106 protein-coding genes, 2 tRNA genes, 1 pseudogene and 2 riboswitches (2 of these 111 cut by a window edge) are annotated in these 111,622 nt (G+C 63.2%); of the genes and pseudogenes, 48 read left to right on the plus strand and 61 right to left on the minus strand.

The features are described 5' to 3' along the window. The 3 genes in view from MTAI_RS05830 to MTAI_RS15580 are tightly spaced (at most 12 nt apart) and all read right to left on the minus strand, a layout consistent with a single transcriptional unit that may run on beyond the window. Window positions 1-1,532: the 5' portion of a cbb3-type cytochrome c oxidase subunit I gene (locus MTAI_RS05830; protein ID WP_027887613.1), read on the minus strand. Its footprint begins 151 nt before the window's first position; 1,532 of the gene's 1,683 nt are visible here — the first part of the coding sequence; it begins with the start codon at window positions 1,530-1,532; the stop codon falls past the left edge of the window. A gap of 12 nt (window positions 1,533-1,544) precedes the next feature. After that, window positions 1,545-2,027 carry a cytochrome c oxidase subunit II gene (locus MTAI_RS05835; protein ID WP_027887612.1) on the minus strand — a complete coding sequence of 161 codons (483 nt, stop codon included), beginning with the start codon at window positions 2,025-2,027 and terminating at the stop codon, window positions 1,545-1,547. A 3-nt stretch (window positions 2,028-2,030) separates the two neighbouring features. Continuing rightward, on the minus strand, window positions 2,031-2,144 hold the full coding sequence (locus MTAI_RS15580) for a cytochrome c oxidase subunit 2A (protein ID WP_013014084.1): 114 nt from the start codon (window positions 2,142-2,144) through the stop codon (window positions 2,031-2,033). Window positions 2,145-2,318: 174 nt separating this feature from the next. On the opposite strand from MTAI_RS15580, the gene tkt reads away from it, so the two are divergent. The 3 genes from tkt to MTAI_RS05855 are packed head-to-tail and all read left to right on the plus strand — an operon-like array spanning window position 2,319 to window position 5,430. Beyond that, window positions 2,319-4,280 carry a transketolase gene (gene tkt, locus MTAI_RS05845; protein WP_027887611.1) on the plus strand — a complete coding sequence of 654 codons (1,962 nt, stop codon included), beginning with the start codon at window positions 2,319-2,321 and terminating at the stop codon, window positions 4,278-4,280. Beyond that, window positions 4,281-4,472: a hypothetical protein gene (locus MTAI_RS05850; RefSeq protein WP_027887610.1), complete on the plus strand. Its 192-nt coding sequence runs from the start codon at window positions 4,281-4,283 to the stop codon at window positions 4,470-4,472. A gap of 40 nt (window positions 4,473-4,512) precedes the next feature. Further along, window positions 4,513-5,430, plus strand: coding sequence for a hypothetical protein (locus MTAI_RS05855; protein ID WP_027887609.1), 918 nt, complete (start codon window positions 4,513-4,515; stop codon window positions 5,428-5,430). On the opposite strand, the gene MTAI_RS05860 is transcribed toward MTAI_RS05855, so the two are convergent. Beyond that, window positions 5,416-9,099, minus strand: a complete 3,684-nt coding sequence (locus tag MTAI_RS05860) for an alpha-amylase family glycosyl hydrolase (protein ID WP_027887608.1) — start codon at window positions 9,097-9,099, stop codon at window positions 5,416-5,418. The genes MTAI_RS05855 and MTAI_RS05860 overlap by 15 nt on opposite strands. A gap of 99 nt (window positions 9,100-9,198) precedes the next feature. On the opposite strand from MTAI_RS05860, the gene MTAI_RS05865 reads away from it, so the two are divergent. Together MTAI_RS05865 and cysS are read left to right on the plus strand one after the other, a co-directional pair. After that, on the plus strand, window positions 9,199-9,636 hold the full coding sequence (locus MTAI_RS05865; protein ID WP_027887607.1) for a type II toxin-antitoxin system RatA family toxin: 438 nt from the start codon (window positions 9,199-9,201) through the stop codon (window positions 9,634-9,636). Between the two features lie 142 nt (window positions 9,637-9,778). After that, a complete protein-coding gene (gene cysS, locus MTAI_RS05870; RefSeq protein WP_027887606.1) occupies window positions 9,779-11,224 on the plus strand; it encodes a cysteine--tRNA ligase in 1,446 nt (481 codons plus the stop codon). 45 nt (window positions 11,225-11,269) lie between these two features. Here cysS and MTAI_RS05875 read toward each other — a convergent pair whose 3' ends face one another. Beyond that, window positions 11,270-11,944: a zinc metallopeptidase gene (locus MTAI_RS05875; protein ID WP_027887605.1), complete on the minus strand. Its 675-nt coding sequence runs from the start codon at window positions 11,942-11,944 to the stop codon at window positions 11,270-11,272. A 136-nt stretch (window positions 11,945-12,080) separates the two neighbouring features. Then, window positions 12,081-12,353 carry a stage V sporulation protein S gene (locus MTAI_RS05880; protein WP_027887604.1) on the minus strand — a complete coding sequence of 91 codons (273 nt, stop codon included), beginning with the start codon at window positions 12,351-12,353 and terminating at the stop codon, window positions 12,081-12,083. A 370-nt stretch (window positions 12,354-12,723) separates the two neighbouring features. On the opposite strand from MTAI_RS05880, the gene MTAI_RS05885 reads away from it, so the two are divergent. The 4 genes from MTAI_RS05885 to MTAI_RS05900 are packed head-to-tail and all read left to right on the plus strand — an operon-like array spanning window position 12,724 to window position 19,210. Further along, complete coding sequence (locus MTAI_RS05885; protein ID WP_043982888.1) at window positions 12,724-17,220, plus strand: glutamate synthase-related protein; 4,497 nt, start codon at window positions 12,724-12,726, stop codon at window positions 17,218-17,220. A gap of 51 nt (window positions 17,221-17,271) precedes the next feature. After that, entirely contained in the window at window positions 17,272-17,823 is a 552-nt protein-coding gene (locus MTAI_RS05890; protein ID WP_043982890.1) for a protoglobin domain-containing protein, read from the plus strand. A 36-nt stretch (window positions 17,824-17,859) separates the two neighbouring features. Further along, window positions 17,860-18,411: a protoglobin domain-containing protein gene (locus MTAI_RS05895; RefSeq protein WP_027888779.1), complete on the plus strand. Its 552-nt coding sequence runs from the start codon at window positions 17,860-17,862 to the stop codon at window positions 18,409-18,411. A 19-nt stretch (window positions 18,412-18,430) separates the two neighbouring features. Continuing rightward, window positions 18,431-19,210, plus strand: a complete 780-nt coding sequence (locus MTAI_RS05900) for an HAD family hydrolase (RefSeq protein WP_027888778.1) — start codon at window positions 18,431-18,433, stop codon at window positions 19,208-19,210. 2 nt (window positions 19,211-19,212) lie between these two features. On the opposite strand, the gene ruvA is transcribed toward MTAI_RS05900, so the two are convergent. The 5 genes from ruvA to MTAI_RS05925 form a co-directional block, all read right to left on the minus strand. Beyond that, window positions 19,213-19,794 (minus strand): Holliday junction branch migration protein RuvA, encoded by a 582-nt coding sequence (ruvA, locus tag MTAI_RS05905; RefSeq protein ID WP_027888777.1) that lies wholly within the window; start codon window positions 19,792-19,794, stop codon window positions 19,213-19,215. Between the two features lie 9 nt (window positions 19,795-19,803). After that, complete coding sequence (locus MTAI_RS05910) at window positions 19,804-20,571, minus strand: enoyl-CoA hydratase-related protein (protein ID WP_027888776.1); 768 nt, start codon at window positions 20,569-20,571, stop codon at window positions 19,804-19,806. A 9-nt stretch (window positions 20,572-20,580) separates the two neighbouring features. Then, window positions 20,581-21,351: an enoyl-CoA hydratase-related protein gene (locus tag MTAI_RS05915; RefSeq protein ID WP_027888775.1), complete on the minus strand. Its 771-nt coding sequence runs from the start codon at window positions 21,349-21,351 to the stop codon at window positions 20,581-20,583. 9 nt (window positions 21,352-21,360) lie between these two features. Continuing rightward, window positions 21,361-21,693: a cupin domain-containing protein gene (locus MTAI_RS05920; protein ID WP_027888774.1), complete on the minus strand. Its 333-nt coding sequence runs from the start codon at window positions 21,691-21,693 to the stop codon at window positions 21,361-21,363. 71 nt (window positions 21,694-21,764) lie between these two features. Then, window positions 21,765-22,760: an IS701 family transposase gene (locus tag MTAI_RS05925; RefSeq protein ID WP_187388538.1), complete on the minus strand. Its 996-nt coding sequence runs from the start codon at window positions 22,758-22,760 to the stop codon at window positions 21,765-21,767. A 338-nt stretch (window positions 22,761-23,098) separates the two neighbouring features. On the opposite strand from MTAI_RS05925, the gene MTAI_RS05930 reads away from it, so the two are divergent. From MTAI_RS05930 to MTAI_RS05940, 3 genes are all read left to right on the plus strand, one after another. Then, window positions 23,099-23,821 (plus strand): ABC transporter ATP-binding protein, encoded by a 723-nt coding sequence (locus tag MTAI_RS05930; protein WP_027888772.1) that lies wholly within the window; start codon window positions 23,099-23,101, stop codon window positions 23,819-23,821. 12 nt (window positions 23,822-23,833) lie between these two features. Next, entirely contained in the window at window positions 23,834-25,033 is a 1,200-nt protein-coding gene (locus MTAI_RS05935; protein WP_027888771.1) for an ABC transporter permease, read from the plus strand. An 86-nt stretch (window positions 25,034-25,119) separates the two neighbouring features. Next, window positions 25,120-26,298, plus strand: a complete 1,179-nt coding sequence (locus MTAI_RS05940) for an ABC transporter permease (RefSeq protein ID WP_187388614.1) — start codon at window positions 25,120-25,122, stop codon at window positions 26,296-26,298. On the opposite strand, the gene mqnC is transcribed toward MTAI_RS05940, so the two are convergent. From mqnC to rpsB, 10 genes are all read right to left on the minus strand, one after another. Continuing rightward, window positions 26,295-27,428, minus strand: coding sequence for a cyclic dehypoxanthinyl futalosine synthase (gene mqnC / locus MTAI_RS05945; RefSeq protein WP_027888769.1), 1,134 nt, complete (start codon window positions 27,426-27,428; stop codon window positions 26,295-26,297). The two genes, MTAI_RS05940 and mqnC, sit on opposite strands and share 4 nt — an antisense overlap. Window positions 27,429-27,536: 108 nt before the next feature. Beyond that, on the minus strand, window positions 27,537-27,755 hold the full coding sequence (locus MTAI_RS05950) for a hypothetical protein (protein ID WP_223299613.1): 219 nt from the start codon (window positions 27,753-27,755) through the stop codon (window positions 27,537-27,539). Between the two features lie 49 nt (window positions 27,756-27,804). After that, a complete protein-coding gene (locus MTAI_RS05955) occupies window positions 27,805-28,437 on the minus strand; it encodes a glycosyltransferase family 2 protein (RefSeq protein ID WP_027888767.1) in 633 nt (210 codons plus the stop codon). 20 nt (window positions 28,438-28,457) lie between these two features. Continuing rightward, window positions 28,458-29,471, minus strand: coding sequence for a M50 family metallopeptidase (locus MTAI_RS05960; protein WP_027888766.1), 1,014 nt, complete (start codon window positions 29,469-29,471; stop codon window positions 28,458-28,460). A 22-nt stretch (window positions 29,472-29,493) separates the two neighbouring features. After that, a complete protein-coding gene (gene dxr / locus MTAI_RS05965; protein WP_027888765.1) occupies window positions 29,494-30,621 on the minus strand; it encodes a 1-deoxy-D-xylulose-5-phosphate reductoisomerase in 1,128 nt (375 codons plus the stop codon). Between the two features lie 43 nt (window positions 30,622-30,664). Then, complete coding sequence (locus MTAI_RS05970) at window positions 30,665-31,525, minus strand: phosphatidate cytidylyltransferase (protein WP_027888764.1); 861 nt, start codon at window positions 31,523-31,525, stop codon at window positions 30,665-30,667. Between the two features lie 100 nt (window positions 31,526-31,625). Beyond that, entirely contained in the window at window positions 31,626-32,183 is a 558-nt protein-coding gene (gene frr / locus MTAI_RS05975; RefSeq protein WP_027888763.1) for a ribosome recycling factor, read from the minus strand. A 148-nt stretch (window positions 32,184-32,331) separates the two neighbouring features. Beyond that, window positions 32,332-33,036, minus strand: coding sequence for a UMP kinase (gene pyrH / locus MTAI_RS05980; protein WP_027888762.1), 705 nt, complete (start codon window positions 33,034-33,036; stop codon window positions 32,332-32,334). Window positions 33,037-33,127: 91 nt separating this feature from the next. Next, window positions 33,128-33,718: a translation elongation factor Ts gene (gene tsf, locus MTAI_RS05985; protein ID WP_027888761.1), complete on the minus strand. Its 591-nt coding sequence runs from the start codon at window positions 33,716-33,718 to the stop codon at window positions 33,128-33,130. A 28-nt stretch (window positions 33,719-33,746) separates the two neighbouring features. Next, complete coding sequence (rpsB, locus tag MTAI_RS05990; protein WP_027888760.1) at window positions 33,747-34,478, minus strand: 30S ribosomal protein S2; 732 nt, start codon at window positions 34,476-34,478, stop codon at window positions 33,747-33,749. A 172-nt stretch (window positions 34,479-34,650) separates the two neighbouring features. On the opposite strand from rpsB, the gene MTAI_RS05995 reads away from it, so the two are divergent. Then, a tRNA-Ala gene (locus MTAI_RS05995) sits at window positions 34,651-34,725 on the plus strand. Window positions 34,726-34,788: 63 nt separating this feature from the next. Continuing rightward, the gene (locus MTAI_RS06000) at window positions 34,789-35,892 is read left to right on the plus strand and encodes an NAD(P)/FAD-dependent oxidoreductase (RefSeq protein WP_027888759.1); all 1,104 of its coding nucleotides are present in this window, start codon (window positions 34,789-34,791) and stop codon (window positions 35,890-35,892) included. Between the two features lie 37 nt (window positions 35,893-35,929). On the opposite strand, the gene MTAI_RS06005 is transcribed toward MTAI_RS06000, so the two are convergent. After that, the gene (locus MTAI_RS06005) at window positions 35,930-36,925 is read right to left on the minus strand and encodes an IS701 family transposase (protein WP_187388538.1); all 996 of its coding nucleotides are present in this window, start codon (window positions 36,923-36,925) and stop codon (window positions 35,930-35,932) included. A gap of 215 nt (window positions 36,926-37,140) precedes the next feature. Between MTAI_RS06005 and rpsF the strand changes: the two genes are divergently transcribed. From rpsF to rplI, 4 genes are all read left to right on the plus strand, one after another. Then, window positions 37,141-37,455, plus strand: a complete 315-nt coding sequence (rpsF, locus tag MTAI_RS06010) for a 30S ribosomal protein S6 (protein ID WP_027886795.1) — start codon at window positions 37,141-37,143, stop codon at window positions 37,453-37,455. Between the two features lie 106 nt (window positions 37,456-37,561). Next, window positions 37,562-38,395, plus strand: a complete 834-nt coding sequence (locus tag MTAI_RS15585; RefSeq protein ID WP_027886794.1) for a single-stranded DNA-binding protein — start codon at window positions 37,562-37,564, stop codon at window positions 38,393-38,395. 11 nt (window positions 38,396-38,406) lie between these two features. Beyond that, window positions 38,407-38,685 carry a 30S ribosomal protein S18 gene (rpsR, locus tag MTAI_RS06020; RefSeq protein ID WP_027886793.1) on the plus strand — a complete coding sequence of 93 codons (279 nt, stop codon included), beginning with the start codon at window positions 38,407-38,409 and terminating at the stop codon, window positions 38,683-38,685. Window positions 38,686-38,697: 12 nt separating this feature from the next. Then, complete coding sequence (gene rplI, locus MTAI_RS06025; RefSeq protein WP_027886792.1) at window positions 38,698-39,147, plus strand: 50S ribosomal protein L9; 450 nt, start codon at window positions 38,698-38,700, stop codon at window positions 39,145-39,147. A 236-nt stretch (window positions 39,148-39,383) separates the two neighbouring features. Here the strand turns inward: rplI and MTAI_RS06030 are convergent, their stop codons facing one another. The 6 genes from MTAI_RS06030 to MTAI_RS06055 all read right to left on the minus strand — a co-directional run bounded on the left by MTAI_RS06030 (window position 39,384) and on the right by MTAI_RS06055 (window position 43,329). Continuing rightward, complete coding sequence (locus tag MTAI_RS06030; RefSeq protein ID WP_027886791.1) at window positions 39,384-40,013, minus strand: MOSC domain-containing protein; 630 nt, start codon at window positions 40,011-40,013, stop codon at window positions 39,384-39,386. A 60-nt stretch (window positions 40,014-40,073) separates the two neighbouring features. Next, window positions 40,074-40,205 carry a RidA family protein gene (locus MTAI_RS15590; protein ID WP_280938754.1) on the minus strand — a complete coding sequence of 44 codons (132 nt, stop codon included), beginning with the start codon at window positions 40,203-40,205 and terminating at the stop codon, window positions 40,074-40,076. A gap of 71 nt (window positions 40,206-40,276) precedes the next feature. Next, on the minus strand, window positions 40,277-40,666 hold the full coding sequence (locus MTAI_RS06040; protein WP_027886790.1) for a DUF3054 domain-containing protein: 390 nt from the start codon (window positions 40,664-40,666) through the stop codon (window positions 40,277-40,279). 6 nt (window positions 40,667-40,672) lie between these two features. Then, window positions 40,673-41,647, minus strand: coding sequence for a lipoyl synthase (lipA, locus tag MTAI_RS06045; protein ID WP_027886789.1), 975 nt, complete (start codon window positions 41,645-41,647; stop codon window positions 40,673-40,675). Continuing rightward, on the minus strand, window positions 41,644-42,342 hold the full coding sequence (lipB, locus tag MTAI_RS06050) for a lipoyl(octanoyl) transferase LipB (protein WP_027886788.1): 699 nt from the start codon (window positions 42,340-42,342) through the stop codon (window positions 41,644-41,646). The genes lipA and lipB overlap by 4 nt, the downstream gene beginning before the upstream one ends. Before the next feature lie 45 nt (window positions 42,343-42,387). Next, window positions 42,388-43,329, minus strand: a complete 942-nt coding sequence (locus tag MTAI_RS06055) for a CobW family GTP-binding protein (protein WP_027886787.1) — start codon at window positions 43,327-43,329, stop codon at window positions 42,388-42,390. A gap of 126 nt (window positions 43,330-43,455) precedes the next feature. On the opposite strand from MTAI_RS06055, the gene MTAI_RS06060 reads away from it, so the two are divergent. From MTAI_RS06060 to glmU, 5 genes are all read left to right on the plus strand, one after another. Next, window positions 43,456-44,415: an L-threonine 3-dehydrogenase gene (locus MTAI_RS06060; protein WP_027886786.1), complete on the plus strand. Its 960-nt coding sequence runs from the start codon at window positions 43,456-43,458 to the stop codon at window positions 44,413-44,415. A 2-nt stretch (window positions 44,416-44,417) separates the two neighbouring features. Then, window positions 44,418-45,641, plus strand: a complete 1,224-nt coding sequence (locus tag MTAI_RS06065) for an aminotransferase class I/II-fold pyridoxal phosphate-dependent enzyme (RefSeq protein WP_027886785.1) — start codon at window positions 44,418-44,420, stop codon at window positions 45,639-45,641. Between the two features lie 58 nt (window positions 45,642-45,699). After that, window positions 45,700-45,933 (plus strand): glutaredoxin family protein, encoded by a 234-nt coding sequence (locus MTAI_RS06070; protein WP_027886784.1) that lies wholly within the window; start codon window positions 45,700-45,702, stop codon window positions 45,931-45,933. After that, window positions 45,934-46,839: a prolipoprotein diacylglyceryl transferase gene (gene lgt, locus MTAI_RS06075; protein WP_027886783.1), complete on the plus strand. Its 906-nt coding sequence runs from the start codon at window positions 45,934-45,936 to the stop codon at window positions 46,837-46,839. Window positions 46,840-46,900: 61 nt separating this feature from the next. Next, window positions 46,901-48,280 (plus strand): bifunctional UDP-N-acetylglucosamine diphosphorylase/glucosamine-1-phosphate N-acetyltransferase GlmU, encoded by a 1,380-nt coding sequence (gene glmU / locus MTAI_RS06080; protein ID WP_027886782.1) that lies wholly within the window; start codon window positions 46,901-46,903, stop codon window positions 48,278-48,280. A 236-nt stretch (window positions 48,281-48,516) separates the two neighbouring features. Here glmU and MTAI_RS06085 read toward each other — a convergent pair whose 3' ends face one another. The 4 genes from MTAI_RS06085 to MTAI_RS06100 form a co-directional block, all read right to left on the minus strand. Continuing rightward, window positions 48,517-49,131, minus strand: a complete 615-nt coding sequence (locus MTAI_RS06085; protein WP_027886781.1) for a hypothetical protein — start codon at window positions 49,129-49,131, stop codon at window positions 48,517-48,519. A 120-nt stretch (window positions 49,132-49,251) separates the two neighbouring features. Further along, complete coding sequence (locus MTAI_RS06090) at window positions 49,252-50,031, minus strand: PSP1 domain-containing protein (RefSeq protein WP_027886780.1); 780 nt, start codon at window positions 50,029-50,031, stop codon at window positions 49,252-49,254. 109 nt (window positions 50,032-50,140) lie between these two features. Continuing rightward, entirely contained in the window at window positions 50,141-51,019 is an 879-nt protein-coding gene (locus tag MTAI_RS06095) for a DNA polymerase III subunit gamma/tau (protein ID WP_027886779.1), read from the minus strand. A 21-nt stretch (window positions 51,020-51,040) separates the two neighbouring features. After that, on the minus strand, window positions 51,041-51,808 hold the full coding sequence (locus tag MTAI_RS06100) for a metallophosphoesterase family protein (RefSeq protein ID WP_027886778.1): 768 nt from the start codon (window positions 51,806-51,808) through the stop codon (window positions 51,041-51,043). Between the two features lie 116 nt (window positions 51,809-51,924). On the opposite strand from MTAI_RS06100, the gene MTAI_RS06105 reads away from it, so the two are divergent. Together MTAI_RS06105 and MTAI_RS06110 are read left to right on the plus strand one after the other, a co-directional pair. Next, window positions 51,925-52,515 carry a hypothetical protein gene (locus MTAI_RS06105; protein ID WP_027886777.1) on the plus strand — a complete coding sequence of 197 codons (591 nt, stop codon included), beginning with the start codon at window positions 51,925-51,927 and terminating at the stop codon, window positions 52,513-52,515. 27 nt (window positions 52,516-52,542) lie between these two features. Continuing rightward, on the plus strand, window positions 52,543-52,752 hold the full coding sequence (locus MTAI_RS06110; RefSeq protein ID WP_027886776.1) for a hypothetical protein: 210 nt from the start codon (window positions 52,543-52,545) through the stop codon (window positions 52,750-52,752). A 200-nt stretch (window positions 52,753-52,952) separates the two neighbouring features. On the opposite strand, the gene trhA is transcribed toward MTAI_RS06110, so the two are convergent. After that, a complete protein-coding gene (gene trhA, locus MTAI_RS06115) occupies window positions 52,953-53,609 on the minus strand; it encodes a PAQR family membrane homeostasis protein TrhA (RefSeq protein WP_027886775.1) in 657 nt (218 codons plus the stop codon). A gap of 123 nt (window positions 53,610-53,732) precedes the next feature. Here trhA and MTAI_RS06120 point away from each other — a divergent pair, with 123 nt between their 5' ends. Beyond that, entirely contained in the window at window positions 53,733-54,947 is a 1,215-nt protein-coding gene (locus MTAI_RS06120; RefSeq protein ID WP_027886774.1) for a PQQ-dependent sugar dehydrogenase, read from the plus strand. Window positions 54,948-55,093: 146 nt separating this feature from the next. On the opposite strand, the gene MTAI_RS06125 is transcribed toward MTAI_RS06120, so the two are convergent. The 6 genes from MTAI_RS06125 to MTAI_RS06150 all read right to left on the minus strand — a co-directional run bounded on the left by MTAI_RS06125 (window position 55,094) and on the right by MTAI_RS06150 (window position 63,450). Next, the gene (locus MTAI_RS06125) at window positions 55,094-57,469 is read right to left on the minus strand and encodes a glutamine--tRNA ligase/YqeY domain fusion protein (RefSeq protein WP_027886773.1); all 2,376 of its coding nucleotides are present in this window, start codon (window positions 57,467-57,469) and stop codon (window positions 55,094-55,096) included. Window positions 57,470-57,527: 58 nt separating this feature from the next. After that, window positions 57,528-58,571 carry a Gfo/Idh/MocA family protein gene (locus tag MTAI_RS06130; protein WP_027886772.1) on the minus strand — a complete coding sequence of 348 codons (1,044 nt, stop codon included), beginning with the start codon at window positions 58,569-58,571 and terminating at the stop codon, window positions 57,528-57,530. A 50-nt stretch (window positions 58,572-58,621) separates the two neighbouring features. Continuing rightward, window positions 58,622-59,389, minus strand: a complete 768-nt coding sequence (locus tag MTAI_RS06135; protein ID WP_036196813.1) for an ATP-binding cassette domain-containing protein — start codon at window positions 59,387-59,389, stop codon at window positions 58,622-58,624. Window positions 59,390-59,391: 2 nt separating this feature from the next. Further along, complete coding sequence (locus MTAI_RS06140) at window positions 59,392-60,612, minus strand: sugar ABC transporter permease (protein ID WP_027886771.1); 1,221 nt, start codon at window positions 60,610-60,612, stop codon at window positions 59,392-59,394. A gap of 112 nt (window positions 60,613-60,724) precedes the next feature. After that, the gene (gene xylF, locus MTAI_RS06145) at window positions 60,725-61,762 is read right to left on the minus strand and encodes a D-xylose ABC transporter substrate-binding protein (protein ID WP_027886770.1); all 1,038 of its coding nucleotides are present in this window, start codon (window positions 61,760-61,762) and stop codon (window positions 60,725-60,727) included. Window positions 61,763-61,773: 11 nt separating this feature from the next. Further along, window positions 61,774-63,450 carry an FG-GAP repeat domain-containing protein gene (locus MTAI_RS06150; RefSeq protein ID WP_425373721.1) on the minus strand — a complete coding sequence of 559 codons (1,677 nt, stop codon included), beginning with the start codon at window positions 63,448-63,450 and terminating at the stop codon, window positions 61,774-61,776. Window positions 63,451-63,582: 132 nt separating this feature from the next. On the opposite strand from MTAI_RS06150, the gene MTAI_RS06155 reads away from it, so the two are divergent. The 4 genes from MTAI_RS06155 to MTAI_RS06170 all read left to right on the plus strand — a co-directional run bounded on the left by MTAI_RS06155 (window position 63,583) and on the right by MTAI_RS06170 (window position 67,546). Beyond that, complete coding sequence (locus tag MTAI_RS06155) at window positions 63,583-64,794, plus strand: vanadium-dependent haloperoxidase (protein ID WP_027886768.1); 1,212 nt, start codon at window positions 63,583-63,585, stop codon at window positions 64,792-64,794. Between the two features lie 32 nt (window positions 64,795-64,826). Next, window positions 64,827-65,867 carry an oxidoreductase gene (locus MTAI_RS06160; protein ID WP_027886767.1) on the plus strand — a complete coding sequence of 347 codons (1,041 nt, stop codon included), beginning with the start codon at window positions 64,827-64,829 and terminating at the stop codon, window positions 65,865-65,867. Further along, on the plus strand, window positions 65,864-66,355 hold the full coding sequence (locus tag MTAI_RS06165; RefSeq protein WP_027886766.1) for a heme-degrading domain-containing protein: 492 nt from the start codon (window positions 65,864-65,866) through the stop codon (window positions 66,353-66,355). The genes MTAI_RS06160 and MTAI_RS06165 overlap by 4 nt, the downstream gene beginning before the upstream one ends. Window positions 66,356-66,589: 234 nt before the next feature. Beyond that, on the plus strand, window positions 66,590-67,546 hold the full coding sequence (locus MTAI_RS06170) for an aminotransferase class V-fold PLP-dependent enzyme (protein ID WP_223299701.1): 957 nt from the start codon (window positions 66,590-66,592) through the stop codon (window positions 67,544-67,546). A 29-nt stretch (window positions 67,547-67,575) separates the two neighbouring features. On the opposite strand, the gene MTAI_RS06175 is transcribed toward MTAI_RS06170, so the two are convergent. Further along, a tRNA-Ser gene (locus MTAI_RS06175) sits at window positions 67,576-67,666 on the minus strand. 82 nt (window positions 67,667-67,748) lie between these two features. Here MTAI_RS06175 and MTAI_RS06180 point away from each other — a divergent pair. Then, window positions 67,749-68,414 carry a PIG-L deacetylase family protein gene (locus MTAI_RS06180; RefSeq protein ID WP_027886765.1) on the plus strand — a complete coding sequence of 222 codons (666 nt, stop codon included), beginning with the start codon at window positions 67,749-67,751 and terminating at the stop codon, window positions 68,412-68,414. Here MTAI_RS06180 and MTAI_RS06185 read toward each other — a convergent pair. The 4 genes from MTAI_RS06185 to menC form a co-directional block, all read right to left on the minus strand. Continuing rightward, window positions 68,317-69,648: a chloride channel protein gene (locus tag MTAI_RS06185; RefSeq protein ID WP_036196809.1), complete on the minus strand. Its 1,332-nt coding sequence runs from the start codon at window positions 69,646-69,648 to the stop codon at window positions 68,317-68,319. The genes MTAI_RS06180 and MTAI_RS06185 overlap by 98 nt on opposite strands. Window positions 69,649-69,686: 38 nt before the next feature. Further along, entirely contained in the window at window positions 69,687-70,796 is a 1,110-nt protein-coding gene (locus MTAI_RS06190; RefSeq protein WP_027886764.1) for an amidohydrolase family protein, read from the minus strand. A gap of 68 nt (window positions 70,797-70,864) precedes the next feature. Continuing rightward, complete coding sequence (locus MTAI_RS06195; protein WP_027886763.1) at window positions 70,865-71,662, minus strand: GNAT family N-acetyltransferase; 798 nt, start codon at window positions 71,660-71,662, stop codon at window positions 70,865-70,867. Window positions 71,663-71,667: 5 nt separating this feature from the next. Beyond that, window positions 71,668-72,783 carry an o-succinylbenzoate synthase gene (gene menC / locus MTAI_RS06200; protein ID WP_027886762.1) on the minus strand — a complete coding sequence of 372 codons (1,116 nt, stop codon included), beginning with the start codon at window positions 72,781-72,783 and terminating at the stop codon, window positions 71,668-71,670. Between the two features lie 122 nt (window positions 72,784-72,905). Between menC and MTAI_RS06205 the strand changes: the two genes are divergently transcribed. Both MTAI_RS06205 and mnmC2 read left to right on the plus strand, forming a co-directional pair. Next, the gene (locus tag MTAI_RS06205; RefSeq protein WP_027886761.1) at window positions 72,906-74,330 is read left to right on the plus strand and encodes a pyridoxal phosphate-dependent decarboxylase family protein; all 1,425 of its coding nucleotides are present in this window, start codon (window positions 72,906-72,908) and stop codon (window positions 74,328-74,330) included. Continuing rightward, a complete protein-coding gene (gene mnmC2, locus MTAI_RS06210; protein ID WP_027886760.1) occupies window positions 74,320-74,997 on the plus strand; it encodes a tRNA (5-methylaminomethyl-2-thiouridine)(34)-methyltransferase MnmC2 in 678 nt (225 codons plus the stop codon). Before MTAI_RS06205 ends, mnmC2 begins: the two co-directional genes overlap by 11 nt. Here the strand turns inward: mnmC2 and MTAI_RS06215 are convergent. Genes MTAI_RS06215 through MTAI_RS06235 form a run of 5 tightly spaced genes read right to left on the minus strand, consistent with a single transcriptional unit; the run spans window position 74,994 to window position 82,174 of the window. Next, window positions 74,994-76,577 carry a cation:proton antiporter family protein gene (locus tag MTAI_RS06215; protein WP_027886759.1) on the minus strand — a complete coding sequence of 528 codons (1,584 nt, stop codon included), beginning with the start codon at window positions 76,575-76,577 and terminating at the stop codon, window positions 74,994-74,996. The two genes, mnmC2 and MTAI_RS06215, sit on opposite strands and share 4 nt — an antisense overlap. Window positions 76,578-76,637: 60 nt before the next feature. Next, the gene (locus MTAI_RS06220; RefSeq protein ID WP_027886758.1) at window positions 76,638-77,156 is read right to left on the minus strand and encodes a hypothetical protein; all 519 of its coding nucleotides are present in this window, start codon (window positions 77,154-77,156) and stop codon (window positions 76,638-76,640) included. Between the two features lie 60 nt (window positions 77,157-77,216). Then, entirely contained in the window at window positions 77,217-78,530 is a 1,314-nt protein-coding gene (gene mnmE / locus MTAI_RS06225; protein WP_187388615.1) for a tRNA uridine-5-carboxymethylaminomethyl(34) synthesis GTPase MnmE, read from the minus strand. 60 nt (window positions 78,531-78,590) lie between these two features. Next, window positions 78,591-80,882: a DEAD/DEAH box helicase gene (locus tag MTAI_RS06230; RefSeq protein ID WP_027886756.1), complete on the minus strand. Its 2,292-nt coding sequence runs from the start codon at window positions 80,880-80,882 to the stop codon at window positions 78,591-78,593. Window positions 80,883-80,896: 14 nt separating this feature from the next. After that, window positions 80,897-82,174: an MFS transporter gene (locus tag MTAI_RS06235; protein WP_027886755.1), complete on the minus strand. Its 1,278-nt coding sequence runs from the start codon at window positions 82,172-82,174 to the stop codon at window positions 80,897-80,899. 126 nt (window positions 82,175-82,300) lie between these two features. Here MTAI_RS06235 and MTAI_RS06240 point away from each other — a divergent pair, with 126 nt between their 5' ends. The 5 genes from MTAI_RS06240 (at window position 82,301) to MTAI_RS06260 (ending at window position 86,189) form a co-directional block, all read left to right on the plus strand. Beyond that, window positions 82,301-82,807 (plus strand): TlpA family protein disulfide reductase, encoded by a 507-nt coding sequence (locus MTAI_RS06240; RefSeq protein ID WP_036196807.1) that lies wholly within the window; start codon window positions 82,301-82,303, stop codon window positions 82,805-82,807. Between the two features lie 200 nt (window positions 82,808-83,007). Continuing rightward, the gene (locus MTAI_RS06245; protein WP_027886753.1) at window positions 83,008-83,691 is read left to right on the plus strand and encodes a DUF2461 domain-containing protein; all 684 of its coding nucleotides are present in this window, start codon (window positions 83,008-83,010) and stop codon (window positions 83,689-83,691) included. Beyond that, window positions 83,688-84,077 (plus strand): M67 family metallopeptidase, encoded by a 390-nt coding sequence (locus MTAI_RS06250; protein WP_036196804.1) that lies wholly within the window; start codon window positions 83,688-83,690, stop codon window positions 84,075-84,077. Before MTAI_RS06245 ends, MTAI_RS06250 begins: the two co-directional genes overlap by 4 nt. A 109-nt stretch (window positions 84,078-84,186) precedes the next feature. After that, window positions 84,187-84,987: a HesA/MoeB/ThiF family protein gene (locus MTAI_RS06255; protein ID WP_043983334.1), complete on the plus strand. Its 801-nt coding sequence runs from the start codon at window positions 84,187-84,189 to the stop codon at window positions 84,985-84,987. Window positions 84,988-85,046: 59 nt separating this feature from the next. Then, the gene (locus tag MTAI_RS06260; protein WP_027886750.1) at window positions 85,047-86,189 is read left to right on the plus strand and encodes a citrate synthase/methylcitrate synthase; all 1,143 of its coding nucleotides are present in this window, start codon (window positions 85,047-85,049) and stop codon (window positions 86,187-86,189) included. 177 nt (window positions 86,190-86,366) lie between these two features. Here the strand turns inward: MTAI_RS06260 and aat are convergent, their stop codons facing one another. From aat to MTAI_RS06300, 8 genes are all read right to left on the minus strand, one after another. Continuing rightward, the gene (gene aat / locus MTAI_RS06265; RefSeq protein WP_027886749.1) at window positions 86,367-86,975 is read right to left on the minus strand and encodes a leucyl/phenylalanyl-tRNA--protein transferase; all 609 of its coding nucleotides are present in this window, start codon (window positions 86,973-86,975) and stop codon (window positions 86,367-86,369) included. A gap of 63 nt (window positions 86,976-87,038) precedes the next feature. Next, complete coding sequence (locus MTAI_RS06270; RefSeq protein WP_027886748.1) at window positions 87,039-88,796, minus strand: ATP-binding protein; 1,758 nt, start codon at window positions 88,794-88,796, stop codon at window positions 87,039-87,041. Window positions 88,797-88,812: 16 nt separating this feature from the next. Continuing rightward, entirely contained in the window at window positions 88,813-89,757 is a 945-nt protein-coding gene (locus tag MTAI_RS06275; RefSeq protein WP_027886747.1) for a hypothetical protein, read from the minus strand. 134 nt (window positions 89,758-89,891) lie between these two features. Further along, window positions 89,892-90,956, minus strand: coding sequence for a tetratricopeptide repeat protein (locus tag MTAI_RS06280; RefSeq protein WP_027886746.1), 1,065 nt, complete (start codon window positions 90,954-90,956; stop codon window positions 89,892-89,894). Between the two features lie 83 nt (window positions 90,957-91,039). After that, window positions 91,040-92,293, minus strand: coding sequence for an ATP-dependent protease ATPase subunit HslU (locus tag MTAI_RS06285; protein ID WP_027886745.1), 1,254 nt, complete (start codon window positions 92,291-92,293; stop codon window positions 91,040-91,042). Next, window positions 92,290-92,841, minus strand: coding sequence for an ATP-dependent protease subunit HslV (gene hslV / locus MTAI_RS06290; RefSeq protein WP_027886744.1), 552 nt, complete (start codon window positions 92,839-92,841; stop codon window positions 92,290-92,292). The genes MTAI_RS06285 and hslV overlap by 4 nt, the downstream gene beginning before the upstream one ends. 195 nt (window positions 92,842-93,036) lie before the next feature. Next, window positions 93,037-93,819, minus strand: a complete 783-nt coding sequence (gene lepB / locus MTAI_RS06295) for a signal peptidase I (protein WP_027886743.1) — start codon at window positions 93,817-93,819, stop codon at window positions 93,037-93,039. Window positions 93,820-93,904: 85 nt separating this feature from the next. Then, entirely contained in the window at window positions 93,905-94,648 is a 744-nt protein-coding gene (locus MTAI_RS06300; RefSeq protein WP_027886742.1) for a patatin-like phospholipase family protein, read from the minus strand. 102 nt (window positions 94,649-94,750) lie between these two features. On the opposite strand from MTAI_RS06300, the gene MTAI_RS06305 reads away from it, so the two are divergent. After that, on the plus strand, window positions 94,751-95,572 hold the full coding sequence (locus tag MTAI_RS06305) for a serine/threonine-protein kinase (protein ID WP_027886741.1): 822 nt from the start codon (window positions 94,751-94,753) through the stop codon (window positions 95,570-95,572). Here the strand turns inward: MTAI_RS06305 and hemW are convergent. Beyond that, window positions 95,558-96,697, minus strand: a complete 1,140-nt coding sequence (hemW, locus tag MTAI_RS06310; protein WP_223299773.1) for a radical SAM family heme chaperone HemW — start codon at window positions 96,695-96,697, stop codon at window positions 95,558-95,560. The genes MTAI_RS06305 and hemW overlap by 15 nt on opposite strands. Window positions 96,698-96,734: 37 nt before the next feature. After that, a complete protein-coding gene (locus MTAI_RS06315; RefSeq protein ID WP_036196823.1) occupies window positions 96,735-97,658 on the minus strand; it encodes an alpha/beta hydrolase family protein in 924 nt (307 codons plus the stop codon). A gap of 282 nt (window positions 97,659-97,940) precedes the next feature. Here MTAI_RS06315 and mglB point away from each other — a divergent pair, with 282 nt between their 5' ends. The 6 genes and pseudogenes from mglB (at window position 97,941) to gcvP (ending at window position 104,886) form a co-directional block, all read left to right on the plus strand. After that, window positions 97,941-98,432, plus strand: a complete 492-nt coding sequence (mglB, locus tag MTAI_RS06320) for a GTPase-activating protein MglB (RefSeq protein ID WP_027886738.1) — start codon at window positions 97,941-97,943, stop codon at window positions 98,430-98,432. 2 nt (window positions 98,433-98,434) lie between these two features. After that, window positions 98,435-99,025, plus strand: a complete 591-nt coding sequence (gene mglA, locus MTAI_RS06325; RefSeq protein ID WP_027886737.1) for a GTPase MglA — start codon at window positions 98,435-98,437, stop codon at window positions 99,023-99,025. Window positions 99,026-99,169: 144 nt separating this feature from the next. Further along, the gene (gene gcvT / locus MTAI_RS06330) at window positions 99,170-100,225 is read left to right on the plus strand and encodes a glycine cleavage system aminomethyltransferase GcvT (protein WP_027886736.1); all 1,056 of its coding nucleotides are present in this window, start codon (window positions 99,170-99,172) and stop codon (window positions 100,223-100,225) included. 44 nt (window positions 100,226-100,269) lie between these two features. Beyond that, window positions 100,270-100,650: a glycine cleavage system protein GcvH gene (gene gcvH, locus MTAI_RS06335; RefSeq protein ID WP_027886735.1), complete on the plus strand. Its 381-nt coding sequence runs from the start codon at window positions 100,270-100,272 to the stop codon at window positions 100,648-100,650. A gap of 54 nt (window positions 100,651-100,704) precedes the next feature. Continuing rightward, window positions 100,705-101,795: pseudogene (locus MTAI_RS15705) on the plus strand (ISAs1 family transposase). 74 nt (window positions 101,796-101,869) lie between these two features. Next, window positions 101,870-101,957: riboswitch (glycine riboswitch) on the plus strand. 82 nt (window positions 101,958-102,039) lie between these two features. Beyond that, a complete protein-coding gene (gene gcvP / locus MTAI_RS06345) occupies window positions 102,040-104,886 on the plus strand; it encodes an aminomethyl-transferring glycine dehydrogenase (RefSeq protein ID WP_027886732.1) in 2,847 nt (948 codons plus the stop codon). A gap of 171 nt (window positions 104,887-105,057) precedes the next feature. Here gcvP and metX read toward each other — a convergent pair whose 3' ends face one another. Continuing rightward, window positions 105,058-106,197, minus strand: coding sequence for a homoserine O-acetyltransferase MetX (gene metX / locus MTAI_RS06350; protein WP_027886731.1), 1,140 nt, complete (start codon window positions 106,195-106,197; stop codon window positions 105,058-105,060). 32 nt (window positions 106,198-106,229) lie between these two features. Continuing rightward, complete coding sequence (locus MTAI_RS06355; protein WP_027886730.1) at window positions 106,230-107,522, minus strand: O-acetylhomoserine aminocarboxypropyltransferase/cysteine synthase family protein; 1,293 nt, start codon at window positions 107,520-107,522, stop codon at window positions 106,230-106,232. A gap of 238 nt (window positions 107,523-107,760) precedes the next feature. Beyond that, window positions 107,761-107,886, minus strand: a riboswitch (SAM riboswitch). A gap of 113 nt (window positions 107,887-107,999) precedes the next feature. On the opposite strand from MTAI_RS06355, the gene gatC reads away from it, so the two are divergent. The 3 genes from gatC to rpoB all read left to right on the plus strand — a co-directional run. Then, window positions 108,000-108,287, plus strand: coding sequence for an Asp-tRNA(Asn)/Glu-tRNA(Gln) amidotransferase subunit GatC (gene gatC, locus MTAI_RS06360; RefSeq protein ID WP_027886729.1), 288 nt, complete (start codon window positions 108,000-108,002; stop codon window positions 108,285-108,287). A 49-nt stretch (window positions 108,288-108,336) separates the two neighbouring features. Further along, window positions 108,337-109,611, plus strand: coding sequence for a serine--tRNA ligase (gene serS, locus MTAI_RS06365; protein WP_027886728.1), 1,275 nt, complete (start codon window positions 108,337-108,339; stop codon window positions 109,609-109,611). A 354-nt stretch (window positions 109,612-109,965) separates the two neighbouring features. After that, window positions 109,966-111,622, plus strand: partial view of a DNA-directed RNA polymerase subunit beta gene (gene rpoB, locus MTAI_RS06370; RefSeq protein WP_027886727.1) — the 5' end (the start) only. It continues 1,718 nt past the right edge of the window; only the first 1,657 of its 3,375 coding nucleotides appear in the window; it begins with the start codon at window positions 109,966-109,968; the stop codon falls past the right edge of the window.

Below are 111,622 nucleotides of genomic sequence, written 5' to 3' on the forward strand. Positions count from 1 at the left end.
GAGATTGCCTCGGTGAAGGGCACCTCGGCGAGCACCTGGCCGGGCTCGCGGCGGTTTTGCAGGGCTGTGGCGAAAATCACGTAAAAGAATAGGAAGGCCGCGATGAACAGGATAACCCCTGAGACGATGTTCAGCGCCATCCAGGCCGCGCTTTCTTTATAGGCCTCCATGGCGATGGGACTGCCGGAGATATGCGCGCGGCGGGGAATGGCATAGAGGAAGCCCATCCAGTGCAGGGCAAAGGTCATGATGAACATGCCCAGGAACCACAGCCATTGCGAGGCCACGGCCATTCCGCGGGCGACGAGGGGTTTGCCGGTGAGGTGGGGAATCAGCCAAAAGGCCGTGCCCATGGCGGCCATGGTCACCAGGGTGCCTACTTGCAGGTGAAAGTGGCCTGGGATCCAGACGGTGTTGTGCACGTTTTGGTTGAGGTTGAAGCTGGCGTTGACCATACCGCCGGCCCCGCCAGGGATGAAAGCCAGGAAGCCCAGCAAGAAGGCCAGCACGGTAGGGTTGTTCCAGGGTAGGGCTCCAATCCAGCCCAGCAAGCCCTTACCGCCATTGGCCCGGCCTGCAACCTCGAGCGAAGCCGCGATGGTAAAGGCGGTGATCAGGCTGGGCACCGCGACCATCATGGTCAGGACGGTGTGGATCATCTTCCAATAAGGGGCGATGCCAGGGTCGGCGAACTGGTGGTGGAAGCCCACCGGCACCGAGAACAGCAGGAAGAGGAGGAAGACCAGCCTGGCCAGGGGGTCGGAGACCAGCTTGCCCCCGGCCAGCCTGGGCAGGGTGAGATAGGCCAGGGTATAGGCCGGTAGCAGCCAGAAGTAGACGATGGGGTGGCCGGTGTACCAGAACAGGGTGCGCATCAAGAGCGGGTCTACACCGGCGATCCAGCCAAACGACCAGGCGATCAGAAACAGCGCCTCCACCACCAGCCCCAGGCTGGCCAGGAACCACATCAGCCAGAAGGTAACGGCCATGAAGGTGGCCAGGGGGGTGATTTTGCCCGGATTGGCCTTGCGCCAGCGGGCCCACATATCCAGCACCAGGTAGATGCTCAGGTAGCTGGAGAGCACAAAAATAGCCGCGCCCAGATAGAAGGCCCAGTGCGCCTGGAGAGGAGCATAAAAAGTGTAAAGCACCGAGGCTTCGTTAAGCAGCAGGGGCACGGCGGCCAGGAGCAGCCCACCCAGCGCCATCCAGAACGAGACCCAGGCCAGGGTCATATTGGGCCGCAGACCCAGTTCCCGCGCCGGCAGGTAGACCATGATGGTCTGAGCGAAAAGCTGGGTGAACACAATGGCATTGAGCACCCCGTGGAGGGTCAGGCCCTGGTAGTAGTTCTGGAAAACCGGCTTGAGCAGGGGGTAGAGATCCAGACCGCCATAGTTCATGGCCTGGAAGGGGCCAAAAAACGTGCCCAGGGCCAGGGCCGCGAAGCCCAGCATCATCATGTATAAGGCGTATTTCTTTTCCGGTGCAGATGCGTAGACATCGTAGTTGAACAGGGTTTTGACCGCCATTGAGCACTCCTTTTACGGCTCCACAATGAGCTTGTTGATCATGTTGGCGTGGCCGATTCCGCAGTATTCGTTGCAGATGATGGGGTACTCGCCGGGCCGGGTGAAGGTGTAGCTGACCTTGGCAATTTCCCCCGGTATCACCTGTACGTTGATGTTGGTGTTGTGCACGTGGAAGCTGTGCTGCACATCCGGCGAGGTGATGTAAAAGGTGACTTTCCTGCCCACCTTGAACCGCATCTCTGCCGGCAGGTAGCCGAAGGCAAAGGCCTGCACATAGGCCACGTACTCATTGCCAACCTGTTCAACCCGCGGGTTGGCAAAGTCTCCCTCGATGCGCACCTTGGTGGCGTCGATGCGACCTGCCCCCACCGGGTTGGTGTTGCCCATGGTGAGCATCAAATAGCCCACCAGGATGATAAAAACCGTAATCATAGCCAGGCCGAAGAAGATCCAGGCTCGTTCGTAGCGTTCGATGATGTACTCCTGGTGTTCCATACCCTACCCCCTTGCTAGGTGCATAAAGAAGTGGAAGAACCAAAAGGCCAGGATAAAAACCGTGACCACACCGACAACCAGCAAAGCTCCAATGGGTCGTTGCTCTTTTTCTTCCATAGGACTGCTTCCCCCTTTGGGGAAGTCTAAGAACTTGGTTAGAGGACATGTGTCCTAGGGAAGAATGTCCCCAACAGCGTTTGTTTACTCTGGGCTTGAAAGTTCATCACATTCATTAGGCTCGAGCGCCCCTATTCGGTAATAAGGAACCTAAAAACGGTATGATTGCGGGGTATGACCGAGACGCCCCCCATTGCAAAAACCTCCATTGATGCCATTCGCATGCTGGCGCTGGATGCAGTCGAGCAGGCCAGGTCGGGCCACCCTGGGATGCCGATGGGCATGGCCCCGGCGGCGTATGTGCTGTGGACGGAGTTCTTGAAGCACAACCCCAAAGACCCCAACTGGCCGGCTCGAGACCGCTTTGTGCTCTCGGCGGGGCATGGTTCGATGCTGCTCTATGCCCTGCTGCACCTGACCGGCTACGACCTGCCCATCGAAGAACTCAAACGCTTCCGCCAGTGGGGTTCCAAGACCCCCGGGCACCCCGAGTACGGCCACACCCCCGGCGTCGAGGTGACCACCGGGCCCCTGGGGCAGGGCATCTCGACCGCGGTGGGCATGGCCATTGCCGAGCGCAAGCTGGTGGCCGAGTTCGGCGAAATCGCCGCACACTACACCTACGTCATCGCCTCGGACGGTGACCTGATGGAAGGGGTGAGCGCCGAGGCCTCCTCGCTGGCCGGGCACCTGCGGCTGGGTAAGCTGATTGTGCTCTACGACGACAACGAGATCTCCATTGACGGCAGCACCGCGCTGGCCTTTACCGAGGATCGCCTGAAGCGTTACGAGGCCTACGGCTGGCACGTGGTGCCGGGGGTGCACGGGGAAGACCTCGAGGCCATCCGGGCCGCCCTGCGCGAAGCCCAGGCCGACCCCCGCCCCAGCCTGATCTCGGTGCGCTCGATCATCGGCTTTGGCTCGCCCCTGGCAGGCCACCACAAAGCCCACTCCGATGCCATGGGACCCGAGAAGGTGGCAGCTACGCGGCAGGCCCTGGGCTGGCCGTATCCGCCTTTTGAAATCCCGCAGGAGGTGTATGCCCACTACCGGCAGGCCATTGCGCGGGGCCAGCAAGCCCAGGCCGAGTGGCAGGAGAAATTTGCGGCTTTTGCAAACTCCCACCCCGAAAAAGCCGCCGAGTTCCAGCGTCGCCTGCGCCGCGAGCTCCCGCAGGGCTGGGAAAGCCACCTGCCCAGCTTTAGTCCTGGAGAGAAGCTGGCTACCCGTGCGGCCTCGGGTAAGGTGCTGGAAAAGCTGGTTCCGGTGCTGCCCGAGCTGGTGGGCGGCTCTGCCGACCTGACCCCCTCCAACAACACCCGCACCCCCGACATGACCGACTTTGGCCCCGAAAACCCCGCCGGGCGGTACATCCGCTACGGGGTGCGGGAGCACGCCATGGGTGCGGCCATGAATGGTATTGCCCTGAGCGGTGCGCTGCGCCCGTATGGGGGCACTTTTCTGGTCTTCTCGGACTACATGCGCCCGGCCATCCGCATGGCGGCCCTGATGGGCACCCCCACGGTTTTTGTTTTCACCCACGACTCGATTGCGGTAGGGGAGGACGGCCCCACCCACCAGCCCATCGAGCACCTGATGAGCCTGCGGGCCATCCCCAACCTGTGGGTAATCCGCCCCGCCGACGCCAACGAGACCGCGGCGGCCTGGAAGCTGGCCCTACAGCGTACCGACGGCCCCACCGCCCTGATCCTGACCCGCCAGGCTTTGCCGGTGCTGGCCGGGGTGCGCCCCGAAGGGGTGGAGCGCGGGGGCTACATCCTCTCTGAGGTGCCAAACCCCCAAGCGGCCATTGTGGCGACCGGCTCGGAGGTGGCCCTGGCCCTGGAGGCCCAGCAGCTGCTGGCCGCCGAGGGGATGGCGGTGCGGGTGGTCTCGCTGCCCTGCTGGGAGGCCTTCGAGGCCCAGGGCGAGGACTACCGCCAGGCCATCCTGCCCAAAAGCCTGCCTACCCTGGCCCTCGAGGCCGGCACCACCCTGGGCTGGGAACGCTACGCTCACAAAGCGGTGGGCCTCGAGCGCTTTGGCGCCAGCGCCCCCTACGCCGATGTGTACAGCAAGCTGGGCTTCACCAAGGAGCGGGTGGCCGCCGAAGTGAGGTCCCTGTTGGGGGTTTGAATGGTTCAGACGGTTCTTTCCAACCTGCCCGCGCTGCTTTTTACCCTGGCCCTGGGAGCTCTTCTGCTGGGTTTGCTGGTCTGGGTTCTGGCCGCCCAGGGCGCGGCCAGCAAGCGCACCGCGCAGATTTTATGGGCCCTGGCGGTGGGCTTGGGGCTGGTGGGCCTGATTCGGCTGGTGGCTGCGCCGTGAACAGCGGATGCGTTTGGTACTGCGATAGTAGAGGGTGAGCATGCCCAAGCACGTGGTGAGTGTTTCGATAGGCTCCTCCAGGCGCAACTCCAGGGCCGAGGTGTATGTGGAGAGCCTGGGGGAGACTTTTGTACTCGAGCGCATCGGCACCGATGGGAGCTGGGAGAAGGCCATCGAGCTGGTCAAGGAGCTGGATGGAAAGGTAGACGCCTTTGGGCTGGGGGGGGCCGACTTGTACGTATACGCGGGCGGGCGCCGCTACACCTTCCGCGATGCGGCCCGCCTGGCCCGGGCGGCCCAGAAAACCCCCATGCTGGACGGCTCGGGGCTCAAGCACACCCTCGAGCGCAACGCCATCCGGCTGCTGGATCCCCAGATCGGCTGGAAGGGGAAAAGGGTGCTCATTCCCAGCGCGGTCGATCGCTTTGGCCTGGCCGAGGCGCTGGATGCCGTGGGGGCCAGGGCCTTATACGGCGACTTTATCTTTGGGCTGGGGCTGCCCATTCCGCTCTACCGCCTCTCGCTGCTGCAAAAAATCGCCTACATTCTGCTGCCCATCATTACCCAGCTGCCCTTCCAGTGGCTTTATCCCACCGGTGAAAAACAGGAAAAAGAGGTGCAGGACTGGCGGCAGCGCTACTTTGAGTGGGCCGAGGTGGTGGCCGGGGACTGGCACTTCATGCGCCGCTTCATGCCGCCCAATATGCAGGGCAAGGTCATCCTGACCAACACCACCACCCCCGAGGACCTCGAGTTCATGCGCGCGCGGGGGATTGCCAAGCTAATCACCACCACCCCCCGCCTGGCGGGCCGCAGCTTCGGCACCAACGTGATGGAGGCTTTTATTGTGGCGGTGGCCGGCAAATATCCCCTGAGCGAGGCCGATTACCTCGAGTACATCGAAAAGCTCAACCTGCGGCCCGAAGTTACCGAATTACAGACCTCACCCCCGACCTGATGGCCGTTTGCGTTGCAGGTAGCTGGCGAGGCCTTTTGTATCGCCCCTCGCCAGGTAGGCCGCCTGTCTGGCCCAGGTATCCAGGCTGGGGGCCAGCCTTATTCCGGCAGCGGCCAGGGCCTTCCGAAGGGCATCTTTCTTGGTTTTTGCCAGCTGGGCGTAGGTGGAGATGCCCGCAGCCTGTAGCGCCGCTGCGATTTTGGGGCCGATGCCCTTGATGCGCTCGAGGTCGTCCTGGGGCCTGCTTTGGGCAGCGGGTGAGGAAACCTTGACCGAAGCCTTGCGGGAGGGGCGGGCTTTTTGCGCGATGGCTCTCAGATACCCGTCCACCGTAAAACCCGATTCCAGGGCGGCCTGCTCGAGCTTTTGCTGCAGGGTTTGCCAGGTTTTGCCCAATCTCTGGATCTGGGCGGCGGGTTTTCGCTGCGCGCGGTACAGGGCCTGGGCCAGCTTCCCCAGGCCCTCGAGCCAGGCCTGATGGGCCTCGCGGTTGAAGTAGACCTGCCCCTCGAAGCGGTTGACCCCTAAAAAACTTTGCACAGCGGGGTCTTGCAGCAGCCTGGGCATCTGCTGGGTGAGACGGGCGGGCTTTAGGGCCAGCCCGCTCTGGGCCAGTAGCAGCCGGGTGAGGCCCACCGCACGGCGGGCGGCGGCCTCATCCAGGCCCAGCTCGACCAGGGTCTGCTCCAGCACCCGCCCCAGCCGCCACTCCTCCAGGAGCGCGGGGCTTCCCAGACCGTGGGTAAAAACCCAGCCCAGGAGCGCGCCACCGCTCTGTAGCGTGTGGGGGCCGGCCTCGAGCACCCCCGCCAGGTCATCCAGCACCTGCTGTGCGGCCAGCAGGGCCGGTTTGCGCTCGGTGTGTGCCTCGATGCCCCTGTACAGCGCCAAAAGCTTCTCCTGTACCTCTTCCCGCAAAGCTCCGTCCAGCCTGCCCTGGGCGGCCAGCAGCCTGCGGAACAGGGCCGGGCTCAGCAGCTCGCGGAAGGGCTGCAGGATGGGCCCCAGCCAGAGCTCCTGCCGGGCCTCGTCCATGCTGGGAACCCCGCGCCCGGAGAGCATCTGGGCCAGGCGGGCGTAGGTGCCGTCGTGGTCGTAGACCTCGCGCCAGTCCAGGAAGACCCTGCGCTGGTAGGGGCCGAGCTCGAGGTAGAGCCCCTGCTCGTGCAGGGCCTGGTTGTTGTGCAGGTGCTCGAGGCCGGTCACCAGGTCGCGGAAGATGCTAAAGGTGCGGGCGTCGTAGCTGAGCTGCAAACCCTGCCCCAGCCCCACCCGCCGGGTCTCGCGGCCCTGTGCGGTTTTGAAGGACTGGGCCACCGATTGCCGCACCCAGACCCGGGTTTCGGCGTTTTTGTTGTGGTACACCACCAAGGCCCGCTCGCTGCCCGCCCGGTTGGAATAAGCGAACACATCCTCGTTGACTGCTTCGCCGGTGTGGGCATCGTAGAACACGAAATTCTCTACCTCAGCAAACAGATAGCGTTTTTTGAGCAGGGGAAAAATCTGCTGCTGGTGGTAGGCGATGAGGCCCTCGTCGGGGGTTTCGTGGTAGTAGGCCCGGCGGTACTCCATGCCGTAGCGTTCACTGAGCCCCTCCACCTGTCCGTGGCCCAGCATGGGCAGGCCCGGCAGGGTCGCGCACAGGGTCATCACCCCAAAGTACTTGTCGCCCTTGCCAAACTGCTCGAGGGCGGTTTTTTCGTCGGGGTTGTTGAGGAAGTTAACGAAGCGCTTGAGGATCTCCGGCTCGAACTCGAGGGTGTTCTTCACAATCTGCCGGTACTCGGCGTTCTTTTCGTCGCGCAGCATGTTCATGAAGGCCGAGTTGTAGACCCGGTGCATGCCCAGGGTGCGCACAAAGTAGCCCTCCATCATCCAGAAGGCCTCGGCCAGGAGCAGGGTGTTGGGGGCCTCCACAGCGGCCCGATCCACCACCTCGCGCCAGAACTCCTTGGGCATGGCCCGGTCGAAGTCTTCTTTGCTCATGGCGAAGGCGGCCCGGCTCGGCACCGAGGCCCCCCAGGGCGAGCCCCCCGGCTCGGGCCACCACAGCCGCTGGATGTGGCGCTTGGCCAGGGTCATGGCCGCGTCGAAGCGGATGATGGGAAACTGCCGGGCCACCTGCAGGATGGTCTGGATCATCGCCTCGCGCACCTCGGGCAGCAGATAGTTGAGCTGGGCGGTGTCGTTCCAGGGCATGGCAGTGCCGTCGTTGCCGTGGTAGATGTAGCGCACCTCGCCGGTCTGCCGATTAACCCATTTGAACACCACCGCCGCGTCGGTTTTGTCGTAGTAGTGGTCTTCCAGGAAGATGCCCACCCGTTCGTCGGACGACAGATCCGGCCCGTTGAAGGTGTAGCTGGGGTAGGGCGGGTAGGGAAGCTGGATAAACCAGTCGGGGTGTTCGATCACCCAGCGCCCGTCGATGCCCACGTGGTTGGGCACCAGATCCGCGGCCAGGCGGAGGCCGTACCGGGCGGCTTTTTCCCGGAGCACCCCCAGGGCCTCCTCACCCCCCAGTTCTTGTGCGATCACATAGTCGTACAGCGCGTAGGCCGAGGCCATGGCCTCGGGGTTGCCCATGCGCTGCTTGATGCGCGCTGAGGCTTTGCTGCGCTCCCAAAGCCCAATGAGCCACAGGCCCGTCACCCCCCAGCTTTGCAGCCAGGCCAGCTCCTCCTCGGGAATCTGGTCGAGGGTTCTGATCTCGCGCCGGTATTTTTTAGAGAGCTGATCCAGCCAGACATAGGTGTTCTTGGCGATCAGGACGCAGCGCGGCATCCAGTCCAGGTCGGGGCTGAAGGCCTCGGGCTCGGGCTCGGAGAGGAGTCGCCGGATCTCCAGCATCTCACTCTGGCCCCCGCCCCCACCGCCCGGCCCGTCAAAATGAACCGGTGCGGCAAACGAGCGCCCCTCCTCGCGGATCACGTCGAGGCCCACCAGCATCCGGTAGTAGAAGCGCCCCAGGCTGCCGCCAAAGCGCTGTAGCAAAAACTCGAGCTGGGCTTCCAGCGAATGGGGGTGCAGCAGGGCCGGCAGCCGCAGGGTCTTGAAAAGGGAGAGGCCGGTCTGGCCGAAAGCCGGCTGGCCCTCGAAGAAGGCTTCCAGCTTCTGAATGATGGGCAGGTAGGCGGTGGTGCGCCTTAGCTCCTCGTCCTCGAAGAGTTCAGCCAGCGGACTGAAGGCCGGGTTGGCGTTGGCCATCCACAGCATCAGGAGCTCTTCCAGCAAAATCTCGCGGTTCGAACGGCCCTCGGTGGTATCGGACAGGTAGTCCTCCAGGCCGATCTCACCCCGGTAAACCCGGATGGGGGGGAAGAGGGCGGCAAAGGTGCGCAGGGCCTGCTCGACCGCATGGGGGCCCAGGCTGCGCCTCAGGGCCGACAAAGCCTCCTGCATGGCACGGGGGTGCGCTTCTAGGTACTGCCGCACGATGAGGTGCAGCAGCTCGTCAATCAGGCCCATGGCGTTGACCTGGCCGGGGCTCACGGCCTGTTCGGGGTTGCGCCTGGCGTTGATGGCCTCGGCGAAGCGCCGGGCGGCTTCAAAGTCGGCCAGGATGACGTTGCCGCTGAGCGAAAACAGCGAAAGATCGAACCGGTAGTAGTCCCGCGCGCTTTTGGAAACGTGGAACTCAAACGCGCCCGGCAGGGTTTGATGGCCGTTCACAAACTCCCTCCCTTCCGCCCCAAGTCTATCGCATCAGGTCAGGTGTGCAGTCCACCCCTTCACCGCCAGAATCGAACGGTTTGCCTGTAAACTAACGCTATGCCGGAAGTGATCTCCGAACTTTTTATCCCCAAACCCCCCAAGGAAGTCTATGCCGCCGCGCGCGACCTGGCCGGCCTCAAGCCCTACCTAAAGGACGTGGAGACCCTCGAGGTTTTGGAGGACCACGGCAGCACCTCGCGCACCCGCTTTGTGGCGGTGGCCATGGGCAAAAAAGTCCAGTGGATCGAGGAGGAGCGCTGGTTCGATGCCGAGCTGCGCAACGAGTTCGACAGCAAAGAGGGCGACTTTGATGTCTACCGGGGTTCCTGGACCTTCCTGCCCGAGGGGGAGGGCACCCGGGCGGTGCTGAAGCTGGAATACGAACTCAACATCCCCATTTTTGGTGGTTTGCTGCAAAAACTGGTTAAAAAGCTCATGCAGGAAAACGTCGACGATCTATTACGCGGTCTCAAGGAGCGCTGCACCGCAGCTTGAGGTGCTATACTCCGGTTATGTACTTCGCTCCGCGATGTTAAGCCGAATGATCCCGCCGGGGTCATGGTGTGCTGTGTGCCACCAGCCCGGCGTTTTTCTTAGGTCGGTTTATAGCAAACGGCTGATCGCTTAGGAGATCCAGATGTCTTTGCAAATCTACAACACCCTCAAACGCCAAAAAGAGCCCTTTGTGCCCGCCACGCCGGGCTACGTGGGCATTTATGTCTGCGGCCCCACAGTCTACTCCGACCCGCACCTGGGGCACGCCCGCGGCCCCATCGTCTACGACGTGCTGCGGCGCTGGCTGCGCCACCAGGGCTATAAGGTGCGTTTTGTTTCCAACATCACCGATGTGGGCCACCTGACCGACGATGCCGACGAAGGAGAGGACAAGATCCAGCGGCGCGCCAAGCTCGAGCGCCTGGAGCCCATGGAAGTGGCCGAAAAATACATGTGGAGCTACTTCGATGAGATGCAGGCCCTGAACGTGCTCCGCCCGGATATCACCCCCCGGGCCGCCGGTCACATCCCCGAGCAAATCGAGCTGACCGAGGCCCTGCTCAAGCGGGGGCATGCCTACGTGGCGGGCGGCTCGGTCTACTTTCGGGTGAAAAGCTGGCCCGCCTTCGGCAAGCTCTCCAACCGCGACATCGAGGAACAGGAGGCCGGGGCGCGGGTCGAGGTGCGCGAAGAGAAGGAAGACCCCCGCGACTTTGCCCTGTGGAAGCGGGCCGAGCCCGAGCACATCATGCGCTGGAACTCGCCCTGGGGGGAGGGGTTTCCGGGCTGGCACATCGAGTGCTCGGCCATGAGCCTCAAGTACCTGGGGGATGGCTTCGATATTCACGCCGGCGGTGTGGACTTGCAGTTTCCCCACCACGAGGCCGAAATTGCCCAGGCCGAGGCCGCCGGGCACGCTTTTGCCCGCTACTGGATGCACCACTACCACGTGCTCTTGAATGGGCAGAAAATGGCCAAGAGCACCGGCAACCTCATCACCCTGGCCGAACTCCGGGCCCGCTACGAGCCCATGTACATCCGCTTTTACCTGCTGAACAGCCACTACCGCAGCGTGCTGGACTTTACCGACGAGGGCCTCGAGGCTGCCAAGAACGGCTACCTGCGCCTGCTGAACGCCTACCGCGAGGTGCGCCGCTTGCTGCCCCGCGCCCCCGCAGGCCGGCACGCGGGGCTGGATCGGGCCATCGAGAACCTCCGGAAAGACTTTGCCAACGCCCTGAACGATGACCTGAACACCGCCCAGGCCATTGCTGCCTTCTTCAACTTCGTCACCGAGCTTAATAAAGCCCTAAGCGAGCGACCAGGCCGGGAGAGCCTGCAGGCGGCGGAACAGGTCTTCGCTGAACTGGGCGAGGGGGTGTTGGGGCTGTTCCCTGCGCGGGTGCTGGAGAACCAACTGGGCGGTGCTTTACTGGATGGGCTGGTCAACCTGTTGCTCGATATCCGCGAAGAGGCCCGCCGGAACCGTAATTTTGCTCTTTCGGATCGCATCCGTGAGCGCCTGACCGAACTGGGGGTGGTGGTCGAGGACACCCGCGAAGGCCCTAAGTGGAAGGTGGGAACCTAGAAGGAAAAAGCCCCGCGCATGCGGGGCTTTTCCATCTGGAGTGGCCTACTCGCGCTGCTGGGTCATAATCGCTACGTAGTGCAAGATGGTGGCCAGCGAGTTGGCTAGAGCAGCCACGTAGGTCATGGCCGCCGCTGTCAGAACGGCCCGGGCACCATTCATCTCGCTGCTGTCGAGGAAGTTCATCTTCTTGAGGATGTTCAGGGCCCGGTTGGAGGCGTCGAACTCCACCGGCAAGGTTACGAGCTGGAACAGCGCAGCCGCTGCAAAGAGCCAGATGCCAATGTTCATTAGCCCGGTTGCGCCCATGAACATGCCCAGAATGAAAATCCAGGGGCCAAACATGCTGCCGATGTTGGCAACCGGCAGGATGCTGTGCCGCACCCGCAACCAGGCGTAGCTTTTGGCGTCCTGGATGGCGTGCCCCACCTCGTGGGCGGCCACGGCCAGCGCCGCCGCCGAGGGCGAGTGAAAGTTGGGTTCCGACAGGCGCACGGCCTTGGCGATGGGGTCGTAGTGGTCGGTCAGGGCCCCTGGAACCATCTCGACCCGAACGTTGTGCAGGCCGTAAGCATCCAGGATGGCACGGGCTACCTGTTCTCCCGTCACCCCCCGGCTGTTGGCGACCCGGCTATAACGGGCATAGGTGCGCTGGAGCCAGAACTGTATGAACAGCGTGGCTACAAAAACCGCAATCATCAGTAAGAACGTTATGGTCATCCTCTCCTCCTACACGTACAAGGTATCAGATTCCCTGTGGGTTCTCTGAGTCTTGGGTTACTCGCAGGCAGGCAGCCCTCCACCGCAACCCGCCCCACCGAACAGTTGGGTTGGAAGGCTGGGTTCACTGGCTAAGCTATGGTTGCAAAGGCTGGCTGCGTACGGTGAAGCGAAGTGCGGTGCGCTCTTCGCTCTCGAGCTCTAGCTTAACAAAAGCCGGTTTTACTATCAAATCGAGGTTGTCAGGGGCGATGTAACCCCTGGCGATGGCAATGGCCTTGACCGCCTGGTTAACCGCCTCAGGGCCGATGGCCTGTACCTCAACCTCGTTCTGGGAGCGCAACAGCGCAGCAATCGCACCGGCCACAGAGTTGGGACGTGACTTGCCGGACACACGCAGCGTTTCCACAAAACCTCCTAGTACACCGTCCACAGGATTAAGGTAGGTACCTTTATTCAAATATACGAAAGCTGCTGACTGTGCTCCATGCTCGGCGCCACTTTTTGGGCTATACCACTGGCGCTATCGGTCTGCTTGCATTGTAGAAGTAAAGGCGTTTCGATGTCAAGAAAATACGTCCTTGTTGGGATTTATCGATGGGGTGGCACAGCCGGTTGAGGCATCCAAAGCCGCCAGCGTTTTGGGCGGCGAATAGAGGGGTTGCCACACCCTTTCTTGTATTGACGCAAACAGGGGGGATTCGTATACTGCTTCAAATCTTCGCATAAGTTTGCGAAGACTTCCCCCTACATCATGTGCGAACCCGGAGGTCTGTTGGATGAGATTTAGTGAGGCATACCCTGGTATACCAAATGGTCACGACGCTTGCGGAATTATCGCCATCGTCGAGAAAAGTGCGCGTCCAAGCCACGCCAACGTGCAGCGTACCATCGAAAGCCTCTACAAGATGGCGCACCGGGCCGGTTTGATTCGGGGGGAAGGCGATGGCACAGGCATCCAGACCGACCTGCCGCGCGAGCTCTGGGCCGGCTACCTCTACGAGGCGGGTCTGGACAGCAACCTAGCACAGAACCCCCGTTTTTTTGTGGGGCACCTGTTTATCCCCAAATCCGAGGGGGCGCGCATTCAGGAGCTGTTTGACCTATTCCGGGTGGAGGGTTCCAAGCGGGGCATCAAGCTCCTTCTGGAGCGCAAAGGGGAGACCAACAGCCGCGTGCTGGGGCCGGTGGGCAGGCGCACCGAACCGCTGTTCTACCAGGTGGCGGGCCTCTCCACCGATGGCGACGGCCCCTTGTGGGAGCTGGGCCTCTTGCTCGAGCAGCGCTTCCCGGTGCACGTGGTCTCACTCTCCACCGCCACCGTGGTCTACAAGGTGCGCGGCTCCGCCGAGATTCTCAAGCGCTACTACCCTGAGCTCTCGAGGGCCGAGTACAAGTCCACCATCACCCTGGGCCACAACCGCTACTCCACCAACACCATGTCCACCTTCGAGGCGGTGCAGCCCTTTGGCCTCCTGGGCCACAACGGCGAGATCAACACCATCGAGCGGCTGCGGCGCGAGGGGCGTTTTCTGGGCATCCCGCTTACCGGCGGCTCCGACTCGCAGGATCTGAACCGGATTCTGGAGGGTTTGCTCTACCGCTTCGGCCTCTCCTTGCCGGAGGCCATGGATGTGGCCTTCCCACCCATCCTGGGTGAGATTAAGAACTACTCCCCGGCCCTGCAGGATCTGTACATGAACCTGCGCCAGCGTTTTGGCCCGCTGGCCCAGGGCCCCGCCGCCCTGGTGACGCGCCACCGTGAGGAGGCGGTCTTCGCCACCGATGCCATGGGCCTGCGCCCCTTGTGGTTTGTCGAGACCGACTCGGAGTATGTGTTTAGCTCGGAGCGGGGGGTGTTTACTGTAGAGGAGTTTGTCTCGGAGCCGCGCCCGTTTGCCCCCGGCGAGAAGATGTACCTGCGCCTGACCCCCGACGGAGCGCGCCTGTTCCCCTTCGACCGTCACCAGCGGCAGGTGCTCGAGCGCATCCTGACCAAGTCCCACCACCTCGAGGGCTACGCCGCTCACCTGGCCGGGCCCCGCTACGCCTCGGTTCCGCCGCTGGCGGGGGGTGGCGAGGCCCAGGTGGAGGACAAGCCCGCCCCGCCCTCGCTAAACCTCGAGCGGGCCTACGGCTGGGATCGCTGGGATGCGGGCTACCTCGAGGCCCTTACAGAAAGCGGCAACGAGCCCATCGGCTCGCTGGGCTACGACGGCCCCATTGCGGCTTTGAACCCTGAAAAGCCCAACCTCTCGGAGTTCTTCAAGGAAACCGTGGCGGTGGTGACCAACCCCGCCATCGACCGCGAACGTGAAATTGAGCACTTCTCTACCCGTAGCATCCTGGGCCGGCGCCCCCTGCCCGATGGGCGCGGGGCGGGCCATGTGGAAGAGCTGGTGGTACCCCTGCTGCTCGAGGAGACCGCACCCTCGATGGGGGCCATTGCCCAGAAGCACGGCACCCTCACCTACGAGGAGGCCCTGCGCCGCTTCCAGCATGCCGTCCTGCCTTTGCAGTTTTCGGTGGAGGAAGGGATTGCTGCTGGGCTCAAGCGCCTGCAGGAGGCGGCGGTCGAGGCTGTCCGGGGTGGGGTGGAGCTGCTGGTGCTCTCGGATCGGGGGGCTTTTGAAGGGGGCGTCTGGCTGGATGTGTACCTGGCTTTGGCGGCGGTGGGCCGGGCGCTGGAGGAAGCCCGCGACGAAGAAGGAATCTCACTGCGCCGCCGCACCTCGGTGCTGGTGCACTCGGGCGGGGTGCGCAACCTGCACGATATAGCGGTCTGCTTGGGGCTGGGGGCCGATGCGGTGGCTCCCTGGTTGATGCAGCACAAAGCCCAGGCAGCCCGGGGCACGCTGGGCCTACAGAACCTGCTCGAGGGCCTCAAAAAGGGTCTGGAAAAGGTCATCTCCACCATGGGCATCCACGAGGTGCGGGGTTATGGGCGCATCTTCAGCGCCATTGGCCTCAAGCCCGAGCTGGCCGAGTACTTTGGCATCCGCAACTTCTTGGGTTCCGAGCGGGCGGGTTATGGTCTCTTGGAGCTCGAGCGCACCCTGCTGGAGCGGCTCAACCTGCTCAATGCCGAGAAAGTAGTCCCAGCCAAGGACTTCCGCTTCAACTCCCGCATTTTCAAGGCGGCCATGGATGTTTCCTCCGGCCAGTCGCCCTATGAGCACTTCCAGGAAAAAGTACGGGGGCTCGAGCGCGAATCACCGGTGGCGGCCCGGCAGTTGCTGGGGATTAAGTTCCCGGGCAAGTCCGGGGTCAACCCCGAGGAAGTGGATCTGAGCGTGGGGGGGCACTCGCTGCCGTTTGTGATCACCGCCATGAGCTTCGGCTCCCAGGGCGAGGCCAGCTTCCGGGCCTACATCGAGGCCGCCAAAAAGCTCAACATGGTCTGCATCAACGGTGAGGGCGGCGAAATCCCCGATATGCTGGGCAAGTACACCCACTGGCGCGGCCAGCAGGTGGCCTCGGGCCGCTTCGGGGCGCACGCCTACATGCTCAACTCGGCGGGTTTCATCGAGATCAAGATCGGCCAGGGGGCCAAACCCGGTGAGGGGGGCCATCTGCCCGGCAAAAAAGTCACGGCCAAGGTGGCCGCGGCCCGCAACGCGGTGCCGGGTGTAGACCTCATCTCACCCTCCAACAACCACGACCTCTACTCCATCGAAGACCTGGCCCAGCTTATCGAGGAGCTCAAAACCGTGAACCCCAAGGCCAAGGTCTCGGTCAAGGTGCCGGTGATCCCCGGTATCGGTACCATTGCGGTGGGCATTGCCAAGGCTGGGGCCGATGTAATCGCCTTGTCGGGCTTCGAGGGGGGTACGGGGGCGGCCCGCTGGCACGCCCTCAAGTACGCCGGCCTGCCAGTGGAGATTGGCGTGCGCCGGGCCCACCGGGCGCTGGTGCGGGCGGGTATGCGCGACCGGGTCGAAATCTGGGCCGATGGCGGCCTGAAGACTGCCTACGATACCCTGCGCATGGTGCTGCTGGGCGCCGACCGGGTGGGCATGGCCACCATGGCTATGGTGGCGATCGGCTGTACCATCTGCCGCCAGTGCCAGATGGACACCTGCCACGTGGGCATCGCCACCCAGATTGAGACCGTGGAGCAGGCCCAGGCCCACGGGCTCAAGCGCTTTGTGCCCCAGGAACTTGATCGGGCGGTGGAGCAGCTCACCACCTTTTTTGGGGCGAAGGGTCAGGAGCTGCGGCGGCTGGTGGCGGCCCTGGGGGCTGGCAGCCTGCGCGAGCTGGTGGGTCGCAGCGATCTGCTTCTGCAAGAGGGCCATACCGAGGAGCTCGACCTCGGCTACTTCTTCGAACCCGTCTCGGCCCCCGAGTGGCTGGGCGAGCGTTCGGCCCATGTGCTGCGCAAGCCCCTGAACCAGCTCACCCGCTCCATCACCGAGGTGATCACCCAGGCCTATGCCGAGGGTGGGCGCGAGCTTTTGTTCCAGGAAGGGCCGGTGGGCTCCACCGACCGGGCCCTGGGCACCCACCTGGCCGGGGAAATTGCCCGCCGCCGTCTGTACGGCAAAGGCTGGGATGCCAAGGTGGAGATCCGCTTCGATGCCGGGAGCGTGGCCGGTAACGGGGTGGCCGCCTTCAATGTGGAAGGGCTCGAGATTGTGGTGGAAGGGGGGGCCCAGGACGGCATCGCCAAGAACGCCTACGGCGGCAAGGTGGCCATCCTGAAGGGACGCAACCCCTTTGGTCAGTACGTAGATGGTTCGGTGGGCAAATCCTTTGCCTATGGGGCCATCGGCGGCCTGCTGATTGTGGAAGGGCAGGCCGACAGCCGCTTCTGCATCCGCCTCTCCGGGGCCGATGTGGTGCTGGGGGGTGAGCCCGACCGTCCGGTACAGGATGAACTGGGCAACATTGCAGCCCGGGCCCAGGCCAAAGGTTTCGCTTTCGAGTACATGACCCGTGGTCGGGCGGTGGTGCTGGGCGACCCCGGCCCCTGGATCTGCTCGGGCATGACCGGCGGGCGGGTCTACCTGCGCTACTGGCCCGAGATGGGCCTGACCGAAGAAGCCATGCAACGCCGGCTGGCCAAAGGGGCCAGGGTGGTCATCCAGAGGCTGGACGAGCGGGGTATTGCCGATGTGCGCGAACTGATGAGCGCCTACCTCGACGCTTTGCGGGCGGCCGAGCGGGAAGACAAAGCCGAGCGGCTTTTGCGCTTGCTGGCCGACCCTGCCGCCCACTTCCGCATGGTGCTGCCCGTCAACCAGCAGGTGGCCCAGGAAGTTAGCACGGAGTAGGGGTACGCAGGCCCTGTCCTCTCCGCTCGCAGCAAGGTACAATTGCCCCTGATGGAAGCAGGGGCCTTGCTGTGCCAGTTGATCAACCGTACCGGGCTGTGCGAGCGGCATGTCCAAACACTGCGCCGGCTCGAGCCCCTGATGGCCCCCATGGCCTCGGAGATTGCCCTGGCCTTTTACGATTACCTGGGCCGGGACGAGGAGATGCGGGCCATTTTGTGGGAGGTTCCGGGAAGGGTCGAGCGGTTGTACCAGAGTTTTGCCGACTGGTACCGGGGCCTTTTCTGCGGAAAATACGACGCAGGGTACGCGGAAAAGCGGGCTCGCATCGGCCTGGTGCACGCGGCGGTGGGGGTTAAGCCCAGCTTTATCATGCCGGCTTTTGGCATCGTGCAAGAACTCTCGCTCGAGCACCTGCGCAACGCCCTGCGTTCGCCGGAGGTCTTTGGCGCGGTGGAAGCCTTCGAAAAGATCATGGCCATCGAGGCCGCCCTCATGCAGGATAGCTACATGCAGGCTATGGAGTACGGCTACCGTCTGGGCGCAGCTGCGGATCAGGCCCTGGTCGCGGGGGCGCGGGCCATTCTGGGTAAGGCCCACTAGCCTGGATGGGCTGGGCAGTACGGTACAATCCCTGCAATGAAAGCCGGAGAGCTGCTACAAACCCTGGTGCGCCGCACGGGCCTGGCCGAGCAGCACATGCAAACCTTGCGGAGCCTCGAGCCCATCGCCGGCCCCCTGGCGCCCGAGGTGGCCTTGGCCTTTTACGACTACCTGGGCCGCGACCCTGAGATGCACGAGATTCTCTGGAGCGTGCCGGGCCGGGTGGAGCGGCTGTACCGCTCGTTTGCGGCCTGGTACCGCGAGCTTTTCTCCGGCCAGTACGACGCCCTCTACGCCGAGCGGCGGATGCACATCGGGCTGGTGCACGCCCGGGTGGGGGTGCGCCCCAGCCACTACGTTCCGGCGGTGGGCATTGTGCAGGAACTGACCCTCGAGCACCTGCGCAACGCCCTGCGCGGATCCGAGCTGCTGGCGGCCATGACCGCCTTCGAGAAGATCATGGCCGTCGAGATCGCCCTCATGCAGGAAAGCTATCTGAATGCCTTGACGGAGGGGCTCAAGTACACCCACGACGAGCGGGTGGCCCTGATGGAAGGGGCGCGGGTGCTTTTGGAGAAAGCCCGTTGAGTGCCCGTAAGATGATAGGGTGATTCGCGCGATCCTCTTTGACCTCGACGAAACCCTGATTCTGGATCACCCGGTCTCGCTGCACGCCCTGCGAAGCTGCGCCTTTTATGCGGCCTCCTGGTACAGCCTGGAGATCCCCCGGCTCATTCAGGATGCCGAGGAAGCCGCGGTGCGGTTGTGGAAAGCCTCGCCGGTGTTTGACTACACCCAGCGCATCGGCCACAGCGCCGGGGAGGGGTTGTGGGCGCGCTACGAGGTACAGACCCACCCGGCCCTGAAGATTCTGCACGACTGGGCCCCCACCTTTCGCGTGGCCGTGTGGAACGAAGCCCTGGCCCGGCAAAACATTCACGACGAGGCCCTCAGCGAGGCCCTGGCCCACCGCTACTTTAGCGAGCGCCGTCTGTATCCGCGCTATCCGGAGATTGACGAGCTGCTGGGGGCCCTTTCGGGGTATAAGCTGGGCATCGTCACCAACGGGGTGCCGGACTTGCAGCGGGAGAAGCTCGAGGGTTTTGGCCTGCTGGATCGCTTCCAGGCGGTGGCGATCTCGGGCGAGCTCGACACTGGCAAGCCCGAGCGGGGGATCTTCGAGCATATCTGCCAGGCCCTGGAAGTCGAACCCTCGGCTTGTGTGATGGTGGGCGATAACCCCGAACGCGACGTGGCGGGGGCCGCGGCCGCCGGGATGAAATCGGTCTGGGTCGAGCGCGGCTTCAAGGCCAAAGACCCCCAGCACCCCGCCGACCTCGAGGTCACCCACCTGCTCCAGATGCTGCCCTGGCTGGAGGCCCAGTAGCGTCAGCGCAGGGCCTTTAGCGCCAGCTTGATGAGCTCCTGGGTGCCGGCCTCGGGGTTCTTCTGGGCGATCTCGGCCACCACGCTGCGCACCTGGCCCTCGCGGAAGCCCAGGGTGATGAGGGCCAGCTCGGCCTCCTCGGTCTGGCTGCTGCGCACCAGGTGGCCCCCTTCGCCCATCAGATGGGCCGGCACCTTGCCGCGCAGCTCGAGCGCGATGCGTTCGGCCAGCTTCCGGCCCACCCCCTGGGCCGCCGTGAGCAGGCGCAGGTCGCCTTCGGCCAGGGCCCGCGCCAGCAGAGCCGGGGTCTGGGAGGAAAGCAGGTTCAGGGCCACCTTGGGCCCCACCCCCGAGACCGAGAGCAAAAGCTCGAACAGTTCCAGGCTGCGTTCATCGGCAAAGCCAAAGAGCGACAGGTCGTCCTCGCGCACCACCAGCTTGGTGTGCAAAGCGGCTTCCTGGCCCTCGCTGAGCTGGGCCAGGGTCGAGGCCGGACAGCTCGCCTCGAGGCCCAGCCCCCCCACCAGCAAGACCACGCTGCCGGGATTTTTTTTCAGTACGGTGCCTTTTAGGTAGCGAACCACGCTGCTAGTCTACCGGCCCTGGAAGCGTGGGGGGCGCTTCTCGTAGAAGGCCTGCACGCCCTCCTGGTGATCCTCGGTGCGGCCCGCCACCTCCTGCAGCAAGGCCTCGTACTCCAGCATCTCCTCCAGGCTGGCCCCCGCGCTGCGCCGCAGGGCCCGCTTGATCAGGCCGTAGGTTTTGGTGGGCCCCTGGGCCAGCTCACCCGCCAGCCGGGCCACCTCCTCGGCAAAGGCCTCCACCGGCACCACCCGGTTCACCAGGCCCAGGGCCAGGGCTTGCTCGGCCTTGAGGCGCTCCGAAAGCACCGCCAGCTCGAAGGCTTTGGCGTAGCCCACCATGCGGGGCAGGTGGTAGTTCATGCCGGCATCGGGAATCAGGCCGATCCGGCTAAAGCCGGTGGTCAGCACCGCGTCGGAAGAAGCAATGCGCAGGTCGCAGGCCAGGGCCAGCGACAGGCCGGCCCCGGCGGCGGCCCCGTGAATGGCGGCGATTACCGGCTTTTCCAGTCCGGCCAGACCCTCCACCACCGAGCGGTAGTTGCGCAGGTGGTTCTTGTACGAGATGCGCTGCCCCTCAAACTCGCGCAAATCCTGCCCCGAACAGAAGCCGCGGCCCGCCCCCCGCAGCACCACCACCCGCACCTCCGGGGCGGCGGCCTCTTTGAGGGCTTTGCTAAGCTCCCGCAGCATCTCGGTGGTGAGGGCGTTGATGGCCTCGGGCCGGTTGAGGGTAAGGGTCAGAATACCGTTGTTTTGCTCGCGTAGAAGTACCTCCATGCTTCCTCCCTAGCGCCCTTTCCACTGGGGCTTGCGCTTTTCCAGAAAGGCGGTGGTGCCTTCCTGCTTGTCTTCGCTACCAAAGGCAATCAGGAAGTTGCTGCGCTCGAGGCCCAGCCCGTGCTCCAGGCTCATGTCCTGGGCCCGGTTTATGGCGTCCTTGGCCAGCCGCGCGGCCAGGGGGGCTCGCTCGGCGATGGTCTGGGCGAGCTCGAGGGCCTCCTCCAGATAGAGCTCCACCGGCACCACGCGGTTCACCAGGCCGTGCTGCAGGGCCTCCCAGGCCGAGAGCACCCGTCCGGCCAGGATCACCTCCATCGCCAGGTACTTGCCCACCTGCCGGGTCAGTCGCTGGGTACCCCCGCCGCCGGGGATGAGGCCCAGGTTGATCTCCGGCTGGGCGAACTTGGCGGTATCGGAAGCCACAATCAGGTCGCAGAGCATGGCCAGCTCACAGCCGCCCCCATAAGCAAAGCCCGAGACGGCGGCAATCAGCGGCTTGCGCACCTTGCGCAGCACCTCGTACTGGTCGGCCCGCAGCCCCTTCATCAGCTCGGCCAGGGTGGTTTGTTGAAACTCGGCAATGTCGGCCCCGGCGGCAAAAGCCCGCTCGTTGCCGGTGATGACCATGGCCCCGATGGCGGCATCCTGCTCAAAGGCCCCGATGGCGGTAGCCAGCTCGCGCAGGGTGGCGCTGTTGAGGGCGTTGAGTTGCTTGGGGCGGTTGAGCCGCACCAGCCCGACGGCCCCGTGGGTCTCCACCAGAATGTTCTCGTACATAAAACCCCCCTACTTAAGGCGATCTGCCGGGAAGCGCTGGTTTTCCCACACGTCAATAAAGGCCGTGCCCGCTGCCAGCCTGGCGCTGTGCGGAACGCCGGCGGGAATGTGGTAGTAGTCGCCTTTGCGGAACACCCGGGTCTCGCCGCCGATTACGAACTCGACCTGGCCTTCCAGCACCACCCCCCACTGGCCGTCGTGGGCGTGTTCGGGTACGAAGGTTTCTTCAGCAACCTGGGCGAACCCCACCTGTCCCTTGTGGCCGGAGAGCACCGCCATATCCATGCCAGGCCAGATTTCCACCTGCTTGAAAGCCATAAACCACGCGGGAAAGACGTCCATGTTTTAACCTCGTGTAGTAGCTTAATGCTTTGGCTTCAGGTCGAACAGCAGACCGATTCTACCCTTAGGACTTACGCAGTTGGGTGAAGGATGTGTATGGGATTGGCCAGGTAACTTCGTATCGCCTCGCGGATAATACTTGCCTTGGACTCATACCAACTCACCCCCGTTCGCAAGCGGTACACCTCCAGCCTCAGAAAAGCACGTAGGGACAGAAGAAGGTGGCCCAGGATAGAGGCCCTCTTTCTCACCTGGGCCCGCTCCACCCCGCAACACCCCTTGAGCCCCCGGTGGTAGACCTCGATACCCCAGCCTGCCCGCTCCAACTCCCCCCGCCGACCTTCAGTCATCCCCAGGTCGTTGGTCGCCCAGTGCTCCGCGTCCCCGTCTTTCGAAACCGTCCGGAACACCCTGACCAGACCAAAACCCCTCAGGTGCACCACCCGCCCCTCCGGCGGTATCTCCACCTCGCTCACCGGCCGAAGCCCCTCCCTATCCGGGTTCACCTGCCGGTTCCCCTTCAGCCGCGTGAGGAAGCGCCAGCCCAGGCGAGCAATCTCCTTCAGGTTCTCCAGCGAAGCGTACCAGCTATCCATTAGCACGTACGCTGGAGCAAACCCCCGTCCCTTGGCTACCCGCAGCATCTCCATAAAGTGCTCGTTCTTGGTCTTCCCTTCCCAGGGCTTGTCATAAATCCTGAAGTCGCAGGGGATGAGGGCCTGGCCCTCCGTCCACAGCAGGGTCATGAGGGCGATCCCCTTGACCACCCGCTGGTGCTTGCCGCTCCAGTGGTAGGTCACCAGCTCCATCCGCTGGGCATAGGGTTTATCCAGGGTGGTGTCGTCCAGGATCAGAAGCCCCCGGGTGGGCTCCACCACGGCCCTGGCCTCCTGCCACAGCGCCTCCGTGTCGGGAGGCTGTCGCTGGAGCAGGCGGGTGAAGGCGTCGTGGGCGGGAGCGCTGGGTTCCTCGGGTTGGCAGCGGGCGGCTTCGGTACAGGTGAAGACCTTCTGGGCGGCGATGAGGAAGTGGATATAGTCCAGGTCGGTGCACTTTGGGGGGTTCATAGCAGCTAACTCCTCTTGGCCTGTTTGCTTTGCAGAAAAGGGTAGCCGAGTAGAGGGGTGAGAGGCAACTGCGTAACTCCTACTACCCTAAAACATGCTGTCTGCAGGGCCTTTGCTACGGGCTATTTATACCGAATTCAATAAAGATGGTCATCCGAAGCAAGGGCTTCCATCCTCGACTTTCCTCGGTGCTGCCGGAACCGGTATTCTGTTGCTGATGGGGATGGTGCTGATACCGCTGGGCTTGTGGGTTCTCCACACCGCCGAGACGTGTGGCAGGTGCACCGGCAAGCTCGAGCGGACGGGATGCGCCGCCACTTCGATTGACAGGGGGTTACATGATTGAGGTGGTCGATCTACAAAAAAGCTACCAGAAGACGCAAGCGGTCAGAGGCATCTCGTTCAGGGTGCAGCCGGGTGAGGTGTATGGCCTTTTGGGCCCCAACGGGGCGGGCAAAACCACCACCCTACGGATGCTGGCCACCCTGCTCAAGCCCACCGGGGGTAGTGCAAAAGTCGCAGGCTTCGATGTGGTGCGGCAGCCTTTGGAGGTGCGCCGCAACCTGGGCATTGTCAACGGTGGGATGAAGGTCTACGACAAGCTCACCGGCTACGAGGTGCTGGACTTCTTCGGGAGCTTCTACGACCTGTGGGGGCCCAAACTCAAGGAGCGCATCGCCTGGGCCGCCGAGCTTTTGCACATCGAGCCCTCCGTACTCTCCAAGCAGGTCAGGCAGATGTCCACCGGTATGCAGCAGAAAATCGTCATCGCGCGGGCCATCCTGCACCAGCCCCAGGTCTTGCTGCTGGACGAGGCCACCGCGGGGCTGGATGTATTCGCCCGCCGGGCATTGCTGGACTTTGTAAGGCAGTACGCTGGGCTGGGCAAGACCCTGGTCTACTCCACCCACGTGATGAGCGAGGCCGAGGAGGTCTGCGACCGGGTGGGGTTTATTGACCATGGCTTGCTGGTTTTTGAGGGCAGCCTGCAGGAGGCCCTCGAGCTCGGCTCGGGCAGCCTCGAGCGGGCCTTCATCCGCCGCCTGGAACAGGCCGCGTAAAGGAGATGCTCCATGAACGAGATTCTCATAATCGCACGCAAAGAACTCCTGAGCGTGGTGCGCGAGCGCCGGGTGCTCTTCAACACCCTGGTTCTGCCCATCCTGATCATGCCGTTGTTGATGTTCGGGCCCATCCTGCTCTTCGGCAATGCTGCCCGCCAAACCCAGGAGTCGGTGCAGAAGGTGGGGGTGGTGGGGGTTCCGGCGGCGGTGCTGGAGGAACTCCGCAAAGCCAGGCTCGAGCCCGTCCAGATTGCCGACCCCCAGACGGCGGTGCAAAACCGCGAGGTGCAGGCGGCCCTGGTCTTCGAGAATGGGCGCTACACCCTCTACGGCCGGCTCTCGCGTGGGACGGCTTCCCAGAGTGCGCTGGTGGTTGGGAAGGTGCAGGCGGCGCTGCGGGCCTACAAAGACCGGGTGGTGGCCGAGCAGCTGCGGGCCCGGGGGATTGGCCCCGATATTCTGGAACCCTTCAGCATCGAGACCAAAGACGCCTCGAGTGCGCAGGAGCAGGCCGCTGGTGTGTTTGCCTTTTTGATTCCGTTTTTTTTGGTGATGTTTATTCAATCGGGTGGCATGCCGGTCGCGTTGGACGCTACGGCAGGGGAGAAGGAGAAGGGAACCCTCGAGGCCCTGTTGGCGGCCCCTGTTCCGCTCAGCCAGATCCTGCTGGGCAAGGGGCTGGCGGTGTTTGTGATGTCGATGCTCTCGACCATTGCTTCCCTGGTGGGGCTTTTGTTGAGTGGTGGGGTGGTTCGCAACTTTCTTGCTGGACGGCTACAAACGCTTCAATCGATCCAGGGGGGAGGTGGGGAGGTTCAGCTAGGGGGCGGACTGGCCCTTGACCCGCTGGGCTACCTATCCATCCTCCTCACCGCGGTGCTATTTGCCCTGCTCATCATTGCCGTCCTGATCTCGCTGGGCCTCTACGCCCGCACCTTCAAGGAAGCCCAGAGCTATACCGGGTTGTTGTCGCTGTTCACGATTATTCCTATTTTGTTCCTGCAGTTCTCTGATTTCCTCAAGCTGCAAGACTGGTTTTTTGCCTTGCCCATTGTGAACGTGGTGCTAGCGATGGACGTGATTGTCAGAGGTGCGGCCACTGCCACCCAACTGCTTACCACCTGGGCCGCTACCCTGGCCTATGCGGGGCTGGCGGTCTATCTGGCCTACCGCAGCTTCCAGCGGGAGGATGTGGTGTTCAGAAACTAGCCCGAATGCAAAAGCTATAGATACGTCGGCTTGTTTGGACGCAAGTCTGGTGGGGTGTACTGTTGTAAGACGAGGAAATTTATTGCATGAAAGAAGTCTTCAAAATCGCTCGTAAAGAGATCCTGACCTACGTGCGCGAAGAGCGCATTGCGCTTATCATCTTGGTACCGCTGGTGATTTTACCCTTGCTAATGAATCTTCCCATTCTGCTTTTAGCGCGCTCTTACCATGAAGTCGAAAACAAGCAGATGGTGGTGGCGGTGCAGGGTGTTCCCCTCGAGCTTCACGAACTTCTCCGCCAGAACCGCTTTACCATACGCTTCAGTTCTGAACCTAGCCACGAGGTGCGCGAAAAACTCGCCGATGTCGGTATTGTTTACGAGGACGGTCGCTACACCATTTACGACTCAAACAGGGTGATGAATCTGCAACCCTCGGCGGCAACCGAACGGGCTAAGGAGGTTTTGCAGCGCTACAAGGAGCAGGTTGTGCTCACCCGCATTCAGCCTCGAGGCCTGGCGCCATCCGACCTCGAGCCCTTTGCCATCGAAACCAAAAAAGCTGCCAGCGAGCAGGAGCAGGCCATGGGTTTGCTGGTCCTGGTGATTCCCATGGTGGTGGTGGGGCTGGTGATTTTAGGCGGCCATCCAGTGGCCCTCGAGGCCACCGTAGGGGAGAAGGAAAAGGCCACCATAGAGGCCCTGCTATCCGCGCCCATTGCCCCTGCAAAGCTCTTGTGGGGCAAAGGCCTGGCGATTTTTTTGGTGGCGGTTTTCACCGGCACGATTTCGTCTATCGGGGTGCTACTGGGGAACCTGCTGCTACAGCACAACCTAGCAGGACGGGTTCAAGCCCTGCCAGAGAACCTGCAGATGCAGATTGGGTCGTTGGCTCTTGCACCTGCCGATCTGCTGGCAATTGCCATAACCACGCTGCTGCTGGCTTTCTTCATCGTGGCGGTGATGCTGGCTGTTGGCATTTTTGCCCGCAGCTACCGGGAGGCCAGCATCTACTTTGGCCCTATGGATTTTTTGGCGTTTGCACCCCTGGCGTTCTTTATACTGCTTGACTATATAAAAGTGCAGGACTGGTTTTTTGCCTTGCCCGGCCTGGGGGTTGTGCTGGCCCTGGATGCCATCGTAAAGGGGAACTCGAGCCCCTGGCAGCTCGGGCTGAACTGGCTTTCCACCCTGGCCTATGGAGTTTTGGCGCTGCACCTGGCCTATCGCAATTTCCAGCGGGAAGATGTGGTTTTCAGAAACTAGGCCAGCGGCAGGGCCACCGGCGGTTTCTCGTTCAGAATGGCCTGTACGTCGGGGTACTGCTTGATGTTGTAGTAGGGGTCGCGCTCGGCCGGGGTAAAGCCTGCGTCGGCAATGTGGCGCACGATCTGCCGCACGGTGGCGTGGGTGCGGTTGTGCCCGCCGGCGGCGCTCACCACGTTTTCTTCCAGCATGGTGGAGCCGAAGTCGTTGGCGCCGTAGTAAAGCGCGGCCTGGGCCACCTTGAAGCCCATGCTGGGCCAGCTGGCCTGCAGGTTGGGGATGTTGTCCAGGGCGATGCGGGCAATGGCAAGCTGCTGCAGGTACTCATAGGCCGTGGCCCCCGGGGCCTTACCTTTGAGGCGGGTGTGCTCGGTTTGTAGCGTCCACATGGCAAAAGCCGCGAAGCCCTGCCCATAGGCGCGCAGGGCTTTATCCTGCTGTTCGCGGATCTGGAGCAGGTGGGCCACGCGCTGCTCGTAGGTCTCGCCAAAGCCGATCACCATGGTGGCGATGGTGTAAAGCCCCAGGCTCTGGGCGGTGTCCAGGATGCGGAACCAGTCGCTGCTTTTGATGCGGGCGGGGGCTGCTTTGGCCCGCACCTCGTCCACCAGAATCTCGCCCCCCGCGCCGGGCAGCCCATCCAGACCGGCCTCCTTGAGCGCGACCAAGAGCTCGTGGCAGTCACGCCCGGTAATCTTCTCCAGGCCCAGGATCTCCTCGGGGCTGAAGGCGTCGATGCGCACCTCGGGGTAGTGCTGCTTCAGGTAGCGCAGAAGCTCGAGGTACCACTCGAAAGGCAGGTCGGGGTTGACCCCGCCTTGCATCAGGATGCGCCGCCCGCCAATTTGCATGAGCTCTTCGATCTTGCGTCCGATCTCCTCAAAGGAAAGCACGTAGGCATCGCTCTGGCGCCGGGTGCGGTAGAAGGCGCAGAAGTTGCAGGCCACGTTGCAGATGTTGGTGTAGTTGATGTTGCGGTCGATCAGGTAGGTGACCACCTGGGGATTGCTGCGCTGGAGCCGCAGTTCGTGGGCCACGGCGGCTACTTCGGGTAGGGGGAGGTGGTAGAGCTCGAGTATTTCGCTGGCCGAAAGTCGTTCGCCCGCTGCCGCACGGCTCAAAACGTCCATGCGCTTATTCTACCCACTGGCTTTTTGGAAAAAGTAGGACAAATAACCCCTGCCCGTCACTGGAAAGCCCTTGGATGAGGGAAATGTGCTGGCAGGGTGTTTGGAGGCTCACCGCTCGTCTTCTTCCTCTTCTTCCCAGTCGTCCTCGTCGCCTTCTTCCGACTCGATACCGTCGATGTAGCAGTCCTCGATCTGGCTGGCGTCGGCCACCACCTGACCCTTGCTCACGAAACGCAGGCCCTCCTCGTCGATCTCTAGACTCAGATCCTCGAGGTCGGTGTCTTCGGGGACGTTCACCTGCATCACCACAGCCACTTCGATCCGCATAGCCACCTCCATGCTGGTATCAAAGCTATGGGTCTATGGTCAGGGCAATTCAAGCTCGAGTCTTCCGTCCCAAGTGGTACCTCAGAAGCTCGGCGTACATTCTGAGGCGCATACCCAGGCCCTTCCAGAAGCCGCGTTTTTGTTCCTTCATAATCTGGCCGGCCCCGTGCAGCTCTACGTAGGCCCAGCGGGCCTGGGTGCGGGTTAGGTGATCGGTGATGGCGGGCTCGGGCCAGCGCCGCTCGGTTAGGTTGGGCACGCTGCGGAGCCACTGGGTGCTGCAGGCCCGCTGCCCTGAGAGAAACGGGGTGGCGCGGTTGCCGAAGTCGGTCATCAGACCCCCCGACTTAAAGACCCCGATGGCCATGTCCAGCTTCCCGGCTCGCACCGGCTCGAGCAGGTTCAGCAGGTGTTGAGGTTTTATCCCTACCAGATCGGCATCCAATAGCAGCACATAGGGGGTTTGCACATGGGCTAAGCCGAAGGCCAGGGCTTCGCTTTTGCCCCGGTTCTCGGGCAGGCGCAGCACCCTGGCCCCAGCGGCCTGGGCGGCCTGGGCGGTTTCGTCGCTGGAGCCGTCGTCCACCACCAGCACCGGAAAACCGGCCGCCCGGGCAGTGGCCACCACGGCCCCGATATGGGCTGCTTCGTTGTAGGCCGGAATGAGCACCGTGGTGTCCATCGGGGGCTATTTTATCGTGCTTAACCGCCGCTAAGGTTGCGGATGTCGTTGATGGTGACCAGCACAATCAGAAGGATCAGGAAGACGAACCCCGCGTAGGTGAGCCGGGCCTCGGTCTCGGGTTTGATGCGGCCCCCGCTCAAAGCGTTGGCGATGAGCACCAGGATGCGCCCCCCATCCAGCCCTGGGATGGGCAGGAGGTTGAACACCGCCAGCGAGAGGTTGATGGCCGCCAGCAGTCCTACCAGCGTGCCAAGCCCCTGCTGCGCGGCCTGCCCGGTGATGCTGACGATGCCCACCGGCCCCGCCACCCCCTGGGCCTGCTGTCCCGAAAGGATGCGGGCCATGCTGCCCACGAACTCCTGCACGAAGCGCGGCACCGCCACCACCGTCTCGCCGATGGCCCGGGCAAACCCCTGGAAGAAGTTGATGCGGGTGTAGCCCACCAGCTCGGCCCGGTAGACGATGCCCAGCCGGGTCTGGGTGTTGTCCCAGTTGAAACGTATGGTTACCTCAGCACCGTCGCGCAGCACCACGAACACCTTCTCGCCCGTGCTCTGGCGGAAGCGGGTGACCTGGTCGTAGGAGGTGAGCACTTCCCCGTTTAAGCGCAGAATGCGGTCGCCCACCTTAAAACCGGCCTGCTCGGCCAGGCTGCCGGGCAGCACCTCGGTGACCTCGGCACGGGTCTGGGGGATGCCCTGAATAGAGGAGAGCGCGGCCAGCACCCCCCAGGCCAGGAGCAGGTTCATGACCACGCCGGCCACCAAAATAAAAAACTTGCCCAGGCTCGAGAGGCGCGCGTAGCCGTGGGTGTCGCCGGGCATCATGCCCTCGATCTCGGCGTAGCCGCCCAGCGGGATGGCATTGAGCCGCCAGGTGGTGCCCCAGCGCTCAAACTTGAGAAGGGTAGGGCCAAAACCCACCCCAAAGTTCTTGACCCCCACCCCCTGCACACGGGCGGCCAGGTAGTGGCCCAGCTCGTGTACGAAGATGCTGATGGAGATGATCAGTAGAAACCAGAGGATGCTCATGCTTTGCTCCGCGCTAGAAGGACTAGACCTTTATTTTCAAGTACTCCCGGGCCCACCGGCGGGCCTCGAGGTCGGCATAAGCGATATTGTCCCAGGTTAGTGCACCCACTGGAGTCTGCTGCAACACTTTTTCCAGCACCCGGGGGATCTCCAGGTAGCCGATCTGCCCCTGCAAAAAGGCCTCCACCGCAACCTCATCGGCGGCGTTGAGCACCACCGGGGCCAGCCCCCCCATCCGCCCGGCCTCATAGGCCAGGGCCAGGGCCGGGAAGCGCTGGGTATCCGGCGGGTAAAACTCCAGCCGCTCGGGGATGGGGGCCTCGCGCAGCGGGGTGGGGGGCCTTTGGGGGTAGGTGAGGGCGTACTGGATGGCCAGCCGCATATCGGTGGGGCCGAGCTGGGCCTTGAGGTTGCCGTCCTGGAAACGCACCATGGAGTGCACGTAGGACTGGGGGTGGATCTGCACCTTGACCTTTTCGATGGGCACCTTGAACAACTGCACGGCTTCCAGCACCTCGAGGCCCTTATTAAAAAGCGTCGAGGAGTCAATGGTTACCTTGGGCCCCATCTTCCAGCGGGGGTGGTTGAGGGCCATCTGGGGGGTGACGCTGGATAGATCGGCGGGTTCGCGCAGGAAGGGGCCCCCAGAAGCGGTGAGAATCAGCTCGGCCAGGTCTGCAAAAGGCTCCCCCAGCAGGCACTGGAACAAAGCCGAGTGCTCCGAGTCCACCGGGATGATCTCGGCCCCGCTTTTTTGCGCCTCCTGCCACAAAAGCGGCCCGGCGGCCACCATGCTCTCCTTGTTGGCCAGGGCCAGGCGGCGCCCGTGCTGCACCGCCACCCGCACCCCCGGCAGACCGGCCAGGCCCGGTATGGCCCCCACCACCACCTCGGCCGGCCAGGCGGCCACCTCGAGGGGCTCGGCCAGTTGCAAATGGGGGAAGCGCGCTTTGAGCGCGGGTAGGATGGAGGGGTCGGCGGCCACCACCTCGGGCTGAAACTCAGCAATCTGCTGGGCCAGCAGCTCCAGGTTTTTCCCGGCCACCAGCCCCACCACCCGGTAGCGCCGCCAGCGGCAGACCTCCAGGGTCTGGGTGCCGATGGAGCCGGTCGAACCCAGCACCACAACGCGTTTAGGGTAATCGTTCATCTTCCTGTCAGTGTACCGGTTTGTCGGGTGAGGCGATTTGCTCTCAAATAAAGATGGTGAGGAGGTAGTAGGTGAGCGGAACCGTGAACAGGTGCGAGTCCAGCCGATCCAACAGCCCGCCGTGGCCGGGCAGGAAGTAGCCGGAGTCTTTGACCCCGCAGTAGCGCTTGAGCATAGACTCGGTCAGGTCGCCAAGCTGCGCGGCAAACGAGAGCACCAGGTTGGCCACAAACAGCTCCACCGGCCTGAACAGGGCAAAGGGGCTTTCAGGGTAGGCCGAGCGCACGATGGTGGTAAAGAGAACGAGCAGCAGCAGACTGGTGGCAATTCCACCAATCGAGCCCTCCACGGTTTTGCCGGGGCTGATGGTGGGGGCCAGCTTGCGCTTTCCAAAATAGCGCCCCACAAAATAGCCCCCGATGTCGTTGGCAAAGCTGGTGATGAGCGGCAGGGCCAGAATCCATAGCCCTACGTTGCCGTCGGGCGAGTGGCGCAAAAGCAGGAAGAAACCCAGCGTCCAGGGCAGGTACAGAAAGGCCATCAGGCTGTAGGCGAAGCGCTGGATGTTGGCGCCCACGATCAGCTCCGAACTGAACGCGCCAATCAGTACCAGCCCTAAGGCAATCTCCCGCCAGGGTACGCCCGGGTAGGCATCGTGGAGCTGGGGCAGGCTGAACAGAAGCATCACCAGACCGCCCCCGATCAAAAAGGCCATGTTCAGCTCGATGCCCCTGTTGCGTAGCATGTAGCGCAGCTCGAGCGAACCCACCACCAGAATCAACATCAGGGCCAGCAGCAAGAAGACACGGCCTTCCCACAGCACCACGAATAAGACCAGCACCCCGATCAGCGAAGAGATAACGCGGGTCGGCAGCGAAGGGTCGGGTCGGGCGTTGGGTACCACGATTAAAGCATATCAGCAGGCATAAAAAGCCACCCGGCAGCTAGACTCAAGCCAGCAGCCCACCGGCTGGACGGCTTATGGGTGGGGGTGGTTGAAATCCCTAACCCTTCAGGATTTCCTGCTCCTTTTTGTGTAAGGCCTCGTCTATTTTGTGCACAAACTCGTCGGTGATCTTTTGGATCTCGGCCTCGGCACGCTTGATATCGTCTTCGGAGAGGTGTTTTTCTTTTTCTAGCTTTTTGGCCTTGTCCAAAGCCTCGCGCCGAATGTTGCGCACCGCAATGCGGGCCTCTTCCGCATAGTGCTTCACCGATTTGACCAGATCGCGGCGGCGCTCTTCGGTAAGCGGGGGAATGCTGATGTACAGCGCATCGCCCTTGTTGGTGGGGTTCAGACCCAGGTCGGAGTCGCGGATGGCCTTCTCGATCTCCTTGAGCATGTTGGGATCCCACGACTGCACCACCAGCGTGCGGGGGTCGGGAGAGGAGACCGTCCCCACCTGGCTGAGCGGCACGGTTGAACCGTAGTACTCGACCTTGATGTTGTTGAGGATGGCTGGGTTGGCCCTGCCGGTGCGCATGGTGGTGAGGTGGTGCTCGAGGGCCTCCAGGGATTTTTGCATGTGCTGTCTGGTCTCGTTGTAGAGCTCTTTGAGCATGGTTTCCTCCTATATTTGTGATAGCTTATACCAGATTTGGATGAGTTGAGCGCTCTTTGGCAGTGGAAAAACCCCACAGAAGAGGGCCCTCTAGGATTCAAAAAGCAGGCTATTTCTGATTGGGCCGAACAGCCCCCAGCACCCCCAACTAGCTGTGTACCAGGGTGCCTACCCGTTCGCCCTTTATGATTTTTTCCAGGTTGCCTTCGGTAAACATGTCGAAGACTACGATGGGCATGTTTTGTTCCTGGCACAGGGCCATGGCGGTGGCATCCATCACCTGCAAACCCTGGACGAGGGCCTGGTGGTAGGTGAGGATGTCGAACTTCTTGGCCTCCGGGTTTTTGCGTGGGTCGTCGCTGTAAACGCCATCCACCTTATTTTTAGCCATCAAAACCGCATCCACGTTCATTTCCAGTCCGCGCAAGGCCGCGGCGGTATCGGTGGTCACGAACGGGTTGCCGGTTCCCCCGCCAAAAATGACCACCCGCCCTTTCTCCAGGTGCCGTATGGCCCGGCGGCGGATGTAGGGTTCGGCTACTTGCTGGATGGTGAGGGCGGTTTGAACGCGGGTGGGTACCCCGATGAACTCGAGAGCGTCCTGCAGTGCCAGGGCATTCATGATGGTGGCTAGCATGCCGATGTAATCCGCGCTGGCCCGATCCATACCCACCCCTTGTCGAGCCCCACGCCAGAAGTTGCCACCCCCCACCACAATGGCCACCTGCACCCCTAGCTGGTGGGCCTTGGCCACCTCCTGGGCCAGCGCTTTGGTGGCCTCAGGCTGGATACCAAAGCCATTGCCGCTCATGAATTCACCCGATAGTTTGAGCAGAACCCGTTTGTATTTCATCTAGCCCCCCTTTGCTGCCCTCCAAATTTCCCTCACCGCAAAAAGGAAAGGGTCGAAAGCCTCTCGACTCTCGACCCTGACTGCGCATCGCTTACGCCCCTACTTCAAATCGGCAGAAGCGTTTGACCTGGATGTTCTCGCCAATCTTGGCAATGGCGGCCTTGATTAGATCGCCAACCTTGACCTTTTCATCCTTCACAAAAGGCTGCTCCAGGAGCACCATCTCCTCATAGAACTTCTTGAGGCGGCCCTCGGCGGCTTTCTCGGCGATGTTTTGTGGCTTGCCCTCATTAAGAAGCTGCTGAATGTAGATGGCTTTTTCTTTCTCGAGATCCTCCGGCGAGACCTCCTCCACGCTTATATACCGGGGGTTGGCCATGGCGATGTGCATGGCAATGTCCTTGGCCAGGCGTTGAAACTCCTCGTTGCGCGCTACGAAGTCGGTCTCGGAGTTCAGCTCCACCAGCACCCCCACCCGCAGGTTGTGATGGATGTACGAGCCGATGATGCCCTCGCGGGCCTCGCGGTCGGCTTTCTTGGCGGCCTTGAGGGCCCCCCGTTCGCGCAGCAGGGTGGTGGCTTTTTCTATGTCCCAGCCAGCATCTTCCAGCGCTTTCTTAACGTCGCTCATGCCGGCGCCGGTTTGCTCGCGTAGTTTTTTGATCTGCTCAAGTTGGGTCATTGTTTTCACCTCTTGGAAAAGGCCCCATTTATGCTTCGGCTACCTCGGCCTCGGCGGCCTGGGCAGGTGCTTCGCGCCCACCGCCCCGGGCCTCCACAATCAGGTCGGTCATGCGGCTGACGATGAGCTGAATCGAGCGGATGGCATCGTCGTTGCCGGGGATGATGTAATCGCAGACATCGGGGTCGGAGTCGGTGTCGGCCAGGGCGATCACCGGGATGCCCAGCTTGCGGGCTTCCTTAACCGCGATGGCTTCTTTGGTGGGATCTACCACGAAGATGGCGTCGGGCAGGCGGCGCAGCTTGCGGAAACCCCCCAGGTTCTTCTTAAGGCGATCGAGCTCGTGCTGGAGCTTGACCTGCTCGGTTTTGACCCGCTCTTTGATCTCCTCAGAGGCAAAGAGGGCCTCGAGCTCCGAGAGGCGGTTGACCTGAGCGGTAATGGTGCGGAAGTTGGTGAGCATGCCGCCCAGCCAGCGCTGGTTGACGTAGGGCATCCCAGCCCGTTCGGCCTCCTGCTGAATGATTTCCTGGGCTTGCTTTTTGGTGCCTACGTACAGGATGGTGGCCCCCCGCATAGCCAGGTCTTGCACGTACTTAAAGGTGCGCTCGAGTTCGACCATGCTCTTTTGCAGGTCGATGATAAAGATGCCGTTGCGCTCGGCATAGATGTAGCGCTTCATCTTGGGGTTCCAGCGCTTGGTCTCGTGACCAAAGTGTACGCCGGCCTCGAGCAATTCTTTGATGCTTACGTTTGCCATGGTTTCTCCTTACGGGACGGTTGGAGCGGGCGTTGAATTGTGCTGGCTGCACTTTCCCCCTGGGCACCGTTCCCTAACCCCAGGCTGCGCGCCGGCACACCCAACGTCGAAGTATAACCGAGGGGAACTCTTTACGGAAGCCCCAATCGTTGCTATACTCCATGCTTGGCTTGGGGGCGTAGCTCAGCGGGAGAGCAGGTCCTTTGCAAGGACAAGGTCGGGGGTTCAAATCCCTCCGCCTCCACCAAAGAACCCAGGTGCGGGCTGGATATCAGAAGTCCAGCCCGTTTTTGTTGGTTATGCTGAGGGGGTGAACACGCCGGTTTGGGACGATGGTAATTGGCCGGGTTTACCCAGCCTGGAAGGCGACCTCGAGGCCGAGGTGTGCGTGGTGGGGCTGGGTGGCTCGGGCCTGGCGGCAATCCACGAGTTGCTGCGGCTGGGCAGAAGTGTGGTGGGCCTGGATGCGGGCCCGGTGGCTGGGGGGGCGGCGGGCCGCAATGGCGGCTTTTTGCTAGCGGGACTGGCGAAATTCTACCACCAGAGTGTAGCCGAACACGGGCGCGATTTTGCCCGGCGGGTGTACCAAGCCACCCTTGATCAGATCGCTCGAATGAAAGCAGAAACGCCCGAAGCCATCCGGCGGGTGGGCTCATTGCGTATTGCGGCTTCGGAGGAGGAACTGCAGGACTGCACGGCGCACCTCGAGGCCCTCCGGGCCGACGGTTTTGCGGCGGAACCCTATGAAGGCCCGGAGGGACAGGGCTTGCTGATACCCAGCGATGGGGTTTTCAACCCGCTCGAGCGGTGCAGAAGGCTGGCCCAGCAAGCCCTGCAGGCTGGGGCCAGGCTTTTTGAAAACACCCCTGCCCTGAGTATCAGCGGTCGGATGGTGCAGACCCCCCAGGGGCGGGTGCACTGCCAGAAGGTGCTGGTAGCGGTGGATGGGCGGCTGGAGTGCCTGCTGCCCGAATTAAAAGGACGTGTGCGCACTGCCCGCTTGCAGATGCTGGCCACGGCCCCGGTGGCTATGCGCTATACACGCCCGGTGTATCGCCGCTGGGGCTACGATTACTGGCAGCAGCTACCCGATGGCCGGATTGCCCTGGGGGGGATGCGCGACGCCGGTGGTGAAGCCGAGTGGACGACCCAGGCCGAGCCTACCGAAGACGTACAGCAGCGCCTGGAGGCGCTGCTGCGCCAGCTTGATATCGGGGCTCCCGTCACCCACCGCTGGGCGGCCTCGGTTGGTTACACCAGCAGCGGGCTGCCGGTGGCGGAGGAGGTGCGGCCGGGGGTGTGGGCGGTTGGGGCCTACAGCGGAACCGGAAACGTGCTGGGGGCCTTACTGGGGCGTGAGGTGGCCTGGGCTTTACTAGGAAGCCGGATGCCTGGGGCGGTGATGGTGCGTTGAGTTTTGATCCCCGCAGCCCCATTTTTTATTATAGGACTTACGCAGTTGGGTGAAGGATGTGTATGGGATTGGCCAGGTAACTTCGTATCGCCTCGCGGATAATACTTGCCTTGGACTCATACCAACTCACCCCCGTTCGCAAGCGGTACACCTCCAGCCTCAGAAAAGCACGTAGGGACAGAAGAAGGTGGCCCAGGATAGAGGCCCTCTTTCTCACCTGGGCCCGCTCCACCCCGCAACACCCCTTGAGCCCCCGGTGGTAGACCTCGATACCCCAGCCTGCCCGCTCCAACTCCCCCCGCCGACCTTCAGTCATCCCCAGGTCGTTGGTCGCCCAGTGCTCCGCGTCCCCGTCTTTCGAAACCGTCCGGAACACCCTGACCAGACCAAAACCCCTCAGGTGCACCACCCGCCCCTCCGGCGGTATCTCCACCTCGCTCACCGGCCGAAGCCCCTCCCTATCCGGGTTCACCTGCCGGTTCCCCTTCAGCCGCGTGAGGAAGCGCCAGCCCAGGCGAGCAATCTCCTTCAGGTTCTCCAGCGAAGCGTACCAGCTATCCATTAGCACGTACGCTGGAGCAAACCCCCGTCCCTTGGCTACCCGCAGCATCTCCATAAAGTGCTCGTTCTTGGTCTTCCCTTCCCAGGGCTTGTCATAAATCCTGAAGTCGCAGGGGATGAGGGCCTGGCCCTCCGTCCACAGCAGGGTCATGAGGGCGATCCCCTTGACCACCCGCTGGTGCTTGCCGCTCCAGTGGTAGGTCACCAGCTCCATCCGCTGGGCATAGGGTTTATCCAGGGTGGTGTCGTCCAGGATCAGAAGCCCCCGGGTGGGCTCCACCACGGCCCTGGCCTCCTGCCACAGCGCCTCCGTGTCGGGAGGCTGTCGCTGGAGCAGGCGGGTGAAGGCGTCGTGGGCGGGAGCGCTGGGTTCCTCGGGTTGGCAGCGGGCGGCTTCGGTACAGGTGAAGACCTTCTGGGCGGCGATGAGGAAGTGGATATAGTCCAGGTCGGTGCACTTTGGGGGGTTCATAGCAGCTAACTCCTCTTGGCCTGTTTGCTTTGCAGAAAAGGGTAGCCGAGTAGAGGGGTGAGAGGCAACTGCGTAACTCCTATATTAATTGGCCCTACCCATCTTCATCTGTTATACTCTCACCTTGCGTGATCCGAGAGGATCGCCTGCTGAAGTTGTGCCCACCCCGTTTTACGAAACGCGGTGGGTAAATGCCAAGCAGAAAGGAGGTGAACATGCCACAGTACGAGATCGGTATCATTCTCAACCCCAACCTCGACGGGGCGCAGGCCGCGCTAGAGAAAGAGGTCATCAAATCTGCCCTCGAGCGCTACGGAGCCAGCATCAAAAACGTTGACGATTGGGGCAACCGCCGCCTGGCCTACCCCATCCAGAAAGACCCCGAGGGCAACGTGGTCTTTTACACGGTGGAGATGGCCGGCAACAACAATGCCGCGCTCGAGCGTGAACTGCGCCTGCGCGACCACGTGCGTCGTGTAACCATCATCCGCGACCGTCCCGAATGGCGAAACAGCCAGAAGAAGAAGTAGGCTGCTGGCCTTGAGCTGAGTTCTGAGGCCAAGACCATCGCCGGAACGCAACTGCACAAACTGTACTAAACTAACTCAAGACCGCAACGAAAAAGGACTGATCAACATGGCTCGAGGCCTCAACCGCGTAACCCTAGTAGGCACCCTGACCCAAGACCCCGAACTGCGCTACACCCCAGGCGGGCTGGCCGTGATGGAACTCAACCTGGCTGGCAATGATGTGGTGACCGATGAACAGGGCCAAACCCGTGAACCGGCCTGGTACCACCGCGTGAAGCTGCTGGGCAAGAGTGCAGAATTTTGGGGAGATACCCTGAAAGCGGGTATGGCCCTATTTGTGGATGGCAAGCTCGAATACCGCGCCTGGGAGCAGGACGGCCAGAAAAAAAGCAGCCTGGATATCCGTGCCGACCGGATGGAGATCGTGAGCCTGGAGGGTAAACGAGGCCAGGTAACTGTTACCGACGCCCGTGGACAGGAGCGCCTCAAGGACGGTCTTAACCAGGTGATGCTGGTAGGCAACCTGACCCGCGACCCCGAGCTGCGCTACACACCTCAGGGTACTGCTGTTACCCGTCTTTCCTTGGCGGTGAACGAAAAGATCACCACCCGCCAGGGTGGGGAGCAGGAAAAGGTGCACTACGTGGAAGCTCAGGCCTGGCGCGAGCTGGCCGAGTTTGCGGCAGAACTCAAAAAAGGAGACGGGGCGTTCTTAATGGGACGCTTGGTGAACGACTCCTGGACCGCTCAGGACGGCACAAGGCGCTACACCACCCGTGTGGAGCTTTCCCGCCTCGAGCGACTTGCCCGTGGAACTGGACAGAGCACAGGTGGAAACAGTTCCCAGATGGCTTCCACAGCCAAAGGCCGTGCGGGCAAGGTAGACATTGAAGAAGGCTTAGAAGAAGATTTCCCACCTGAGGAGGATTTACCGTTTTGAGCACCAAGAAGATGTCCAATCGTACAAACCCCAAGGGCGACCGCCAGGACCGCGAGCGTAGTGTGCGCCGTGGCCGCAAACCCAAAGTGGCTGCCGCTGTTGGTGCGTTTGACCTTACCGATTTCAAGAACGTAGAAGTTCTGCGGCGCTTTTTGTCCGAGACCGGGAAAATTCTGCCCCGTCGTCGTACCGGGCTTAGTGCCCAAGAACAGCGCAAGTTGGCGCGTACCATCAAGCGTGCGCGTATGCTGGGCTTGCTGCCCTTTACCGAAAAGCTGGTACGGAAATAGGGAGAGTGGAAGATGAAAGTGATTCTGCTTGAACCTATGGAAAACCTCGGCGACGTGGGGGCAGTGGTCAACGTGAAGCCGGGCTACGCCCGCAACTATTTGCTACCGCGCGGCCTTGCCACCCTAGCCACCGAGAGCAACCTCAAGACCCTGGAGGCCAAAATCCGGGCGCAGGCCAAAAAGGCCGCTGAGCGCAAAGCCGAGGCCGAGCGCCTCAAGGAACTCCTCGAGCCCATTACCCTGGTGCTTAAGGTGAAGGCCGGCGACCAGAAGATCTACGGCTCGGTAACCAGCCGCGAGATTGCCGCTGCCCTGGAAGCCCAGCACCAGATCACCATTGACCCCAAGAAACTGGCCCTGGAAAAGCCCATCAAAGACCTGGGTGACTACACCCTGGCCTACAAGCCCCACCCCGAGGTGCCCATGACCCTGAAGGTCTCGGTGGTGGCCGACAAGGCATAGCCACCCGATGCGCTCACAATGCCGCCAAGTTTGGCGGCATTTTTTTATGCCAGATTCGCTTGCTTGGGCGCTGGAAGGCAGCGAAGCAACCCGACCGAAGTTATCCGCGTAGCGGAGGGCGATACCGCCCCTTGGAAGGGATACGCTTTCTTCGCCGAGCGTAGCGAGGGGTGTGCTCTAGGATTCAAAAAGATAGCCTCTGAATGTTTTTTGTTTGAAGATTATCTTTTTGAATCTTACAGGGGCAATCGCGCAGCAAAAACCGCCCTGGCTCGTTCGGCCAGGGGTGCGGTGAGGATCCAGCGAAGCCGGGCGGCCTCGGGGGCTTTGTCGTACCAGAGATGGAATACTTCGCTGAGGGTGGGGAAGGCCGCGGGAGCTGAAATTTTTTGAATGGGGTCGCCCTGCTGCACCCGGCCCGCCTCCAGCACCCTGGCATAAAACCCAGGCCGCGCAGCCTGGCGGAATTTCTTGACGAACTGGGGGTCGTTCATGCGGGCGGCCAGGGTCGAACAGGGTATGCGGGGGGCGGTGGCCTCGAGCAAAACCTCACCCACCTTGAAACGGTCGCCGATACGCACAGGCTCGGCGCCGAAGCTCGAGAAGGTCAGGTTTTCGCCAAACATACCAGGCGGCAGCGCCTCGCCCAACTGTTCCATCCACCAGTCGTAGTCCTCGGCGCTGTAGACGTACACCGCCTGGTCGGGGCCGCCGTGGTGCTCCTGGTCGCTTATGTGGTCACCCACCAGCCCCAGAGTGGAAATTTGGGCGGCTTCAGTCGGGTTTTTGTAGATGCCGGTGGTGGTGGCACGGTTGCCAATTTGCAAGGGCTGAGGGTTGCCCAGATTGATGGAAATCAGGCGCATATTCCACACTTTACGGGTTCTACGCATGTGCAGGGGTAAAACCATTTTACCGGTTTGACTTCAGGATACGATTGCATCGACTTCGATCTCCACAAGCATTTCAGGTTCGGCCAAACGACTGACCTCGAGCACGGTGGAGGCCGGGTGGATGTGGGCGAAGAGCGGGCCTACCTCGTTGTGCAAAATCGGCACGGCCTGGGCGTAGGGGCCCGGTAGGGTGAGGTGCCCGCAATGCCGGCCAGCATGCCCTCGGTGTAGGCCGGTCAGGGTTTGCTGCGCAGCTGACGCATCCACACCAGCGCCAGCCCCCGCCAGGCCAGCAGTAACACCAGGGTGGCCCCCAGCGCAACCGCCCAGAAGATCAGGTAGCCCAGGTCGAACGGCTTTTGCAGCACCATAAAGCGCAGCCAGACCCCGGCGCTTACGGCAATGGCCCAGGTGTAGAGCAGGTTCTGCCAGGAGGGTCGGGTGTAGGTACGCAAAAACGGGGCAATCAGCCACCAGACCAGCAGGATGGGCAGGGCGTTGCGCAGGATTCCGGCCAGACTGAGGGGCTCGCCGTGGGTTTGCAGGCCGATGGCGGCAAACAGCACGATGCACAAAGCATCCCCCCAGGCCAGCGTTCGGCTTGTGCGGCGGGTTGTGCGTACCATAGGCGGCTACTCGGCCTGGGTGGCCTCGAAAAAGACCTTTTCGGCCCGGTAGGAGCTGCGCACCAGGGGGCCGCTGAACACTTCCATAAAGCCTTCCTCATAGCCCCAGTCGCGGTACATGGCGAACTCCGCCGGGGTCACGTAGCGCTCAACCGGCAGGTGGTGCTGGGTGGGGCGCAGGTACTGTCCGAGGGTCAGGATATCCACCCCCACCGCCCGCAGGTCGCGCATGGCCTGGCGGATCTCCTCGTCGGTTTCGCCAAGGCCCAGCATCAGGCTGGACTTGGTGAGCACCTCGGGGCGCACCTTTTTGGCGTGCTCGAGCACCCTCAAGGTCTGGTCGTAGCCGGCTCTAGGGTCGCGCACCCGGGGGGTGAGGCGGCGGACGGTCTCGAGGTTGTTGGCGAACACGTCCTGGCCGCCCTGCAAAACGGTCTCCACATCCGCCAGGTGGCCCTGGAAGTCGGGGGTCAGGGTCTCGACCTTGACCGAGGGGTCGAGCCGCTTGATCTGCCGCACCACCTCGGCGAAGTGGGCGGCCCCGCCGTCGGGAAGGTCGTCGCGGTCTACCGAGGTCAGCACCACGTACTTGAGGCCCATCTCGGCCACGGCCTGGGCCACGTGCAAAGGCTCCAGGGGGTCTACCCAGCCCCTGGGGTTGCCGGTGTCCACCGCGCAGAACTTGCAGGCCCGGGTGCACACGCTGCCCAGCACCATGATGGTCATGGTGCCGTGGCCCCAGCACTCACCGATGTTGGGGCACCGGGCCTCCTGGCAGACCGTGTGGAGCCGCAGGCGCTGGGTCATCTCTTTGAGGCGCTGGTAGTTGGGGCCGGTGGGCACGGTGGCCCGCAGCCAGGCGGGTTTGTTGCGGTCCACCGGCTCGGGGCGCTCCTGGGCGATGCCGCCCGGGATCACCTTAAGCTCGATCAGGCCGCCGTGCTGGAAGTCCTCGAGTTGAACGGTTTTGAATTTGCTCATGCCAGTTCCTTGGGGGGTAGGGGGGCTTGGTCGAAGGTCGGGAACTGCTGCTCAAAAGCCTGTACCACCCGTTCCATTACTTCATCCATGCTAACCGCTCGGCCCAGGATTTTCTGGAGCGAAGTCACACCCTTGTCCTTGAGGCCGCAGGGCACGATCAGGTTGAAGTCGTCGAGGTTGGTGTTGACGTTCAGGGCAAAGCCATGCAAAGCCACATCCTGCTTGACGGCCACCCCAAAGGCACAGAGTTTTTCCTCCAGGTCGGGCCAGCCGGCCACGGGCGCGGCCCGGCGCACCCAGACCCCGGCGTAGCCCGGGGTGGCGTAGGTCTCGATGCCGTAGGTCTTGGCTACGGCCATAATCACCGCCTCGAGCTGCCGCAAAAACCCCCGCACCTGCCGCCCCACCGGAAAGATGGGGTAGCCCACCAGCTGGCCGGGGCCGTGGTAGGTGACATCGCCGCCCCGCTCGATGCTAAAAAGCTCGATGCCCTGGGCGCGGTACTGGGCCTCGCTCAAGAGCAGGTTTTCCGGTTTGGCGGCCCGGCCCAGGGTGATGGTGCGGGGGTGTTCTAGCAGCAGCAGGGTGGGTTTGCGCAGCCCCGCCACCACCTCGGCGTGTACTTTTTTTTGGTATTCCCAGGCTTCTGCGTAGGGGACGAGCCCCAGTGGTTCCACCTCGAAGGCGGCGCTCATACCCCTAAAGCATACTCCCGGCTGGCCCCCTGCATAGGAACGAAGTTACAGACGGGCCTTCAGGGCCTGGAAGGCCTCTTCGTACTCAAACTGGTTGAGGCCCCGGCCAATCACCACCAGCCTCGAGCGGGCCTGCAGCGGCTCCTGGGAGAGCTCGAGGCTGAAAATCTCCCGCACCGACTGGAATAGCACCTGTTTGTCGAAGCCTTTGACGCTGAGAAAACCCTTGGCCCGGAAAACCGCGTCGGGCCGGGAGATCAGGTACTGGTCGATGAACTTGTTGACCTTGGGGCGCTCGAGCAGACCCTCGGCGCTGAGGGTAAAACTCTGGACGTTGGGCATGTGCAGGTGCTGGTAGTTCTGGGGCCGCCAGTCCAGGTCGAACGCGCGAAGATGAAGCAAGTCCTGGGGGTTGACCCTGGACTGTGCGGTGCGGAATACCTGGGCCAGGGGGTTGATTTTACGAATCAAAGCCTCGGCCTCGTCTACCTGCTCTGGGCTGGCCAGATCGGTTTTATTGAGCACCACCGCGTTGGCATAGGCGAGCTGCACCGCGCCTTCGGGGCCGTCGCGCAGGGTTTGCTCGAGGTTGCGGGCATCGGCCACGCCAATGATGCTGTCGAGCTCGAACCTGGTACGCGCAAACGGATCCAGCACGGTCTGGGCTACCGGCACCGGGTCGGCCAGGCCCGAAAGCTCGATCAGGATGTAATCGGGCTTGTCCTTGCGCGAGATGAGCTTGAACAAAGCCGAGATCAGGTCTTCACGCCCCACGCAGCACAGGCAGCCATTGGATAGCTCGGCGATACCGTCGGTGTCTACATTCTCAATCAGCGAGCCGTCTATGCCGGTTTCGCCGAACTCATTGACGATGATGCCAAACTTTTGGCTTCCGCTCGCCACCAGATGGTTGACCAGGGTGGTTTTGCCGGCGCCCAGAAACCCTCCAATGACGCCCACGGGAATGCGCTTTTGAAACTGAGCCATGGGCCCTACGATAACCCAGGCATTGCCGTTATGGGAAACCGGCTTTACATTTAGACTGGCGTGTGGCCGGGCCTGCTGGCCGCTAAGCGGAGAGGATCCGGCCCATGAGAACAAGCCTAGGTGTATATGACCAGAGTTTTGGTGACCGGTGCGCTGGGTCAGGTGGGTTCCGAACTGATCCCGGCTTTGCGAGGTTTGTACGGAAGCGAAGAAGTCTTGGCAACCGATATTCGGCGGGCGCCCCCAGGGCATCCTGCGCTGGAGGGGCCCTATGAGCAGCTAGACTGTACCAACGGGCCGGCCTTGCTGGAGTTTTTCCTTCGCCATCGCGTTGGTGTGGTCTATCACCTGGCGGCCATCCTTTCGGCCCGGGCTGAGGCCGAACCCCAGCTGGCCTGGCGGGTCAACATCGAGGGCCTGCATAACGTGCTGGAGGCGGCACGGCAGGTTGGGGCTCAGGTATTTGTCCCCAGCTCCATCGCGGCTTTTGGCCCCAACACGCCGCGCGATCCCACCCCCCAGGACACCCTTCAACGCCCCAACACCCTTTACGGTGTGACCAAGGTGGCCGGTGAGCTATTGTGCGACTACTACGCGCATCGCTTTGGCCTGGATGTGCGGGGCTTGCGGTACCCTGGCTTAATCTCGTACACCGCACCGCCGGGTGGGGGTACCACCGACTATGCGGTGGAGATTTTTTACCACGCCCTGCAGTATGACCGGTACACCTGCTTTCTGGCGCCGGATACCCGGCTGCCCATGATGTATATGCCGGATGCCATTCGGGCCACCCTCGAGCTCATGCAGGCCGATCCAGCCCGGCTGCAACATCGCAACGCCTTTAACCTAACGGCTTTTAGCTGCACCCCCGCCGAGCTGGCCGCCGAAATTCAGAAGCACCGGCCCGGCTTCAAGATGTACTACGACATCGACCCGGTGCGGCAGGCCATCGCAGACTCCTGGCCGCGCACCCTGGATGATAGCGCGGCCAGGGAAGAATGGGGTTGGCGACCCCAGTACGACCTGGCGGCCATGACCAAAGACATGCTAGAAAAACTGGCCGAACGCGCCTTGAAGGAGGCTTAGAAATGGCATTAAACCGCCTGAACGACGTTTTGCGCCAGAGCGTGGAGGCGCTGGAGCAGGAAGGCCGTAGGAAGGGGCCTGAGGCTGTGGTGGTGGGGGTTCTGCCCCCAGAGGGCCAGCGTGGGCCGCGTTATTTGCTGGCGGGTTATGGTGATAAACCCTTTATTCGCATGAACTCCAACAGCTACCTGGGCCTGTCCCGCCACCCCAGCCTCAAACAGGCCGAAGAAGAGGCCATCGAACGCTTTGGCGTTGGGCCCGGGGCGGTGCGTTTTATCAGTGGAACCTACGCGCCCCACCTGGAGCTCGAGCGGCGTCTGGCTGATTTTCATGGGCGCGAGGCGGCCATGATTTTTTCCTCGGCCTATGCCACCGTTTTGAGCGTGGTGGTGCCCCTTACCACCGACCAAACCGTCCTCATCAGTGACGAGTTGAACCACAACTGCATCATCAACGCGGTACGGCTGGCCCGGCCGTTGGAGAAGCTGATTTACAAACACCTCGACCTCAATGGCCTCGAGCAGGCCTTGCAAAAAGCCGCAGCCATGGGGGCCCGGCGGGTACTGGTTATATCCGATGGCGTGTTCAGTATGCGGGGGTCGCATGCCCCTTTGGCAGAAATTGCACGGCTTGTGAACCGCTACGACCCCCAGTTTGCCGAAAACGCCATCCTGGTGGTGGACGACTCGCACGGGGTGGGGGCTTTTGGCCCTACCGGCCGCGGTACCGAGGAGTTGACCGGTGCACGGGCCGATATTTTGATCGGAACCCTGGGCAAGGCCTTTGGGGTGAACGGTGGTTATGTGGTGGGCTCGAGCGACCTCATTGCCTATCTGCGCGAGACTGCCCCCATGTACATCTACTCCAACCCCATCACGCCGGGTGAGGCCGCTGCCGCCCTGGCTGCTCTGAACCTGCTCCAGACCGAGGAAGGCCAGCAGCGCCTGCAACACCTTTCGGCCATGACGGAACGTTTTCGTCAGGGGTTGAAGGCGCTGGGCTACGCGTCCTTTGCGGGGGTTCATCCGGTGGTCCCGCTGGTGCTAGGTGATGCCGACCGCACCAATCGCATGGCTGCTTTCTTGCGTGAGCAAGGCGTTTTGGCTACGGCCATCGTGTACCCGGTGGTGCCCCGGGGGGAGGCCTCGATACGCTTCCAGATCTCTGCCGAGCACACCAGGGCCGATGTGGATGAAGTTTTAGGGATTTTGCAGGCGGCTAGGTAGGGTGGCTCGTATACGCCAGCGTACACCCGGCGAAGCTCGGGCTATACTGGGTGGGCAGATGGACTATGTGCTGATCAGCCGGAAAGGCTGCCACCTCTGCGAGGAGGCCGAGCTGCTCCTGAAGGCCCAGGGTGTGCCGTACACGCTTCAGGATGTAGATGCCGACGAGCGCCTCAAAAAGCTGTACACCTTCCGGGTTCCGGTGCTCCTGTGGAGGGGGCAGGTGGTGCTCGAGGGCAAGTTTACCCTCGAGCGCCTATCCAAGAAACTATCTATAGCCGGAGGCTTTTGAATGGATCCAATTCTAATCGAGATCGGTTCGCTGCAAATACGCTGGTACGGCCTGTTCTTGGTACTGGCTATCTTTGCATCCTTTGAAATTGCCAAGCGCATCCTGAAGCAATGGGGCTATAACCCCGAGCAGTTCGAGCAGATTGCCTTCTGGGCTGTAATTTGGGGGGTTGTCGGGGCTCGGGTGGGCTATGTTATCACCAGCCCGGGTGAATTTAGCAGCAACCCGGTTGCTGCTCTGTACATATGGCAAGGGGGGCTTTCCTTTCACGGGGCCATCATTGGCGGCTTGATTCCCTTTGTCTACCACTACCACCGCAATAAAATACCCATCTGGGCCTACCTCGATGCGGTGGTGCCGGGGGTGGCCCTGGGCATCATGGCGGGCCGGCTGGGCAACATTATGAACGGCTCAGACACCGTGGGCCGCCTGACCAACTGGCCCATCGGGTTTACCTGGCCTGCCTCGGCCAGCGGTTTCCCGGGGGTTTGTCCAGGCATCCAGGACATCAGCGAGGTGGTGCGCTGTGCACCCGAGACGCTGGTGCGAGGCCCGGTTCACTTCACCCAGTTGTATGGGGTTCTGATTGGCCTGGTTTTGCTGCTGCTTTCGATTTACTGGTTGCGGCAGAACCGGGCCTACGGCTACGTATTTTGGCAGTTTGTCCTGTGGTACAGCGTATTGCGCTCGGTTTTCGAGGAAACCTTCCGCCTTAACCCGCTGTGGGTCAAGGTGTACCTCAACGAGCAGGCTGGCATCGGCTTTTTCACTGCAACGCAGATTATCTCCATTCCGCTTATCGCGCTCTCCATCTTTTTCCTGATGCGCTGGAAGGGGTCGCGCGAGCAGCCGGTGTCCACGTCTGCACCAAGCGGGTCTGCTGCAAGGAAAAAAGTCAAACGATGATCCGCCCTGCGGGTTATAACCCGCCCTCGAGCTGCCTTTTTGGGAATACAATCGGGAAGATATGGCACATGCTGTGGTGATTCTTGCAGCGGGTCTGGGAACCCGCATGAAATCGAGGCTGCCCAAGGTCTTGCATCCCTTGCTGGGCAAGCCTCTGGTGGGTTATTGCATCGACACGGCTTTTGCCAGTGGGGCCGAGAAAGTGGTGGTGGTGGTGGGCCACGGAGCCGAACAGGTGCGACAAACCTTTGCAGGGTATCCCAACCTGAGCTTTGTGGTGCAAGAGCAACAACTGGGCACCGCCCATGCCTTAGCCCAGGCCCAGCCGGTTTTGGCCGATTTTCAGGGCCCTATTGTGGTCACCCAGGGTGATACCCCCCTCACCCGGGTGGAGACCCTTACCAGCCTGGTAGATACCCTGCAAAAGGAACGGGCTGGAATGGCCCTGCTGACCATGCGGCTCGAAGATCCCACCGGCTACGGCCGGATCCTGCGCGATGAACAGGGCCAAATTCTGGCTAATGTGGAGCAGAAAGATGCCACCCCCGCCGAGCTGGCAATTCAGGAGATCAACCCCGGGGTGTACTGCTTTGATGCGAGCCTTTGGGAGAAGCTGAAGCTGGTGGACAACCGCAATGCCGCGGGGGAGTACTACCTGCCCGATCTAATCCGCATCTACCGCGAGGCTGGGCAAAAAATAGCCTCTATCGAGTCGAAAGATACGGGCGAACTGCTCGGTGTGAACTCTCGAGCCCAGCTAGCCCAGGTGGAGCGGGTGCTGCTCGAGCGCTTACGCTCTCACTGGATGGCGCAGGGGGTGCGGATGATCCAGCCCGAGACCATCTACCTCGAGCCCAGCGTAGAACTGGCCCCCGATGTTACCCTGTGGCCGGGGGTGATCCTACGGGGCCATACCCGCCTGGGCGAGGGGGTGGAGGTAGGGGCCTATGCGGTGCTGATTGATACCGTGGTCGAGGCGGGGGGGAAGATCAAGTCTCATACGGTTTGCGAAGAGGCCTACGTCTCGAGCGGGGCCGATGCCGGGCCGTTTGCGCGCTTGCGGCCCAAGGCCCACCTGGAACCCGGTGCCCACGTGGGTAATTTCGTAGAACTCAAGAATGCCCGACTGGGCAGGGGGGCCAAGGCCGGCCACCTCGCCTATCTGGGCGATGCCGAGGTGGGGGAGGAGTCCAACATAGGTGCCGGGGTGATCACGGCCAACTACGATGGTCAACGTAAGCACAAGACCATCATTGGGAAGCGGGTGTTCGTGGGCTCGAATAGCGTTCTGATTGCGCCGATCAGGCTAGAAGATGATGCTTTTGTGGCAGGGGGCAGTGGTATCAACCAGGATGTACCTGCAGGTGCCTTGGCCATCGCCCGTGAACGACAGCGCAACATTGAGGGTTATGTGAAGCGCAAGCGGGGGGAGACCCAGTAATGCCGGATTCAAAAAGATAATCTTCCAAAGCAAAGACCTCCAGAGGCTATCTTTTGAATCCTAGAGCACTCCCTTCGGTCGGGTTAGTTCGCCACCATTCGGTGACGAACTAACCGAATCTGGTATCAGAGGCCATCTTTTTGAATCCTGGAGCACACCCCTCGCTACGCTTGGGGAAGAAAGCGTATCCCTTTTTTGCTGCAAAGAGGGGTGGTTCTGCGACAACGTGGCCCTGGCTATGGTTCAAAGGCCCGGGTGGGAACCAGGTGCACATAGGCCACGGCCCGGGCCAGTGTGGAAAAACCGAGCAGCAGCAGATACATGCTTATTTGCAAGGGTATCCAGGTGGAAAGCGTCGAGACCAGTATCAGCGACTCCAGGATGGCGATCAGCCACAGGTGGTTGAGCAACCCCCCCTGCTGCATCAGATCCCAGCCTTTGCGGATGGCGCTGGGCCAGGTTGCGTCGTCGTCCACCATAATCTGGAAAGTGTAAAACCACAGCAGGTTGATGGCCGCCAGCCCAAGGTAGCTGAGTAGGGAGGCCAGCCAGGGGCTGGGTACGGAGGTGGGAAGGCCCACTATAAACGCCGCCAGTACGCTGGCTACAAACACCACACCGGCCACGATGTTGTGCCCGGTTGTGTGCCCCCAAAGGGCCTCGGGGTTCCACTCGCCGGTGCGGACGTAGCGCACCAGGACGGTATAGACCCCCACCTGCATCGGCCCGGCAAGAAGCCCAAGGGTAAAGACACTGACCAGCAGGGCCTGCACCAGTAGCCAGACGATGCCGATGGGATGCCGCGCCAACAACCCAAAGCTGTGGGTAAGAACCTTGGCAATGTCCAGCACCGATTACCTCAAAGATCGGCCTCAATTCACTGGCCCCTTATGCCGGATTAAAACATATACCCCCAGAGGTTATCTTTCCAGAGCGCTCCCTTCGGTCGGGCGAACTGGCCGAATCTGCTATTACTCCCACCTAAGCTCGCTTTTGTGCACGGTTACAGTGCTGCCCTCTTCGGTAACTAGATCTACGGTTCCAGCCAGCGGGTTTAGCTTGGCCACCTTGCCGCAGACGCCCTGAAGACTGCAGGCTTTGCTGTTTTTACGGGGTAATTCCGCCAGGAGTTCTTGGTACTGCTGGTGTTCGTATTGCAGACAACACAGCAAGCGGCCACAAGGGCCCGAGATTTTTTCGGGCGAGAGCGGTAGCTGCTGATCTCGAGCCATCTTGATGGAGACCTGGGTGAAATCCTGGAGCCAGTTTGAGCAACATGACTCCATGCCACAGGCCCCAAGGGTGCCAAGATAGGCGGTCTGGTCGCGGGGGCCTAGGGCCACAAACTCCACTCGAGCCCCGGCCAGCCTGTTGAGCTCGCTCACCCAGCGCCGCAGATCGATGCGCTGTTCGGCGGAGTATTGCACAGAAATATGGTTGCCATCCAGGGTAAACTCACAGCCCAGTAGCTTGGCCCGCACACCTTCTCTACGCAGACGGGCTTTGAGCCACCAATAGACTTCCTCAGCACGGTTTTTGAGCTTGCTGTGCTGATCCAGATCCGCCGGGGTGGCGACCCGCACAATCTCACCCACAGCCTGGCCCAGGCGGGGCTCGGTTCGCACTTTGGCCAGCTCCAACCCGCGGGGGGTTTTGACCACCACCCAGCTACCCACGGGGGGGGCCTGGCTGCCGAATCGGTAATCGTAAATTTTGGGGCTGTGCGCAAACCGCACGCCTACACATTCCATTTCTTAACCTCCAGAACAGAGATCTACTCTACAGGCAAGCTGCCGCCCTTGTTGCAGATAGCCAAAGCGTCCAGCCTGTCCCTAGCCTAAGGCAAGGTGTGTCTACAATCTAGAGTTGGGATAGCTTAAGGGCCAGCCAGGTTTGAACCAGGTCTTCGCTTACGTAAGCAGAGTCCGCCTCCTGTGCACGAGCAAGGGCCTCGAGCGCGGCTTTGTAGGCCGGACTTTCGACCGCGAAGTGCGCCCGTAGCCGCTGGCCCAGGTAAGGCAGGGCCCCCTCCACTTCGCCGAGCAGCTTCAGCGCCTCTAAGGTCTGGGCGGGGCCGGCCTGCACTGCCTCCAGCAGCCCCTGGGTGCGGCTGACCAGGCGGTTAAACTCAGCGGGGTGTTCCAGGGCCCAGCGCACCCGGCCGGGTGCACCTTGTGCATAGGCCAGCACCTCGGGGTCGGAGGTGAGCTGTTGCAGCAGGGCCTCGGGTACGGGTGCAAAGCCAATCTCGAGGCTCCGGCTTACCAGGGTGGGCAGCACCAGCTCGCGGCTGGGTGCAATTAGAATGATGCGGGCGAAGGAGGGCGGCTCTTCCAGTACCTTCAACAGGGCGTTGGCGGCGGCTTCTCCTAGAAAATGTGCCCCGTCCACCACCGCGACCTTGCTTCTGAAGCGGGGGTAGGTGGTGATCCAGTCCAGCAAGTTTGGTTCCTCGGATTCGCGGGGCGCGATTTGCTCGAGGCGGATTTGCGGTAGGCGGGCCCTCCGACCGGTTTTGGTCTCGTGTTCCGGTGCAATTTCCAGGTAGTCCGGGTGCGCCTCCAGCCGACAGGAGGCACAATCGCCGCAAGGAGGAAACCCCCCCTCGCAGTTAAGGCCGGCTGTGAACCAGCGGGCTACCAATCGGCGGCCCACCCCCTCAGGGCCGGTAAACAGGAAGGTCTGCGCTTTAACCCTGGGTAGAAGCTCGAGAATGCGCTGGTGTCCGAGGATATTCATGCCGCTTTCCCAGATCATGGTCTACTTGCCCAGCACCAGTCGCTCGTAAAGCCACATGGGGAATTGCTCATGGTGCAAGCGGGCCAGCACGTGCTCGAGGTTGTACTTAGCCCGGTAAAACTCTACGGTGTCCTCTTCGGCATCCCAGATCGCGTAGGCGGCTCCAACCACCCCATCCCGGGGCTGGCCGGTAGAACCTGGATTGATGATGGCTCGAGCCCTGGGTGCCACAATCAGCTCACCGCCGTTCGGATAGCGGTTGTAGCGTACCAAGCGGCCCTGAGGGCTCCCCTCCGAATAGGTGGAGGCGCTTCGTGGGGAGGCCTCCAGGGTTAGGTAGCTGCCGGCCAGGTGGGTGTGGCCGTGAAAAATCCAGCGGTGCTTCACCTTGTCGAACACCTCCCGGGCCTGCTCAATTTCCTCCAGGTAAGCCAGGGGGTCGAGGGGGCTGCCGTGCACCAGAAAGGCTCCTTCGACCTCGGCAGTCCAGGGGAGGCTGGATAAATAGGCCCGGTTTTCGGGGCTGATGCGTTCCGCCTGCCAGGCCAGGATTTCCAGCACCGGGCCTTCGATCTGCATGGACTTTATTTCTAGCAGCCAGATGTCGTGGTTGCCCATTACACCTATGGCATTGACCGAACGCAACCAGTCCAAGACCCGATTGGCGTCGGGGTAGTAGCCGACCGCATCGCCCAGAAAGAGCACCCGGTCGTAGCCCCTGGCTTCCTTTAGCACCGCCTCGAGGGCCGGCCAGTTGCCATGTAGATCCGAAACAATCAGGTAGCGCACACTCCCCCTATCATACCTAGCTCTTGCGGATGCGTCTTAATGCTGTGCGGCCCCACCACCAAGACCCCAGGGCCGGGCTGGTGGCGCCAGCGAGCGTTTGTGTTTATCCTGCTATTGTGCAGACCGTGGCTTCAGACGCCGATTGGCTGGAAGCGTTGCTCAGCGAGCGAACCCGCACTTTTGTGGACGAGTTTGGCAGCTTTTATGCCTGGCTCGAGGGCGCCTTTGGCGGCGCTACTTTGTTGTTGTGGCTGCCACGCCCCATGCTGGCGGCGGTGTTGCCTCAACTGCCGAGGCAGTTCAAGGGTCGAATAGTTCTGGGCCTGGATGCTTCCGCAGGTCACGCCGTGCCTTTTGCTAGGGCCCTGCACTGGGTCAACCCTCGCTGGGCGCTGGTGGTGTGTCCTGGCGAAGGGCTGGGCCTGGCCTACCCTGGGCGTAAAGAGGTGGCCGAGGGTGAGTGGGTGGCCTGGGATGATCCGCGGGAGGCCCGCTGGCTCGAGGTATGCCTCGGGGCTGGGTTTGGCTACCTCGAGCACAGGGCCTATGCCCCTTGGCAGGCCCCTGCCCCGGCCGCACTGCCCACCTGCGAAGGGCCCCTGGTGGGGGCCGTGGGCTGGGGGCAGGGTATACCCACGTACGGCCTGGGTTTGGTAGGCTTAGATAGGAGTTTGCAGTCCCTGCTGGAAGCCTGGCGTTTGTGCTAACCAGTAGAGGGTATAGGAGGAAAAAAAGTGCTGTTTGCCATCCTGTTCACCATTGGCTCGATTCTGGTCACCTGGCTCTTGTACCTGGCCCTGCGCCCCCGCACCCTCGAGGTCGAAAGCGAGTTGGCCGACCTGCGCTACGTTGCCATGGCCTTGCTGCTGATTATCCTTACAGCAGCCACGGTGGCCTCGATGCTTATACTGGGCAAGCTGGGTAGTGTTAATATCAGCTTCTAGCACGAAGCCTCAAGCTGGCTGTGCGCTGCGAAGCGCGTTCGGGTGATAGTTGGTTGGTTCGGGGGGAAGACGGCGAACCAATCCCACCGGAGGGCGTGGGCGGGGACTCAAAAAAGATGGCCTATGGATGACTATCTTTTTTGAATCCGGTATCAGGTCTATTTGTCTGGGCGTTCGGGCCCTGCCTGCCGGTGTGTGTTTTAGCTCAGGTACATAGCGATCACCGCACCATACATGCCCAGGCTGCCCAGCAGCACAAACACGTGCCAGATGCCGTGAAAACCCACCAGCTGGGGCAGCGGGTTGGGCCACTTGGCGGCATAGACCACCGCCCCCAGGCTGTAGGCCACCCCACCTGCAATCAGGAAGCCCAGGGCCCAGGGGCTAAGCGCTAGCTTGGGCAGCAGGAAGACAGCAAGCCAGCCCATGCCCAGGTAGGTGGCGGTGTAGAGCCAGCGCGGGGCTTGCAGGGTGATGAGCTTAAGAACCACGCCCAGGACGGCCAGAACCCAGACCAGGCCCAGCGCCCAGGGCCGCCAACTGGCCTCCATTGCCTGCAGCAACACAGGGGTATAGGTTCCGGCGATAAAAAGAAAAATGGCCGCGTGGTCAAGCTTGCGCAGCCATAGCAAGGCCCGCTCCGAGGCCTGTACAGCGTGGTACAGGGCCGAGGAGGTGTACATCAGCACCATGGTCAGGCCGAATACCAGCGCACCTGCGATTTTGGCCGGGCTGCCCTGGGTGAAGAACAGCAACATGACCGTGCCAATCAGACCGAGCGCCACCCCCACCGCGTGGGAATAGGTATTGAATGGCTCACGAACGGCCAGGCGGGTTACGGAGTGGGTATTTTTCATAGTCTTGGGGCAATGCCTGAAAAGCAGTGTAGCACCCCGATGATGAGATGTGTGCGTAGATGGTTTCCAGCGAAAAGTGGGCTCACACTAAAGCTGCAGAAGCTTTGCTACCCTAAACCCCAGATGATCCATCTGGGCCGGGTGGTGCTGGGGGCTGTGCTGGTTGTGGCCGGGGCCTATTGGACTGCCACGCACTTTGAGCCGCCCACTGAGCTGGATGAGGCCAGCAGCCGTATTCGCCTGCCACCGGGTTTTGCTGTTCGGATTTTTGCCGAGCACCTCGAGGGCGCCCCCCGCATGATGAGCGTGGGGCCCGATGGGCAGCTTTACGTGAGCTTGATCTATGGGGGTCAGGTGGTGCGGTTGCCCGACCACAACCGCGATGGCCGGGCCGACCGGGTGGAGGTGGTGGCGGAAGGCCTGGAACTGCCGCATGGCCTCGAGTGGTATCGGGGCTGGCTGTACGTGGCTGTAAGTACGGCAGTAATTCGATTGCGGCCAGGGCGTAGCGGGTGGGAATGGGAAACCGTCCTCTCGGACATCCCCGGCCCCTCGGGGCATTTCACCCGCACACTGCATTTCGGGCCGGATGGCAAGCTTTATGTTTCGGTGGGCTCCGAGACCAACTTCGGCCCCGAACGCGACCCCCGTCGGGCTGCGATCCTGCGCTTTAATCCGGATGGCAGCATTCCCGCCGATAACCCCTTTGCCTCCGATCCCGACCCCCGCCGCCGGGTAATCTGGGCGGAGGGCCTTAAGAACAGCGTGGACTTTACCTGGACACCCCGGGGTGAACTCTGGGCGACCCACAACGGCACCGACCACCTCGGCGACGACCTACCCCCCGAGGAGGTGATCGTAGCGGTGCAACCCGGAGGCTTTCACGGCTGGCCCTACTGCTACACACCGGGCTTGGGTCTGAACCTGAAGGCCGAACGCAGCGAGGTGCCCGACCCCCGCACCCAGGGCTTTGACTGCCGAAAAGCCGTTCCGGCCCTGTTCACGGCCCCAGCGCATTCAGCCCCCCTGGGCATGACCTGGGCCAAAAACAGCCGCTTTCCCGCAGCCTACCGCGACAGCCTCTATATCGCCTACCACGGCTCGCTGGGCGTACAAGACCCAGCCAAGTACCGCGACTGCAAGATTGAACGTTTCGTGATCCAGAATGGCCTGCCGGTGCGCTCGGAAACCTTTGCCACCGGCTGGCGAGCCCCCGGGCAGATGTGCCGCGAGGCCTGGGGCCGCCCGGTGGGGCTGGTGATCGGGGCCGACGGTGCGATGTATGTCTCGGATGCCAGAGGGGGGCGGATTTACCGCATCTGGTATGGGGGTCGGTGAACACCGGATTCAAAATAGTCATCCTATAGGCCATTTTTTTTGAGTCCCAGTGCGCCTCCTCCGGTGGGGTTGGTTCGCTGTCCTCCGGCCCCGAAGCACTGGTATAAACGCCAGGGCAGCCTGGCGTTGCGATGATGCTGCTCGAGCTACCCTAGCTTTTGCCTTACCAGCTCCTGCACCCGCTGCGGGTTGGCCTGCCCCTGGGTTTCGCGCATGACCTGGCCCACAAAGAAGCCCAGCAGGCCGGTTTTGCCAGCGCGGTAGGCCGCTGCTTTGTCGGGGTGTTCGGCCAGGATACGTTCTACGATGGGCTCGAGGGCCCCCGCATCGCTCAGCTGCTTCAAGCCCTTCTGGCGCACGATCTCTGCGGGATCCTGGCCGGTCTGCAGGGCCTCGGCCAGCGCGTCTTTGGCAATGCGGGTGTTGATCTCCCCGGCCTCCAGAAGCCGCACCAGCCCGGCCAGCCCGGCCGGGGTAATTTTGGCCTCGCCGGAGCGGAGGGCGGCGCCCAGGTCGTTGACGACCCAGTTGGCGAGCAGGGCGATGGGGGCTTTTTGCGCGGCCTGCATCAAAAACTCGGCCAGCCGGGGCTCACGGGCCAGCACCCGGGCCTCGGCTTCGTGGACGCCCTGGGCTAAAAAGTGCTCGAGCTGGGCCTGCTGCTCGGGGGTGAGCTGGGGTTCGGACGGGGCCCCCTGGGTTTTGAGCGGGCCTTCGGTGGTTTTGGCTTTCGGAGTGGCGCGCTGGGCCTCCGACTCGCTTTCCTGGGCGGTGCGCGCCCAGGTGTCCTTGAGCGTCACGATACGGTTGAAGACCAGAGCCTCGGGCCGGGAGTCGAGGGGGTCTTGCCAGAAATAGCCGTTGCGCTCGAACTGGTAGCGGGTTTCCTTGGGGTCGGCCAGCACGCTGGGCTCGATGTAGCCGTGTACGACCTCGAGGCTCTTGGGATTCAAAAAGCGGAGGAAGTCGTGGTCGTCGGGGGCCTCCTCCTCTTCCAGCTCCCTGGCCTCGGCCTCGGGGTGCGGTACGGTAAAAAGCCGGTCGTAGAGTCGAAACTCCGCGGGTACGGCCTCGCCGGCGCTCACCCAGTGGATCACCCCGGCGGCCTTGGCCTCCTCGGGCAGCAGGGTGCAGTACAGCTCGACCACCCGGCCCTCTTCGTCGGTTCGGTAGTCATCGCAGCGGATCACCCCGGCCATCTTCAGGCGCACGGTGCCGCCTGGGGTCAGGCGCTTGAAGCCTTTGGGTGGGTTCAGGGCGAAGTCGTCCTGCTCGATGTAGATATCGCGGGTCAGGGTCAGCCGGCGCACCGCCTGCTCGGGCTTTACCCGCCGCCCATCGGGCAAGGGCACCAGGCCGTCGGGGGACTCCCGGATCACGTCGTGGGGCCAGTAGGGGAGGGTCACGGTTCGGGGCTCGGTCAGGTTGGTGAGCACCACCTTGAGGGGCCGCAGCACCGCCATCACCCGGGGGGCGATGGTGTTCAGATCGTCGCGGATGGCCCCTTCCAATAGGGCGATGTCCACCGTGCGGTTGGTGCGCGAGATGCCCACCTGCCCCGCAAACCGGCGGATGGCCTCGGGCCGCACCCCCCGGCGCCGCTGGCCGGCCAGGGTGGGCATACGGGGGTCGTCCCAGCCCCGCACGTAGCCCCCTTCCACCAGCTTGCGCAGCTTGCGCTTGGAGACCACGGTGTACTCCAGACTCCGGCGGCCAAACTCGTACTGATGGGGGCGGGGGGTCTGGTCGAGGGGGGGGTCGCCCCACAGGTGGTCCATCAGCCAGTCGTAGATGGCCCGGTTGTCCACAAACTCGAGGCTGCACAGGCTGTGCGTCACCCCATCCAAGGCATCGGTGGTGGCCTGGGCGAAGTCGTAGGAAGGGTAGATGCACCACTTGTTGCCGGTGCGGTAGTGGGGGGCGTGCACGATGCGATAAAGCACCGGGTCGCGCAGCTTCATGTTGGGGCTGGCCAGGTCTATTTTGGCCCGCAGCACGTGGGCCCCGTTGGGGAACTCTCCGGCCCGCATGCGGCGGAACAGCTCCAGGTTTTCCTCCACGCTGCGCTCACGGTAGGGGCTGGGGGTGCCGGGCTTATCCACGGTGCCACGCAGCCGGGCCATCTCCTCGGGCGAGACGCTGTCCACGTAGGCCAGGCCCTTCTCTATCAGGCGCTCGGCCATCTGGTACAAAAGCTCGAAGTAGTCGGAGGCGTAGCGAACCCTTTCCCCCCAGTCCCAGCCCAGCCAGCGCATATCGGCAATCAGGGCTTCGGCATACTCGGCTTTCTCGGCCTCGGGGTTGGTGTCGTCCATGCGCAGCCGGCACTCCCCGCCGTAGTCGTGGGCGATGCCAAAGTCTATGTAGCTGGCAATGGCGTGCCCCAGGTGGGCGTAGCCGTTGGGCTCGGGGGGGAAGCGGGTGACGATCTTTTTGTAACGACCGGCCTTCAGGTCTTCATCGATGATCTCGGTGATGAAGTTGGGACTTACCAGACGGGGTTTGGGCGTTGAGGTGCTCATGCCAATATGCAAAGAATACACCGCATCCCGCATAAGGCCCAAGGGTGGGGGCCGGGTTCTAAACCGATACCCAGGTGTTTTGCTGGCTGCTCTGCACTGTGGCTTCGATGACCCGCTGGGCGGCAAGGCCGTCCTCGAGGCTCGGGGTGGGGGGTCGGTTCTGGGCAATGCCCTCCAGGAAGCGCCGGGCCAGCTCAGCGAACTGGAAATGCCCCCAGGAGGTCTCGGGGTTGCGTCCCCGCAGGAAGCTCGGGTCGGGGGGGACTTGCCGGTAAAAGCCGGGCCGCGGGGCCAGCCAGAGCTGCGCGCTTTTGCCCTGACCCCACAGGGCAGGGGAGAGCTTGAGGGCGCCTTTGGTGCCCTGAATTTCCAGCTCGAGCCGCTGGTCGGCGCCGATGTGCACCCTCGAGAGCGAGAAAGCCCCGGTCACGCCGCCCAGCCGGGCCAGTACCGCCCCTTCGTCGTAGTTGGTGACCGGGTCGGGGCGCTGCAGGTGGATCCGGGCCTGGGCCATTACCTCGGTGAACTCGAGGCCCGTGACCATGCGCACCAGGTCGAAGAGGTGGGCCCCCAGGTCGGCCACCGCACCCCCGGCCCCGCCGGTCTCGGCTTTGGCCCGCCAGGTGGTGGGGCCGGCCGGGTCGCCCATGTAGCCCCCGTGGAAGGAGCCCCGCAGGTAGAGCACCTCCCCAATCTCGCCTGCGCGCACCATGGCCTGGGCGGTCTCGGCGGCCAGGTCGCCCCGGCTGGTGAAGGCGGTCAGGCCGATGCGCCCGTGCTGCCGGGCGGCCTCGAGCAGGGCCTGGGCTTCGGCCAGGGTGCGGGCCAGGGGCTTGTCCATGAAGAGGTGTTTGCCGGCCTGTAGGGCCATCAGGCCCAGGGGGGCGTGGGTGTCGTCGGTGGTGGAGATGGCGACGGCATCGCAGTGTTGCAGCAAATCTTCGTACCGCTCGAAGGCCTGGGTTCCGTGGGCGCTGGCCAGTTTTTGCGCATGGGCCGGGGTGCGGCTGTAAATGCCGGCGATCTGGGCCCCGGCCTCTTTGAAAGCGGGCAGGTGGGCAAACCCGGCCCACCAGCCGGCCCCTACGATTCCGATTCGCATATGGATACCTCTCACTGTTCTTGAACGACTCGAGCAGCCAAATAGCACCTTTACTGGGGCAGGGGTGCCTGAGCAGGCCGGACGTTTTTGGGCATCACCCCACCGATAATCATGCCCAGCACGTCGTCGTGGCTCACGTCCTGGGTGTAGACCGTGCCCACCACCCGTCCGTTTTTCATCACCGTGAGGCGGTCGGCCAGGTCGAAAACATCGTGCAGGTCGTGGCTAATCAGGAAGATGCCCACGCCCTCGGCCTTGAGGGCTTTGATCAGTTCGCCCACCTTGGCGGTTTCCTCCGGCCCCAGCGCGGCGGTGGGCTCGTCCATAATCAGGCAGCGGGCCTTGAAGTAGATGGCCCGGCCAATGGCCACGGTCTGGCGCTGGCCGCCGGACATCTGGGCTACCGGCAGCCGCAAGGAGGGTATTTTTACCTTGAGCCGATCCAGGGTCTTGCGGGCCTCGAGCTCCATAAAATCTTCGTCCAGCACCACGCCCCGTACTTTTTCGCGCCCCAGAAAAACGTTGGCTACAGCGTCGAGGTTGTCGGCCAGGGCCAGGTTTTGGTAGATGGTCTCGATGCCCAGGGCCTGGGCGTCCTGGGGGGTGCGGATGGTGACCTCCTGCCCGTTCACGAAAATCTGGCCTGCGTCGGCCTGGTAGGCCCCCGAGAGCACCTTGATCAGGGTGGACTTGCCCGCCCCGTTGTGGCCCAGCAGGCCCACCACCTCGCCGGGGTAGAGGTTGACCGATACCTTGTCCAGCGCCTGGTTGCCGCCAAAGCGCAGGCTGATGTTGCGCATTTCGACCAGTGGGGTCATGGTTACCTCCGGTTCCTCAGGTAGACCGTGTTCCAGATGACCGCAGCCAAAAGCACCAGGCCCAGCACCACGTTCTGCCACTCGGTTGGGAGGCCCATCAGCACCATCCCGCTGCGCAGGGAGGACATCAGCAGGGCCCCCAGGGCCGCCCCCACGATGGTGCCGCTGCCGCCGGAGAGGGCGGTGCCGCCGATGACCGCCGCAGCGATCACGTCGAGCTCGAGCAGGTTGCCCATGCTGTTGGTAACGAAGTTGAGCCGGGCTGCCTGCACCGCACCGGCCAGGGCCGCCAGCATGCCCATCAGGGCAAACACCGCCACCAGCATGCGCTTGACGTTGATACCGGCCAGCAGCGCGGCCTCGGGGTTGCCCCCAATGGCAAACACATAGCGGCCAAAGCGGGTGTTGAGGGCCACCCAGTTGAGCACGAACAGCACCACCAGGGTAATCAGCACCGGTACCGGCATGCCTCGAGGGATGTTGGTGCCGGGGTAGGGGAAGGCGTTCATGACCAGCACAAAAGCCAGAATCAGGGCCAGCAGGGTGCCGGTGACCAGCCCCTCGGCCCAGACCGGGCGCACCGGCAGGCCATTTTTGAGGCGGCGGCTGCGGTTGGAGAGGGCCTGGTAAACCACAAAAGCCATGACCACCAGGCCCACCACCCAGGTCCAGAACTCCCCGATGGAGCCGTTGAGCCCCCCACCCAGCACCTTAAAGTTGTCGTCCAGGGGGCCGATGGTGCGCCCGCTGGCCACGATGAAGGTGGCGTTGCGAAAGATGAGCAGCCCGGCCAGGGTGACCACGAAGGCCGGCACCCCCCAGTAGGCCACCCAGTACCCCTGAAAGGCCCCAATCAGCGCGCCCAGCGCCAGCCCGGCCAGCAGCGCCAGGAGCCAGTGGCCGCCCCAGCCCAGCGGCGGGACGGTCTGGATGAGGGCCATGATCATTCCGGTAAAGCCCAGAATCGAGCCCACCGAAAGATCAATCTGGCGGGTTACGATCACCATGACCATTCCCCCCACCATGATGCCCACCACCGCGGTCTGCACCGAGAGGTTCCAGAGATTCTGCGGACTCAAAAACTGGCCCGGCTGCTGCATGGTGAGTAGCTGGAATACCGTCCAGACCACCGCCAGCACGATGAGCATGGTCAGGATGCGGCCATCCACGCCCAGGCTTTGCACCAGGCTCGTGCGGGCCCTTGCTGTGCTTTGCATCTGCATGAAAAATCCTCCGCTCTTTTTTTTGTTGAACCCGATTATACCGTGCAATTCAAGGCTTGTTTGGCTTATAAAAAGGGTGGGCAACACGCCCACCCTTAGCAGATAGTTCGTGCTACCGGCAGGCCGCCGGGGCGTTGGTGCCGCTCACCCCCTGGCAGAGGGCTTGCTTGGTAATCCAGCCAGCCCGCAGCACCACATCCAGGTTCTCGCGGGTGATGGGGATGGGTTTGAGCAGCAGGGCGTTCATCCGGACTTTGTTGGGCCCATCAGCAAAAATGGTGCGGCCCGGCAGTTTGTCCATGGGGGTGCCACGGGCCATGAGTACCGCGGCCTCGGCAGCGCGGCGGCCCAGCTCGCGGGCGTCCTTCCAGACGCTGACGGTTTGCAGCCCGCGCGCCACCCGGTTGAGGGCGGCCTGGTCGCCGTCCTGGCCCGAGACCGGCACCTTGCCGGCCAGACCCACCGCGGCCAGCGCGGCCACCACACCCCCGGCGGTACCGTCGTTGGAGGCCACCACCGCGTCCACTTTGTTGCCGTTGGCGGTGAGGATTTGCTCCATGTTGCGCTGGGCCACCTCGGGCTTCCAGCCTTCGGTGTACTGTTTGCCCACCACCTTGATGTCGCCGCGCTTGATGGCGGCATCGAGCACCTCGAGCTGCCCCTTATGCAGGAAGTCGGCGTTGGGGTCGGTGTTGGCTCCCAGGATGAAGGCGTAGTTGCCCTTGGGCCGAACCTTAAAGACCTCGCGGGCCTGCATGCGGCCAACCTCCACGTTGTCGAAGGTGATGTAGTAGGCGTAGTTGTTTTCGATGAGGCGGTCGTAGGCCACCACCGGGATGCCCGCGGCCTTGGCCTTGTCGATGGCGGGCAGAATGGCGTCTTTGTCCCAGGCCAGGATGATCAGGGCCTTGGCCCCGCGCGCAATCAGGGCGTCGATGTCGTTGAGCTGCTTCTCGGACGAGCTCTGGGCGTCGGCGCTGATATAGGTCGCGCCCATGCGGCCCAACTGCTCGCGGATGGCCCGTTCGTCAATCTTCCAGCGTTCCTCCTGGAAGTTGGCCCAGCTCACCCCCACGATGATCTGCTGGGCGAAAGCCGGCACGGCCAGTGCAAACCACAACAACACCATTACCTTGGTGAATGGCTTCATGTTCCCTCCTCCTAAGCTGAGCCGATGGACCAAAGGAGCATGGAAAGACCCTGGTTTTTTCGACTCGAAAAAAAAGTACCACCGAGAAGGGGGGATGTCAATAACTTCTGCCGGGGGTGTAGCCGAGCAGGCCCTGGCCCCGCGCCAGGACTACAAACCGGTTGCTGGGGGCCTCGAGCCAGCCCTCCTGCTCGCCGTCGGGCCAGCGCACCCGCAGGCGCACCCGCTCCGCCGGGCCCAGCCCAAAGTGCACGAAGCCCAGGCCGCCGCTCAGGTGGCCGCCGCCCACCGTGAGCTCGCGCCGCAGAACTCGGCCGGGTAGCTCGACCTCGAGCCAGGCCCCCACGGCATCGGGGTTGGGGCCCGGCTGCCGGAGCCTCACCTGCAGCCAGTTGCCCAAGGGCTGGCCGCTGGCCCCCCCCCAGGTTGCGCCAGACCTGGGCCCGGTCGAGCCGGTTGACCACCACGATGTCCAGCAGGCCATCGGCGTTCAAGTCCACCACCTGGGCACCGCGGCCCCGCAAAAAGCTGGCCACCCCGGCCTTGTCCCCCACCTCGACAAAGGTGCCATCTGGCCTGCCGAGCATCAGGTTGTTGGGGTCGCGGGCCGCGGCCTCGCGCATAAAGCCCACGTTGCCCTTGCTGACAAAAAGATCAATCAGACTGTCGTTGTTGACGTCCTCGAACTGGGCGTGCCAGGCAGTGGACATGTGCACATCGCCGCCGGTGTAGGGGCGGTGGGCGGTGGCGTTGCGGCGGAAGGCGATGTCTATGTAGCTGGGCCGCTCGGGTGACTCGAGCATCTGCAACTTGTTATCGCCCATGCTGGTGAGGTAGTAGACCGGGTAGCCCGAGCCGGTGAGGTCGTAGCTGGCGATGCCCATGCCCCAGATCTGCAGCCGCTTCCAGCCCTCGGCCTCGGTATAGAGCCGTGGGGGCTGGCCGGGAGTAAGCTGCCAGAGCTGCTCCTGGCCTTTGCCCTGGTAGTACTCGCGGTCGTTGGAGACCCGCAGGGCCGGGGTGCCGGAGCGGTTCCAGTCGGAAAACAACATGGACAGCGCGCAGTAGCTGGGCTCGAGCGGCCAGGGGGCTGCAAAGCCTTTACCCCCTGGAGCAGGCCGGTACAGCGCGTTGCCCCGGCAGGTGCCCCAGGGAAAGGTGGTGTTGCGCTTGACGTAAGCGCCCGTGGCCAGGGTGGGCCAGGTTTGGCCCTGTTCCCAGGTAGCCGAAAAAGCGGTCGTCCAGGTGTTTCCCCCCTGGAAGCCCCACCGGCGGTTGGCGTTCTCAAAGCGGCAGTTGCCCAGCCCGCGCAGCAAAACGTCCTCGCCGTCGCGCAGCAGGGCCAGGTCGGGGAGGCCGTCGCTGTCAATGTCGAGGGGGTAAGCCCCCATCACCCCCTCAAGCTCCACCCCCCCGCGCTCTTCCCGAAAGCGCAGCGGCCCTCCCACGGGGCTTTGGTTCAGGTAGAGCTTGGCCCGTTGCGCGCCGCCCGCCAGCACCAGTTCGGGCAGGCCGTCGCCGTTGCAGTCGAAGGCGGCCAGCCCGCCCCCCACCACATAGTCGCCCTCGAAGCGGCTTTGCAGGCCAGAGCTCTGGGTTTCCTCGGCAAAAATGGGCGTTGCCTGGGCCAGCGCCCACTGGCCCAGCCAGATACCCAGTAAAGCCCATACCCAACACATCCAGGGCATGAATGCAGTATAGGGTGCTTTTGCGGAAAAGAGGCCAGATTGCTTCGCAGTTCGGAGCGGTGGGGCTTGCCTCGAGGGAAAACTGATTGTGCCTCCTCGATAAATTTGCGCACGCAGCGATAGACTGAAAGTATGCGCATACTGCTTTGGGTACTGGTGCTGGTGGGCTGCTGGGGCCTGGGCCAGTCCAGGGCCTGGATTGCCACCCCCACCCCGGCCCTGCGTGGGCTGCTGGAGCAACTCGAGCCGGTGGAGGGCCTGCCGGAGAGTGCACTGAGCTGGGAGACTTTGAGTGAGCTCCAGCGCCTCGAGCTTCTGGGCATCCAGACCCAGATGTTCTCCCCCCTGCGCACGGCCCGGGCGCTGGCCTTGCTCAGCGTAGCCATCCACGATGCGCTTCACCTAACCCGGGGTCGCTCCATTGAAGCCAACGTGCTGGCCGCTTATGCCGCCCAGGAGGTGATGCTCTACCTGCACCCCACCTTTCCCAACCTCAAGGATGCCGTGCGCCAGACCGCCCAGGCCATCTACCGCCAGGCGCAAATCCAGGGCTGGCCGGAGCCCAACCTCAAGATCAGCCAGGCCCTGGGCCGCCAGGTGGGGTTGCAGGTGGTGGCCTGGGGCCGCCAGGATGGGGCCGCCCGCCAGGTGATCCCCACGTACCCGGCCCCGGCCCCTGGGGTCTGGGTGCTGCCCCTGGGCCGGCCCGCGGTGGAGCCGGGCTGGGGTGCGGTGCGGCCCATTGGGGTGGCCCCCGAGGCCCTGGCCAAGGCCCCGCCACCCCCGGCCTGGGACTCGCCCGAGTTTGCCCGCGAGCGGGCCTTGTTCTGGGAAGAGCAGGCCAAACTAGACGAGGCCGGGCGGCAGATTGCCGATAAGTGGGCCGGCGACCCCGGCACCGTGACCCCGGCGGGCCTCTGGCAGGAGGCGGCCCTGGAGATCCTGCGCCAGCGCCAGGTGGATGCCACACGAGCTGTTGCGATACTGGCCGTGCTCAATATCGCCATGCACAACGCCAATATCGCCTGCTGGCGCGACAAGTTTACCTACTACGTGGCCCGGCCCGAGCAGTGGGTACACAGCTTCAACCGGCGCTGGCAGCCCTACCTTCGCACCCCCAGGCACCCCTCTTATCCTTCGGGCCACTCGACCATCAGCGGGGCGGCTGCGACCGTGCTCAAGCACTTTTTCCCTCAGGAGGCCCAGACCTGGGAAGCCATGGCCAGGGAGGCCTCGTACTCGAGGGTGATCGCCGGGATTCACTGGTTTGTGGATGGCCGCGGCGGCCTCGAGCAGGGCCGCGAGGTCGCCCGCCAGGTGCTGGAAGCGCTGGAATGGCCCTAGACTATTGGTAGCTTTGTGTTTTTGGAGGCATCATGACCCTACCCATTCACGTTGCACTGGTCGGCTATGGCATGGCCGGTAAAGTCTTTCATGCCCCTGTTATTCAGGCGGTGCCGGGCCTGCACCTGGTCACCATCCAGAGCAGCCAGCCGCAGAAGGTGCATTCAGACTGGCCCGAGGTCTGGGTAAGCCCCACCTTCGAGGAGGTAATCGAGAGTCCCCAGATTGACCTGGTGGTGATCGCCACCCCCAACCCCACCCACTACGAGCTGGCCCGGCGGGCCCTGGAGGCGGGCAAGCACGTGGTGGTGGACAAACCCTTCACGCTTTTTGCGCACGAGGCGCGGGCCCTCAAAGAGCTGGCCCAGGCCCAGGGGCGGGTGCTCGCGGTCTTCCAGAACCGGCGCTGGGACGGCGACTTCATGACCCTGCAAAAAATGGTGGAGGCCGGCACCCTGGGGGAGGTGGTCTACTTCGAGTCGCACTTCGACCGCTACCGCCCGGTGGTGCAGAACCGCTGGCGCGAGCAGCCCGGCCCCGGCAGCGGCGTCTGGTACGACCTGGGCCCCCACTTAGCCGACCAGGCCCTGCTGCTGTTTGGCTGGCCCCAGGCCCTCTACGCCGATATCGGGATGCAGCGGTACGGTGCCCAGGCCGACGACTACTTTCACGTGCTGTTGCGCTACCCCCGGCTCCGGGTGGTGCTGCATGCCAGCGCCCTGGTGCCGGGGGGCAGTCCGCGTTTTGTGGTGCACGGAACCCAGGCCAGCCTGGTGCACTACGGTCTGGATACCCAGGAAAAGGCCCTGCGGGTGGGCCTGCGCCCGGGGGAGCCCAACTGGAATCCCGACCGGTGCGAAGCCTGGCTGCACCGGCCCGAACAGGCCCCCGAGCCCATTGTGGTGGAGCCGGGCGACTACCGGCGCTTTTACGAGGGGGTGCGGGACGCCATCCTTGGCAGGGGGCCCAACCCGGTGCCGCCCGAGCAGGCGGTGCGGCTGATGGAGCTGCTCGAGGCCGCCCAAAGAAGCGCGCTCGAGCGCCGCGAGATTGCTTTAGGGAGTGAAGCATGAACACCGAACAAGACCTGAAGGTGATCGCCGAACAGGAGGCCCGCCTGCGCTTTGAGCGCTTCGATGCCGCCGTGGCCTGGCAGCTGGGCACCCGGCTCAAAGAGGCCGCCGAGGGCCTACACAGCGCCATTGCCATGGACATCAGCCTGTTTGGACAGGTGCTCTTCTTCTACGCCATGCCCGGCGCCACCCCCGACAACGCCGACTGGATCCGGCGCAAGCGCAACGTGGTGCAGCGTTTCCACCGCAGCTCCTATGCGGTGGGCCTGATGCTCAAGCAGAAGGAGAGCAGCCTGGAGGCGCGGGGCCTGAGCCCCCAGGACTACGCAGCCCACGGGGGGAGTTTCCCCATCTTTGTGCAGGGGGTGGGGTGCATCGGGGCCATCACGGTCTCGGGGCTGCCCCAACGCGAAGATCACGAGCTGGTGGTGGAGGTGCTGGCGGGCTACCTGGGCCTGCCCTACGAGGAGCTGGCCTTAGATCCATGAACCCTTCGACCCCAGCCCGGTTTGGCCGGGCCATGCGCGCCCACTGGTGCCTCGACCCCACCATCATCTACCTGAACCACGGGACGGTTGGCGCCACCCCAAAGCAGGTACTGGCCGCACAGCAGGCCCTGCGTGAAGAAATAGAGCAGCAGCCGGCCCGCTTTTTGCTACGGGAGCTTTCGGCCCTCTCGGGCCCTTCCGACCGCGCCGTGCCCCGGCTGCGAGAGGCGGCCAATGCGGTGGCCCGGTTTATGGGGGCCGAAGGGCAGGATCTGGTTTTTTGTGGACAATGCCACCACCGGGGTCAATGCGGTGTTGGGCTCGCTCGAGCTGCAACCCGGCGACGAAATTCTGATCACCAACCTGGCCTATGGCGCGGTGCGCAACGCGGCGGCTTTTGCCGCCGGGCGCCGGGGGGCCCGCCTGGTCACGCTCGAGCTGCCCTTTCCGGGGGCCGAGCCAGCGGATTACCTGAACCGGCTGGCCAAAGCCCTCACCCCCCGCACCCGCCTGGCGATCCTCGACCACATCACCTCCGAGACCGCGCTGGTGCTGCCCCTGGCCGAGATGGCCGCCTGCTGCCGGGCGGCGGGGGTGCCGGTGCTGGCCGATGGAGCCCATGCACCCGGCGCGATAGACCTGAATATTCCCAGCCTGGGGGTGGACTACTACACCGGCAACCTGCACAAGTGGGCCCTGGCCCCCAAAGGCTGCGGTTTTTTGTGGGCGGCCCCCGAACGGCAGCAAGGCCTGCATCCGCCCGTCATCTCTTGGGGCCTGGGGCAGGGCTTTGTACAGGAGTTCGACTGGGTGGGCACCAAAGACCCCACCCCCTTTCTGGCGGCGCCAGCGGCGCTGGAGCTCATGCAGGCCTGGGGCCTGGACGCCATGCAGGCCTACAACCACCACCTGGCCTGGCAGGCCGCAGTTTGGCTGACCGCGCGCTGGGGATTGGAACCGCCAGCGCCCAGGGCCATGTTGGGCTGTATGGCGACCCTGCCCCTGCCGGCCTCGCTGGGCAGCACCCGCGAAGACGCCGTGCGCCTGCAGTATGCCCTGCTGTACGAACACCGCATCGAAGCCCCCATCCTCTGCCTGGGCGGGCGCTTATGGGTGCGTATCTCGGCCCAGGTCTACAACGCCCTGGAGGATGTGGAGGCCCTGGCCCAGGCTATTGAGAGCTTTGGATAAAAAAAGCCGCCCGGTTGTGGGTGGCTTCTTGGCGGAGTGGGAGGGATTCGAACCCTCGATACGGAGAACCCGTATACACGCTCTCCAGGCGTGCCCCTTCAACCACTCGGGCACCACTCCAGTTTTGACCTGCTCATGCAGGCAAGGTTGAGTCTACAAGGCAGTATAAGGAGCGTCAAGCTGGTGGCGTATACTCAAAGGCGTGCGCTTACTCGCTGTCTTTCCTCATCCCGACGACGAAATAGGAGTTTCCGGTACTTTAGCCAAGCATGTGCTGCGGGGCGACGCGGCCAAAATTCTCTGGCTCACCAGGGGTGAACTGGCCAGCCAGTTTGGCGAGGCCCCACCGGACGAAGTGGCCCGCATCCGCGAAGAGCACGGGCACACTGTGGCTCGGATGATAGGTGCAGAGGCGCAATTCCTGGATTTTGCCGACTCGAGCCTCACCGGCGGGCGCGACGAAGCCCTGGCCATCGCCCGGGTGGTGGCGGCCTGGAAACCGGATGTGGTGATCACCTGGAACCCCCAGGATGTCCACCCCGACCACCGGGCTTCCTACTGGGCCACGCTTTCTGCCCTCAAGTTCTGCCGCATTCCCAAGCTGGTGGGGGAGGCCCACCGCCAGCCGGTGCGGCTCTTGCACTACCACCGCAGCGATATTCCCCGTCCGGCGGTGTATGTGGACGTGGGGGAGGAAGGGCAGGCGGTGGCCGAGAAGGTCTTTAGCTTCTACCGCGATTTTTATAAGTGGGAGTACAGCCTCGAGGCCTTCAGGGCGAATCGCTCGAGGCTGGGGGCTGAGGCAGGGGTGAAGTTTGCGGAGCGGTTTCAGTGCGAGAGCCCGCTGGCGCATTCTTATCTTGGTTGAATTCCACATCCTCGAAGCTGCCGTGGGGGCTGGTGAAGGTGTAGGCCACAAAGGCCCCAATAAGCGTGAGCGGCAGCAGGCTATACCCGCCAATCTCACCCGCCAGCACCACTGCTGCAAACGGGGCTCGAGCGATGCCGGCCAGGAGCGCGGCCATACCTACCAAGGCCGCGGTTTCGGGCGCGGGGGCGATGGAGGGAAAAACCTGGCCCAGAAGCTGGGCTAAAATCAGGCCGCTCAGGCCACCCAGGGTTAGGGCCGGGGTGAGCTGGCCGCCATAGGCGCGCACACCGCCGCTCAGGATTAGCAAGGCCAGCTGCACCAGGAACAGTCCGGCCAGGAAGGGTAGGGTGAGGATGGGGGAGGTGCCGAGCTGTACCCAGGGCAGCCCATTGCCCATGGCTTCGGGCATCAACAGCAAGACCCCAGCCAGCACCAGGCCAAACAGCGCATGTCGAACCCCAAAGGTAAGCCGGCGCAGCCACCGTTGTAAGAACCGCTCGGCCTCGAGCCAGAGCGTACCCACCCCGGCGCACACCAGCCCGATGGCCAGACCAAAGAGAAGTTGCGGCCATTCCAGCGGCCCTGGGGGTAGCTCGAGCAGCGGCCCATACCCGTGAAAAAGGCCATAAACGGTAAAGCCGGCCAGGGCTCCAATCAGGGCGGGGGCCAGCGCGCCGACCTCGAGGGCCAGCCCCCGGTAGACGATCTCGCTGGCTAAAAGCGCACCGGCCATGGGTGCGTGAAAGGCCGAGGCAAAGCCGGCGGCCATCCCGGCGAAGGGCAGAAACCGGCTCGACTCCCCCAGGGGGATGCACCGCCCCAGGGCGCTTCCTACCCACAGGCCCAGGGCGGCCATGGGCCCCTCACGGCCCAGGGGGGAACCCGCCCCCAGCTGCACCAGGGAGCCGATGATGCCCCGAAAATACTCGCTGGCCCGTACCGGCCGGCCCGCGCGGTAGGCGGCCAGAAGCCAGCCCAGTCCCCGGCCCGAGCCCAGGTAGCTCGAGGCCGCGAACAAGAGCGGCAGCAGCAAGGCCAGCCACCAGTAGCTGGGCCCGCGAAAAACCTGCAACAGCCCCCCTTCGCCGGGCAGGCCGGGCGGCAGGTAGCCCAGGGTTTCGCCCATCAAGTAAAGTTCGAAGAGCTTTAGCAGGAACACGAACCCAGCGGCGAATACACCGGTGAGTGCTCCGACGAAGGCGCTATATAGGATGAGCGAACCAATCTGCATAGTGCACTGCGCGTTGGGCGGCCTGGCCTACAGGGCCACTACCAGGATTGTACCTGTGAAACCGGTGTTCCGCGGGTGATACGGGGCGGCTCGAGGCCCAGCACCCGGTAGCCGTTGCGGGTGGCGGCCCGCACCAGCACCCGGGGATCCACCCGCTTCCACAGGAAGAGGGCTTCGTTGCGCACATCTAAATCGGGGCTGCTGCTGCGTGAGTCGGTGCCCAGGGCGGGCTCGAGGCGGTGCTTCAGGTACAGCTCCCAGGGCATCTGGCCGCAGCCCAGGGCCTCGTTGCTGCGCGGGCAGGCGACGACACGGGTGCCCGACTGGGCCAGCATCTGCACCTCCTCTTCATCCACCTGCACCCCGTGCACAATCGTCAGGTGCGGCCCCAGCACCCCCAGCTCGGCCAGATAGCGCACAGGGGTCAGGCCGGGGACTTCCTGATAAGCAGGAAAGCCGTACTGCAACGGGATTTCCTGTAGCGCCCCACTGCCCTGCGTCATCAAGACGGTTTCCTCGGGGCTTTCGGCCACGTGCATCTGCAGGGGGAAGCCCTCGAGCCGGGCTATCTCGACCAGCTTTTTGAGCAGCTCTCTGCTCACGTTGTAGGGCGTGTGGGGTGAGAGGCCCACCCGGATGAGGCTGTTTCGCTTGCGCCAGTTCGACAACTGGGCGGCTATTTTGCTCGCCACCAAATCGGCCTGGTCGGGGTTGCGGTTGATCACCTCCAGATAGACCACCCCCGGTAGGGGGCTGTGCTCCACCAGCCACTCCACAACCTCCGGCCTGTAGGCGATATCCCCAAAACCCCCCACCCCCAGGGCCTGCAGCTCCCCCAGGCCCTGGGCGGCCGCCTGCGGGGTGCGCCAGCGGTCATGCTCGATCACATGCCTGATGAAATCGGGGTAAGGGCCGCGAAAGTAGGGAACCGTGGATAAGTCCAGGTGGGTGTGGGCATTCACCGTCGGGGGTGTGAGGGCCTTGCCTTTGTGAATCTGCGGTGCCTGGGGGTAGGTTTGCCTGAGCTCGGCCAGGGGGCCCACGGCGGTCACGTGGCCGCCCACCACCACCAGGCCCCCCTCGAGCATGGGGGTGCCGAAACCCACGTACACCACATCGGCTGTCCAGATTTCCGGTTCAAGGGTCAAGGTTGCCTCCCAGTAAAGTACCCGGCGGCATTTCGGTCGCCGTGGCGTCTTTCCGTCGAGTTGGGTTATCAGCCCTCCACCCGTTCCAGCACGTAGCGGTTGGGGCCGCGCACGAAGTCTACGGCGCGGTAGCCCTGGGCAAAGTAATGCCCGAAAACCTCCCGGCTGTGCAGCCGCCACGCCAGGGCCAGTGCGGGGTCGGTCTGCAAAATATGGCCCCAGTCTTCGGGGATCTGCACCAGGATTCTAGGGTCGCTCAGGCCCCGATGAATCTCGACAGGCACCTGCTGCTCGAGGCGGTTGGCGAGTGGAAGGCCCGCTACCTCCGGGGTAGGCGCGGGTGCATAGATCCGCTGAAACACCCTGGGGGAGCGCAGTTCCCACACCGCATAGGCCCGGTCGGAGGGGGCCCCGGCGTTGATGCCGCCCATGGGGCCGTAGCAGTTGGGGATGTAGCGATTGAAGGTGGCCCCCAGCTTGCGCAGGTTGAAATGGGCGTTGAGGCCCCGCAGCGGGTCGAAGGTCCAGACCACCCGCTCGTAGCCCCTAGAGAGGGCCCAGTCGCGCTGATACCGCTTGAGCAGGAGCCCAATCTGGCTGCCCTGAAACTCCGGCAGAACCCCGGCCATGTGCGAGTGGTGGTCGCTGGGGCGGTCGGTGGGAAAGCCGAAGATGAAGCCCACCAGCCGCTCGGGGGTGTGGGGCTCGAGGAGATAGGCCCCCGCCAGCAAGGCCCCCTCGTGCACCAGGGCCATCAGGGTGCCGCTGCGGATGGTGTCGCCCGGGTCGTTCCAGATGGCCTGCTCGAGCCGGGGAATCTGCATGATCTCCTCGGGTTCGTGCAGTTCACGGATGACGATCTTCATACCCACTACGAACGGTTGGCCGATAGATACGCCGATTTCTCGGTGAGGTTCTGGATCAGGTCGCGCTTGAGGGTCACACCCAGGCCGGGGCCTTGAGGCACGGGCATCATGCCGCCCAAGGCCTCGAGCGGCTCTTCGATGATGTCCTCCTGCCAGTAGCGGCTGGCGCTGCTGGTGTCGCCGGGCTTGATAAACATGGGCAGGGTGGCCACGTGGATGTTGGCGGCCCGGCCAATGCCGGCCTCCAGCATCCCGCCCATCCAGACCGGCAGGCCGTAGCTCTGGGTGATGTCGTGGATTTTGCGGCTGGCCAGGATACCCCCCACCCGCGCCGGCTTGAGGTTGATCACCCGCCCGGCCCCAATCTCCAGGGCTTTGCGGGCATCCTCGGGCGAGGTGATGGACTCGTCCAGGCAGATGGAGGTGGAGATGGACGCCTGTAGCTTGGCGTGGTCGAGGATATCGTCGAAGGCCAGGGGCTGCTCGATATAGTCCAGCCGGGCGGCGTCCAGGGCCTTGAAGGTGGCGATATCGTTGAGGCTGTAGGCCGAGTTGGCGTCCACGGTGAGGTTAGCCTCGGGGTAGGCCTCGCGCACCGCCAGGGCCAGCTTGACGTCCCAGCCGGGCTTAATCTTGAGCTTGATGCGCTTGTAGCCCTCGGCCAGCCCCTTGCCCACCTTCTCCAGGGTGGCCTCGAGGCTGGGCTCGATGCCCAGGCTGATGCCCACCGGAATCTCGCTGCGCACCCCACCCAGGATCTTCCAGAGGGGCTGCCCCAGGCTTTTGCACCACAGATCCCAGAAGGCCATCTCCAGGGCGGCCTTGGTCATCTTGTTGCCCCGGAAGCCGGCAATCTCGCCCCAGAGCTGCTCGGGGTTGGCGAAGTCTTTACCCAGCACCTTGGGGATCAGAAGCTCCTCCAAAAGCGCCCAGGCCCCCGGGATGGTCTCCTCCCGGTAGTGGGGGGTGTACTCCATCACGGTCTCGGCGTAGCCCTCGAGGCCCTCGCCATAGAGTGTCAGAACCACGATATGGCGCTCGGTCTGCACCCCAAAGGAGGTCTCGAAGCGAAACTTGAGTGGTAGGGAAATAAGACGGAGCTCGGCGGCTTCGATTTTCATGTCCGTATGCTAACGCTCGGGAGGCTAAAAGCCCAGAGCGGAGGCAGTGCATACCAAGGTTGAGCGGTTCCATCTTCTGGAATGGTTTCCGCGCCATGCTGCGATGGGTTAGTCTTTAAGCCATGTCGCCCGAAGAGTTCAGACGTCTGGGGTACAAGCTGATCGATTTCATCGCAGAATACCGTGCGAGCCTCGAGGCCCTGCCGGTGATGTCGCAGGCTGCCCCCGGAAGTATCAAAGCCCTCTTCCCGGCTTCACCGCCCGCGCAGGCTGTGGGGCTGGCGGGGGTGCCGCAGGAGCTCCGGGCTTTATTCCCGGGCCTGACCCACTGGCAAAGCCCCAATTTCTATGCCTGGTTTCCCTCCAACGCCCCACTTTCCTCGGTGCTGGCCGATCTGGTGGCTGCGGGCCTGGGGCAGACCGGCATCACCTGGCAGGCCAGCCCGGCCCTGACCGAGGTGGAGGAGGTTATGACCGACTGGCTGCGTCAGATGTTCGGCCTGCCCGATTATTTCCAGGGGGTAATCCAGGACACCGCCTCCACCGGTACCCTGGTCGCGCTGCTAACCGCCCGGGAGTGGGCGACCGGCCAGTCCCAGGATCGGGGTGGGCTGCAGGCCGAGGCCCGGCCCCTTACGGTCTATGTCTCCGATCAGGCTCACAGCTCGGTGCCCAAGGCGGTTTTGCTGGCTGGTTTTGGGCGCGAGAACCTGCGCCTTATCGAGACCGATCAAGACCACGCCCTACGCGTGGACTTGCTCGAGGCCGCCATCGAGCGCGACCTGGCCGAGGGACGAAAGCCCTGTGCAGTGGTGGCGGCGGTGGGTACCACCAACACCACCGCCATCGACCCGGTGCGCACCATTGCCGGGTTGTGCCGGAAGTACGGCCTCTGGCTGCACGTGGATGCGGCCATGGCCGGTGCGGCCATGATTCTGCCGGAGTGCCGGGGCCTGTGGGATGGTATCGAGCAGGCCGACTCGATCGTGATCAACCCTCACAAGTGGCTGGGGGTGGCTTTCGACTGCTCGCTTTACTATGTGCGTTCGCCTGAGCACCTGATCCGCGCCATGTCCACCAATCCTTCTTATCTGCACTCGGCAGCGGATGGTCAGGTAAAGAACTACAAAGACTGGGGAATACCGTTGGGGCGGCGTTTCCGGGCCCTCAAGATCTGGTTCACCCTGCTCGACCAAGGGGTTGAGGGCCTGCAAGCCCGGCTAAGGCGCGATATAGCCAATGCCCGCTGGCTCGAGGCCCAGGTTCGCCAGACCCCGGGCTGGGAGTTGCTGGCACCGGTACCGCTGCAGACCCTGTGCCTGCGTTACAACCCGGCCGGTCTGAGTCCGGCGCAGGTGGATCGGCACACCCAGGACTGGGTGGCTCGTATCAACCGTTCTGGCCGGGCCTTCCTGACCCCAGCCCTGCTCAAAGGGCGCTGGATGGTACGGGTCTCGATTGGGGCTGAGTCCACCGAACGACACCATGTGGAGTCGTTGTGGGCCCTGATGCAGCAGGAGGCCCAGAGGGTGCAAATTGAAAGCTGAATCCTTCGAGCCCTTGCCCACCGCAGACGGCTCGCCCACCCTGGTGCACCCAGCGTTTGGCGAGGCGTACAGTTCGTGCCATGGGGCCTGGATGCAGGCCAACGAGCTGTACCTCAAGCTGACCCAGACCCATCTGCATCCCTCGCCGAGGGTGCTCGAGGTGGGCTTTGGGCTGGGGGTTAATTTTCGGGCAACGCTGGAACGCTGTCGGGAGCGCGGGGTGTATCTGGAATACCTGGGCTACGAGGCTTTTCCGGTCTCGAGGGCGGTGCTGGCCTCGGTAGAGATGCCGCTTTCGGCCCCGGCGCAAAAGGTATGGGAAGATCTCCTCGAGGGCTGGCCGGCAGAGCCCCATAGGCCTTTTTGCCTGGAGGGGGCCTGGGGGCGGCTCGAGGTGCGTTTTGAGGACGTGACACAGGCCCTTTTGCCCAACGGCTGGGCCACTGCGCTCTACCTCGACCCCTTCAGCCCCAAGGTCAACCCCGAGCCCTGGCAGCCCGATGTTCTAGAAAAGCTGTTCTGGGCCGCTCGGGGGGGTGCACGGCTGGCCACCTACTCGGTGGCGGGGGCACCTCGCCGCGCGCTGGCCGCAGCCGGTTTCGTGGTGAGCAAGGTGCCAGGCATAGGAAAAAAGGCCTGGTTGGTGGCCGAACGCCCTGAAGTCTAACCCTTGGCTGGCTCTGCCTCGGTGGGTCTGGGGTCTTCTGCCTCCTCGAGCGGGTTGATGCCCAAAGCCCGCTCGGCCAGGCGTTCCCCGGCCTCGGCAAAGGGCCTGGAGATGAGGTTTGCACCGGCTTCTTGCAGGAGTGGATCCTCCTCGCGGTGGTAACTGGTTGCGGCGATTACCCCCGAAAAGCCCCGCTGCTTGAGCCCCCGGGCGGCCCGAAGCTTGGCCTCGAGGTCGGGTAGGGTCAGCAGCACCCCGCGCAACCCCTCCAGATCAATGCGTTCCCATAGCTCGGGGTCTTCGGCGTCGCCGTAGCGCACCTGGCGCTTTTTGGCCCGGTGGAACTCGAGCTTACCTTCGTCGGCGTCGAGCCCCAGCACCCGGTAGCCCTGTCCGGCCAGCATTTTGTAGGCGGCCCCACCCGTGCGGCCCATGCCCACTACCAGCCACTCGGCCCCGCCCAGGCTGGTGGGTTCGTCGTCGGCGTGCAGGCCCTTGCGCTCAAAGCGCAGCAAGAACCGCTCGTAGCGCTGAAACAGGTTGTGTACCGAACGGTTGAGTGGAGCTGCCAGGGCCAGCGATACCGCCACCACCAGGCCCACCAGCTGGCTCCAGGACTCCGGCAGCAGACCCCCTTCCACAGCGGCCACACTGGTGATCAGGGCAAACTCGCTGTAGCTGCTCAGGGATACGCTGGTTACAAAAGCGGTACGGGCTCGCAGACCGAAAAGGACAAACAGCACAAAAAAGAGGGCGGCCTTGAGGGGGAGCAGGAGTATAAACACCAGCGCCAATGGGAGCGCCGAGGGGGAAGGCAGACCCATCAGCCCGATTTGCAAGAAAAAAGCTACCAGGAAGGCTTCTTTCAGGCCCCACAGGGTGCGCGATAACTCGGAGGTTTGCGGGTGGCCGGCCAGGGCCGCGCCTATGAGCAAAGCGCCCAGTTCGGGCGATACCCCCAGGTGCCGGGCCAGGCTGGCCCCCCCCAGGGCCAGGCCCAGGCCGTAGAGCAACAGCAGCTCGTCGTGGCCGCTTTTTTCCAGAATCCAGCCCACCACAGGTCGCAGCAAGGGCAGGGCCAGCAGCAGCAGCGCCCAGGGGGTGGGGTTTTTGACCCCCGCGTAGGCCAGCAGACCCACCGCGACCAGGTCTTGTAAGACCAGAATTCCAACCGCCACCCGCCCGTGAAAGGTGGAGAGCTCGCGGCGGTCGTCGAGCAGCTTAACCGCCAGCACCGTACTGGAGAAGGCCAACCCAATCCCTAAAAAAAGCGCGGCATTGGGGCTTATTCCCAGCGCAAGGCCGATCAGACCTGAGAGCAGGCCAAAAAGCACCAGATGAAGGCCCCCTACGCCCAGCACCTCCAGGCGCACCAGGCTGGCAAAACGGAGCTTCAAACCGACCGTGAATAGCAGCAGCAGTACGCCCACGTCGGCTATCTGTTCCAGCAGGGGGCTGTTCTGGTAGCCCAGGCCCCACAGCGTGAAGCCTGCCCCAAGGTAACCCACCAGCGGTGGCAGTCCAAGACGGCTTGCAAGCAAGCCCAATCCATAGGCGGCTCCAACCCATGCCAGCTCCATGCCTCAATAATAGGGGACGATCCCCGCTGTATATGCGGGCCTCGATCGTTTGTTTTGCCCTTAGTAGCGCGACTTTTTTGCGGCGAACACTCCGAAAGGGGGCTGGCCCAGCCGTCGCGCAAGCCGGGGCATCAGGATGAGGTCTTTGTTGTGGAGCCAGAGCGCATCCAGCAAGGCTTGCGCTAAGAAGCCGGCGTTGGCGTAGCGCCGCAGCGGTACACGGATGGCCTGGCCTTCGGCCCCTATGAGCACCAATTGCATACCCCCGCCCAGGATATCGCGCAAAGCATCCACGGCCTCCACGCGGGGGATAGGGTGCTCCTCCCAGCGGCCAAAGCTCCGGATGCGCAGGTGGGTGGGGGTGACCTCGAGCCCGCTCAACCAGCCCTCGTCGATCCCCAGCAGCACCATGTACACCCCCAGCAGCCCAAACAGAATCACCGACCAGCGCGGCTCCACCCCCTGCAGCCAGGCGGCAGCGCACAGAGCCACCAGGGCAAGGCCCATGGCCACCAGCCCCAGCGCAACCAGGTAGGTCTGCACACCGCGTTTCGAGACCACGGCCTTTGACGCACTCATGGCGGCAAGTTTATGGTGCTCTGGCCTCGGGTACAAGCACCCGCCGGGATTGCTCGAGGCTTACTTCCCCACGCAAAAGTTGCGAAATACCCGGTCGATCACCTCTTCCGAGACATCCTTACCCAGGATCTCGGCCAGGGCCTCCAGGGCCTGCTCAATGGAGAGGGCGGCCAGGTCTTCGGGCGCTTGCAGGGCTTCTTGAAGCTGGGTCTGGGCGCGGCGCAGGGCCTCTACGTGGCGTTCGTTGCTGATCCACAGCTCCCCCTCGGGGGCCTCGCCCAAAAGCCGCCGGTGAATCTGCTGGCGCAGCTCCTCCAGGCCCAGCCCGGTCTGGCTCGAGACCCTCAGGTACGAGGGATCATGCCAGGCCGGGGCCAGGTCGGCCTTGCTGGCGACCTTGAGGGTGCGTTCCCAGGGGAGCGGGGGCGGGGTGGGGTGGGGCTGGCTCTGGTCGGCCAGGTAGAGCACCAGGTCGGCCTCCTGGGCGATCTGCAAGGCCCGCTCCACCCCGCTTTTCTCGATTACGTCGTGGGTTTCCCGAACCCCGGCGGTGTCCACCGCCACGATGGGCACCCCGGCGATCTCCAGGGGGGCCTCGAGGTAGTCGCGGGTGGTGCCGGGGATGGGGGTGACGATGGCCCGTTCGTAGCCCAGCAGGGCGTTGAGCAGGCTGGACTTGCCCGCGTTGGGCGCACCCACCAGGGCAATGCGGGCCCCTTTCTGGGCGATGCGCCCGGCGGGGGCGGTGGCCAGCAGGCGGTTGATCTCCTGCAGTACGGGCTCGAGGCCGGCCTGGATCTGGGCGGGTTCGACCCCTTCCTCGGGGTAGTCCAGCCAGGCCTGGATATGCGCCAGCAGGTCGAAAAGCTGCTCTGAAAGGCGGCTGATCTTTTGCGACAGCCCCGCGCTCAGTCCGCGCAGGGCCTGCCGCCGGGCGGCCTCCGACTCAGCCTCGACCAGGCTCAGCACCGACTCGGCCTGGGCCAGATCCATTTTCCCGTTCAGATAGGCGCGCAGCGTGAACTCGCCGGGCTGGGCGGGGCGGGCCCCCAGCTCAAACAAAACCTGCAAGACCCGGCGCAGCACCGCCGGCGAGCCGTGGGTTTGCAGCTCGGCGCTGTCCTGGCCGGTGTAGGAATGGGGCCTGCGAAACACCAGCAAGAGCGCCTCGTCCAGCACTTCCTGGGTGTTTGGGTCGCAGATTTTCCCGTAGGTAAAGCGCCCGCCCGGCAGCTGGCTGGGGTTTGTGCCCTTCCAGAGCCTCGAGACCAGCTCCAGCGCCCCCTCCCCCGAGACCCGCACAATCCCCACCGCGCCTTTACCGGGCGGCGTGGCGATGGCCGCAATTACGTCGTTGAGCGAAGGCAGACCCACAGGCGTTTAGTTTATGCGGGGCAGGGCCGGGTCAATGAGGGTTAGGGCAGTTTTTCCGGGTCAGTTGGGTTCTCCGGTACGGTAGCGCGTGCTGAGGGCCTCCGCCAGCCACAGCGCGCTTTGTTTGTGCAGGAACTGGTTGCCGTTGCCGCACTTGGGCGAGAGGATGCAGCGCGGGCAGCCCTCCTCGCATGGGCAGCGCTGCAGCAGGTCGCGGGCGGCCCGTATCCAGCGGGGAAACTGCCGTGCCGCTCTGCGAACATACCCCACCCCACCCGGATAACCGTCGTAGATGAAGATGGTGGGGCCGCTGCCCGAGGGCAGGGGCCGGGGGTAAAAGGGGTACGAGACCCCCCCAATGTCCTGCCGTTCGGCCAGCACGAAGAGGGGCAATAGGCCAATCAGGGTGTGCTCGAGGGCGTGGAGGGCCGAGGGCACCAGGGCCTCGGTGAGGAGGTTCTGGTCGGGCCAGCGCGGCTCTACCGGGTTGCCGATCTGTGCTGTTGGCAAGACCGCCAGGCCCTCGCAGGGATGGAACCAGACCGCCTCGGTCTGGAAGGTGAGCTCCGGCATCAAAAGCGGGACTTCCTCCAGCACCACCTCGCTGACGAAGCGCTTTTTGACGTACCCGGTCACCCGCTCGCGTAGCAGCACCGACCCCACCCAGACCCCCTCGAGCACCTCCTCGCCCTGCAGCACCTCGATCTCGGTCTCGGCCCGGGGCTGGGTGTAGTAGTCCTCGAGGCCCGGCAGAAGCACAATTTCCCGCCGCTCGGGATCGAGGTTGCGTACCAGGTAACTCTCGCCCTGGTGCAGGTAGACCGCGCCCGGATGGGCCTCCCAGTAGGCCTGGCGCTCGTCTAAAGTGCCCAGCAGTTTCCCGGTGTTGTCGCGCAGGCTAAAGGTTTTGCCAAAGCCGCGCAGGATCAGGGCCTGGTGGGGGTTGCGCACGGTGGAGAAAAGCCGGCGGTGCTTTTCGATGAGGGGGGGTTGGATGTTGTGCCAGGGCTTGTAAAAAGCATCCTGCTCCGGCGGTAGGGCGATGGGCAGCTCCCGCGCGGCGCAGTGGGCGTGCAGGGGAAAGAGTGTGGGGTTATCGGGGTCGGCGACGGCCGACTCCGGTGCGCTTTGCAGAAGCAGCTCGGGGTGTTGCTCGAAGTAGGCGTCCATGGGGTCCTCGCGGGGTATCCAGAGCACCAGCGAGCGTTGCCGTCCGCGTCCGGCCCGACCGGCGCGCTGCCAGAAGGAACTCACCGAGCCCGGATAGCCCAGCAGCACCACCACATCCAGCCCCCCAATATCCACCCCCAGCTCGAGGGCGCTGGTGCTCACCAAGACCCGAACCGTGCCGTCCTGCAGGGCCTGTTCCAGCTTTCTGCGCTCGGCTGCGGTGTAGCCGGCCCGGTAGGGGCGCACCCGCTCATGGGCGGCGTAGCGGGCGACCAGCTCGGCGGTGCGGCGGGCGTTGGTGAAGATCAGGGTGCGCAGCCCCTGCTCGGCGGCGTGGCGGGCCAGCAGGGCGGCCTCGAGGTTGGGGCTGCGGCGGTTTTTGCCTTCCCTGTCCAGGGCCTTGGGCACCCAGACCCCAAACTCGCGCTCGGCCCCCCTGGGGCTGGCGGTGATCTGCACGAACTCCAGGCCGGTGAGGCTCTGGGCGTGTTCGGCGGGGTTGGCGATGGTGGCGCTGGCCGCAATTACCTGCGGCCTGGCCCCGTAGTGCCAGGCCAGCCGCAAAAGCCGTTGCAAGATCAGGGCGGTATGGGAGCCAAACACCCCCCGGTAGGCGTGCAGCTCGTCCAGCACGATGTAGCGCAGCCGGGCCAGAAACTCCGCCCACTCGCCGTGACGGGGGAGCAGGCCAAAGTGCAGCATATCGGGGTTGGTGAGGAGGGCGCGCCCCTGCTCGCGGGCTTTTTTGCGCTGGGCCTCGGGGGTGTCGCCGTCGTAGGCATAGATTCGCTCGGCGACCTCGAGCACCCGGCCCATCCGCCGCAGGCGCTCCAGCTGGTCGTGGGCCAGGGCCTTGGTGGGGTAGAGCAGGATGGCGGTCTGGCCCTCGAGCAGCGCTTTGAGCACCGGGGCCTGAAAGACCAGGCTCTTCCCCGAGGCGGTGGAGGTGGCCATGACCAGGTGCCGGCCCTGCTCAATGGTTGCAAAAGCCTCGGCCTGAAAGCTGAAGGGTTGCAGCTCGAGCGCGGCCAGCACCCCCGAGAAAGTCCCAGTGTAGGCCACTTTTTGCGGCGGTGCGGCGGGCAGCAGCCGCACAAAGGCCAGCTGCCCCGCATAGCCCTCGAGGTCGTGCAGCCATTCAGCGTAGGAGGAGTAGGGAAGTAAAGCCTTGGGCAACGACATGCTGCAAACGTGGATCAGGGACGGTAGTCGCCGGGCTGCTGTTCCCGCACCAGAAACAAACTGTAAAGCGGAACCAGCACCAGGAGCGCGCCAAAAAAGCCCAGCATGTGAAGATCAAACCCCTCCACAATCAGCCCGCCCAGGAGGGGCAGGCTCATGCCGGCGACGTTGGACCACAGGTCGAGCACCCCGATGGCCTGGCCGCGCCGGGTGGGGGGTGTTACGTCGGTCAGCATGGTGTTGGCGCTCAGAAAAGCCCCCGACCAGCCCAGCCCCACCAAGAAGGTGCCGGCGGTGATCACCCAGTAGCCTTCACCCAGCCCCACCAGCAGGGCCCCCAGCCCCGCCACCGCCAGCCCCGCCATAATCACGGGCTTGCGGCCCAGCCGGTCGGCCAGGCGGCCAATGGGCCAGGAAAAGGCGAACATCCCCATCACGTGCAGGGCTACCGAAAAGGAGATTTGCGAAAGGCTGCAATCCAGGGCCTTGAGGGCCAGCGCGGTCATGGCCATCATCATGACCATCTGCCCTTGCACCGTGACCGCCGTGAGGATGGCCGCCGCCCGGACGCGGGCCAGGTCTTTTTGCTCGAGGCCCTCCGAAGCCGAGGCCGTGCCCTGTAAAGCCCAGGCCGGGTAATACCGGGCGGGCTCGAGGGCCATCTGCTTGGGGTCGGGCTGGATGCTTCGCACCAGCAAAAAGCCCGGCAGAATCAGCGCCGGTACCAGCAGCCAGGCCAGGGCAATCTCGTTCAAACCCAGGGCCAGGCCCAGGTGCTCGGCCACCCAGACCAGCAGGGGGGAGAGGCCGGCTCCGAACAAAGAGCCCATGGCTACCAGGCTCAGCCCCTCGGCCCGGCGGCTGGGAGGGTACATGTCGGCCGCCGCTACGCGCATCTGTTGCACCGCCCCCACCCCGCTGCCAAAAACTAAAGCCCCTGCACAGAACAAGGCAAACGACCCCAGCAGGGTGGCGGTACCAATCAGCAAGGCCCCCACCAGGGCCAGCCACAAACCCAGGTACAGCCCGGCTTTTCTTCCGCGCCGGTCGCTCATGCGCCCAACGTAAAAGGCCGTCATGACCCTGGCCAGTGATAAAAGACTGGTGGCTAAGCCTGCAAAAGCCGCGTTGCCCAGCAGCATCACCACCTGGATGGCCCCAAAGGTGGGCACCAGCTGGATGCCCGCGCCGTTGATGGCCTGGGTGATGGCCAGCAGCCAGGTGTTTTTGCGCACCTGTGCGGGAATGGGCACTACGCTGTCACTGGATTGTGCGGAGGAATGAGCGGACACAAAGGCAGTATACGCCCGGCTTCACGCACTCCACCCCACCGCCCTCAAAACGGGGTTCTGGCCTACCGGTTGGAGCGTGTGAGCGTGCACACCCCGAGTAGGCAGGCCCTGCTAAACTTGAATGCGATGGAAGCTGCTCCTAAAAAACTCCCCCCGGCTTTGCAACTGGGCATCGTCGGTCTGATCGCCGTTGGATTGGTGGCCCTGGCGCTGTTTTCCAATCCGCCGCAGCGGGCGGGCGATCTGCCCCAGGCCCAGTTGGTTCGCCTGGATGGTAGCAGCGCGGTCTTGCGCAGTGGAAAGCCCACCGTGCTCACGGTCTGGGCCACCTGGTGCACCTACTGCCAGCGCCAGCTCCCCGAGTTCGAAGAAATGGCCCGCCAGCGGCCCGACGTGCAATTCGCCTTTGTCAACGATGGCGAGCCGGCGGAGCTGGTGCGCCGGTTCCACGACACCCGGGGCTTTTCCAGCGCGGTGGTCTATCAGGATGCGCTGCGCACCGTTTCCAGGTCGCTGCGGGTAAACGGCTATCCTTCCAACTTTTTCTACGACTCCAAAGGCCGGCTGGTGGGGGAGGTGCGGGGCTATATGAGCCCGGAGCAGCTCCAGGCCGCGCTGGGCCAGCTCAACTAACTACGAACCCCAAAGATGGCGTCAATTCGGAAGGTCAGGCACGGGGTTCCTAGCAATGGTTCTATCTGCTAGGGCGAAGGCCCTGCCTGTCGAAACGGAACTTCTTAGCCGGAAATGGGTATTTGTCTATCTGGTGAGCCGAGCGTCAACTCGAGCCTCCCCAACAATTACCAGATCCCACCCTGGCTACTGTGACTGATATGGCGGCTTTGCTCACCGGAAAGCAAGCATATTTTTCCCCCGAGCTTTTCCATTTTCTGATCGAGCTGCGCTTCAACAACCGGCGCGAATGGTTTCAGGCCAACAAACCCCGCTACGAGGCCCTGGTGCGGCAGCCGTTTCTGCGCTTTATCGCCGATTTCGCCCCTCACCTGGAAAAAATCAGCCCCGATTATGTAGCAGGCCCCCGGAGCCTCTTTCGCATCCAGCGCGACACCCGCTTCAGCGCCAACAAAGCCCCCTACAAGACCCACGCCGCAGCCCAGTTTCGCCACCGGCTGGGGCGGGATGTGCACATGCCAGGCTTTTACCTTCACCTCGAGCCCGACAACTGCTTCTTAGGGGCCGGTATCTGGATGCCCGAGCCGGAGAACCTGCGGCGCATCCGGGCGGCCATCGCCCGCCAGGATCCCCGCTGGCTGCGGCTGCGCAGGCGGCTCGAGCTCGACGGGGAGGGCAAGCTCACCCGCCCGCCCAGGGGTTACCGCCCCGACCATCCCCTGATCGAAGACCTCAAGCAGCGAAGCTTTACGGTTTCGTATCCCCTTGCCGAAGAGGTGGTCACCTCGGGTGAACTGCTCCCAACCGTAGAAAAAGTGTTTCGTGATCTGCTGCCGCTCAATCGGTTTTTGAGCGAGGTGTTGCTGCTGCCTACCGAGCCATGATGCTGCGGCTACCCAAGGCCTGCCTCGAGCAAACCCTCGCTTACCTGCGCTCGGCCCTGCCCCACGAAGGTGTGGGCCTCTGGGTGGGCCGGGCCGGGCGGGTGGTGGAGTTCTGGCCCCTGCGCAACGTTCACCCGCGCCCCTGCGAGCGTTACGAGGCCGACCCCCAGGCCCTTGTGGAAGCCGTCCGGCGCATTGAGCAAAGGGGCCTCGAGCTCGTTGCCATTGTCCACTCCCACCCCAGCGGCCCGCTGCTGCCCAGTGAAGCGGATCGGGCGCAGGCTTACTGGCGGGTTCCCTACGTCATCTTTGATATGCGAACCGGAAACTTCCGGGCTTTTTGCCTGCCACAAACAGAAGAGGTGCCGGTCTGGCTCGAGGAATGATGCTGTTTGCGCTTGAACCCTTCACCGCCCTGGGTGGGCCTGGTGCAGACGGAACCGCTTTGTGGATACGCTCTGGGTTTCGGATAAGCGGGTTGGCTATAGTGCTGGTATGTGGAGCAAAGAGGAACTAGACCGCTACGCCCGCCACATCGTGCTGCCCGGGGTGGGGGGGGCCGGCCAGGCCCGGCTCAAGCAAAGCGCAGTGCTGGTGGTGGGGGCCGGGGGGCTGGGCTCGCCGGTCTCGATGTACCTGGCCGCGGCGGGGGTGGGTCGGCTGGGCCTGGTCGAGATGGATCGGGTGGATATTTCCAACCTCCAGCGGCAGGTGCTCTACGACACCCCATCGGTGGGGCAACCCAAGGCCGAGGTAGCCAGAAGCCGCCTGGAAAGCCTCAACCCCCATATCCGGGTAGAAGCCCATGCCGAGCGGATTACCTCCGAAAACGCCCTTGGCCTGCTGCAATCCTACGATCTGGTAATCGACTGCACCGATAATTTTCCTACCCGCTACCTGCTGAGCGATGCCTGTGTGCTGCTGGATAAACCGCTGGTGTATGGGGCCATCCACCAGTTCGAGGGCCAGCTTTCGGTATTTCACTACCAGGGAGGCCCCTGTTACCGCTGCCTGTTCCCTGAGCCGCCCAGGCCCGGCACCGTCCCCAACTGCGCAGAGGCCGGGGTGTTTGGCGTTCTTCCGGGGGTGATTGGCAGCCTGATGGCCACCGAGGCTCTCAAGGTGTTGCTGGGGCTGGGGGAGGTGCTCTCGGGCAAGCTGTTGCTCTACGACGGCTTGCAGGCCCAGTTTCGCCGCCTGAGCTTTCCCCGCCGCCCGGACTGCCCGGTGTGCGGTGAGCAGCCTAGTGTATCTACACTGCAAGATTATGAGCTTTGGTGCGGAATTTCCGTGTAAGAACGCGATACAATACACAGGCTAGCCCCGACCGCGGTCAGGGCACTGAAGGAGCGATTATGAGTGCAACTGTTGCGATTGCTCGAGGTCTAGAGGATGTCATCTTCACCGAAAGTAGCCTGTGTTTCATCGATGGCGACCAGGGCCGCCTGTACTACGCGGGCTACAAAATCCAGGACCTCGCCGAGTACTCCACCTTCGAGGAAGTGACCTACCTACTGCTGCACGGCCACCTACCCAACAAGGCCGAGCTTAAGGCCTTTAGCGCCAGGCTGGCCTCGCTGCGGGCCTTGCCAGCCTCGGTTATCAAACAAATCAAACAGTTCCCCCGCGACGCCCACCCCATGTCCATGCTGCGCACCGCGGTGAGCGAGCTGGGCATGGTCGACCCCACCGAAAGCGACGTCTCGCCCGAGGCCCTGTACGAGAAGTCGCTCTCCCTCATCGCCAAGTTTGCCACCATCGTGGCCGCCACTAAGCGTCACCGTGAGGGGCAAAAAATTCTGGCCCCCCGCAAGGGCCTGTCCCATGCGGCCAACTTCCTCTACATGTCCACTGGCAAGGTGCCCAGCAAGGAAGAAACCAAGCTGATGGATGTGGCCCTGATTTTGCAGGCCGAGCACGGCTTCAATGCCTCCACCTTTACCGCCATCGCCACCTACTCCACCCAGGCCGACATCTATAGCTCCATCGTCGCCGCGGTGGGGGCGCTTAAGGGGCCCCGGCACGGCGGTGCCAACGAAGCGGTGATGAAGATGATCGCCGAGATCGGCACCCCCGAGAACGTCTCGGCCTGGCTGGCCGATCTGCAGGCCAAGAAGGGCCGTGTGATGGGCATGGGCCACCGGGTCTACAAGTCCTACGACCCCAGGGCTGGGGTGCTCGACAAGTACGCAGGGGAGGTGGCCGCCAAGCAGGGGTACAGCAAAGAGTACGCCATCTTGAAGGAGCTCGAGCGCCAGGCGGGGGCCATCTACAACCCCAAGGGCATCTACCCCAACGTGGACTTCTACTCCGGGGTGGTGTACTCCGACCTGGGCTACCCCCTCGAGTTCTTCACGCCCATCTTTGCGGTGGCCCGCATCTCGGGCTGGTGTGCCCACATCCTGGAGTACACCAAGGTAGATAACCGCTTGCTGCGCCCCGACTCCCACTACACTGGGAAGCTAGACCTCCCCTACAAACCCCTGTCTAAACGCTAAGGTTCTTGCTTTGTGCAGCGGATGGCTCCTGAAGGCCATCCGTGTTTTTTTCTGCCGGTACAGCCATAGGTGCCGAACCAACCCGACCGAAGGGAGTGCTCTAGGATTCAAAAAGATAGCCTCTGGAGGTCTTTGCTTTGGAAGATTATCTTTTTGAATCCGGTATCACGGGCCGCTCTAGCCCACAAACCGGGCCGGCTTCTGGATGGCCCGCAATAGCTGCTGGCGAAACTCGAGGGGGTCTACCTCGATGGCACCGAAGCGGGCTAGGTGGGGGTTTTGCACCTGCACATCAAAAATCTCGAAACCTCGAGCGCGCAGGTGCTCGACCAACCGTACCATAGCCACCTTGGAGGCGTTGGGAACCCTGTAAAACATACTGTCGCCAATGAAGGCCGCCCCCAGGGCAACACCCAGGATGCCGCCTGCAAGCTGGTTGCCACACCAGGCCTCAAAGCTGTGGGCAAAGCCGTATTGATGAAGGCTTATATACAGCTCGGCCACCTCCGGGGTGAGCCAGGTTTCGCTGGAATACGTCCAACCCCGGGTGGCACAGCCCTCCAGAACCCCTACAAAATCGCTATTGATTCGCATTTCAAAACGGTCGCTGTTTAAGACCCGCCTCAGACTGCGGGGAATGTGAAAGCGTTCGTCGAGCGGCATCAGCGCGCGGTAGGGTGTGCCGTAGGCCCGCTGGTCGAACCAGCCGATGCCATGCTCGATTCCCAGGGGAAAATACCCCTGGGCGTACATGCCCAGTACAGCTTGCAGGTTGCTCTTATCCACAAACGGAGCTTTTGGGGCGGACTCCTTTGCCATCAACAGGCCATAGGGCTGTTACAGCCAGAATTAGTCTATCAGCCGGGATAAGGTATGCGCTGAGACATCCTCCCACACCTCGTCTTTTTTCATGGCCCAGGCCGGCAGCGGAAAGGTGAGGGCCAGCGGCACCGGCACCTCGGGCTGGTGGATAATCATGGTTCCTTGCGGCAAGATTACCGCCCGCTGGCGGAAGGAAGGAGGCAGGTAGCGGTACTCGGGCCGCTCGGCCTCGGCAGCGTCGAGCCGGCCTACCACCCGGATGGCGGCGTTGCCGACGATGCGGCTTTCCACCTCGGAGGCGGTTTGTTGCGCGCCGATCAGAATCACCCCCAGGCTGCGCCCGCGCTCGGCGATGTCCAGCAGGATGTCTTTGATGGGGCTTTCACCATCGCGGGGGGCGTACTTGTTGAGCTCGTCCAGCACCACAAACACCCGGCCGGCGTAATCGCCCCGCTCTTTGCGGCCAAACACCTCCCGCAAAATGGAGCCCACCACAAACATCTGTGCCTGTGCCGAGAGCTGGTGAATGTCCACCACGCTGACCTGGGCCTGGCCGCCTAGGGGGTTGGGTCTTTTGCCGGGTTTATCCCCTCGGATCAGGTGCTCCACGTTGCCAATGGAAGCCCGCAGACGCCGCACGAAGGCCTCGAGGGTGCCTCGAGCCTGCCGGGCTGTCCAGCGCGGGTCGCCCTTCTGCTTTTCTTCATCGTCGGCAGACTCGGGCCCCAACAGCTTGAACTCGATGTAGCGCACCAACTGGGCAAAGGTGACGATCTTTTGTCGTCCCAGCTCATCAAATGGCACCTGGGCTTCGCTGGTCGAAAGCTCATCCGACCAGTCCTCCACCAAAATGTGGGGGCCCCGCTGGCTTTGCTTATCGTTCCCATCGCCCACCAGGCGGCGCAGGCGCTCGGTTACCTGGTCAATCAGAAAGCCCAGGTTGCTCATGGCCCCCCGGTCGGTGAAGAGGAAGGGCAGCAGGCCCTCGCGGCAGAACTGCACCAGGTCCCAGTAATAAGGGCTGGCTTCGCTGCGGCTCACATCGGCCAGAATATCGCCGGGGGTTTTGCGGGGCGGAGCCAGGAAGGCCACGCTGCGGAAGGCCTGGGCGGGCAGGCCCAGCTTTTGGTAGGCGGCTCTGGCCTCGTCGTTCAGGCCGCTGTTGTCCTTGTCGAGGTAGAAGAGATCCTCCCCCTTGACGTTGAAGATGAGGGCCTTGGTGTTGGCTTTCTGCCGGTTGGCGGATGACTGAAAAATGCTGTGCAGCAGGAAGGTGGCGTAGCTGGTTTTGGCGGCCACCCCCGAGACCCCCGAGATGTTGACGTGCCCGCCCTTGAAGCCGTTCAGAAACTCGAAGTTAATGTAGGCCACCTCGCCGTTTTTCAAAAGACCCACCGGGAGTTTTTGTTCCTGCATCCGGTCGTAGTACAAAGCCAGCCCCAGCGAGTCGTCCTGCGCCAGATAGACCGGTGCACCGGGGTCGGGGGGTAGGTATTCCTCCGGCATAATCCGGGTCACCTGCACGTGTGCGGCGTAGGAGAGGCTCACCGGCAGCAGGTCGCGCCGGGCCAGGAACACGTCGGTATCGAAGGGGCTTCCCTCGTAGAACTTGATCACCTGATCCACCATGCCGTAGTAGCACACGCGGCCTTTGCTTGGGTCGGGGTGGGGAAACTCCACATAGACCAGATCGTCGAGGCGCAGGTACTGCCCCTCTTCGACCGCAACCCAGAAATCCAAGGCCTTGGCTTCGCGGCTACCCAATACCATGCCTACCGGTTTCACAGTTTCCCTCCCGAGTCTAAGCAAATAGCGCTTGCACGATTCTACGCCGAACCACCTCGGCCTGCCCCAGGTGCCGACCCAGCCATTGCTCCAGGCCGCCGATGGGGATTAGGTTTTGTGGTGCGCGCGGATCCTTAGCGGGTGAGGAGGCCAGGGCGCAAAAAAGGCTGACTGAAAGATCGGCCAGTCGAACCGCCTCGCTGGGCTCCTCGGTGGGGGTCTCGATGCGCAGGAGGGCCGCGCCGCTGTAGAAGGTGCTGTTTGGCTCCAGGGGCAGTCGCACGTACCACGAGAACACATCCAGCGGACGCCTCAAGGCATAACCGGGGATCTGAAATATGGGGGTGCGCTGGTAGGGTTGTAACGCATACAGCAAAGCCTGCTGTTGGGGCCCCAGGTAGGTTGCGGCCTGGGTCTTGGTGTAGCCCAGCAGCCGCCCAGGTGCGCTGTAGTCTTGCGCGCCGAGGTAGATCTGTCCATCCACGATCACCAGGCCGCCCTCGAGCCCGTTCACCAGAAGAGCTTCCAGGCGACGCATTTCCTCGATGACCTTGCTGCGCAGGCTGGTGGGGTCGGATTTTGCAGTCCGAATGGGTTCGTAGTGCTCGAGGCCAGGGGGTAGGGGTTCCTCGAGGTCGCTGCTGTGCAGCAGGATGTGGCGCTTCATTGGGTCTCCCACCGGGCGGATGCCAGCCCCATCCCGCAACACCGCCCCTGCAATCACCGTTGCCAGCAGGGCCCGCCGGCCCCGTGAATCGGCGATCTGGGCGTCTATGCGCTGGCGGCCGTCCACCAGGTACACAACCGGCCAGTCCTGCGGCGCGACCCTTGGGGGTGTATGAGCCACCCAGTCGCCCTCGTAGTGGATTTTGATCTCCTCGAGGCCGCCGGCTTCATCCTCACTGGCTATGCGTTCAGGCAGCGCATACTCAGGGTTCCAGGCTTCTAGCTTCCAGGCCATAAACCCAATCTACAATATTTTGTTTTTTACGAAAATAGTAGAATGAAAATGTAGAAAACATACGACCCCTTGCTCAACCCCTCCTGCACCGAGTCTCTACCTGCAGGCCTGGACGCTTTCAACCGAATCCGGTACTACTTTAGGCGATTAAGTACGTCCTGGGCTTCTTTGAAGTCGGGCCGCAGCTTGAGGGCTTGCTCGCACTGCTCTTTAGCACCGGCCTTGTCTCCCAGCAGTTCGTTGGCGCGGCACAGCCAGTAACGGTAGACCGGATTGTTCTGCTCCAGGGCTACAGCCTTGGTGAAGTTGAACCGGGCCTTCTGGTAATCCTTGAGTTCGATCAGTACCTGGCCCAGGCCAACGTAGGCATCCGGATAGCGAACCGGCGAGAGGGCCACCGTCTGCTGGTAGGAGACCCCTGCCTGCTGCCAGTCTTTCTTCTCGTAGTAGGCGTCGCCCCGGCGCAGCCAGGCCTCGGCGTTGCCAGGGCTCAGGATTACGGCCTGGTCGAGGTGCTCAATGGCCAAATCTACGTTGCCTCTGAGCAGCAGCAAGCTACCGTATTTGATGCGCAGGCTGGGGTTTTTGGGGGCTGCCTTGACCGCCTCATCGTAGTTTTTGAGGGCCTCATCCCACTTGCCTTGGCGGATGTAGATATCGGCCAGCAAAGCCCGAACAACCGGTTCGTCCTTCAGGGCTAGCGAGCGGTTGATGGATTCCACGGCCTGCTCGAGCTTGTTCTGGTAAGCCAGCACTGTGCCGCGGGTTGCATAGATAGGGGCGTACTTGGGATTAACCCGCTCGGCTTCGCGCAGTATGCTCAGGGCCTGATCCAGCAAGCCCTTGCTGGCCTCGCGGTTCTCGGCTAGGAGGTATTGCCGCACATACACCTGGGCCAGCGCTACATAGGACTGGATGTAGCTGCTGTTGAGGGTGATTGAGCGGCGTAGGTTCTCGATGGCCGCAGTAAAGCGGTTTAAATCGGACTGCACACGGGCCAACAGGTAGAGGTTTTCTGCGCTAGGGGCGTCCCTAACAGCTCGCTCGCAGGCGGGCAGAGCGGCCTCGGGGCGTCCTGCCTCGTAGAGCAGGAGGCACAGGCTGGCTTGAGTCTGCGGCTTGGGTGTGGGCTGGGTGGGGTTTTGCTGCGCCGCAGCAACCCCTACCGACAGCGCCAGCACAAAGAACCAAAAACGCATCATTTTCCTCCTAAATGGTGCCATGGGCATCTTCACTTGACCCGGGTATACAGCTAACTGAGGTTTCATACTAGGCCCAACCTTCACAGGATATAGCGGGAAAGATCGTGGGAGGCCAGTACATCTTTGAGGCGTGCTTCCACATATTCCTTGGTTATCTCGACCCGCCCCAGGCTGGTTTGGAACGAAACCTCCTCTAAAACGCGTTCCAACACCGTAGCAAGTCGCCTGGCGCCAATATCCTCCAACTCTTGGTTAGCTTGGTGAGCGAACCGCGCCACCGCCTGGATGGCCTCGGGGGTGAAATGGAGCTCGGTTTCGTCAGCGGCCAGCAGGGCCTGGTACTGTTTGATGAGTGAGTTTTCCGGCTCCCGCAGGATGCGCTCGAACTCTGCTGGCCCAAGGGGCTCGAGCTCAACCCGGATAGGGAAGCGGCCCTGCAACTCAGGTATCAGATCGGAAGGTTTAGAGACGTGGAAGGCCCCGGCAGCAATGAACAACACGTGGTCGGTTGAGACAGGGCCCAGGCGGGTCGAAACCACCGTGCCCTCCACGATGGGTAGCAGATCCCGCTGCACCCCCTCGCCCGAAACATCCGGGCCCCCCACAGCCCCTTTACCCCGGGCGATCTTATCCACCTCGTCGATAAAGACGATGCCCTCTTCCTGGGCGCGGCGCAGGGCCTCCTGGGTGGCCTCTTCCTTATCCACCAGGCGCTCGGCCTCCTGGTTTTTGAGGATCTCCAGGGCCTCTTTTACGCGCACTTTGCGCCGGACTTTGCGCTGGGGTAACAGCCCCTTGAGCATGTCCTGCAAGCCTTGCATCTGCTCCCCGCCGAACATCCCCACCATGGGCAGGCGGGCCTCCTCGGCCACCTCGATCTCGATGAGCTGGTCGTTGTAGCGGCCGGTGCGCAGCTCCAGGGGTGAGACGCGCAGAATTGAGGCCACCTCCTCCTCGGCCAGGCTCTGGGCGCGCCCTTCCACCTTGGACTTCATCTCCTGCATCACAAGCTGATAGGCGGCCTCGGCTAGATCGCGCACGATGGAGTCCACATCGCGCCCCACGTAGCCCACCTCGGTGAATTTTGTGGCCTCTACTTTCAGGAAAGGTGCGCCTGCCAGCCGGGCCAGCCGTCGGGCGATCTCGGTCTTGCCCACCCCGGTGGGGCCAATCATCAGGATATTTTTGGGCATGACCTCGCGAGCCAGCTCGGGCGGCAGCTTCTTACGGCGTATACGGTTGCGCAGCGCCACCGCCACCGCGCGCTTGGCAGCGGCCTGGCCGACGATGTGCTTATCCAGCTCACGCACAATCTCAGCGGGCGTCAGGTTCATGACCCACCCCCCACGCTCAGCACCGAGGTGGCCTGCCCGCTGGTATAAAGGTCAATCTCCCCGGCAATCCGGATGGCCTGTTCGGCGATCTGGGGAGCCGAGAGGCTCGAGTGTCGCAGCAAAGCTTTGGCAGCGGCCAGGGCATAGGGGCCGCCCGATCCCACCGCGATAACCGGCTCATCGGGGTTTAGCACCTCACCATTCCCGGAAAGCAGCAACAGATGGTCGCGGTCGGCGAGTACCAGCATGGCCTCGAGGCTGCGCAGCACCCGGTCGGTGCGCCAGAGCTTGGCTGTCTCGATGGCCGCTCGAGGCAAATTGCCTTTAGCTCCCGATAAAGCCCCCTCAAACTTCTCCAAAAGCGTCAGTGCATCGGCCACGGCGCCAGCAAAGCCAACCAGAATGCCATCACCCTGCTCGAGGCGGCGAACCTTAACCGCGCTGGTTTTCATAATGGTCTGACCCAGGGTGACCTGCCCGTCGCCTGCGATTGCAGTGACACCGTCTCGACGAACTGCCACAATAGTGGTGCCGTGCATTCGCTCCATTCCTACGGAATCTAGCGCTGCACGGTGAATCTGGTATGAGAGCAGCCTATTCTGACTGCAGGAAAACGGATTCGGCCGGTGCAGTGCGTGAAGGGAGTGCAGGAGGATTCGGATAGCTTCTTCAGGCCTTTCCGAATCCGCATCGAGCAAAGTAAAACCCCCGGTCAACCGGGGGTGTGAACGACAACCCGGGGGCTACAAACCTTTGAAGCCTTCGGGAATATCCAGGCCACGGATACGATTCAGCGGCCACCACACGGCATTGGCCCGGCCTGCGATGGCGCTGGTGGGCACGGGGCCAAAGGTGCGCGAGTCCTCAGAGCCCCCGAAGGTGCGGTTATCGCCCATTACAAAGTAGTAGCCCGGCTTGAGCTTGAGCGAACCGGTAAAGCAGTGCTCCCCGGAGCGGCTTTTGGCCAGATCCTCCGGGCTGGGGGGGGTGAGCATCTCGAGGGTGGGTTTGAGGTACTCGGGCAACAGATCCGGGGTGAAGCGCACCTGCTGCTGGGTTACCAGGGCGGTCAGTCGTTCGTTTTGGTAGCACACCACGGGGTAGCTATCGGGGTACGGTGTTAAGGAGGCAGTGATGTGGATTTCGTTAATGGGCTGGCCGTTGACGTACACCACCCCTTCCCGCAAGCTCACCTCATCGCCCGGCAGGCCGATGATGCGCTTGATAAAAAAGGCCCGGAACTGGAAGCCCAGCACCGGAAACTGGGCCACCGCGTTGGGGGTGCCCTCGGGTGGTTTGACGATTGCCACCTCGCCCCGCCGCCACTGCATCAGACCAAAACGCACCAGCCAGGTCTCGTATTTGGGGACAAACACCCGCTCGCCGTTGAGCAAGGTGGGGTTCATTGAGCTGCCAACCACGCCCACAGTGGTAAACAAAAACGTGGTCACCAGGAAGGCCAGCAGTAAGGCTTCACCCACCTGTCGAAACCATTCTTTGAAGAGGTAGTCCAGAAACTTCTGCATCGCAAGATCCCTTTCGTCGTGGCCTAGGCCCGGCCATAGCATAACGTACACCTGACCGGGCTTTGCCGCGAGGCCAAGGCGGGCGCTAGATACTGAGCCGGGCCTGCGCGGCGGCTTTGCGACCAGCCTCGACGATCTCCTCGAGGCGTCCAAACTGTTCAATGCCCACCCCGGGCAGTTCGGGGCGGATATAGAGTTCGGGTGGATAAAGCGAGCGGCGGGCGGCGGTAAGGTGGTTTTGCATGATATCGATGGTTCGGCGAACCTGCCCTATTGCCGAGCGTGGAATCCCCGGCAGACCTATCTCGGGGGTTACATCGACCGCCAGCACATACCGGGCCCGCATAAAGCGGGCCGCGTCAACCGGCAGGTTGTCAAGCACCCCACCATCCACATAGGTTCGGCCCTCGAACTGCACCGGTGCGATCAGGCCAGGATAGGCCGCCGAGGCCAGCACCGCCCCCGGTAGGTCGCCCTCCGTAAAGTAGGCCAGTTTGCCGGCCTCGAGGTCAACGGCGGTAACGACCAGTTTTTTGCAGAGCAGCTCGAACCGGGGGGGCAGGTGTTTGGCCAGGAAGTCCCTGAGGCCACGCTGGGAGATCAGCCCTGGCCGGGGTACCAGATCCAGCAAGCGCAGCCAGGGTGTGGAGCGGGCAATTTCCAGGATTTCATGGGGTTTTTTACCGGAGGCGTACAGGGCGCCAACCACAGCCCCCATGCTGGTGCCTGCGATCACCTCGGCCTGGAAACCCTGGGCCTCGAGCACTTCCAGCACCCCGATGTGGGCCAGACCCCTGGCGCCACCACCTGACAAGACTAGACCGCGCACCTTGCAACCTCACTGCCTCTGAAATAGCAGCCCTGGAACATTTTACCGATCCATACCGATGGGTGCTATGAACCCCCAACACCGGCCAGAATCGGTATAGTGATGGTTGTGGGGTTAGCCGGCATCACCTTGGAAGGCCGCTACAAGGTTATCCGACCAATTGCCCGTGGGGCGCTGGCCACGGTCTACCTGGCCTTTGATATTCACGGCACCCCCTATGCGCTCAAGGTTTTTCCGCGGGGATTTGAGGGGCGGGCCGACCGGGAGTGGAAGGTGGGCCAGCAGCTCAAACACCCGCACATCAACCCCGTTCTGGCCCGCCTGAGCGTGCCCCACGACGGTGGAGAGCACCCAGCGGTGCTCCTGGCTTTTGCCCCTGGTATCCGCCTGTCGGAGTGGCGGAGGGATAACCCAGCCCGGATACTGGGTGTTTTCAAGCACCTGCTCGAGGCCCTGGCCCACATGCACGGCCAGAATTTAGTACACCGCGACGTTAAGCCGGATAACCTTGTGGTGGATGGAACCGGTGAGGCGCGCCTGGTGGATTTCGATCTCTCCGGCCCATTGGGAGAACGCTTTAGTCAAAAGGTTCGCCTGGGTACTATTGCTTATATTGCCCCGGAGCAGATTCGTGGGCGCTCACCCACCCCGGCCTCGGACATGTACTCGGCCGGTATCCTGCTGTACTGGGCTATTGCTGGCGAGCTGCCCTTTGTGGGGGAGCCGGTTGAGGTGATGAACGCCCACCTTAAGCTGCCGCCGCCGCCGCTGGTGGCCGCCCCCGAGACCGGCCTGACTGTGACAGCCGAGTTGCAGGGTTTCTTGAGCCGCCTCATCTGCAAGGATGTCGCCGAGCGCTACCAGAATGCCCTCGAGGCCCTGCGCGATTTTGAGGCCATGCACCTTTCGCTAATACCCCGGTAGCCGGCGGGGTTCAAGCGGCGCGGGGTTTTGCCTCTCCAGGCCATCCCAGAGCTGCAAAATGATGGGATGCAAGGTGTTGAGATCGCTGGCGCGGATGCGTTTTTGCTGTACGACCAGCAAACCCTGGCTGCTCAGCTGCCGAACGGCGGGCTCCAAGGCCGGCCACACCTCGAGCCCGCTGCGCTGTTCGAGCAATTCCAGATCAACCCCCTGGGCCAGCCGCAGGCCCAGCATAAGAGATTCCTTGAGGTGCTCGAGGCTGCCAACCTGCTCCAGCAAGGGTTCTTCGCCCTGCAGCCAGCGCGGTAAAGGGGGGTTGGTATAGCGCACTGCAAAAATATGCGGCTCGAGCCCGGCAAGCTGTCCGGTAGCGCCCGGCCCCAGCCCGCCCCAGAAGGCGTTGCGCCAGTAGGCCAGGTTGTGCTGGCTTTCTCGTCCAGGGCGAGCAAAATTGGATACCTCATACCGGGCTAGGCCGGCCGTGCCCAGTACCTCCTGGGCCAGCGCCAGGGCCTGGGCCTCGCTGTCGGGGTCGGGGGCCAGGCCCCTCAGGGCAAACGGGGTGCCGGGTTCGACCTGTAGCGTGTAGGCCGAGACATGCTCCACCCCCAGGGCCGTGGCCTGGGCCAGGTCGGCCTCGACATCCTGGCCGGGCAGGCCCAGGATCAGGTCGATGGAGGTGTGAAAGCCGGCCTCGAGGCTCATCTCCACGGCCCGCAGGGCCCCAGTGCGGCCGTGGGCCCGGCCCAGGGTCTTGAGCACACTGTCCTGAAAGCTCTGCACCCCCAGTGAGATACGGTTGACCCCTAGCTCACGCAGCAGGCCAAGCCGCTCTGGGTTGAGGGTGCCGGGGTTGGCCTCGAGGGTGACCTCGGCTGCCTCTATATTCCAGGGTAAGGCTCGAAAAAGCGCTTCCAGCTCGTGGCTGCGCAGGAAGCTGGGGGTGCCCCCGCCCAGATAGAGCGTTGTCAGCGGGCCAGGGTGCTGCTCAAAAAGCCCCCGGGCCTCCTGGGCCAGTCGCTTTAGGTAGGCCTCTACCACATCCCCGTAGCGGCGAACCACATGAAAGTCGCAGTACGGGCAGATGGTGGGGCAGAACGGTACGTGCAGGTAAAGATGCTGCAAAGCTGGGCCTCCCATCCTCCGCGCCCGGCCGGGCTCTTCAGTTAAGCGCGCTCCTAAAAAAGGCCACGGCTCGCTGTATCAGGCGGCTGTAATCCTGCCCACGGAAGGTGTGGCCGGCCCCGGGATAACTGAAACACTCGTGCTCAACCCGGTTTTTTTGCAAAGCCGCGCAAATTTCCCGGGCCCAGGCATAGGGGGTCTGGGGATCCTGGGTGCCGTGGTGTACCTGCACCCGGGCCCGCAAACGGCCATAGTAGTTGATCGGTGACACCTGGGCCAGGTTTGGGGGAGGGTTGCGGGCTTCCTGGCAGCCGCGCAGGCCATTGGTAAAGACATTGCAGATCTGCTGGGCATTTTTTAGGTCGTTGCCGTGCATGGTTCCGTAGAGCAACAAGGCCCGAATGGTTGGGTCGACCACCGCCACCCGCTGGGCGATGCCGCCGCCCATGCTGTGCCCCATCAGGCCGATGCTGGGGCGGGCTTTGACCAGGGGCCCGCTGCCGGCCTGCGCCCGAATTATAGCCACCAAGTCGAGAATTTCCTGCGCGTACTGAATGCGCCAGGGGCTTTGCTCGGGGCTTCCTTGGGACAGGCCGTGCCCCCGCAGGTTGGGGTGAAGGGTGATGAACCCGGCCTGGGCCAGGGCATCGGCGTAGCGGGTGGTGTAGGTCAGGGTTCGGTAGGCGGCGGGGTTGACATACCCGTGAATCACAACCACCACCGGGAAACGGCCCTCGCGGTTAGGCACGTTCATAAAGCCGTACATCTGAAGCCCATCCGAGGGGTAGCGCACCAGGTAGCGGGTAAAGCTCGAGTTGCGCTCTAAAACCCGCTCGATGCTGAGCAGGCCACCACCATAGCGCTGGCGCGTAAGCTCGTCGATGGTGGCGGGGTGCTGGGCCAGGGCCAGGGAGCCGAGCAGCACCAGGCAGGGCCCGATGGATCCGAAGAAGCCTTGCATAACCGCCAAGATAAGCCGCACGGGGCCGATTCAGTCTGTTCTGATGCACACTGCGATTTTGCTCAGCGAGTACCAGATTCGCGCCGGAAAGTGGCGAAATAGCCCGACCGAAGGGAGCAGAAAAGCATTTTGGGTAGTATCGCGTAGGCCTGTCAAAGTGGCCGATGCTAGCGAAATGCCTATAAAACCGGGGAGCTGCTCGCGGCGGTCTTTGTGTACAGAACCACCCAGCGTAATTCGTCACAGGGGTGGGTAACGGGTGCGTGTTACACTGGGCCTGGTATGGTTGAGCCTGCAATCGCGCTCTTCGGGGGTGCCTACGAAAAGGCCTCGCACGTCCTCGAAGAGCTTCTTCGCGAGACGGGGGCCCGTTACGTGCTTTTGCTCGACCGCAAGGGCTTTGTGCTGGCACACAAAGAGGCCTTGTGGGCGCCCCGGCCCCCGGCCCTGGACTCGCTGGCTACTTTGATTGCCGGTAACGCGGCAGCCACCCAGGCTTTGGCTAAAATGCTTGGTGAGCCCCGCTTTAACGAACTTCTGCATCAAGGGGCCACCTACGGTTTGTATGCTGAGGAAGTGGGGGATCTGGCCCTGCTGGTAATTATCTTCGATAACACCGCCCCGGTAGGACGGGTCAAGCTATTTGGTAAGCGGGCCGTGCAGTCGCTCGAGGTCATCACCAAGGAGGCCCTAGTAGAGCCAGGCACCTTAGGGATTGATCGCGAGTATCACGCTGGGGCTAGTGCCCTTTTGGACGAACTATTTGGTAGCTAACTATGAGCACGATCAACTTTGCCGCCCGGGAGATCAACTTCAAGATTGTCTACTACGGCCCCGGTATGTCTGGTAAGACCACCAACCTCAAATGGGTTTTCCAGCAGGTGCCGCAAAACCGCAAAGGCGAGATGGTCTCGCTGGCTACCGAGGATGAACGCACCCTGTTCTTCGACTTTTTACCCGTGGATCTGGGCGAGGTTAAGGGCTTCAAAACCCGCTTTCACCTGTACACCGTGCCGGGGCAGGTGTTTTACAACGCCAGCCGCAAACTCATTTTGCGAGGCGTGGACGGGATTGTTTTTGTGGCCGACTCAGCCCCCAACCGCCTGCGGGCCAATGCAGAATCCATGCGCAACCTACGCGAAAACCTGGCCGAGTATGGCATAAAGTTAGAGGATATCCCCCTGGTGCTGCAGGCCAACAAGCGCGATGCCCCCGATGCCCTGCCGGTGGAGATGATCCAGGCGGTGATTGACCCCGAGATGCGGCTGCCCATCTTCGAGGCCATCGCTACCAATGGCATCGGGGTTTTCGAAACCCTGAAGGCTGTGAGCCGTCAGGTGCTGGCTCGCGTGGCCTCGGCTGGCTAGCTGGCTCCAGGTCGACGCACCACAGCAAAGACCTCCAGAGGCCATCTTTTTGAATCCTGGGGTACCCCTTGCCACGCTCGGCGAACAAACCGAGTCTGGGGTGAAGGGTTCAAGCCGACCGATGGGTTGGTATGCTGGAACGGCATGAAAACCACTCCACTTCACCAAGCCCATCTGGCCCTAGGAGCCAGGATGGTGCCTTTTGCCGGTTATGAGATGCCTATTCAGTACACCTCCATCACCTCCGAACACTTAGCGGTGCGGGGGCTGGTGGGGATGTTCGATGTGAGCCACATGGGCGAGTTCTGGGTAAAGGGGCCGGGGGCCCTGGAGTTTTTGCAGTACGCCACCCTGAACGACGTGGCCAAGCTCAAGGTGGGCCGGGCCCAGTACTCCATGCTGCCCAATGCACAGGGGGGCGTGGTGGACGACATTTACCTTTACCGCACCGGCGAGGAAGAGTACCTGATGGTGGTGAACGCCGCCAACATCGAGAAGGACTGGGGGCATCTTCAGCGCCTGGCGGAAGGCTTCGAGGTGAGGCTCGAGGACGCCTCCGACTTCTTCGCCCTGATTGCCGTGCAAGGCCCCAACGCGGTGGCGGTATTGCAAAAGCTAACCGAGACCGATCTGGTCTCGCGTAAGAAAAACGACACCTTCATGGGCAAGCTGGTGGGCAAGTGGGCTCGTTTCGCCCGCACCGGCTACACCGGTGAGGACGGCTACGAGGTGTTCGTGGCCCCCGACGAAGCCCCAGCGGTCTGGGAGGCCCTCCTGGAGGCCGGGGTGACCCCTTGTGGCCTGGGGGCGCGCGATACCTTGAGGCTCGAGGCCGGCTTTCCCCTGTACGGCCACGAACTCACCGACACCACCAACCCCCTATGCACCCCTTTCGACTGGGTGGTCAAGGGCCAGAAAGAGTTTTATGGTAAACAGGCCCTGCTGGACGCCGCCTGTGAGCGTCGGCTGGTGGGGCTGCTGGTTGAGGGGGGGATTCCCCGCGAGGGCTACCGGGTGCTGGGAGGGGGCAAGGAGGTCGGCGTCCTCACCTCGGGAACCCACTCCCCCGTGCTCAAAAAGGGCATCGGGCTGGCCTATGTGCAGCCTGAATGGGCCGGGGTGGGCACCGTGCTGGAGGTGGAGATTCGGGGCAGGGCCGCGCCGGCCACCGTGGTCGAGACGCCTTTCGTGAAGCGCTAGATGGCAGGTCTTTTGGGCAATAAACTGACAGCCGAGGTGAGACGATGAACTATCCTTCCGAGCTTAAGTACACCAAATCACACGAATGGGTTCGCCTCGAGGGCGACGTGGCCGTGGTGGGCATCACCGACTTTGCCCAGGACGCCCTGGGGGATGTGGTGTTTGTGGACTTGCCGCAGGTGGGTAAGGCTGTGGAGGCCGGGTCGGCGGTGGCGGTGGTGGAGTCGGTCAAGACCGCCTCCGACATCTACGCCCCGGTGGCCGGGGAGATCCTCGAGGTCAACAGCGCCCTTTCCGATAAGCCCGAGCTCATCAACCAGGCGCCCTACGGCGAGGGCTGGCTGTTCAAAATGAAGATAAACCCGGCAGACCTGAACGGGCTCTTGTCAGCGGCGGAGTACCAGGCCGTGGCAGAAAGCCAGTAACCGGGTGTGCAGGCAGACTTGACCGATATACAGCCCTTGGGGTAGAGAAAGATCATGACTCTGCGCCAGGCGCTATCCCAGGTCCCGGACCCTCGGGCCCACAACCGGCAGTACCCCCTTTGGGGCCTTCTGGCCCTCATCCTGGTGGCCTTCCTGAGCCGCGTGGACTCCCTGCGCGGCGTGGAACGCTTTGCCCGCGCCAACCCCCACCTCTTGCCCCACCTGGGCCTGCGCAAGGCCCCAGGCCACACCGCCATCACCCTTCTCCTTCACCGCCTGGATCCTGAGAAGCTCCAGGCGGCCCTTGGCCAGGTCTTCCCCGAAGCCGACCTTGGGGAGGTCCTGGTGGTGGACGGGAAGCACCTGCGGGGAAGCGGCAAGGGGAAAAGCCCCCAGGTCAAGCTGGTGGAGGTCCTGGCCCTGCACCTCCATACCACCCTGGCCCAGGCCCGGGCGGAAGGGAGGGAGGAGAAGGCCTTCCTGGAGCTTCTGGACCGTTTGGAGGCGAGGGAGCTGGAGGGCAAGGTGGTGGTGGGGGACGCGGGGTACCTGTACCCTGAGGTGGCGGCCCGGGTGCGGAAAAAAGGGGGGACTATCTCTTGGTCCTGAAGGGGAACCAGGGGGAACTTTTGGAGTGGGCCCTGGAGGTGTTCAAGGGGATGGCGGGGAGGCGTCTTCCCGGGGAGACGGAGGCGACCTGGAGTGGGGTGCGGGACGGGGAGGTGTGGACCTACCGGGTTTGGGCTTCCCCCTACCTGCCGGAAGAGGTGCGGGCCTTCCCTGGGGCCAGGCAGGTGGTGCGGCTTTGGCGGGAGGTGAGGCACAAGGGGACGGGGGAGGTGCGGCGGACGGTGAGCTACGCCCTCACCAGCCTGGGGCCGGAGGTAGCGGACGCAAAGCGGCTGGGGAGCCTGTTGCTTTCCCGATGGGAGGTGGAGAACCGGTCTTTCTGGGTGCGGGACGTGTGCTTTGGGGAGGATGCCTGTCAGGTGCGGGGGGTGGGGGCGTGGGCGCTAGCGGTGCTGCGGGCCTTCCTGGTCTCCATGCTTCACCGAGAGGGGGTGAGGGAGAAGAAGGCAGCCCTAGAAATCTTCTCCTTCAACCCCCTCTCCGCCCTGCGCTTCCTGGGGCTCTATGCGGCATAGCGGTCAAGTCTGGTGTGCAGGGGTCACTTTTTGTACCGCGCCCCTTTAGGCTATCATAAACCTGGTACAAGCAGCGCGCTGCTGATGGGAGAGATGGGCCCGCCCCACGCCGAAGGAGCAACCACCCCGGAAACTCTCAGGCAAAAGGACCACAGCAGTGAAATCTGGAGAGAGGCGCAAAGCGCCCGCCGACGGGATAACACTCTCAGGCAAAAGGACAGATGGGGTCAGTGGAGGAGACCGCATGACCCCTGAACGCAAACCCCGTTCCACCGATTTCTCGCGCCGCCACATTGGCCCCACCCCTGCGGACATCGAGCAGATGCTGCAAGCCGTGGGGGTTTCCTCGCTGGAGGAACTCATCCAACAGACCGTGCCGGCCTCCATCCGCGAGGCCGAGCCGCTCAACATCGGCCCCGGCCTGAGCGAGACCGAGATGCTGGCGCGCATGCGGGCCATCGCCAGCAAGAACCAGGTGTTTACCTCGCTGATCGGCCAGGGCTACTACGGCACCATTCTGCCCCCGGTGATCCAGCGCAACCTGCTGGAAAACCCGGCCTGGTACACCGCCTACACCCCCTACCAGCCCGAGATTAGCCAGGGCCGCCTCGAGGCCTTGCTCAACTTCCAGACCATGGTGGCCGACCTCACCGGCCTGGACATCGCCAACGCCTCGCTCCTGGACGAGGCCACAGCAGCCGCCGAAGCCATGGCGGTGGCCCAGCGCAGTTGCAAAGCCCCGCGCAGGGCCTTTTTTGTGGACAGGAACGTGCACCCCCAGACGCTGGCGGTTTTGCAGACCCGGGCCGAACCCCTGGGCTGGCAGTTGGTGGTGGGCGACCCCGAGACCGACCTGAACCCGGAGGGGCTGTTCGGGGCGATCTTCCAGTACCCCGACACCCTGGGCCAGATCCGCGACCTGCGCGGCCCCATCGAGCGGGTTAAGGCGGCTGGTGGGCTGGCGGTGGTGGCCGCCGATCTGCTGGCCCTGACCCTGCTCACCCCGCCCGGCGAGCTGGGGGCCGATATCGCGGTGGGCTCGGCCCAGCGCTTTGGGGTGCCCATGGGCTACGGCGGGCCCCACGCCGGTTATATGGCGGTCAGGGACGCCCTCAAGCGGGCCCTGCCGGGGCGGCTGGTGGGGGTTTCGATTGACTCGAGGGGCAACCGGGCCTACCGCCTGACCCTCCAGACCCGCGAGCAGCACATCCGCCGCGAGAAGGCCACCTCCAACATCTGCACCGCCCAGGTGCTGCTGGCGGTAATCGCCTCGATGTACGCGGTCTACCACGGGCCTGAGGGCCTGCGCGAGATCGCCCAGAGCGTGCACGACAAAACCGCGGTGCTGGCCGCGGGCCTGGAGCGCCTGGGTTTTGAGCGGGTCAATGCCCACTTCTTCGATACCCTGACCATCCGGGCCGGGGGCCGGGTGGAGGAAATTTTGGCCGAGGCCCGCCGCCGCCGCATCAACCTGCGCAAAGTGGACGAGGCCCACATCGGCATCGCCCTCGACGAGACCACCACCCCCGAGGTCATCGAGGCGGTCTGGCAGGCCTTTGGGGGCGACTTCCGCTACCAGGACTTTGTCCCCGAAAACCACCTCCCGGCCACCTTGCAGCGCACCAGCCCCTACCTGACCCACCCGGTCTTCAACCGCTACCACTCCGAAACCGAGCTGATGCGCTACATGCGCCGCCTGGCCGACCGCGACCTGGCGCTCGACCGCGCCATGATTCCCCTGGGCTCCTGCACCATGAAGCTCAACGCCGCGGCCGAGATGATTCCCATTAGCTGGCCCGAGTTCGCCAATTTGCACCCCTTTGCACCCGCCGAGCAGGCCCAGGGCTACCACGAGCTCTTCGAGACCCTGAGCCGCTGGCTGTGTGAAATCACCGGCTACGACGCGGTCTCGCTCCAGCCCAACTCCGGGGCCCAGGGCGAGTATGCCGGGCTGCTGGCTATCCGGGCCTACCACCGCTCGAGGGGTGAGGGGCACCGCAACGTCTGCTTAATTCCTTCCTCGGCCCACGGTACCAACCCGGCCTCGGCCCAGATGGCCGGGATGGAGGTGGTGGTGGTGGCCTGCGACGCGCAGGGCTACGTGGATCTGAACGACCTCGAGGCCAAAGCAAAGCAGCACGCCGATAGGCTGGCGGCGGTGATGGTCACCTACCCCTCCACCCACGGGGTGTTCGAGGAGAAGATACGCGAGCTGTGCGACATCGTGCACCGCTACGGGGGGCAGGTCTACCTGGACGGGGCCAACCTCAACGCCCAGGTGGGGCTGGCCAAGCCCGGCCACTACGGGGCCGATGTCTCGCACCTCAACCTGCACAAGACCTTCGCCATTCCTCATGGCGGGGGCGGGCCGGGGATGGGCCCCATCGCGGTCAAGGCCCACCTGGCCCCCTTCCTGCCGGGGCACCCCGTGCTCGACGGTGGGACGGCTCCGGTGGGGCCGGTGGCGGCAGCCCCCTACGGCTCCGCCTCGATTCTGCCCATCTCGTTTGCCTACATCTGGATGATGGGCAGCGAGGGGCTCAAGCGGGCCACCGAGGTGGCCATCCTGAACGCCAACTACATTGCCAGCCGGCTCGAGCCCTACTTCCCGGTGCTCTACAAAAACGAAAAAGGCCGGGTGGCCCACGAGTGCATCCTCGACCCCCGGGCCTTCAAGGCCCGCTGTGACATCACCGCCGAAGACATCGCCAAGCGCCTGATCGACTTTGGTTTCCATGCCCCCACCATGAGCTTTCCGGTGCCCGGAACCCTGATGGTGGAGCCAACCGAGTCGGAGTCGAAGCGCGAGCTCGATCGCTTTATCAACGCCATGATCGCCATCCGCGAGGAAATCGCCCAGATCGAGCGGGGCGAGCTCACCGCCGAGGAAAGCCCCCTGCGCCATGCCCCCCACACCGTGCTGGATCTGGCCGACGAGAACTGGAACCGCAAGTACACCCGGGCCCAGGGCTGCTTCCCTGCCGGCCAGTCGGCCATGGATAAGTACTGGAGCCCGGTCAACCGGGTGGATAATGTGTACGGTGATCGCAACATCGTTTGTTCCTGTCCGCCGGTGGAGGAATACGCGTAGGGTTTGAAGCCAGATTCGGTTCGTTTGGTGCCGAATGATGGCGAACTAACCGAATCTGGTATGAATCCTGCATTGCTCCGGCTAGGGCGGGTTCGAAGGGCGGGGTGCTGAAAAACGCGGTGGATGGCGCGCATAGCGCCACCCACTCGCGGGATTGCCCCGGGCGCGGTGCTACAGAAAATCGCCCAGAATGCGCTCCACCTGGTCGGTCTCGATTAGAAAGGCGTCGTGCCCATGCGGGCTGTGAATTTCACGGTAGATGCCGCCGCTCAGAGCGGCCATCTCACGGACTTCCTGAGCGGTGTAGAGCACATCGGTATCGATGCCAACGAACAGGCTGGGGATATGCTTTAGCTGGCGGAGGGCCGCCTCGAGGCCCCCACGCCCGCGGCCCACATCGTGGGTGTCCATGGCCTCCGATAGGGTGAGGTAGGCGTTGGCATCGAAGCGCCGGGCAAATTTTTCCCCCTGGTATAGCACATAGCTCTCCCCCCGCTCGGGGTGCTGCTGCCAGCGCAGCCGGAAGGAATCGGGGGAGCGAAAAGAGAGCATGGCGATGGCCCGTCCTAGTTGAAGCCCTAAGGGCTGCTCGGTGTAATAGCCGCCCCGGTAGCCGGGATCGGCCAGCACTGCTTCGCGTGAAAGCCGGTTAAAAGCCCGGGCCCAGGGGCTGTGCACCGGCGGCGCGGCCAGCACCACCATCTTGTTTACCCGCTCGGGGTACAGCAGGGCGAACTCGAGCGCCACCATCCCCCCCAGGCTGCCGCCCAGCAAGGTCACCTTTTCGATGCCCAGAAAGTCCAGCAGCTTGGCCTGGGCTCGAGCCAGGTCGCGCACGGTCAGCTTGGGAAACTCCGGGCCATACGGGCGTCCGGTCTCGGGGTTCTGTGAGAGGGGGCCGGTTGAGCCATAGCAGCTGCCGATGTGATTGGCGCAGATAACGAAATATTTATCGGTATCCAGCATCCGGCCCGGCCCAGCCAGCTCGTCCCACCAGCCCTCGGGCCCGAAGGCCTGATCCAGTTTGGGCAGGCTGCGCAGGGTTTCCTGGGTGTAGGTTCCGGCCAGATGCGCCGAGCCTGTCCAGGCGTGAAACACCAACACCGCATTGCTGCGCTCAAAGTTAAGCTGGCCGTAGGTCTCGTAGCGCATGCGCAGTTCAGGCAGTACACCGCCGTACTCGAGGCGGAAACCACCGGCCACCAGGGCCTGGGCCGGTACCGGTGGCGGTACCCGGCCCCGGCTTTTGGGTGGCTTGATCAGCAGGGCTTCATGGTCGCCCCAGGCCTCTTGAATAAGTAGATCGGTCATCTTATGCGCCCTCGGTAGACCGAACGCGGGGGTCAGACGCCCACCCGCGAGCGCAGGGCTTGCTTGAGATCGGCTTGGATGTCTTCGATGGCTTCCAGCCCCACGCTAATCCGCACCAGCTCGGGGTTGACCCCGGCGCGCACCTGCTCCTCCGGCGATAGCTGGGAATGGGTGGTGGAGGCGGGATGAATCGCCAGGGTGCGGGTATCGCCCACATTGGCTAGGTGGGAGACCAGCTCGAGCCGGTTGATGAAGCTCTTGGCGGCCTCGTACCCACCCTTGAGGCCGAAGGTAAGCACCGAGCCCGGCTTGCCCTTGAAGTACTTCTGGGCTTTGGCGTAGCTGGGGTGATCGTCCAGGCCGGGGTAGTTGACCCAGGCCACCTCGTCCTGCTCACGCAGCCAGTGGGCCAGGGCCAGGGTGTTTTGCACGTGCCGCTCGGAGCGCAGCGAGAGGGTCTCGAGGCCCAGGAGCAGCAGGAAAGCCTCGAAAGGCCCCAGGCACTGCCCCTGGTCGCGCAGGCCGTCCACGCGGGCCTTGATGATGAAGGCCAGGTTGCCCAGGGCCTTGTGCAGCTCGAGGCCGTGGTAGCCGGGCTGGGGCTGGGTAATCAGGGGGTAGCGCCCGTTGTCCCAGTTGAAGTTGCCCCCATCCACAATCAGACCGGCGATGGCCGCACCGTGCCCCCCAATCCATTTGGTACCGGAGTGGGTTACCACGTTGGCCCCCCACTCGATGGGGCGGAAGAGGTAGCCCCCGTGCCCAAAGGTGTTGTCCACAATCAGGGCGATGCCCCGCTCCTGGGCGGCCTGGGCGATGAGCTCGAAGTCGGGGATGTTGAGGGCCGGGTTGCCCAGCGACTCCAGGTACCAGAAGCGGGTTTTGTCGTCGGTCAGACGGATGAAATCGTCCACGCTCTCCGCACTGTCAGTAAAGCGGCTTTCAATGCCAAGCCGGGGCAGCGTCACTTTGAACTGGTTGATGCTGCCACCGTAAAGGTTGGGGGTAGAAACAAAGTTATCGCCAGCCTGGGCGATGTTGGTAATGGCCAGGAACTGCGCGGCATGGCCCGAGCTGGTAGCCAGGGCCGCCACCCCCCCCTCGAGGGCCGCGATGCGCTTCTCCAGCACATCGGTGGTGGGGTTCATGATGCGGGTATAAATGTTGCCGAACTCCTGCAACCCAAAGAGCCGGGCGGCGTGGTCGGCGTCCTTGAACTGGTACGAGGTGGTGGCGTAGATGGGCACCTGACGGGCCCCGGTGGTGGGGTCGGGGCTATAGCCGGCGTGTAGTTGCAGGGTCTCGAAACGGTGTTTTTGCGACATGCTGCTCTCCTACCACCCAGCGAACAGCGGCCTGGGCCGTCTGCTCCGATGGGAATGATCCGCGTGGGATTTGGGGCGCTTTTTGGTAGGAGTTTTGCTATAGCAAAACCCCCTACCAGACGTTCTTTTATGACTGGAAGGGGGTACGGCTTTGACATTCCGCTGCGCCACTTTTTGCGCGCTCCCTTCTCTTATCTTTCCCAACCGCCAGGCTATGCCTAGCCTTGAACATCGTGTGCCTACAACGTTCAGCAGTTGGGCCGGAATTAGCACCTTGCAAAAAGCCATCTGGTGATGAGCAGAGGCTTTTTGTGGGTTGCTGCGACTTCGCAGGGCCGAATCCCTCCATCGCTCTGGATAAAAGAACTTGACTGATTGTGGCCGCGCCCCAGCGCGGATAGATGTGAGTCTAGATAGACTGTCCTGTGATGTCAAGCCCGTGTACCCTCCCGCCTTGCGGGCGTTAGAATGGCACGCATGGAGATTACGCCGGAGCTGGTGAAACATCTGAGCAGGCTTTCGCGGCTTGCCCTTACACCGCAGGAAGAGGCCAAGCTCGAGGGCGAATTGCGCTCGATTGTAGGCTTTTTTGAAAAATTGAGCGAGCTGAACACCGAGGGCTTGCCCGAGATGGCCCGGCCGGTAGAGACCACCAACCGCCTGCGGGCCGATCAGGTTCGCCCCTCGCTCACCCAGGAGCAGGCCCTGTCGGTGGCTATAGAAGTGCACGAGGGCCAGTTTAAAGTGCCCAGGGTTATTGAATAGCCGATGCGTTTTGTACTAGAAGAGCCGACCAAGCACCCTTGGACTTTTTATGCTAGACATCAAATTCATCCGCGAGAACCCCGAAGCTGTTCGTCAGGCCATAGAAAAAAAAGGGCTTACCCTCGAGCTCGACAAGCTGCTCGAGCTCGACCAGGAGGTGCAGGCCCTCAAGCGCACCATTGAAAAAATACAGGCCGAACGCAACGCCAACGCCAAGGCAGCGGCCAGGGCCAAGCCGGAAGAGCGGGCGGCCATGATCGAGCGGGGTAAAGAGATCGGCCGCCAGCTGGCTGAACTCGAGCCCCGGTTGCGCACCCTCGAGGCCCAGCTCAAGCAGCTCCTCTACCTGACCCCCACCCTTCCCTGGGAAGGGGCCCCGGTGGGGCCGGACGACTCCTTTAACGTCGAGACGCGCGTGCATGGCAATCCGCGAACCTTTCTGTTCGAACCGCTGGATCACGTGGCCTTGATAGAAAAGAACGGCTGGGGTGATTTTGAGCGCGCCGCTAAGGTTTCTGGCTCGCGTTCTTACATCCTCAAGGGTGATCTGATGGTCTACGAGCAGGCCCTGCTGCGCTTTGCGCTCGACCGGATGATCCAGGCTGGCTTCACACCGATGAGCGTGCCCAGCCTGACCAAAGAGGAGGCGCTTTACGCCCACGGACAGTTTCCCGCCGCCCGCGATCAGGTCTACTCGGTGGATGGGGGGGAGGTCTACCTGGCGGGCACCGCCGAGGTGCTGTTGAACTACCTGCACGCGGGGGAAATTCTCGCAGAGTCAGAGCTCCCCCGAACCTATTGCGCGCTCTCCCCCTGTTTTCGCAGTGAGGCCGGTTCCGCTGGAAGGGATGTGCGGGGCCTGATGCGCGTTCACCAGTTCAACAAGGTGGAGCAGTACGTGCTATGTAAGGCCGATCTGGACGAATCGAATCGCTGGTTCGAGACGATGCTTTCGATCTCCGAGGGCATTTTGCAGGCCCTCGAGCTGCCCTACCGGGTGATCGAGGTATCCACCGGGGATATGGGGCTGGGCAAGTACCGCCAGGTAGACCTCGAGACCTGGGTGCCCAGTGAAAACCGCTACCGCGAGACCCATTCCTGCTCGGCGCTGCTCGACTGGCAGGCCCGGCGGGCGGGCCTCCGCTACCGCGACGAACGCGGCAAAATACACTACGCCTACACGCTCAACAACACCGCTTTGGCGACCCCCAGGATCTTAGTGATGCTGCTGGAAAATCACCAGAACGAGGATGGCACCGTGAATGTTCCCAAGGCTGTGCAGCCTTATTTCGGCAAGGAGAAGCTCGAGCCCTCGGCCTTGTAGGCAGGCCGGTCTGCGGGTCGGATGGAAACTCTACGCTGCTCGGGCGAAAGCCGAAGGCCTTGCTGGGTCAACGGTTCTCCTCAAACACCTCGTCCTGTGTTACAATCTGGCTATAGAGCCGAACGGTGAGGTGCGCGTATTGTGCCTTTACGTGTAGTTGTGCTACACTAGCGTTTGTGTTTTGTGGCCTGCACCTCGAGTGTGACCCACAAACAGCGTAAGAGCCAGCCGCCGCAGGGAGTTTTCGCCTGCGGAAGAACCCTGTTAGCTTACGAAAACCCCCCAGCGACCCCAAGCAAGCCGTAGCTGCACCGCCTGCGTGCAGCCAAAGCCCACGGGTTAAGAGGTGTTTTGATGAAGATAGAGCGGTTCGGCAAGATTAACGAAGTCATTCCCCTTCCACCCCTCACCGAGATTCAGGTCGACTCGTTCACCAAAGCCTTACAGGCCGACGTACCCCCTTCCAAGCGGGAAAACATTGGCCTGCAAGCGGCTTTTAAAGAGACCTTCCCCATCGAGGAGGGTGAGAAGGGGCGGGGGCTGGTGCTGGATTTTCTCGAGTACCGCCTGGGTGAACCCCCCTTCGATCAGGACGAGTGCCGGGAGAAAGACCTCACCTACCAAGCGCCGCTATACGCCAAACTGCTGCTGGTACATAAGGACACCGGCTTGCTCAAGGAAGATGAAGTCTTTCTGGGCGACCTGCCCCTCATGACCCAGGACGGCTCCTTTATCGTGAATGGGGCCGATCGGGTGATCGTTTCACAGATCCACCGCTCGCCAGGGGTGTACTTCACCGCAGACCAGACGCGTCCGGGCAGGTTCGTGGCCTCGGTGATTCCCCTGCCCAAGCGCGGCCCCTGGATTGACCTCGAGTTCGAGCAGTCCGGGGTGGTGGTGATGAAGGTCAACAAGAAGAAATTCCCCCTGGCCCTGCTGCTGCGGGTGCTGGGTTTTACCGCCGAGGCCCTGGGCAAGGAGCTGGCCGATTACCCCGACCTGCTGCCGGGCCTGCTGGAAGCCCAGTTCCGTGGAATCAAGGCCCTTGAGATGGGGGTGGACGAGGCCCTCCTCAAGCTTTTCACCGAGCTGCGCCCGGGCGACCCGCCCAAGCGCGATAAGGCCATCACCTACCTGCACTCGCTGTTGTCTGACCCGCGCCGCTACGATCTGGGTGAAGCGGGCAAATACAAAGCCCAACAAAAGCTGGGTATTCAGCTCTCGGGCCGCATGCTGATTAGGTTCGAAAACGGCGAGTTCAAGGACGAGGCCTTGCTGCCGGTGCTCAAGTACCTGTTTGCTCTGCAGAGCGGGAAGCCTGGCTATGAGGCCGACGACATCGACCACCTGGGCAACCGCCGCATTCGCACGGTGGGCGAGCTCTTGGCCGACCAGTTCCGGGTGGGGCTCTCGCGCCTGGCTCGAGGGGTTCGTGAGCGTATGCTGCTGGGCTCCCCCGAAAGCGCCACCCCGGCCAAGCTGGTCAACAACCGCCCGCTGGTGGCAGCCATCCGGGAGTTTTTTGGCCGCAGCCAGCTCAGCCAGTTCAAAGACCAGACCAACCCCCTCTCGGAGCTGCGCCACAAGCGTCGCATCTCTGCCCTGGGGCCGGGCGGCCTGACCCGTGAACGGGCCGGCTTCGACGTGCGCGACGTGCACCGCACCCACTACGGCCGCATCTGCCCCATCGAAACCCCCGAAGGTGCCAACATCGGTCTGATCTCCTCGCTGGCCTCCTTTGGCCGCATCAACGATCTGGGCTTTATCCTCACCCCTTACCGCAAGGTGGTGGGCGGGCGGGTTACCGACCAGGTCGACTTCATGACCGCTACCGAAGAAGACCGCTACGCCATTGCCCAGGCCAACACGCCCCTCAAGCCCGACGGCTACTTCGATACCCAGCAGGTGGTGGTGCGCAAGAAGGGCGAGCCGATGGTCATGCGTCCGGAGGAAGTGGAATACATGGACGTTTCACCCAAGCAGATTTTCTCGGTGAACACCAACCTGATTC

The organism is Meiothermus taiwanensis WR-220 (assembly GCF_003568585.1).
GTDB classification, from domain to species: Bacteria; Deinococcota; Deinococci; order Deinococcales; family Thermaceae; genus Meiothermus; species Meiothermus taiwanensis.

What these genes read in the sequence shown, in the direction of transcription:
- MTAI_RS05835 (WP_027887612.1), bottom strand. Translation starts at nt 2,027, where the DNA reads ATGGAACACCAGGAGTACATCATCGAACGCTACGAACGAGCCTGGATC.
- MTAI_RS15580 (WP_013014084.1), bottom strand. Translation starts at nt 2,144, where the DNA reads ATGGAAGAAAAAGAGCAACGACCCATTGGAGCTTTGCTGGTTGTCGGT.
- tkt (WP_027887611.1), top strand. Translation starts at nt 2,319, where the DNA reads ATGACCGAGACGCCCCCCATTGCAAAAACCTCCATTGATGCCATTCGC.
- MTAI_RS05850 (WP_027887610.1), top strand. Translation starts at nt 4,281, where the DNA reads ATGGTTCAGACGGTTCTTTCCAACCTGCCCGCGCTGCTTTTTACCCTG.
- MTAI_RS05855 (WP_027887609.1), top strand. Translation starts at nt 4,513, where the DNA reads ATGCCCAAGCACGTGGTGAGTGTTTCGATAGGCTCCTCCAGGCGCAAC.
- MTAI_RS05865 (WP_027887607.1), top strand. Translation starts at nt 9,199, where the DNA reads ATGCCGGAAGTGATCTCCGAACTTTTTATCCCCAAACCCCCCAAGGAA.
- cysS (WP_027887606.1), top strand. Translation starts at nt 9,779, where the DNA reads ATGTCTTTGCAAATCTACAACACCCTCAAACGCCAAAAAGAGCCCTTT.
- MTAI_RS05875 (WP_027887605.1), bottom strand. Translation starts at nt 11,944, where the DNA reads ATGACCATAACGTTCTTACTGATGATTGCGGTTTTTGTAGCCACGCTG.
- MTAI_RS05885 (WP_043982888.1), top strand. Translation starts at nt 12,724, where the DNA reads ATGAGATTTAGTGAGGCATACCCTGGTATACCAAATGGTCACGACGCT.
- MTAI_RS05890 (WP_043982890.1), top strand. Translation starts at nt 17,272, where the DNA reads ATGGAAGCAGGGGCCTTGCTGTGCCAGTTGATCAACCGTACCGGGCTG.
- MTAI_RS05895 (WP_027888779.1), top strand. Translation starts at nt 17,860, where the DNA reads ATGAAAGCCGGAGAGCTGCTACAAACCCTGGTGCGCCGCACGGGCCTG.
- MTAI_RS05910 (WP_027888776.1), bottom strand. Translation starts at nt 20,571, where the DNA reads ATGGAGGTACTTCTACGCGAGCAAAACAACGGTATTCTGACCCTTACC.
- MTAI_RS05915 (WP_027888775.1), bottom strand. Translation starts at nt 21,351, where the DNA reads ATGTACGAGAACATTCTGGTGGAGACCCACGGGGCCGTCGGGCTGGTG.
- MTAI_RS05920 (WP_027888774.1), bottom strand. Translation starts at nt 21,693, where the DNA reads ATGGACGTCTTTCCCGCGTGGTTTATGGCTTTCAAGCAGGTGGAAATC.
- MTAI_RS05925 (WP_187388538.1), bottom strand. Translation starts at nt 22,760, where the DNA reads ATGAACCCCCCAAAGTGCACCGACCTGGACTATATCCACTTCCTCATC.
- MTAI_RS05930 (WP_027888772.1), top strand. Translation starts at nt 23,099, where the DNA reads ATGATTGAGGTGGTCGATCTACAAAAAAGCTACCAGAAGACGCAAGCG.
- MTAI_RS05935 (WP_027888771.1), top strand. Translation starts at nt 23,834, where the DNA reads ATGAACGAGATTCTCATAATCGCACGCAAAGAACTCCTGAGCGTGGTG.
- MTAI_RS05940 (WP_187388614.1), top strand. Translation starts at nt 25,120, where the DNA reads ATGAAAGAAGTCTTCAAAATCGCTCGTAAAGAGATCCTGACCTACGTG.
- mqnC (WP_027888769.1), bottom strand. Translation starts at nt 27,428, where the DNA reads ATGGACGTTTTGAGCCGTGCGGCAGCGGGCGAACGACTTTCGGCCAGC.
- MTAI_RS05950 (WP_223299613.1), bottom strand. Translation starts at nt 27,755, where the DNA reads ATGCGGATCGAAGTGGCTGTGGTGATGCAGGTGAACGTCCCCGAAGAC.
- MTAI_RS05955 (WP_027888767.1), bottom strand. Translation starts at nt 28,437, where the DNA reads ATGGACACCACGGTGCTCATTCCGGCCTACAACGAAGCAGCCCATATC.
- MTAI_RS05960 (WP_027888766.1), bottom strand. Translation starts at nt 29,471, where the DNA reads ATGAGCATCCTCTGGTTTCTACTGATCATCTCCATCAGCATCTTCGTA.
- dxr (WP_027888765.1), bottom strand. Translation starts at nt 30,621, where the DNA reads ATGAACGATTACCCTAAACGCGTTGTGGTGCTGGGTTCGACCGGCTCC.
- frr (WP_027888763.1), bottom strand. Translation starts at nt 32,183, where the DNA reads ATGCTCAAAGAGCTCTACAACGAGACCAGACAGCACATGCAAAAATCC.
- pyrH (WP_027888762.1), bottom strand. Translation starts at nt 33,036, where the DNA reads ATGAAATACAAACGGGTTCTGCTCAAACTATCGGGTGAATTCATGAGC.
- tsf (WP_027888761.1), bottom strand. Translation starts at nt 33,718, where the DNA reads ATGACCCAACTTGAGCAGATCAAAAAACTACGCGAGCAAACCGGCGCC.
- rpsB (WP_027888760.1), bottom strand. Translation starts at nt 34,478, where the DNA reads ATGGCAAACGTAAGCATCAAAGAATTGCTCGAGGCCGGCGTACACTTT.
- MTAI_RS06005 (WP_187388538.1), bottom strand. Translation starts at nt 36,925, where the DNA reads ATGAACCCCCCAAAGTGCACCGACCTGGACTATATCCACTTCCTCATC.
- rpsF (WP_027886795.1), top strand. Translation starts at nt 37,141, where the DNA reads ATGCCACAGTACGAGATCGGTATCATTCTCAACCCCAACCTCGACGGG.
- MTAI_RS15585 (WP_027886794.1), top strand. Translation starts at nt 37,562, where the DNA reads ATGGCTCGAGGCCTCAACCGCGTAACCCTAGTAGGCACCCTGACCCAA.
- rpsR (WP_027886793.1), top strand. Translation starts at nt 38,407, where the DNA reads ATGTCCAATCGTACAAACCCCAAGGGCGACCGCCAGGACCGCGAGCGT.
- rplI (WP_027886792.1), top strand. Translation starts at nt 38,698, where the DNA reads ATGAAAGTGATTCTGCTTGAACCTATGGAAAACCTCGGCGACGTGGGG.
- MTAI_RS06030 (WP_027886791.1), bottom strand. Translation starts at nt 40,013, where the DNA reads ATGCGCCTGATTTCCATCAATCTGGGCAACCCTCAGCCCTTGCAAATT.
- MTAI_RS06040 (WP_027886790.1), bottom strand. Translation starts at nt 40,666, where the DNA reads ATGGTACGCACAACCCGCCGCACAAGCCGAACGCTGGCCTGGGGGGAT.
- lipA (WP_027886789.1), bottom strand. Translation starts at nt 41,647, where the DNA reads ATGAGCAAATTCAAAACCGTTCAACTCGAGGACTTCCAGCACGGCGGC.
- lipB (WP_027886788.1), bottom strand. Translation starts at nt 42,342, where the DNA reads ATGAGCGCCGCCTTCGAGGTGGAACCACTGGGGCTCGTCCCCTACGCA.
- MTAI_RS06055 (WP_027886787.1), bottom strand. Translation starts at nt 43,329, where the DNA reads ATGGCTCAGTTTCAAAAGCGCATTCCCGTGGGCGTCATTGGAGGGTTT.
- MTAI_RS06060 (WP_027886786.1), top strand. Translation starts at nt 43,456, where the DNA reads ATGACCAGAGTTTTGGTGACCGGTGCGCTGGGTCAGGTGGGTTCCGAA.
- MTAI_RS06065 (WP_027886785.1), top strand. Translation starts at nt 44,418, where the DNA reads ATGGCATTAAACCGCCTGAACGACGTTTTGCGCCAGAGCGTGGAGGCG.
- MTAI_RS06070 (WP_027886784.1), top strand. Translation starts at nt 45,700, where the DNA reads ATGGACTATGTGCTGATCAGCCGGAAAGGCTGCCACCTCTGCGAGGAG.
- lgt (WP_027886783.1), top strand. Translation starts at nt 45,934, where the DNA reads ATGGATCCAATTCTAATCGAGATCGGTTCGCTGCAAATACGCTGGTAC.
- glmU (WP_027886782.1), top strand. Translation starts at nt 46,901, where the DNA reads ATGGCACATGCTGTGGTGATTCTTGCAGCGGGTCTGGGAACCCGCATG.
- MTAI_RS06090 (WP_027886780.1), bottom strand. Translation starts at nt 50,031, where the DNA reads ATGGAATGTGTAGGCGTGCGGTTTGCGCACAGCCCCAAAATTTACGAT.
- MTAI_RS06095 (WP_027886779.1), bottom strand. Translation starts at nt 51,019, where the DNA reads ATGAATATCCTCGGACACCAGCGCATTCTCGAGCTTCTACCCAGGGTT.
- trhA (WP_027886775.1), bottom strand. Translation starts at nt 53,609, where the DNA reads ATGAAAAATACCCACTCCGTAACCCGCCTGGCCGTTCGTGAGCCATTC.
- MTAI_RS06120 (WP_027886774.1), top strand. Translation starts at nt 53,733, where the DNA reads ATGATCCATCTGGGCCGGGTGGTGCTGGGGGCTGTGCTGGTTGTGGCC.
- MTAI_RS06125 (WP_027886773.1), bottom strand. Translation starts at nt 57,469, where the DNA reads ATGAGCACCTCAACGCCCAAACCCCGTCTGGTAAGTCCCAACTTCATC.
- MTAI_RS06130 (WP_027886772.1), bottom strand. Translation starts at nt 58,571, where the DNA reads ATGCGAATCGGAATCGTAGGGGCCGGCTGGTGGGCCGGGTTTGCCCAC.
- MTAI_RS06135 (WP_036196813.1), bottom strand. Translation starts at nt 59,389, where the DNA reads ATGACCCCACTGGTCGAAATGCGCAACATCAGCCTGCGCTTTGGCGGC.
- MTAI_RS06140 (WP_027886771.1), bottom strand. Translation starts at nt 60,612, where the DNA reads ATGCAGATGCAAAGCACAGCAAGGGCCCGCACGAGCCTGGTGCAAAGC.
- xylF (WP_027886770.1), bottom strand. Translation starts at nt 61,762, where the DNA reads ATGAAGCCATTCACCAAGGTAATGGTGTTGTTGTGGTTTGCACTGGCC.
- MTAI_RS06150 (WP_425373721.1), bottom strand. Translation starts at nt 63,450, where the DNA reads ATGCCCTGGATGTGTTGGGTATGGGCTTTACTGGGTATCTGGCTGGGC.
- MTAI_RS06155 (WP_027886768.1), top strand. Translation starts at nt 63,583, where the DNA reads ATGCGCATACTGCTTTGGGTACTGGTGCTGGTGGGCTGCTGGGGCCTG.
- MTAI_RS06160 (WP_027886767.1), top strand. Translation starts at nt 64,827, where the DNA reads ATGACCCTACCCATTCACGTTGCACTGGTCGGCTATGGCATGGCCGGT.
- MTAI_RS06165 (WP_027886766.1), top strand. Translation starts at nt 65,864, where the DNA reads ATGAACACCGAACAAGACCTGAAGGTGATCGCCGAACAGGAGGCCCGC.
- MTAI_RS06170 (WP_223299701.1), top strand. Translation starts at nt 66,590, where the DNA reads ATGCGGTGGCCCGGTTTATGGGGGCCGAAGGGCAGGATCTGGTTTTTT.
- MTAI_RS06185 (WP_036196809.1), bottom strand. Translation starts at nt 69,648, where the DNA reads ATGCAGATTGGTTCGCTCATCCTATATAGCGCCTTCGTCGGAGCACTC.
- MTAI_RS06195 (WP_027886763.1), bottom strand. Translation starts at nt 71,662, where the DNA reads ATGAAGATCGTCATCCGTGAACTGCACGAACCCGAGGAGATCATGCAG.
- menC (WP_027886762.1), bottom strand. Translation starts at nt 72,783, where the DNA reads ATGAAAATCGAAGCCGCCGAGCTCCGTCTTATTTCCCTACCACTCAAG.
- MTAI_RS06205 (WP_027886761.1), top strand. Translation starts at nt 72,906, where the DNA reads ATGTCGCCCGAAGAGTTCAGACGTCTGGGGTACAAGCTGATCGATTTC.
- MTAI_RS06215 (WP_027886759.1), bottom strand. Translation starts at nt 76,577, where the DNA reads ATGGAGCTGGCATGGGTTGGAGCCGCCTATGGATTGGGCTTGCTTGCA.
- MTAI_RS06220 (WP_027886758.1), bottom strand. Translation starts at nt 77,156, where the DNA reads ATGAGTGCGTCAAAGGCCGTGGTCTCGAAACGCGGTGTGCAGACCTAC.
- MTAI_RS06230 (WP_027886756.1), bottom strand. Translation starts at nt 80,882, where the DNA reads ATGTCGTTGCCCAAGGCTTTACTTCCCTACTCCTCCTACGCTGAATGG.
- MTAI_RS06240 (WP_036196807.1), top strand. Translation starts at nt 82,301, where the DNA reads ATGGAAGCTGCTCCTAAAAAACTCCCCCCGGCTTTGCAACTGGGCATC.
- MTAI_RS06245 (WP_027886753.1), top strand. Translation starts at nt 83,008, where the DNA reads ATGGCGGCTTTGCTCACCGGAAAGCAAGCATATTTTTCCCCCGAGCTT.
- MTAI_RS06250 (WP_036196804.1), top strand. Translation starts at nt 83,688, where the DNA reads ATGATGCTGCGGCTACCCAAGGCCTGCCTCGAGCAAACCCTCGCTTAC.
- MTAI_RS06255 (WP_043983334.1), top strand. Translation starts at nt 84,187, where the DNA reads ATGTGGAGCAAAGAGGAACTAGACCGCTACGCCCGCCACATCGTGCTG.
- MTAI_RS06260 (WP_027886750.1), top strand. Translation starts at nt 85,047, where the DNA reads ATGAGTGCAACTGTTGCGATTGCTCGAGGTCTAGAGGATGTCATCTTC.
- MTAI_RS06275 (WP_027886747.1), bottom strand. Translation starts at nt 89,757, where the DNA reads ATGGCCTGGAAGCTAGAAGCCTGGAACCCTGAGTATGCGCTGCCTGAA.
- MTAI_RS06280 (WP_027886746.1), bottom strand. Translation starts at nt 90,956, where the DNA reads ATGCGTTTTTGGTTCTTTGTGCTGGCGCTGTCGGTAGGGGTTGCTGCG.
- MTAI_RS06285 (WP_027886745.1), bottom strand. Translation starts at nt 92,293, where the DNA reads ATGAACCTGACGCCCGCTGAGATTGTGCGTGAGCTGGATAAGCACATC.
- hslV (WP_027886744.1), bottom strand. Translation starts at nt 92,841, where the DNA reads ATGGAGCGAATGCACGGCACCACTATTGTGGCAGTTCGTCGAGACGGT.
- lepB (WP_027886743.1), bottom strand. Translation starts at nt 93,819, where the DNA reads ATGCAGAAGTTTCTGGACTACCTCTTCAAAGAATGGTTTCGACAGGTG.
- MTAI_RS06305 (WP_027886741.1), top strand. Translation starts at nt 94,751, where the DNA reads ATGGTTGTGGGGTTAGCCGGCATCACCTTGGAAGGCCGCTACAAGGTT.
- MTAI_RS06315 (WP_036196823.1), bottom strand. Translation starts at nt 97,658, where the DNA reads ATGCAAGGCTTCTTCGGATCCATCGGGCCCTGCCTGGTGCTGCTCGGC.
- mglB (WP_027886738.1), top strand. Translation starts at nt 97,941, where the DNA reads ATGGTTGAGCCTGCAATCGCGCTCTTCGGGGGTGCCTACGAAAAGGCC.
- mglA (WP_027886737.1), top strand. Translation starts at nt 98,435, where the DNA reads ATGAGCACGATCAACTTTGCCGCCCGGGAGATCAACTTCAAGATTGTC.
- gcvT (WP_027886736.1), top strand. Translation starts at nt 99,170, where the DNA reads ATGAAAACCACTCCACTTCACCAAGCCCATCTGGCCCTAGGAGCCAGG.
- gcvH (WP_027886735.1), top strand. Translation starts at nt 100,270, where the DNA reads ATGAACTATCCTTCCGAGCTTAAGTACACCAAATCACACGAATGGGTT.
- gcvP (WP_027886732.1), top strand. Translation starts at nt 102,040, where the DNA reads ATGACCCCTGAACGCAAACCCCGTTCCACCGATTTCTCGCGCCGCCAC.
- metX (WP_027886731.1), bottom strand. Translation starts at nt 106,197, where the DNA reads ATGACCGATCTACTTATTCAAGAGGCCTGGGGCGACCATGAAGCCCTG.
- MTAI_RS06355 (WP_027886730.1), bottom strand. Translation starts at nt 107,522, where the DNA reads ATGTCGCAAAAACACCGTTTCGAGACCCTGCAACTACACGCCGGCTAT.
- gatC (WP_027886729.1), top strand. Translation starts at nt 108,000, where the DNA reads ATGGAGATTACGCCGGAGCTGGTGAAACATCTGAGCAGGCTTTCGCGG.
- serS (WP_027886728.1), top strand. Translation starts at nt 108,337, where the DNA reads ATGCTAGACATCAAATTCATCCGCGAGAACCCCGAAGCTGTTCGTCAG.